96 protein-coding genes (2 of these 96 cut by a window edge) are annotated in these 115,343 nt (G+C 73.8%); 45 read left to right on the top strand and 51 right to left on the bottom strand.

Features of this window, described 5'->3' with window-relative positions:
• Positions 1-514: the 5' portion of an FHA domain-containing protein gene (locus IFT77_RS00725; RefSeq protein WP_192041576.1), read on the bottom strand. 23 nt of this gene lie to the left of the window's left edge; only the first 514 of its 537 coding nucleotides appear in the window; its start codon is at positions 512-514; its stop codon lies beyond the left edge, outside the window.
• A gap of 235 nt (positions 515-749) precedes the next feature.
• Between IFT77_RS00725 and IFT77_RS00720 the strand changes: the two genes are divergently transcribed.
• The gene (locus IFT77_RS00720; RefSeq protein WP_192169007.1) at positions 750-2,213 is read left to right on the top strand and encodes a S1C family serine protease; all 1,464 of its coding nucleotides are present in this window, start codon (positions 750-752) and stop codon (positions 2,211-2,213) included.
• A gap of 56 nt (positions 2,214-2,269) precedes the next feature.
• On the opposite strand, the gene IFT77_RS00715 is transcribed toward IFT77_RS00720, so the two are convergent.
• The 4 genes from IFT77_RS00715 to IFT77_RS00700 all read right to left on the bottom strand — a co-directional run bounded on the left by IFT77_RS00715 (position 2,270) and on the right by IFT77_RS00700 (position 5,044).
• On the bottom strand, positions 2,270-3,166 hold the full coding sequence (locus IFT77_RS00715) for an NUDIX domain-containing protein (protein WP_192169006.1): 897 nt from the start codon (positions 3,164-3,166) through the stop codon (positions 2,270-2,272).
• Positions 3,163-3,450, bottom strand: a complete 288-nt coding sequence (locus tag IFT77_RS00710; RefSeq protein WP_192169005.1) for a hypothetical protein — start codon at positions 3,448-3,450, stop codon at positions 3,163-3,165. Before IFT77_RS00710 ends, IFT77_RS00715 begins: the two co-directional genes overlap by 4 nt.
• A 171-nt stretch (positions 3,451-3,621) precedes the next feature.
• Positions 3,622-4,008, bottom strand: coding sequence for a VOC family protein (locus IFT77_RS00705; RefSeq protein WP_192041572.1), 387 nt, complete (start codon positions 4,006-4,008; stop codon positions 3,622-3,624).
• Positions 4,009-4,087: 79 nt separating this feature from the next.
• Complete coding sequence (locus IFT77_RS00700) at positions 4,088-5,044, bottom strand: DnaJ domain-containing protein (protein ID WP_192041571.1); 957 nt, start codon at positions 5,042-5,044, stop codon at positions 4,088-4,090.
• A 121-nt stretch (positions 5,045-5,165) separates the two neighbouring features.
• Between IFT77_RS00700 and IFT77_RS00695 the strand changes: the two genes are divergently transcribed.
• Positions 5,166-6,311, top strand: a complete 1,146-nt coding sequence (locus tag IFT77_RS00695) for a glycerol dehydrogenase (RefSeq protein WP_192041570.1) — start codon at positions 5,166-5,168, stop codon at positions 6,309-6,311.
• A gap of 63 nt (positions 6,312-6,374) precedes the next feature.
• Here IFT77_RS00695 and IFT77_RS00690 read toward each other — a convergent pair whose 3' ends face one another.
• Positions 6,375-6,782: a PGPGW domain-containing protein gene (locus tag IFT77_RS00690; RefSeq protein WP_192041569.1), complete on the bottom strand. Its 408-nt coding sequence runs from the start codon at positions 6,780-6,782 to the stop codon at positions 6,375-6,377.
• A 176-nt stretch (positions 6,783-6,958) separates the two neighbouring features.
• Between IFT77_RS00690 and IFT77_RS00685 the strand changes: the two genes are divergently transcribed.
• The gene (locus IFT77_RS00685) at positions 6,959-7,834 is read left to right on the top strand and encodes an aldo/keto reductase (RefSeq protein ID WP_192169004.1); all 876 of its coding nucleotides are present in this window, start codon (positions 6,959-6,961) and stop codon (positions 7,832-7,834) included.
• Between the two features lie 45 nt (positions 7,835-7,879).
• On the opposite strand, the gene IFT77_RS00680 is transcribed toward IFT77_RS00685, so the two are convergent.
• Positions 7,880-8,386 (bottom strand): hypothetical protein, encoded by a 507-nt coding sequence (locus IFT77_RS00680; RefSeq protein ID WP_192169003.1) that lies wholly within the window; start codon positions 8,384-8,386, stop codon positions 7,880-7,882.
• Between the two features lie 152 nt (positions 8,387-8,538).
• Between IFT77_RS00680 and IFT77_RS00675 the strand changes: the two genes are divergently transcribed.
• From IFT77_RS00675 to manD, 3 genes are read left to right on the top strand one after another with little or no spacing between them, the layout of a single operon-like run.
• Positions 8,539-9,393 carry an aldo/keto reductase gene (locus IFT77_RS00675; protein ID WP_192169002.1) on the top strand — a complete coding sequence of 285 codons (855 nt, stop codon included), beginning with the start codon at positions 8,539-8,541 and terminating at the stop codon, positions 9,391-9,393.
• Between the two features lies 1 nt (position 9,394).
• Positions 9,395-10,279: an EI24 domain-containing protein gene (locus IFT77_RS00670; RefSeq protein ID WP_197980375.1), complete on the top strand. Its 885-nt coding sequence runs from the start codon at positions 9,395-9,397 to the stop codon at positions 10,277-10,279.
• On the top strand, positions 10,239-11,477 hold the full coding sequence (gene manD, locus IFT77_RS00665; RefSeq protein ID WP_192169001.1) for a D-mannonate dehydratase ManD: 1,239 nt from the start codon (positions 10,239-10,241) through the stop codon (positions 11,475-11,477). The genes IFT77_RS00670 and manD overlap by 41 nt, the downstream gene beginning before the upstream one ends.
• Before the next feature lie 84 nt (positions 11,478-11,561).
• On the opposite strand, the gene IFT77_RS00660 is transcribed toward manD, so the two are convergent.
• The 7 genes from IFT77_RS00660 to IFT77_RS00630 all read right to left on the bottom strand — a co-directional run bounded on the left by IFT77_RS00660 (position 11,562) and on the right by IFT77_RS00630 (position 19,456).
• Complete coding sequence (locus tag IFT77_RS00660; protein WP_192169000.1) at positions 11,562-12,044, bottom strand: VOC family protein; 483 nt, start codon at positions 12,042-12,044, stop codon at positions 11,562-11,564.
• A 181-nt stretch (positions 12,045-12,225) separates the two neighbouring features.
• Positions 12,226-13,692, bottom strand: a complete 1,467-nt coding sequence (locus tag IFT77_RS00655; protein ID WP_192168999.1) for an NCS2 family permease — start codon at positions 13,690-13,692, stop codon at positions 12,226-12,228.
• Positions 13,693-13,751: 59 nt separating this feature from the next.
• The gene (locus IFT77_RS00650; protein ID WP_192168998.1) at positions 13,752-15,368 is read right to left on the bottom strand and encodes a biotin carboxylase N-terminal domain-containing protein; all 1,617 of its coding nucleotides are present in this window, start codon (positions 15,366-15,368) and stop codon (positions 13,752-13,754) included.
• Positions 15,365-17,134 carry a 5-oxoprolinase subunit PxpB gene (gene pxpB / locus IFT77_RS00645; RefSeq protein WP_192168997.1) on the bottom strand — a complete coding sequence of 590 codons (1,770 nt, stop codon included), beginning with the start codon at positions 17,132-17,134 and terminating at the stop codon, positions 15,365-15,367. The genes IFT77_RS00650 and pxpB overlap by 4 nt, the downstream gene beginning before the upstream one ends.
• Positions 17,131-17,979 carry a LamB/YcsF family protein gene (locus IFT77_RS00640; protein ID WP_192168996.1) on the bottom strand — a complete coding sequence of 283 codons (849 nt, stop codon included), beginning with the start codon at positions 17,977-17,979 and terminating at the stop codon, positions 17,131-17,133. The genes pxpB and IFT77_RS00640 overlap by 4 nt, the downstream gene beginning before the upstream one ends.
• Positions 17,980-18,133: 154 nt before the next feature.
• Positions 18,134-18,541, bottom strand: coding sequence for a hypothetical protein (locus tag IFT77_RS00635; protein WP_166644730.1), 408 nt, complete (start codon positions 18,539-18,541; stop codon positions 18,134-18,136).
• A 57-nt stretch (positions 18,542-18,598) separates the two neighbouring features.
• Entirely contained in the window at positions 18,599-19,456 is an 858-nt protein-coding gene (locus tag IFT77_RS00630; protein ID WP_192041560.1) for a LysR substrate-binding domain-containing protein, read from the bottom strand.
• Between the two features lie 188 nt (positions 19,457-19,644).
• On the opposite strand from IFT77_RS00630, the gene IFT77_RS00625 reads away from it, so the two are divergent.
• A complete protein-coding gene (locus IFT77_RS00625) occupies positions 19,645-21,003 on the top strand; it encodes an MFS transporter (RefSeq protein WP_192168995.1) in 1,359 nt (452 codons plus the stop codon).
• A gap of 68 nt (positions 21,004-21,071) precedes the next feature.
• On the opposite strand, the gene IFT77_RS00620 is transcribed toward IFT77_RS00625, so the two are convergent.
• Complete coding sequence (locus IFT77_RS00620; RefSeq protein WP_146901276.1) at positions 21,072-21,473, bottom strand: hypothetical protein; 402 nt, start codon at positions 21,471-21,473, stop codon at positions 21,072-21,074.
• A gap of 96 nt (positions 21,474-21,569) precedes the next feature.
• Here IFT77_RS00620 and IFT77_RS00615 point away from each other — a divergent pair, with 96 nt between their 5' ends.
• Both IFT77_RS00615 and IFT77_RS00610 read left to right on the top strand, forming a co-directional pair.
• Complete coding sequence (locus IFT77_RS00615) at positions 21,570-22,622, top strand: LLM class flavin-dependent oxidoreductase (RefSeq protein ID WP_192041558.1); 1,053 nt, start codon at positions 21,570-21,572, stop codon at positions 22,620-22,622.
• Between the two features lie 74 nt (positions 22,623-22,696).
• Complete coding sequence (locus IFT77_RS00610; protein WP_192041557.1) at positions 22,697-23,671, top strand: acetylxylan esterase; 975 nt, start codon at positions 22,697-22,699, stop codon at positions 23,669-23,671.
• A gap of 40 nt (positions 23,672-23,711) precedes the next feature.
• Here the strand turns inward: IFT77_RS00610 and IFT77_RS00605 are convergent, their stop codons facing one another.
• The 5 genes from IFT77_RS00605 to IFT77_RS00585 form a co-directional block, all read right to left on the bottom strand.
• Positions 23,712-24,461 (bottom strand): DUF4166 domain-containing protein, encoded by a 750-nt coding sequence (locus tag IFT77_RS00605; protein ID WP_192168994.1) that lies wholly within the window; start codon positions 24,459-24,461, stop codon positions 23,712-23,714.
• The gene (locus IFT77_RS00600) at positions 24,458-25,102 is read right to left on the bottom strand and encodes an SRPBCC family protein (protein WP_192041555.1); all 645 of its coding nucleotides are present in this window, start codon (positions 25,100-25,102) and stop codon (positions 24,458-24,460) included. The genes IFT77_RS00605 and IFT77_RS00600 overlap by 4 nt, the downstream gene beginning before the upstream one ends.
• A 122-nt stretch (positions 25,103-25,224) precedes the next feature.
• Positions 25,225-26,097 (bottom strand): hypothetical protein, encoded by an 873-nt coding sequence (locus IFT77_RS00595; protein ID WP_192168993.1) that lies wholly within the window; start codon positions 26,095-26,097, stop codon positions 25,225-25,227.
• Positions 26,098-26,190: 93 nt separating this feature from the next.
• Positions 26,191-26,850 (bottom strand): response regulator, encoded by a 660-nt coding sequence (locus IFT77_RS17355; protein WP_192168992.1) that lies wholly within the window; start codon positions 26,848-26,850, stop codon positions 26,191-26,193.
• Positions 26,847-28,310, bottom strand: a complete 1,464-nt coding sequence (locus tag IFT77_RS00585; RefSeq protein ID WP_192168991.1) for a sensor histidine kinase — start codon at positions 28,308-28,310, stop codon at positions 26,847-26,849. The genes IFT77_RS17355 and IFT77_RS00585 overlap by 4 nt, the downstream gene beginning before the upstream one ends.
• A 66-nt stretch (positions 28,311-28,376) precedes the next feature.
• Between IFT77_RS00585 and IFT77_RS00580 the strand changes: the two genes are divergently transcribed.
• Genes IFT77_RS00580 through IFT77_RS00570 form a run of 3 tightly spaced genes read left to right on the top strand, consistent with a single transcriptional unit; the run spans position 28,377 to position 31,629 of the window.
• Complete coding sequence (locus tag IFT77_RS00580; RefSeq protein WP_192041551.1) at positions 28,377-29,405, top strand: NADPH:quinone reductase; 1,029 nt, start codon at positions 28,377-28,379, stop codon at positions 29,403-29,405.
• A 33-nt stretch (positions 29,406-29,438) separates the two neighbouring features.
• Complete coding sequence (locus IFT77_RS00575) at positions 29,439-30,485, top strand: MBL fold metallo-hydrolase (RefSeq protein WP_192168990.1); 1,047 nt, start codon at positions 29,439-29,441, stop codon at positions 30,483-30,485.
• A 52-nt stretch (positions 30,486-30,537) separates the two neighbouring features.
• Positions 30,538-31,629 carry an ATP-dependent DNA ligase gene (locus IFT77_RS00570; RefSeq protein ID WP_256429267.1) on the top strand — a complete coding sequence of 364 codons (1,092 nt, stop codon included), beginning with the start codon at positions 30,538-30,540 and terminating at the stop codon, positions 31,627-31,629.
• Positions 31,630-31,661: 32 nt separating this feature from the next.
• Here IFT77_RS00570 and ligD read toward each other — a convergent pair whose 3' ends face one another.
• Complete coding sequence (ligD, locus tag IFT77_RS00565; protein ID WP_192168989.1) at positions 31,662-32,672, bottom strand: non-homologous end-joining DNA ligase; 1,011 nt, start codon at positions 32,670-32,672, stop codon at positions 31,662-31,664.
• Between the two features lie 63 nt (positions 32,673-32,735).
• Here ligD and IFT77_RS00560 point away from each other — a divergent pair, with 63 nt between their 5' ends.
• From IFT77_RS00560 to IFT77_RS00540, 5 genes are all read left to right on the top strand, one after another.
• On the top strand, positions 32,736-33,956 hold the full coding sequence (locus tag IFT77_RS00560) for a glycosyltransferase (protein ID WP_371740846.1): 1,221 nt from the start codon (positions 32,736-32,738) through the stop codon (positions 33,954-33,956).
• Between the two features lie 109 nt (positions 33,957-34,065).
• On the top strand, positions 34,066-34,545 hold the full coding sequence (locus tag IFT77_RS00555) for a heme-degrading domain-containing protein (protein ID WP_192041548.1): 480 nt from the start codon (positions 34,066-34,068) through the stop codon (positions 34,543-34,545).
• 73 nt (positions 34,546-34,618) lie between these two features.
• Positions 34,619-35,125, top strand: coding sequence for a hypothetical protein (locus tag IFT77_RS00550; protein ID WP_192168988.1), 507 nt, complete (start codon positions 34,619-34,621; stop codon positions 35,123-35,125).
• 78 nt (positions 35,126-35,203) lie between these two features.
• Positions 35,204-36,775, top strand: coding sequence for an APC family permease (locus IFT77_RS00545; RefSeq protein WP_192168987.1), 1,572 nt, complete (start codon positions 35,204-35,206; stop codon positions 36,773-36,775).
• 102 nt (positions 36,776-36,877) lie between these two features.
• On the top strand, positions 36,878-37,474 hold the full coding sequence (locus IFT77_RS00540) for a hypothetical protein (protein WP_192041545.1): 597 nt from the start codon (positions 36,878-36,880) through the stop codon (positions 37,472-37,474).
• Positions 37,475-37,492: 18 nt separating this feature from the next.
• Here IFT77_RS00540 and IFT77_RS00535 read toward each other — a convergent pair whose 3' ends face one another.
• Positions 37,493-37,987 carry a DUF427 domain-containing protein gene (locus IFT77_RS00535; RefSeq protein ID WP_192041544.1) on the bottom strand — a complete coding sequence of 165 codons (495 nt, stop codon included), beginning with the start codon at positions 37,985-37,987 and terminating at the stop codon, positions 37,493-37,495.
• A gap of 116 nt (positions 37,988-38,103) precedes the next feature.
• On the opposite strand from IFT77_RS00535, the gene IFT77_RS00530 reads away from it, so the two are divergent.
• Positions 38,104-38,571: a DIP1984 family protein gene (locus IFT77_RS00530; protein WP_192041543.1), complete on the top strand. Its 468-nt coding sequence runs from the start codon at positions 38,104-38,106 to the stop codon at positions 38,569-38,571.
• Between the two features lie 383 nt (positions 38,572-38,954).
• On the opposite strand, the gene IFT77_RS00525 is transcribed toward IFT77_RS00530, so the two are convergent.
• From IFT77_RS00525 to IFT77_RS00515, 3 genes are all read right to left on the bottom strand, one after another.
• The gene (locus IFT77_RS00525) at positions 38,955-40,703 is read right to left on the bottom strand and encodes a hypothetical protein (protein ID WP_192168986.1); all 1,749 of its coding nucleotides are present in this window, start codon (positions 40,701-40,703) and stop codon (positions 38,955-38,957) included.
• Positions 40,700-41,881, bottom strand: coding sequence for an OmpA family protein (locus tag IFT77_RS00520; protein WP_192168985.1), 1,182 nt, complete (start codon positions 41,879-41,881; stop codon positions 40,700-40,702). Before IFT77_RS00520 ends, IFT77_RS00525 begins: the two co-directional genes overlap by 4 nt.
• Before the next feature lie 330 nt (positions 41,882-42,211).
• Positions 42,212-42,859, bottom strand: coding sequence for a helix-turn-helix domain-containing protein (locus tag IFT77_RS00515; RefSeq protein WP_192041540.1), 648 nt, complete (start codon positions 42,857-42,859; stop codon positions 42,212-42,214).
• Positions 42,860-42,940: 81 nt separating this feature from the next.
• Here IFT77_RS00515 and IFT77_RS00510 point away from each other — a divergent pair, with 81 nt between their 5' ends.
• Together IFT77_RS00510 and IFT77_RS00505 are read left to right on the top strand one after the other, a co-directional pair.
• Positions 42,941-44,095, top strand: a complete 1,155-nt coding sequence (locus tag IFT77_RS00510; RefSeq protein WP_192168984.1) for an NAD(P)/FAD-dependent oxidoreductase — start codon at positions 42,941-42,943, stop codon at positions 44,093-44,095.
• Complete coding sequence (locus IFT77_RS00505) at positions 44,092-44,817, top strand: bifunctional 2-polyprenyl-6-hydroxyphenol methylase/3-demethylubiquinol 3-O-methyltransferase UbiG (protein WP_192168983.1); 726 nt, start codon at positions 44,092-44,094, stop codon at positions 44,815-44,817. Before IFT77_RS00510 ends, IFT77_RS00505 begins: the two co-directional genes overlap by 4 nt.
• A gap of 280 nt (positions 44,818-45,097) precedes the next feature.
• Here the strand turns inward: IFT77_RS00505 and IFT77_RS00500 are convergent, their stop codons facing one another.
• From IFT77_RS00500 to IFT77_RS00480, 5 genes are all read right to left on the bottom strand, one after another.
• Positions 45,098-45,547 (bottom strand): MauE/DoxX family redox-associated membrane protein, encoded by a 450-nt coding sequence (locus IFT77_RS00500; RefSeq protein ID WP_192168982.1) that lies wholly within the window; start codon positions 45,545-45,547, stop codon positions 45,098-45,100.
• 141 nt (positions 45,548-45,688) lie between these two features.
• The gene (locus IFT77_RS00495) at positions 45,689-48,784 is read right to left on the bottom strand and encodes a glycoside hydrolase family 2 TIM barrel-domain containing protein (protein WP_371740961.1); all 3,096 of its coding nucleotides are present in this window, start codon (positions 48,782-48,784) and stop codon (positions 45,689-45,691) included.
• Between the two features lie 149 nt (positions 48,785-48,933).
• On the bottom strand, positions 48,934-49,938 hold the full coding sequence (locus IFT77_RS00490) for a carbohydrate ABC transporter permease (RefSeq protein ID WP_192041535.1): 1,005 nt from the start codon (positions 49,936-49,938) through the stop codon (positions 48,934-48,936).
• Positions 49,935-50,927: a carbohydrate ABC transporter permease gene (locus tag IFT77_RS00485; protein WP_244638373.1), complete on the bottom strand. Its 993-nt coding sequence runs from the start codon at positions 50,925-50,927 to the stop codon at positions 49,935-49,937. Before IFT77_RS00485 ends, IFT77_RS00490 begins: the two co-directional genes overlap by 4 nt.
• A complete protein-coding gene (locus tag IFT77_RS00480; protein WP_192041534.1) occupies positions 50,924-52,261 on the bottom strand; it encodes an ABC transporter substrate-binding protein in 1,338 nt (445 codons plus the stop codon). Before IFT77_RS00480 ends, IFT77_RS00485 begins: the two co-directional genes overlap by 4 nt.
• 120 nt (positions 52,262-52,381) lie before the next feature.
• On the opposite strand from IFT77_RS00480, the gene IFT77_RS00475 reads away from it, so the two are divergent.
• Complete coding sequence (locus IFT77_RS00475) at positions 52,382-53,050, top strand: TetR/AcrR family transcriptional regulator (RefSeq protein WP_197980374.1); 669 nt, start codon at positions 52,382-52,384, stop codon at positions 53,048-53,050.
• A gap of 87 nt (positions 53,051-53,137) precedes the next feature.
• Here IFT77_RS00475 and IFT77_RS00470 read toward each other — a convergent pair whose 3' ends face one another.
• The 6 genes from IFT77_RS00470 to gabT form a co-directional block, all read right to left on the bottom strand.
• Positions 53,138-54,691 carry an amino acid permease gene (locus IFT77_RS00470; RefSeq protein ID WP_192041533.1) on the bottom strand — a complete coding sequence of 518 codons (1,554 nt, stop codon included), beginning with the start codon at positions 54,689-54,691 and terminating at the stop codon, positions 53,138-53,140.
• Positions 54,688-55,623 (bottom strand): universal stress protein, encoded by a 936-nt coding sequence (locus IFT77_RS00465; protein ID WP_206758548.1) that lies wholly within the window; start codon positions 55,621-55,623, stop codon positions 54,688-54,690. Before IFT77_RS00465 ends, IFT77_RS00470 begins: the two co-directional genes overlap by 4 nt.
• A gap of 5 nt (positions 55,624-55,628) precedes the next feature.
• On the bottom strand, positions 55,629-57,062 hold the full coding sequence (locus IFT77_RS00460) for an NAD(P)/FAD-dependent oxidoreductase (protein ID WP_192168979.1): 1,434 nt from the start codon (positions 57,060-57,062) through the stop codon (positions 55,629-55,631).
• A 103-nt stretch (positions 57,063-57,165) separates the two neighbouring features.
• Positions 57,166-58,608, bottom strand: a complete 1,443-nt coding sequence (locus IFT77_RS00455) for an aminobutyraldehyde dehydrogenase (RefSeq protein ID WP_192168978.1) — start codon at positions 58,606-58,608, stop codon at positions 57,166-57,168.
• Positions 58,609-58,693: 85 nt separating this feature from the next.
• Positions 58,694-60,196, bottom strand: coding sequence for an NAD-dependent succinate-semialdehyde dehydrogenase (locus IFT77_RS00450; protein ID WP_192168977.1), 1,503 nt, complete (start codon positions 60,194-60,196; stop codon positions 58,694-58,696).
• Positions 60,196-61,551 (bottom strand): 4-aminobutyrate--2-oxoglutarate transaminase, encoded by a 1,356-nt coding sequence (gene gabT / locus IFT77_RS00445; protein WP_192041528.1) that lies wholly within the window; start codon positions 61,549-61,551, stop codon positions 60,196-60,198. The genes IFT77_RS00450 and gabT overlap by 1 nt, the downstream gene beginning before the upstream one ends.
• 121 nt (positions 61,552-61,672) lie before the next feature.
• Here gabT and IFT77_RS00440 point away from each other — a divergent pair, with 121 nt between their 5' ends.
• On the top strand, positions 61,673-63,211 hold the full coding sequence (locus IFT77_RS00440) for a PucR family transcriptional regulator (RefSeq protein ID WP_192168976.1): 1,539 nt from the start codon (positions 61,673-61,675) through the stop codon (positions 63,209-63,211).
• Positions 63,212-63,236: 25 nt separating this feature from the next.
• Positions 63,237-65,414: an ATP-dependent DNA helicase RecQ gene (locus IFT77_RS00435; RefSeq protein ID WP_192168975.1), complete on the top strand. Its 2,178-nt coding sequence runs from the start codon at positions 63,237-63,239 to the stop codon at positions 65,412-65,414.
• A gap of 69 nt (positions 65,415-65,483) precedes the next feature.
• On the opposite strand, the gene IFT77_RS00430 is transcribed toward IFT77_RS00435, so the two are convergent.
• On the bottom strand, positions 65,484-67,103 hold the full coding sequence (locus IFT77_RS00430) for a molybdopterin-dependent oxidoreductase (protein WP_244638372.1): 1,620 nt from the start codon (positions 67,101-67,103) through the stop codon (positions 65,484-65,486).
• A gap of 119 nt (positions 67,104-67,222) precedes the next feature.
• Entirely contained in the window at positions 67,223-67,507 is a 285-nt protein-coding gene (locus IFT77_RS00425) for a hypothetical protein (protein WP_192041525.1), read from the bottom strand.
• Positions 67,508-67,555: 48 nt separating this feature from the next.
• Here IFT77_RS00425 and IFT77_RS00420 point away from each other — a divergent pair, with 48 nt between their 5' ends.
• Positions 67,556-67,912, top strand: coding sequence for a hypothetical protein (locus tag IFT77_RS00420; RefSeq protein WP_192168974.1), 357 nt, complete (start codon positions 67,556-67,558; stop codon positions 67,910-67,912).
• A 126-nt stretch (positions 67,913-68,038) separates the two neighbouring features.
• On the opposite strand, the gene IFT77_RS00415 is transcribed toward IFT77_RS00420, so the two are convergent.
• Together IFT77_RS00415 and IFT77_RS00410 are read right to left on the bottom strand one after the other, a co-directional pair.
• Complete coding sequence (locus IFT77_RS00415; RefSeq protein ID WP_192168973.1) at positions 68,039-70,546, bottom strand: glycoside hydrolase family 65 protein; 2,508 nt, start codon at positions 70,544-70,546, stop codon at positions 68,039-68,041.
• Positions 70,543-71,409, bottom strand: coding sequence for a beta-phosphoglucomutase family hydrolase (locus IFT77_RS00410; RefSeq protein ID WP_192168972.1), 867 nt, complete (start codon positions 71,407-71,409; stop codon positions 70,543-70,545). Before IFT77_RS00410 ends, IFT77_RS00415 begins: the two co-directional genes overlap by 4 nt.
• A 195-nt stretch (positions 71,410-71,604) precedes the next feature.
• Here IFT77_RS00410 and IFT77_RS00405 point away from each other — a divergent pair, with 195 nt between their 5' ends.
• Both IFT77_RS00405 and IFT77_RS00400 read left to right on the top strand, forming a co-directional pair.
• A complete protein-coding gene (locus IFT77_RS00405) occupies positions 71,605-75,207 on the top strand; it encodes a DEAD/DEAH box helicase (RefSeq protein WP_192168971.1) in 3,603 nt (1,200 codons plus the stop codon).
• An 83-nt stretch (positions 75,208-75,290) separates the two neighbouring features.
• On the top strand, positions 75,291-75,686 hold the full coding sequence (locus IFT77_RS00400; RefSeq protein ID WP_192041521.1) for a hypothetical protein: 396 nt from the start codon (positions 75,291-75,293) through the stop codon (positions 75,684-75,686).
• Positions 75,687-75,884: 198 nt separating this feature from the next.
• Here IFT77_RS00400 and IFT77_RS00395 read toward each other — a convergent pair whose 3' ends face one another.
• The gene (locus IFT77_RS00395; protein WP_192041520.1) at positions 75,885-77,003 is read right to left on the bottom strand and encodes an SDR family oxidoreductase; all 1,119 of its coding nucleotides are present in this window, start codon (positions 77,001-77,003) and stop codon (positions 75,885-75,887) included.
• Positions 77,004-77,125: 122 nt separating this feature from the next.
• Between IFT77_RS00395 and IFT77_RS00390 the strand changes: the two genes are divergently transcribed.
• From IFT77_RS00390 to IFT77_RS00380, 3 genes are all read left to right on the top strand, one after another.
• A complete protein-coding gene (locus IFT77_RS00390; RefSeq protein ID WP_192041519.1) occupies positions 77,126-77,794 on the top strand; it encodes a T6SS immunity protein Tdi1 domain-containing protein in 669 nt (222 codons plus the stop codon).
• A 10-nt stretch (positions 77,795-77,804) separates the two neighbouring features.
• Positions 77,805-79,640, top strand: a complete 1,836-nt coding sequence (locus tag IFT77_RS00385) for a threonine/serine exporter ThrE family protein (protein ID WP_244638371.1) — start codon at positions 77,805-77,807, stop codon at positions 79,638-79,640.
• An 80-nt stretch (positions 79,641-79,720) separates the two neighbouring features.
• Positions 79,721-81,508, top strand: coding sequence for a DEAD/DEAH box helicase (locus IFT77_RS00380; protein ID WP_192168970.1), 1,788 nt, complete (start codon positions 79,721-79,723; stop codon positions 81,506-81,508).
• A gap of 176 nt (positions 81,509-81,684) precedes the next feature.
• Here the strand turns inward: IFT77_RS00380 and IFT77_RS00375 are convergent, their stop codons facing one another.
• Positions 81,685-82,038, bottom strand: a complete 354-nt coding sequence (locus IFT77_RS00375) for a hypothetical protein (RefSeq protein WP_192041517.1) — start codon at positions 82,036-82,038, stop codon at positions 81,685-81,687.
• Between the two features lie 193 nt (positions 82,039-82,231).
• Here IFT77_RS00375 and IFT77_RS00370 point away from each other — a divergent pair, with 193 nt between their 5' ends.
• The 3 genes from IFT77_RS00370 to IFT77_RS00360 all read left to right on the top strand — a co-directional run bounded on the left by IFT77_RS00370 (position 82,232) and on the right by IFT77_RS00360 (position 83,653).
• Complete coding sequence (locus IFT77_RS00370; protein WP_192041516.1) at positions 82,232-82,588, top strand: hypothetical protein; 357 nt, start codon at positions 82,232-82,234, stop codon at positions 82,586-82,588.
• Positions 82,589-82,761: 173 nt separating this feature from the next.
• Positions 82,762-83,061, top strand: coding sequence for a hypothetical protein (locus IFT77_RS00365; RefSeq protein ID WP_192041515.1), 300 nt, complete (start codon positions 82,762-82,764; stop codon positions 83,059-83,061).
• 109 nt (positions 83,062-83,170) lie between these two features.
• Positions 83,171-83,653, top strand: coding sequence for a very short patch repair endonuclease (locus IFT77_RS00360; RefSeq protein ID WP_192041514.1), 483 nt, complete (start codon positions 83,171-83,173; stop codon positions 83,651-83,653).
• A gap of 93 nt (positions 83,654-83,746) precedes the next feature.
• On the opposite strand, the gene IFT77_RS00355 is transcribed toward IFT77_RS00360, so the two are convergent.
• Together IFT77_RS00355 and IFT77_RS00350 are read right to left on the bottom strand one after the other, a co-directional pair.
• The gene (locus IFT77_RS00355; RefSeq protein WP_371740845.1) at positions 83,747-87,166 is read right to left on the bottom strand and encodes a TM0106 family RecB-like putative nuclease; all 3,420 of its coding nucleotides are present in this window, start codon (positions 87,164-87,166) and stop codon (positions 83,747-83,749) included.
• Positions 87,167-87,368: 202 nt separating this feature from the next.
• Complete coding sequence (locus tag IFT77_RS00350) at positions 87,369-88,235, bottom strand: AraC family transcriptional regulator (RefSeq protein WP_123545404.1); 867 nt, start codon at positions 88,233-88,235, stop codon at positions 87,369-87,371.
• Between the two features lie 92 nt (positions 88,236-88,327).
• Between IFT77_RS00350 and IFT77_RS00345 the strand changes: the two genes are divergently transcribed.
• The 10 genes from IFT77_RS00345 to IFT77_RS00300 all read left to right on the top strand — a co-directional run bounded on the left by IFT77_RS00345 (position 88,328) and on the right by IFT77_RS00300 (position 105,605).
• Positions 88,328-91,789 carry a DUF5107 domain-containing protein gene (locus IFT77_RS00345; RefSeq protein ID WP_192168969.1) on the top strand — a complete coding sequence of 1,154 codons (3,462 nt, stop codon included), beginning with the start codon at positions 88,328-88,330 and terminating at the stop codon, positions 91,787-91,789.
• A 9-nt stretch (positions 91,790-91,798) separates the two neighbouring features.
• Positions 91,799-92,812, top strand: coding sequence for a substrate-binding domain-containing protein (locus tag IFT77_RS00340; protein ID WP_197980372.1), 1,014 nt, complete (start codon positions 91,799-91,801; stop codon positions 92,810-92,812).
• A gap of 81 nt (positions 92,813-92,893) precedes the next feature.
• Complete coding sequence (locus IFT77_RS00335) at positions 92,894-94,438, top strand: sugar ABC transporter ATP-binding protein (protein ID WP_192168968.1); 1,545 nt, start codon at positions 92,894-92,896, stop codon at positions 94,436-94,438.
• A 14-nt stretch (positions 94,439-94,452) separates the two neighbouring features.
• Positions 94,453-95,502 (top strand): ABC transporter permease, encoded by a 1,050-nt coding sequence (locus IFT77_RS00330; RefSeq protein ID WP_192041510.1) that lies wholly within the window; start codon positions 94,453-94,455, stop codon positions 95,500-95,502.
• A gap of 3 nt (positions 95,503-95,505) precedes the next feature.
• On the top strand, positions 95,506-96,681 hold the full coding sequence (locus IFT77_RS00325; protein ID WP_197980371.1) for a zinc-binding dehydrogenase: 1,176 nt from the start codon (positions 95,506-95,508) through the stop codon (positions 96,679-96,681).
• Positions 96,678-97,649 (top strand): DUF4380 domain-containing protein, encoded by a 972-nt coding sequence (locus IFT77_RS00320; RefSeq protein WP_192168967.1) that lies wholly within the window; start codon positions 96,678-96,680, stop codon positions 97,647-97,649. The genes IFT77_RS00325 and IFT77_RS00320 overlap by 4 nt, the downstream gene beginning before the upstream one ends.
• Before the next feature lie 196 nt (positions 97,650-97,845).
• On the top strand, positions 97,846-99,495 hold the full coding sequence (locus IFT77_RS00315) for a DUF3375 family protein (RefSeq protein ID WP_192168966.1): 1,650 nt from the start codon (positions 97,846-97,848) through the stop codon (positions 99,493-99,495).
• Positions 99,492-100,376, top strand: coding sequence for a DUF4194 domain-containing protein (locus IFT77_RS00310; protein ID WP_192168965.1), 885 nt, complete (start codon positions 99,492-99,494; stop codon positions 100,374-100,376). Before IFT77_RS00315 ends, IFT77_RS00310 begins: the two co-directional genes overlap by 4 nt.
• Entirely contained in the window at positions 100,373-104,056 is a 3,684-nt protein-coding gene (locus IFT77_RS00305; RefSeq protein WP_192168964.1) for an ATP-binding protein, read from the top strand. Before IFT77_RS00310 ends, IFT77_RS00305 begins: the two co-directional genes overlap by 4 nt.
• Before the next feature lie 397 nt (positions 104,057-104,453).
• Entirely contained in the window at positions 104,454-105,605 is a 1,152-nt protein-coding gene (locus tag IFT77_RS00300) for a hypothetical protein (RefSeq protein ID WP_192168963.1), read from the top strand.
• Here IFT77_RS00300 and IFT77_RS00295 read toward each other — a convergent pair.
• From IFT77_RS00295 to IFT77_RS00275, 5 genes are read right to left on the bottom strand one after another with little or no spacing between them, the layout of a single operon-like run.
• On the bottom strand, positions 105,595-106,569 hold the full coding sequence (locus tag IFT77_RS00295) for a citryl-CoA lyase (protein ID WP_371740844.1): 975 nt from the start codon (positions 106,567-106,569) through the stop codon (positions 105,595-105,597). The two genes, IFT77_RS00300 and IFT77_RS00295, sit on opposite strands and share 11 nt — an antisense overlap.
• Positions 106,566-107,822: a CaiB/BaiF CoA transferase family protein gene (locus tag IFT77_RS00290; RefSeq protein ID WP_371740843.1), complete on the bottom strand. Its 1,257-nt coding sequence runs from the start codon at positions 107,820-107,822 to the stop codon at positions 106,566-106,568. Before IFT77_RS00290 ends, IFT77_RS00295 begins: the two co-directional genes overlap by 4 nt.
• Positions 107,819-109,375, bottom strand: a complete 1,557-nt coding sequence (locus IFT77_RS00285; RefSeq protein WP_192168962.1) for a tripartite tricarboxylate transporter permease — start codon at positions 109,373-109,375, stop codon at positions 107,819-107,821. Before IFT77_RS00285 ends, IFT77_RS00290 begins: the two co-directional genes overlap by 4 nt.
• Entirely contained in the window at positions 109,375-109,974 is a 600-nt protein-coding gene (locus IFT77_RS00280) for a tripartite tricarboxylate transporter TctB family protein (RefSeq protein ID WP_197980370.1), read from the bottom strand. Before IFT77_RS00280 ends, IFT77_RS00285 begins: the two co-directional genes overlap by 1 nt.
• Positions 109,971-110,972 (bottom strand): Bug family tripartite tricarboxylate transporter substrate binding protein, encoded by a 1,002-nt coding sequence (locus IFT77_RS00275; RefSeq protein ID WP_371740842.1) that lies wholly within the window; start codon positions 110,970-110,972, stop codon positions 109,971-109,973. Before IFT77_RS00275 ends, IFT77_RS00280 begins: the two co-directional genes overlap by 4 nt.
• Before the next feature lie 140 nt (positions 110,973-111,112).
• Here IFT77_RS00275 and IFT77_RS00270 point away from each other — a divergent pair, with 140 nt between their 5' ends.
• Genes IFT77_RS00270 through IFT77_RS00260 form a run of 3 tightly spaced genes read left to right on the top strand, consistent with a single transcriptional unit; the run spans position 111,113 to position 113,608 of the window.
• Positions 111,113-111,961: an IclR family transcriptional regulator gene (locus IFT77_RS00270; protein WP_192168960.1), complete on the top strand. Its 849-nt coding sequence runs from the start codon at positions 111,113-111,115 to the stop codon at positions 111,959-111,961.
• Positions 111,962-112,020: 59 nt separating this feature from the next.
• Complete coding sequence (locus tag IFT77_RS00265) at positions 112,021-112,659, top strand: RraA family protein (RefSeq protein WP_192168959.1); 639 nt, start codon at positions 112,021-112,023, stop codon at positions 112,657-112,659.
• Positions 112,652-113,608 (top strand): hydroxyacid dehydrogenase, encoded by a 957-nt coding sequence (locus tag IFT77_RS00260; RefSeq protein WP_197980369.1) that lies wholly within the window; start codon positions 112,652-112,654, stop codon positions 113,606-113,608. Before IFT77_RS00265 ends, IFT77_RS00260 begins: the two co-directional genes overlap by 8 nt.
• Before the next feature lie 300 nt (positions 113,609-113,908).
• On the opposite strand, the gene IFT77_RS00255 is transcribed toward IFT77_RS00260, so the two are convergent.
• Together IFT77_RS00255 and IFT77_RS00250 are read right to left on the bottom strand one after the other, a co-directional pair.
• Positions 113,909-114,643 (bottom strand): small multidrug efflux protein, encoded by a 735-nt coding sequence (locus IFT77_RS00255; protein ID WP_197980368.1) that lies wholly within the window; start codon positions 114,641-114,643, stop codon positions 113,909-113,911.
• A gap of 122 nt (positions 114,644-114,765) precedes the next feature.
• Positions 114,766-115,343, bottom strand: the 3' portion of a protein-coding gene (locus tag IFT77_RS00250) for a GPP34 family phosphoprotein (RefSeq protein ID WP_192168958.1). 154 nt of this gene lie beyond the right edge of the window; only the last 578 of its 732 coding nucleotides appear in the window; its start codon lies beyond the right edge, outside the window; it ends in the stop codon at positions 114,766-114,768.

Genomic DNA, 115,343 nt, shown 5'->3' with positions numbered 1-115,343 from the left:
GGTCGACGCGCGAGGCGTAGAAGGTGAGGCGGAACTTGCCGACCTGCACCTCGGCGCCGTCGCTGAGCAGGGCCTCGTCGATGCGGACGCCGTCGAAGTACGTTCCGTTGAGCGAGCCGAGGTCGTTGACCGTGAACGTCGTGCCCGACCGACGGAACTCGGCGTGCTTGCGGCTGACCGTGACGTCGTCGAGGAAGATGCCCGCGTCGGGGTGCCGGCCGGCCACCGTGACGTCGGAGTCGAGGAGGAACCGGGCACCGATGTTCGGGCCCCGTCGGACGACGAGGAGAGCGGAGCCGGAGGGGAGCGCGGCGACCGCCTCGCCCTCGTCGGACGTGGCACCCCCCTGGAGCGCGGCGAGCTGCGCCTGGTACTCCTCGTTGAAGCTGAGGGTGGTGTCGACCTCGCGGGAGGACCCGGGGACGCCCTGCGCGGGGGTGTGTGCCGTGTGCGCGCCGGAGCTGCCCTCGTCGGGGCGGTGCTCGTCGGGCACGTGGTGAACGGGCTCTGCCATCGTGGACCTCCTTCGGGTGACCAGCGTATCGGATCGGCGGCACCGGACGACAACGCTTTTCGGGGCGGACCGCCCGGGGACGGACGATCGTCCGCCGAAGGGAGGACACGGCCCAGGGCTGTCGGCGGTCCCTCCGAGAACTCACGACCACCTCCTCGGCGGTTCATAGGGAATCCATCGGCGGACCTCGTTCCATGGTCCTCATCACCTCGACCACCGCCCCAGGAGGCACCCCATGAACGACCGCGAGAGCGACGCCGACCGCACCGCTGACCAGCCGACGCCCGCGACGACGCCGACGCCGAACACGAGCTCGACCCCGACCCCGAGCGCGACGGACCGGGCTCCGGCAGAGGCCCGCACGCTCCCCCACGTGACGGGCTCCTCGGACGCACGCTTCGTGTCCGCCGCCGCGGAGGACCCGGCCGCGACGCAGGGCGGCACGGCCGCGTCCGGCCCGACCCTCCCCTCGGCCTTCGGTCCCCGCCCCTCCCGTCGCCGCCGCCCCGCCCGCTGGGCCCTCGTGACCGGCGCCGCCGCCGTCCTCGTTCTCGGCGTCGGCGGGGCGAGCGTGGGCGCCTGGTCGCTCGGCCACTCCGTCGGCCTCGCCGCCGCGGAGGCACGCCAGCAGACCTACCAGCTCTCGCCCCAGCAGCTGCCCTCGCAGGGCTCGCCGTTCGGCAGGTCGGAGGGGTCGTCCTCGGGGGGCCAGCTGCTCCCCGGCCAGGCTCAGGGCGGCACGGGCAGCACCGGCGGCACGGGCGCCTCCGAGTCGTCCGCCACGGCGGCGACCGCGGACGAGACGAAGGGCGTCGTGACGATCGTCAGCACCCTGAACTACGACTCGTCGTACGAGTCGGCCGGCACCGGGATGGTCATGACGGCGGACGGGCTGGTGCTCACGAACAACCACGTGGTGCAGGGCGCGACGAGCATCGAGGTCACCGACGAGACGACCGGGCAGACCTACACCGCGAAGGTCGTCGGCACCGACGCCACGAACGACGTCGCCGTGCTGCAGCTCGAGGACGCGAGCGGGCTGACGCCCGTGGACTTCGACGCCTCGGGCGACGTGGCCACCGGCGACGCCGTGCACTCGACGGGCAACGCCGGCGGCACCGGGGACCTGGTGACGGCCGAGGGCACGGTGCTCGCGACCGACCAGGCGATCTCCGTCGCCAGCGAGACGGGCAGCGGCACGGAGTCGCTGTCGGGCCTGATCGAGCTGCAGTCGGACGTCGTCTCGGGCGACTCCGGCGGGCCGCTGCGCGACGCCGACGGCGAGGTCGTCGGGATCGTGACCGCCGCCTCCTCGGGCGCCGATCCGATCACCGGCTACGCCATCCCGATCTCGCACGCGCTGTCGATCGCGAAGCAGATCGTCGCGGGTCAGGGCAGCTCGACGATCCAGATCGGGCTCCCCGCGTTCCTCGGCGCCCAGATCTCGGGCACGGCGACGGGCACCGGGGCAGGCGTCGCGATCGCCGGCACCGTCGAGGGCAGCGCCGCGGAGTCGGCCGGCCTCGTCGCGGGCGACACCGTCACCGCGCTCGACGGCACCGCCGTGGCGGACGCCTCGGCCCTGACCGCGGCCGTCCAGGCGCACGACGCCGGCGACCAGGTGCAGCTGACCTGGACCGACGCGACCGGCACGAGCCACACCGCGACGGTGACCCTCGGCGAGGGCCCCGCAGCCTGACCCCCGATACGCGCGAAGGCCCTTCCTCCCGGTCCGGAGGGAGGGCCTCCGTGCCGTCAGCCGAGCAGGTCGAGGAGGCGCCGGGGACCGACGACGGCGCCGCCCGCGGCCCGCACACGGTCGGCCAGGCCACGATCGGCCGTCACCACGACGACCCGGGGCGTCGCTCCAGAGCCGACGGCAGCGGCCACGCGCTGCTCGACCTCGACGACGATCGCGTCGTCGCCCTCGCCAGGTGCGCGACGCACCGTGAGCCCGTCGACGTCGGGGGCTCGGCGGGCCTCGCCCTCGAGCACGACCGTCGTCGTCGGCCACCAGGACGTGGCGGCGCCGGGGCCCTCGGGCGGGGCGTCCGACAGGAGCCGGGCGGGGAGGCCGACCGCGAGCGCGTCGGCCAGGGACCCGAGGAGGCGGGCGGCGCCTCCTGCGCGGTCCCGCCACCAGCCGTCGGGCCGCGACCCTACGACGTTCGCCCCGTCGACGACCAGGTGCACGTCGTCGTCGAGCTGGGCGCGGAGGCCGGGCCAGGACGCCGCGAGCCCCGGGTGCAGCGGGAGGACGTCGAGCTCGGCTCGAGGGACCCAGCGCAGCTCGAGGCTCTCGGCGTCGGAGATGACGGGGTCGAAGTCGCGCGTGACGGCCGCGACGACGGTGGTGTACGACCAGAAGCCGAGGTCGAGGACCGACTCGGACCGCAGTCGCAGGGCGTCGGCGGGGACGGCGGCCTCCTCGCCTGCCTCGCGGAGGGCTCCGGCCACGGCGGTCTCGTCGAAGTCGCGCGCGCCCCCGGGCAGGCCCCAGGTGCCGCCGAAGTGGCTCCACTCGACGCGGTGCTGGAGGAGGACGCGGTCGGCGGCGTCGACGGCGAGCAGGCCGGCAGCCCCGGCGCGGCCCCAGAACCGTCGGCCGTCGGGGCTCTCGACCCAGCCGTCGGCGGGCCCGTGGACGGTCACGAGCGCTGGGACAGGACGACGAGGCCCGCCACCGTGCCGAGCACCGCCAGGGCCCCGAGCACGAGGCCGACGATCGCGAGGACGAGCCCCGAGCGCAGCGGACCGCGAGAGCGCAGCGCCCGGCTGCGTCGGAGGCCGAGCACGCCGTAGACGAGGGCGCCGAGGGAGAAGACCACGTTGAGGGCCGGGATGGGCACCGCGAAGGCCAGCACGCCCGCCGCGACGGACAGGAACGCCGCGATCGGTCGGTCGGCGGCGGGGCGGGGTTCGGCGTCGCGCGTCATCGCTGGTGCTCCTCGGGTCGGTGCCCCAAGGTTACCGGCCGCCGCTCCGAGGACGACGTGACACCCAACCGGCGGGCCGGGGACTCCGAACGAGGACAGGGGGCTGGCCCGGAACCCGATGTCGGGCCAGCCCTCCGCTCGTGCTGCTGCCGCCTCGGCCCGCGTCTGCCGTCACTGCTGCTGGACGGAGAAGACGTTCCCTGCGGGGTCGTGGAACCAGGCGATGTCGGGGCCGTGGCCCGAGGCGCGCCCGCGGACGACCTGGTCCTCGCCCGCCCAGGGCCCGCCCGGGTCGGGCCTCAGCCCGCGCTCGGCGAGGCCGGCCAGGGCGACGTCGAGGTCGTCGACGACGAGGTTGAGGACGGTGAAGCCTGCGGGCCGGTGGTCGTCCTTGCCGTAGACGAGGACCCTCCCGGCGCTGCCGGGCAGCTCGACCTGCAGCATCGTGCCGTCCATGAGGGGCGTGACGGCCAGTCCGAGCACCTCGCCCCAGAACTCGGCCGCCGCCGGGACGTCGTCGACGCTGAAGCCGCTGTAGGCGCTGACGGGCTCGAACACGGGGACCTCCTGGATCGGGACACCAGTGTGCGCCTCGGGACGTGCCCCGGGAAGGGCGCGCCCCGAGGCGGTTCCCGGTTCACACGAAGCGGACGGCCTGCTGGAGGCGCTCCCGGATCTCGAAGACGTCGGAGAGCGCCGTCCGGTCGCCCAGCTCGGGACCGTGCCGCAGCACCTGGGCGAGGAGCGAGCGCCGGAGCACCCACGTGCTGCCCCGTCGACCCCGCCCGACCTGCTCGAGCGCCGTGGGCAGGTCGTCGTCGGGCACGACGATCAGCTGGTGGGTGAACGACACCCGGGTCTCGCGCCGGACGGCGCGGGCCTGCCTCGTCACGTCGCGGACCGGCTGCTCGTCGAGGGGGATGCCCGGGCCGACGAGGTCGCCCTTGGACACGGTGACCTCGCTCCCCCAGTCGGACGACTGCACGGCGAAGAGGCCCGAGGGGCCGAGCACTATGTGGTCGAGCTTGCCGTCGGGGCCGGCGTCGACGTCGCTCCAGATGGTGAAGCCGATGCCGAGCCCGGTGACGATCGCGACCGTCGCCTCCTCGGCGAGGGCGTCGGCGAGCACGTGCCGGATCTCCGGGGGCGCGGTCCGCACGAGGGCCTCGTCGTAGGGGTCGTCGAGGGGGACGCCGCGGCCGACCCACTCGCGCATCAGCGACAGGTATCGCTCCCGGTTGGCGCCGCCGGGATGGCCGTGCACCCGGGCCCGTGGCCGGGAGTCGGTGCGCTGGGGGTCACGGGGCGGCGGGGCCCAGCCGGGCGCGGGGGCGCCGGAGGAGGACGACGCCGAGCCCGAGCGGCCAGACGTCGACGACGACGGGCGCCGACGGTCGTACGCGGCCCGCGCCTCCGGCGTCCCGACCGCCTCCCACGCCAGCTGCAGGTCGCGGAAGGCCGAGGCGCTGCCGCCGAGGTCGGGGTGCGTCTCGCGGGCGAGGCGTCGGTAGGCACGTCGCAGGTCGTCGTCGGACGCCGTGGAGGGGACGCCGAGCACCTCGTAGGCGGTGGCGGAGGCAGGACTGGGCGTCACCCCGCAACGATATCGGGCCGCGGCTGGGCGGCGCGTCGGCGTCGGTGTCGGCGTCCACCGGACACGGAGCCGCTCCGCCTACCGTGCACGACACACGTTCCGCAACGAGAGGAAGACCCGCATGCCCGTTCCCGTCCGCACCGTCATGAGCCCCGCCCGCTACGTCCAGGGCAAGGACGCGATCACCCGCCTCGGGGAGTTCGTCGCGCCGATCGGGAGCCGCCCCCTCGTCGTCGCGGACGACGTCGTCTGGGGCCTGGTCGAGGAGGCGGTGGGCACGAGCTTCGCCGCCGAGTCGCTGCGCGTCGAGCGCGTCCCGTTCGGCAGGTTCGCGACGCCGGCCGCGATCGACGAGCTGGCGGAGTCGATCCGGTCGTCGGACGCGGACGTCGTCGTGGCGATCGGCGGCGGCAGCGCCATCGACGCCGCCAAGGCCGCCGGCCACGCCACGGGCATCCGCTGGGTGAGCGTGCCCACCGTCGCCTCGACCGACGCGCCGACCTCGGCGCTCGCCGTCGTCTACACGGACGAGGGCGAGTTCATCGAGTACCGGTTCTTCCCGCGGAACCCCGACCTCGTGCTGATCGACACGCAGCTCGTCGCGAACGCCCCCGTGCAGTTCCTGGTGGCGGGGATCGGCGACGCGCTCGCCACCTGGATCGAGGCCCGCGCGTCGGCGAAGGCCGCCGCGACCACGATGGCCGGCGGACTCGCGACCCAGGCGGGCACCGCCCTGGCCGAGCTGTCGTGGCGCATCATCCACGAGAACGCCTTCTCCGCCCTCGACGCCGTCCGCGACGGGATCGTCACGCCGGCGCTCGAGTCGCTCGTCGAGGCGAACACGCTGCTCTCCGGCCTCGGCTTCGAGTCGGGCGGCCTCGCCGCCGCGCACGCGATCCACAACGGCCTGACCGCCGCCCCGCAGACGCACGGCCTGACCCACGGCCAGAAGGTCAACATCGGCTCGCTGACCCAGCTCGTGCTCGAGGGGGCACCCCGTGCCGAGATCGAGGACTTCGTCGAGTTCACGACCCGGGTGGGCCTGCCGAACACGCTCACCGAGATCGGCCTGAGCACGGACGACACCGAGGAGCTCGAGGCGGTGGCTGCGGCCGCCACCGTCGAGTCGGAGACCATCCACTCGATGCCGTTCCCGGTGACTGCCGCCGACGTGGTCGCGGCCCTCACCTCGATCGAGCGCCTGTCCCGGTCGATCCGGGCCGACAAGGGCCTGCCCGAGCCGGTGAAGTACGAGGCCGCGCACTAGCGACAGCTCCTGCACCGTAGAGGGCCCGTCCATGATCGGACGGGCCCTCTGCGGTGCAGGTGGTCAGGCGCGCGCGGCGGCCCGGTTCGCTCGCCAGGCTCGCCAGCGCAGCCGGAGGCGGTGGGCGAGCCGTCGCACGGCCTGCGTGACGCGGTGTGCGGCCGGGAACTCGGTGCCGAGGACGGCGACCCCCACGAACACGATCAACCAGCCGGGACCGGGCAGCGGGACGAGCACGAGGCCGACGGCGATCACGACGACGCCCACCAGCGCCACCCCGACCTTGTAGGCGACGCGGAGGCGGGGGTAGCCGTCGAGCTTCTCTCGCCCGGCACGCCACCGAGCTCGTGCCCGGGCAGCCCGGCCGAGTCCCTGCTCGGGGGCGCCCGGAGGCGTCGCACCACGGGGAGCACCGTCGTCGTGCGGGCCGGCGGCGGGCCGGGACGGGGCCACGGCGGTCTCGGAGGTCATGCGGAGAAACTAGGCGGCTCCCCTGGCAGACCCCGCCGTGCCCCCTGCCAGGCACCTGGGCGCCGCCCGTTCCTGGGAACGGGGAGGCCGGGCGGGCGTAGCCAGGACGCAGGGTCCTCGCGTGCGGGGACCGCCACGATCACGAGCGCCGCACCGCTGCGGCACGAGGAGGACCCATGAAGACGAGGACCATCGGAGACGTCACCGTGAGCGCGATCGGCCTGGGCGGCATGCCCCTGTCGATCGAGGGACGGCCGGACGAGAAGCAGGCGATCGCCACGATCCACGCCGCTCTCGAGCAGGGCATCACCCTGATCGACACCGCCGACGCCTACCACCAGCCCGGCACCCACGAGATCGGGCACAACGAGTCGTTGATCGCTCGGGCGCTCGAGAGCTTCCACGGCGACACCTCGGACGTGCTCGTCGCGACGAAGGGCGGCCACCTCCGACCGGAGGCAGGAGCCTGGGCACAGAACGGCGACCCGGCCTACCTGAAGGAGGCGGCGCGCGCGTCCGCACAGCGCCTCGGCGTCGAGACCATCGGTCTCTACCAGTTCCACCGGCCCGACCCGGCCGTGCCGTACGCCGACTCGGTGGGCGCCCTGGCGGAGCTGCTCGACGAGGGAGTCATCAGGATGGCCGGCATCTCCAACGCGACCGTCGACCAGATCCGCGAGGCGAACGGCGTCCTCGACGGGCGCCTGGTCTCCGTGCAGAACCAGTACTCCCCCGCGTTCCGCTCGAGCACCGAGGAGCTCGTGCTGTGCGACGAGATGGGCATCGCGTTCCTGCCGTGGAGCCCGCTGGGCGGCATCACGAACGCCGCCGACCTCGGCACGAAGCACGCCGTCTTCGCCGAGATCGCCAACGCGCGCCGGATCTCGCCCCAGGTGTTGACCCTCGCGTGGGAGCTGCACGCGTCCGAGCTGGTCATCCCCATCCCCGGGTCCACTCGTCCGCAGACGATCATGAACTCAGCCACCGCCGCGACGATCAAGCTGTCCGCCGACGAGGTGCAGCGGCTCGACGCAGCCGCCGACGCCGCGTGAGCTGACGGACGCCTCCGGGCGACGGCACGGGCGGGCCGGCGACGGTCAGTGGTACGGATTCCGCATCGGGATCAGCTGCGGGCCCTCGCCCGGAACGTCGAACCCTTCGGGAAGGTCGCTCGCCGTGACCTGTCCCGGCAGCCGCGGTGCCGGGTCGAACCCGCCCGGCGTGCGGCGCACCTGGCCGCGGAGGCTCAGCGGGCCGCGTCGGAGCCTCTCGTCGAGTCCCCTCGACCAGGTGGCCACGGCCAGGTCGTCGAGGGGCGTCTCGCCTTCGCGCTGCCACACGAGCACGACCGAGCGGGCCCGCACGTCGTTCGCCTGGTCGCGGACGACGCGCTCGAGGGAGGCGACGTCGCGGCCGTAGGGCAGCCGGGGCAGGCCCCGCAGCCGGATCATGTTCGCGCAAGGGTACTCGCCGCGGTCGAAGAACGCGACGTAGACGAGGTCCTCGTCGCAGGGCTCGTCGCAGACGACGCTCGCCCACTGCGCGAGGGCGGACTCGGAGGAGCTGGCGGGCAGGGGCGGGACGGTGCGCTCTGAGGTGGTCATGGGGACCACCGTGCCGGAGCGGGCGTACCGGCTCGACCCGCGCCTCCTCGACTGTGGACGGCGCCGCGAGCCCTCGGCTCTGGGGAGGGATCACGCCCCCTGGTTTCGTGGAGGGCGGGCCGTGGGATCGGTCGCCCGGGCACACTGGGGCGATGGCTGCTCACGAGAACCCCCGCGTCACGTTCCCCGACGGACGCACCGCCCCCGCCCTCGGGCTCGGCACCTGGGAGCTCGGAGACGATCCCCGTCGACGCGACGCCGAGCTGGCGGCCCTCCGCGAAGGGCTCGACCTCGGCATGACGCTGGTCGACACGGCGGAGATGTACGGGCGCGGCGCCTCCGAGCGACTCGTCGCCCAGGCGATCTCAGGTCGGCGCGACGAGGTGTTCCTCGTGAGCAAGGTGCTTCCCTCGAACGCGAGCCGCCGCGGCACGGTCGACGCGTGCCACGCCAGCCTCGCCCGCCTCGGCACCGACCGGCTCGACCTCTACCTGCTGCACTGGCGCGGCGGCCACCCGCTCGAGGACACGGTGGAGGCGATGGAGGCGCTGGTCGCCGAGGGCGCGATCGGCGGCTGGGGCGTCAGCAACTTCGACGTCGACGACCTCGACGACCTCGCCAGGGCGACCGACGGGTCGTCGGTGCCCCAGACCGACCAGGTGCTCTACAACCTGGCCCGCCGGGGGCCGGAGCACGACCTGCTGCCGCGCCTGCGCGAGTCGGGGACGCCGCTCATGGCGTACTCGCCCGTCGACCACGGCGAGCTCCTCGACCACCCGGTCGTCGCCTCCGTCGCTGCCGACCTCGGCGTGACGCCCGCCCAGCTCGCGATCGCCTGGGTGCTGCGGCTCGCACCCGACGTGCTGCTCGCCGTCAAGGCCGGCAGCGTCGACCACGTGCGCGAGGACGCCGCGGCCCTTGCCGTCGACCTCGACGACCAGGCGTTCGTGCAGCTCGAGCGCGCGTTCCCGGCCCCGATCGGGCCCGTGCCGCTCGAGGTGCGCTGAGGTGTCGGCAGTCCGCGAGTTCGGCTCGGGCGTCGCGGTGCTCGGCCGAGGGCTGCGGCTCTGGGGCACGTCGCCGCGGCTGATGCTGCTCGGGGCCGTGCCCGCCCTGATCGTCGGCGCCGTCTTCGTCGCCCTGCTCGTGCTCGTGAACGGGCACGCCGACGACCTGGCCGTCCTGGCGACGCCGTTCGCCGACCAGTGGCCGGAGTGGAGCCGCGTGCTCGTCCGGGTCGGCGTCGGCGTCGCGGTCTCGCTGCTGGCCGTGCTGCTCGCCGTGGTCACCTTCACCGCGGTGACGCTGCTCGTCGGCGATCCGTTCTACGAGCGCATCTGGCGGCACGTCGAGCAGCGCGAGGGCGACGCCCCGGCCGACGTCGACCAGGGGTTCTGGCGCGGCGTGCTGCGGAGCGTCGGCGACTCCGTCCGCCTGCTGCTGGCCACCGCGGCCGTCGGGGTCTGCCTGTTCGTCGGCGGCTTCGTCCCGGTCGTCGGGCAGACCCTCGTGCCCGTGCTCGGCGCGCTGACCGGCGGGTGGTTCCTCGCCGTCGAGCTCACCGGGTTCGCCCTCGACGCGCGCGGACGGTCGCTGCGACAGCGACGGGCGGCACTGGCGGCGAACCGCTGGCGGACCCTGGGCTTCGGCACGGCGACCTGGCTGTCGTTCTTCGTGCCCCTCGGGGCCGTCGTCGTGATGCCTGCTGCGGTCGCCGGCGCGACCCTGCTGGCGCGCGACGCCGCGGGCGCGCAGGACGCCGCGGGCGCGCAGGACGCCCTGGCGCGTGACGCCCAGGTGCGACAGGGTGGTGAGGAGGCGCTGCCGCCACCATCCAGTCGAAGGAGACCGAATGAAGATCGACAAGGCCGAGGTCGTCGTCACCAGCCCTGACCGCAACTTCGTCACGCTGAAGCTGACCACCGACGACGGGGTCACCGGGCTCGGCGACGCCACCCTGAACGGCCGCGAGCTCGCGGTCGTCGCCTACCTCAGCGAGCACGTCGTGCCGCTGCTGATCGGCCGCGACCCCGGCCGCATCGAGGACACCTGGCAGTTCCTCTACCGCAGCGCCTACTGGCGCCGCGGCCCCGTCACCATGGCCGCCATCGCCGCCGTCGACGTCGCCCTCTGGGACATCAAGGCGAAGGTCGCCGGCATGCCGCTCTACCAGCTGCTCGGCGGCGCCTCCCGCACCGGCCTGCTCACCTACGGCCACGCCTCCGGCAAGGACCTGGACGAGCTCTTCGACAGCGTGCGCGACCACCAGGAGCAGGGCTACAAGGCCATCCGCGTGCAGACCGGCGTGCCCGGGCTGAAGTCGATCTACGGCATCGCCTCGAACGCCACCTTCGACGCCAACACGGGCGTGCGCTACGACCACGAGCCCGCCCAGCGCGGCGCCCTGCCGAACGAGGAGGACTGGGACACCCGCTCGTACCTGCGGCACGTGCCGACCGTCTTCGAGGCCGTGCGGAACGAGTTCGGGCCCGAGATCCCGCTGCTGCACGACGGTCACCACCGCATGACGCCGATCCAGGCGGCCTCGCTCGGCAAGAGCCTGGAGCCCTACGACCTGTTCTGGCTCGAGGACGTCACCCCGGCCGAGAACCCGGAGGCGCTGCGGCTCGTCCGCCAGCACACGACGACGCCCCTGGCGATCGGCGAGATCTTCAACACGGTCTGGGACTACCAGCAGATCGTCCGCGAGCAGCTGATCGACTACGTCCGGAGCACCGTCACCCACACCGGCGGGATCACGCACCTGCGCAAGGTGCTCGACTACGCGGCGCAGTACCAGATCAAGTCGGGCATGCACGGGCCGACCGACATCTCGCCCGTCGGCATGGCCGCCGCGATGCACCTCGGCCTCGCGATCCACAACTTCGGCATCCAGGAGTACATGAAGCACGGCGAGAAGACCGACTCCGTCTTCCGGCAGAGCTTCACCTTCGTCGACGGGATGCTGCACCCCGGCGAGCAGCCGGGCATCGGGGTCGAGCTCGATGTCGACGAGGCCGGCAAGTACCCCTACGAGCAGGCCTACCTGCCCTACAACCGCCTCGCCGACGGGACGGTGCACGACTGGTGAGCTGAGGAGGCGCTCGAGAGGCCTCGGATCGACCTCGCGCCACGGCTGCGGATCGATCCGGGGCCTCTCGTCGCGGCAGGCAGGTCAGTCGCCGCGGTAGGCGGCCTCGAGGTCGGCGACGACCAGGCGGCCCATGCCCATCATCGCCTCCATGGCGCGGGAGGCGCCGGCCGGGTCGGGCCCGCCGACCGTCCGCTGCATCGCGCTCGGCACGACCTGCCACCAGAAGCCCCAGCGGTCGCGGACCCAGCCGCACCGCCCCTCCTGGCCGCCGTCGGAGGCGAGGGCGTCCCAGATCCGGTCCAGCTCCTCCTGGTCGTCGACCGGCACCGAGAGCGAGACGGCCTCGTTGGGGACGAACCCGGGGCCGCCGTTCAGGCCCTGGAAGCCCTGGCCGTCGAGGTCGAACTCGACGACGAGCGCCTGGCCGGCCAGGGCCGGGTCGGGGAAGTCGTCGGGGTACCGGGACACGTGGCTGATGTGGGAGACCGGGAACAGCGAGACGTAGAACGTCGCGGCCGCCTCGGCCTCGCCGTCGAACCACAGGACTGGGGTGATGCGGGGCACGGGGCGCCTCCTCGGCTCGGTCGCGCCGACGACGGTGTCGGTGCGTGCGGCAGACGCTACCGCGCACCGCGTCCGGCCGCGAGGGTCGACAGCTGCGCCTCGGTCGTCCCGCACCTCGAAGTGGACGATGCACCCCGATACGTCGGGGTGCCTCGTCCACTTCGAGGTGTCGCGCGGAGGATCAGCCGATCAGGGTCTCGATCGGGCCGCGGACGAAGTAGACCAGGAACCCGACCGCGACGATCCACAGCAGCGGGCTGATCTCCCGTGCCTTGCCCGAGAAGGCGCGGACGATCACCCACGTGACGAAGCCGACCCCGATGCCGTTGGCGATCGAGTAGGTCAGCGGCATGACGATGATCGTGAGGAACACGGGCAGGGCGACGCTGAAGTCGGTCCAGTCGATGTCCTTGATCTGCGAGACCATCAGCGCGCCGACGATGACGAGCGCCGCGGCGGCGACCTCGAGCGGCACGACCTGGGTCAGCGGCGTGAAGAACATGGCGAGGATGAAGAGCAGCCCGGTGACGACCGAGGCGAAGCCGGTGCGGGCGCCCTCGCCGATGCCGGAGGCCGACTCGACGAAGACGGTGTTCGACGACGAGCTCGTCGCGCCGCCGGCGACCGCGCCGATGCCCTCGACGACGAGCGCCGACTTCAGACGGGGGAACGTGCCGTCGGGCGCGGCGACGTCGGCGGCCTTCGCGAGGCCGGTCATCGTGCCCATGGCGTCGAAGAAGTTCGTGAAGACGAGGGTGAAGACGAGCATGACGGCCGACAGCCAGCCGATGCGCGCGAAGGCGCCGAGGCTGACGTCGCCGATCAGCGACAGGTCGGGCAGGGCGACGATCTGCGTCGGCAGGACCGGCGCGTTGAGGTTCCAGTCGTCGAGGTTCTGGCCGTTCGAGGTGGGCACCTGGAAGATCGCTTGCAGGACGATCGCGATGACCGTCGAGGCGACGATCCCGATGAAGATCGCGCCGCGGACGCGACGGGCCATGAGCACGCCGATGACGACGAGGCCGATGACGAAGGTGATGGTCGGCAGGGTGCTGATCGACCCGCCGTCGCCGAGCTGCACCGGCGGCGACGCATTGCCGCTCGTGCGGACGAAGCCCGAGTCGACGAGGCCGATGAACGCGATGAAGAGGCCGATGCCGACCGTGATCGCGGTCTTGAGGGCCGCAGGCACCGCGCTGAAGATCATGCTGCGGAGGCCCGTGACGGCCAGGATCGTGATGACGAGGCCGTTGATGACGACGAGGCCCATCGCCTCGGGCCAGGTCACGTCCTGCACGACCGTGACCGCGAGGAACGAGTTGATGCCGAGGCCCGCCGCGAAGGCGAACGGGAGGCGGGCGACCGTCCCGAAGAGGATGGTCATGACGCCCGCGGTGAGGGCCGTGACCGCGCCGACCTGGCTGTTCTGCAGCCAGCCGCCGAGGACGTCCTTCGCGGCCTGGTCCTCGCTGAAGCCGCCGAGGATCAGCGGGTTGAGGATCACGATGTAGGCCATCGTCACGAAGGTGACGACGCCGCCGCGGATCTCGCGGGCCCAGCTCGAGCCGCGGCCGGTGATCTCGAAGTAGCGGTCGAGGGCACCGGCCACGCCGGGGCGGCGCGAGTCGGTGGACACGGGGGTGGTCATGGTGGCTCCCGAGGAGTAGGGCGGCGAGGAGGGCGCGCGACTCTGGGCGCACTCTCAGCTTACGACGCCGAGGAGCCCCGTCCGGCCTGTCCGGGCACATCGACCTCGATCGTCGCGGCGGCGATGCCGGCGACGAGCGCGTCGGCCCCGAGCGCGCCGTCGGACGAGCCGACGACGTCGGTGAGCGGGAGCACGAGAGGCACGCGACGCCCGTCGACGACGACCCACGTGCGGAGGGACCCCGGGCCGGCCGCCGCCTCCGGCGTCGCGGTCGCCAGCTCGTCGAGCCACTCGCACTCGGTCTCGATCCAGCGAGTGTGCACGGACGGTTCGTCGCCGCCCGCTCCCCCGCCGTCGGCCCCCGTCTCAGCATCCGCGACGACGCCCGTGAAGGCCGGGTCGTCGACGAGGAGGCGGTGGAAGCGCACGGTCGTCGCCGGCCCCTCGACGACGAGGCCGTCCAGGGCGCGCCGCGCGCGGCTCAGGGCCGCCGCGCGGTCCCGGCCCGTCACGACGACGCTGAGGAGGAGCGGGTCGCGGCCCGCGGGGACGGCCGAGCCCGCGACGACGCCCGAGTCGACCCGGACGCCCGGTCCGCCCGGCAGCTCGAGGCGGGCCACCGGAGCAGGTGCCGGCAGGAACCCGCGACCGGCGTCCTCCGCCGTGACGCGGAACGAGATCGTGTGGCCGCGGCTCTCGGGAACGTCGGCGAGGTCGAGCCCCAGCCCGCCCGCCACCAGCAGCTGCTGCCGCACCAGGTCGACGCCCGTGGCCTGCTCGGTGGCGACGTGCTCGAGCGGCAGGGCGGTGCCCACCTCGAGGAACGAGACCTGGCCTGCCCGCGACACGAGGAACTCGACGGTGCCGGCGCCGCGGTACGAGACGGCCGAGCCGAGCGCGACGGAGGTGGAGGTGACGACCTCGAGCTGCTCGTCGGTCAGGTGCGGCGCCGGTGCCTCGCCGACGAGCTTCTGGTGCCGGCGCTGCACCGAGCACTCGCGGGTGCCGACCACCACGACCCGTCCCTCGCCGTCGCCCAGCAGCTGGGCCTCGACGTGGCGCGGCCGGTCGAGGTACTGCTCGACGAAGACCTCTCCGCGGCCGAAGACGGCAGCCGACTCGCGCACGGCGGAGTCGAGCAGGTCGGCGACCTCGTCGAGCCGGCGGGCGACGCGCAGCCCCAGGCCGCCGCCTCCGTGGGCCGCCTTGAGCGCGATCGGCAGCCCGTGCCGCTGGGCGAACGCGACCGCCTCGTCCGCCGACGCGATGGGCTCGGAGGTGCCGACGACGAGGGGCGCGCCGACCGAGTCGGCGAGGGCACGGGCCGACACCTTGTCGCCGAGCAGCTCCATCGTCTCGGGGTCGGGCCCGACCCAGGTGAGGCCCGCGGCGAGCACGCGCCGCGCGAACTCGGCGTTCTCGCTCAGGGGCCCGCAGCCGGGGTGCACGGCGTCCGCGCCGCTTCGCTCGGCGACGTCGAGGAGCGCCTGCATGTCGCGGTAGGCGTCGGTGCCGGGCAGCTCGTCGAGCACCCAGGCCTCGTCGGCGGCGTGCACGTGCAGCGCGTCGACGTCGTCGGGCGCGAACACCGCGACGGAGGGCAGGTCGAGGTCGGCGGCGGCCCTCGCGACGCGCACCGCCACGAGCCCGCGCTCGGCGATCAGGAGCTTCCTCACTGCTCGACCCCCCGCTCGTCCGCGGCGCGCTCGTCGACCCGCGCGTCGCGGCGACCGCCGCGTCGACCCGCGCCGAGGTCGGGCCCGGGCACGACGCGGAACCGCACGCTCGCCCCGACGGGCACCTGTGCGGCACGGTCGAGCTGGTCGCCGACGACGCACGCGACGACCGGGTAGCCGCCCGTGACCGGGTGGTCGGCCATGAAGAGGACGGGCTGGCCGTCGGGCGGCACCTGCAGGGCGCCCGAGACGGTCGCCTCGCTCGGCAGCTCGTGCTCGACCGCACGCTCGAGCGGGTGCTCACCCGCCAGGCGGAGCCCGATCCGGTTCGACTGCGCCGTGACGGTGAACCGCTGGCCTGTGAGGCGCTCGAGCGCCTCGGCGGTGAACCAGTCGTCGCGCGGGCCGAGCACGACGTCGAGCAGGGTGACCTCGTCCGGCGCGGACACGGAGCGCTGGGCGTCGTGGGCCGCCGCGGCGACGCTCTCGGACCAAGCACGTCCGACGGCGAGCTCGTCGCCGGCGGCCAGCCTCCCGGGTCCGATGCGGGCGAGCACGTCGCCGGAGGCGCTGTCCAGCACGCTCTCGACCTCCCAGCCGCCGCGGACGGCGAGGTACGAGTAGACGCCCCGAGGAGGCGCCCCCACGACGAGCACCTCGCCGTCGTCGAGCGCGAACGCGGCCCCCGGGACGGCGTGGCGGACGCCGCCCGCGCCGTGCACCGTCAGCGGGACGGGCGCGCCCGCCACGGCGAGCACGAGGTCGCCGCGCGCCGTGGCCTCCAGCCCGCCGTAGGCCAGCTCGAGCGCGGCCGAGCCCGTCGCCGCGCCGACCAGGCGGTTGGCCTCGCGGAGCGCACGGTGGTCCATCGCGCCCGAGCGCGAGACGCCGAGGCCCGAGCGGCCGGGCCGCCCTAGGTCCTCGAGGATGCTGAAGGGGCCAGGCGCCGTGACGACGAGCGCACGGTCGGGGCGCGGGCGGTCGACGGGCGCAGGCACGGCGGGCGCAGGCGCGTCGGACATCGGCTCGGCCGGCGGGAGCGCGGAGCCGGACTCCATGGGCGAGGGGCTCCCGGACTCCGGGCTCGCCGCCTCCTCGACTGCGGGGGGACGCTCCGTGACGTCGACGAAGCGGACGCGCATCCCCGGCTGCAGCAGCGCCGGGACGCGCTCGGCGAGGTCCCAGAGGGCGACGTCGGTGCGCCCGAGCAGCTGCCAGCCGCCGGGGCTCTCGCGGGGGTAGACCCCGGTGAACTCCCCCGCCATGGCGACCGCCCCCGCGGGCACCGAGGTGCGGGGCGTCGCGCGGCGAGGGACGGCGAGGGACGGGTCGCCGCCCGTGAGGTAGGCGAAGCCCGGCGCGAAGCCCGTGAAGGCGACGGTGTACGTGGCACCGGCGTGCCGGTCGACGACCTCGTCGACGCTGAGGCCGCTCAGCCGGGCGACCTCGGCCAGGTCCTCGCCGTCGTAGACGACGGGGATCTCGACGAGCCGCCCCTCGGTCGCGGCGTCCCGCGACGTCGGCAGCGACCGCAGGACGCTCATCAGCGAGGCGATGGGCAGCAGCGTGGGGAGGAACCGCACCGCGACGCTCCGTGCGGCCGGCACGACGTCGAGGATGCCCGCCACGGGCTGCGCGAGCAGGGCGCCGAAGAGGGCCAGCGACTCGTCGAGCCCGTCGGTCTCGATCAGCACGCCGTCCGTGCCGAGCGGCAGCACCCGGAGGTGCGCGAGCGCGGCCCCGAGATCGACCTCGTGGCCGGTCACCGGGCGGTCGTCCCGGGGTCGAGCGGCGTCGACGAGGACGAGGGCGTCGCGGGGGTGCCGGCCGCCTGCGGGACGGTGACGAACGGGCGGAGGCCGACCCCTGCCTCCTCGAGGGCGCTGCGCACCCCGACCGCGATCGCCACGGCGTCCGGGCTGTCGCCGTGCACGCAGACCGTGTCGGCCCGCAGCTCGACGACGGCACCGTCGACGGAGCGCACCGTGCCGGTCTCGACCAGCTGGAGGACGCGGTCGCGGACCTCGTCGGCGTCGTGAAGCACGGCCCCGGGTCGGCTGCGGGGCACGAGCGCGCCGGTCGCGTCGTAGGCGCGGTCGGCGAAGGCCTCGGCGACGACGTGGAGGCCCTCCTGCTCGGCACGGCGGAGGAACGCGGAGCCGGCGAGCCCGACGACGGGCAGGGACGGGTCGACCCGCAGGACCGCCTCGATCACGGCGCCCGCGTGGACGGCGCCGCGGCCGTCGGCGTCCGCGACGACCGAGTAGAGGGCGCCGTGCGGCTTGACGTAGCGGACGGCCCCGCCGACCGCGCGGGACAGCCCGGTCAGTGCGCCGATCTGCCAGACGACGTCCGCGACGAGCTCGTCGTGCGAGGCCTCGACGTAGCGGCGGCCGAAGCCGACGAGGTCGCGGTACGAGACGTGCGCCCCGACGACGACCCCGCGACGGTGGGCCGCGTCGACGACGCGCAGCAGGCCGGCCGGGTCGCCCGCGTGGAACCCGCAGGCGACGTTCGCGCTCGTCACGACGTCGAGCAGGGCGTCGTCGTCGCCGAGCGTCCAGCGTCCGAAGCCCTCGCCGAGGTCGGCGTTGAGGTCGATCGTGGTCATGCGGCGCCTCCCCTCGGCGGTCGTCGTGCGGCTGTCGTGCGGTGGTCGGCTCGCGGGCCGATCGTCCACGGTACCGGGCCGGGGCGGGGAGGACGCCGGGCAGGAGGCGCGGCGACGCCCACGGGGACGCGCGGCGGCCGCGCCGTCGGGTCGGCTAGGAGGCGCGGCGCACGGCGAGCGCGCTCGCCACGAGCGGCACCTGGAGCGGCAGACGGACGACGGTGACGACCCGCCGGGCCGTCCCGGCGCGGCTGCTCCGGAGCGCCCGCAGGGCCATCGACACGTTCGCCGGGAACACGGCGACGAAGAGCGCGGCCGCGAGGGCGCCGCCCGCCCGTCGCGTCGTCGTCGAGAGCAGGGCGCCGGCGACGACGACCTCGGCGACGCCGGAGCTCGTGGTCCACAGGCGGGCCGGGCCGGGCATGCTGCGCGGCACGACCGCGTCGTAGGCGCTCGGGCGCACCAGGTGGAGCACGCCGGAGACGCCGCAGGCGGCCGCGAGGAGGAGCGCCGTGCGGCGGACGGAGGCGGTGCGGGCGTGGCGGGTGCGTCGGGTGCTCATGTGGTCCATCCTGCTCGCCCGCGCCTCCTCGACGGGTCCGACCCGGCCGAGGGGAGGTCAGACGGCGCGGCGGACGCCCCGGCTCATGATCGCGGAGGTGAGCGCCTCGACCGGCTCGCGCGGCGCGGCGGGGTTGGCGACGAGCACGTAGTCGACGTCGCCGAGGGCCGGCAGCGAGAAGCGGTCGCTGACCTTGACGAGGTCGGTGGGGATGAGCGAGAACGGGAACACGGCGACTCCCATGCCCGCCCGCACCGCCGCGAGCACGCCGTTCACGTCGCGCGTGTTGCAGGTGATGCGCCAGGTGCGCCCGCTCGCCTCGAGGGCGCCGATCGCGAGCTGACGGCTGAGGCTCGGCGCCTGGTAGGCGATCAGCGGCACCGGCCGGCCGGGCTCGACCTGCAGCTTCTCCTGCCCGATCCAGACCATCGTGTCGCCGGCGACCCGGCGGCCCTCGTCGGACTCCCCCGCCGTCTGCTTCACGAAGATGAGGTCGAGGTGCCCGGAGGCGAGACGGCGTCGCAGGGGACCGCTCTGGTTCACCGTCAGCTCGAGGTCGACGTCGGGGTGCAGCTGCCGGAAGTGCCGGAGGATGCGCGGCAGCTGCGTGATGGCGAGGTCGTCCGCGGCACCGAAGCGCAGGCGGCCGCGCATCGCCGAGCCGCTGAACCAGCTCTCGGCCGCGGAGTGCGCCGCGAGGATCGTGCGGGCGAAGCCGGCCATCGCGTCGCCGTCGTCGGTGAGGCGCACGTCACGGGTGTCCCGCACCACGAGGGTGCGGCCCGCCGCCTTCTCGAGCCGGCCGACGTGCTGGCTCACCGTCGGCTGGCTGATGCCGAGACGGAGACCCGCGGCCGTGAAGCTGCGCGTCTCCGCCACGGCGAGGAACGTCGTCAGCAGGGCAGGGTCGAACACGGTGAGACCTCCTCCTGTCGAGTCATTCGATCATCGCATGACAGTGATTCACACCATAGGGGGTCCGAATGACGTCGGCGGCCTTACCGTCGAGGGACGAGGAGGCGCGGCTCACCACCGCGAGGCCCCTCGCCCCCTCCCCCGGCGGCCGCGACCGCCCCGGGCCGCCCACCATCGCAGGAACGCCGATGTCCTCACCGTCCACCGCAAGCACCCCCGTCGTCGACCCCGCCGCCTCCTTCCCCTCCACCGCCCCGCTGCCCGTCGCGACGCAGCGCCCGCCGTGGCGGCACACCTTCATCGCGCTCAGCGTGCCGAACTTCCGGCTCTGGACGGTCGGCAACTTCGTGGCCATGACCGCCGGCTGGATGCAGCGCATCGCCCAGGACTGGCTCGTGCTCGAGCTGACCGGCAGCGCGACGGCCGTCGGCGTCACGGTGGCGATGCAGTTCGCGCCGATGCTCTTCTTCGGCCTGCTCGGCGGCGTGCTCGTCGACCGGTTCTCGAAGCGGGCGCTGATGGTCGTCACCCAGAGCGTCTTCGCGGTGCTGAGCATCGGGCTCGCCGTGCTGACCCTGACCGGCGTCGTCGAGGCCTGGCACGTCTTCGCCATCGCCTTCGCGACCGGCCTGGTGACCGTGGTCGACAACCCGGCCCGCCAGGTGATCGTGAGCGAGCTCGTCGGCCAGCGCCACCTCCGGAACGCGATCAGCGTCAACTCGAGCGTGTTCCAGCTCGGCGGCATGATCGGCCCCGCGGTCAGCGGCGTGCTGCTGCTCGCGGTCGGCGCCGGGTGGGCCTTCGCCGTGAACGGCGCCGCCTGCCTGCTCGTGGTCGGCATGCTCGGCCTGCTCCGCACCTCCCAGATGACCCGCACCGCACCGGCTCCCCGGTCGCGCGGCCAGCTGCGCGAGGGCCTCGCGTACGCCCGGGCGAAGCCGACCATCCTCGTGCCGGTCGTGCTCGTCGCGTCCTACGCCGTGTTCGGCCTGACGATGCCCGTGCTGCTCGCGTCGTACGCCGACGAGGTCTTCGACGTGGGCGCCGGCGGCTACGGGCTCTTCAACTCGATGATCGCCGTGGGCGCACTCACGGGCGCGCTGCTGTCGACCCGGCGGGCCACGATCCGGTTGCGCACCCTCGTCGTGGGCCTGCTCGTGACCGGCCTGCTGCAGGCGGGCGCCGGAGTCGTCGGCGGCGCCGCCGGCGTCGTGCCGTTCGCCCTGGTGCTCGTCTCGGTCGGGCTGGCGTCGCTGCTGTTCCTCACGTCGGCGAACCAGCTAGTGCAGCTGTCGAGCAACATCGGCATCCGGGGCCGGGTGATGTCGCTCTACGTGCTCGTGCTGCTCGGCGGGCAGGCCGTCGGCGGCCCGCTGATGGGCGGGATCGTCGAGCTGCTCGGCACGCCCACGGCCATGGTGGTCTCCGGCGGCGTGCCCGCGGTCGTCGCCGGCGTGACCGCGCTCGTGCTCGCCCGGCGGGGCCAGCTCACGCTGCAGATGCGCGTGCGGCGGCACCTGCCCGTGGTCGAGATCGCGGCGCGCTAGGCGCCCGACGTCGGACGCAGCGCCGCGTGCCCGGTTCCTGGCGCCTGGCGCCTGGTGCGGCACGGACGTCAGACGGCCGCGCTGCGACCGGGCGACCCGAACCGGATCGACACGTCCACGCGCCACGCCTTGGGCTCGCCCGCCACGTGGGTCGTGCCCACGAAGCGCAGCCGCTCCCCCGCCGCCAGGCTGAGCTGGCCGTGCACGTCGAGCGACTCCCCGAGCCAGAACGAGATCTCGTGCTCGTCGAGAAGGTCGTCGTCCACCGTGACGCCGAAGCTGGCGCCGTCGAACTTGAGGGGCACGTCGCGGAACTCGAGCCGCGGGGCGTCGTCCGACCAGTCGGCCACCTCGGGCACCCGGGCCGCGACGATGGTCGCGTCGACCACCCCGTCCGAGCCCATGGTCACCGAGGAGGCGCGCAGGTCGACCCCGAGGTCGTCGCCGTCGATCCGGAAGCGGTTCTCCACCTGTCCCACGCTAGCGGCGCGTCCTCGTCCCGTCACCTGTGAACTCGGTCGATCGCTGGCGGAATGCGGGAGGCGGTGCATGCGTTGGCATCGAACATGACGAAGCGCATCGGGTTCCTCTCGTTCGGCCACTACCAGGACGTGCCCGGCTCCCGGACGCCCACCGCCCGGGAGGCGCTGGTCCAGTCGATCGAGCTGGCGGTCGCCGCCGAGGAGATCGGCATCGACAGCGCCTCCGTCCGCGTGCACCACTTCGCGAAGCAGCTGGCCAGCCCGTTCCCGCTGCTGGCCGCCATGGCCGCGCGCACGAGCCGCATCGAGCTCGGCACCGGCATCATCGACATGCGCTACGAGAACCCGCTCTCGATGGCCGAGCAGGCCGCCGCCGCCGACCTCATCAGCGCCGGGCGGCTGCAGCTCGGCGTGAGCCGGGGATCACCCGAGACGTCGCTGCGCGGCTACGAGGCGTTCGGCCACGTGCCGGAGGACGGCGAGACCGACGCCGACATGGCCCGGCGCCACACCGACCTGTTCCGCCGGGCGATCGACGGCGACGCCGTCGCCCAGAGCGACCCGCGCATGACCGGCTGGTCGAGCCCGCTCGCCATCGAGCCGCGGTCGCCCGGTCTCGGCGAGCGCATCTGGTGGGGCTCCGGCACCCGGGCGACCGCGCAGTGGACCGGCGAGCAGGGCATGAACCTGATGAGCAGCACCCTGCTCACCGAGGACACCGGCGTGCCGTTCGACGAGCTGCAGGCCGAGCAGATCGCGGTGTTCCGGGCGGCGTGGGCCGCGGCCGGCCACACCCGTGAGCCGCGCGTCGCCGTCAGCCGCAGCGTCATCCCGATCACGACGGACGAGGACGTGCGGTACTTCGGCGTCCGCGCCCAGGCCGACTCGCAGGACCAGGTCGGCATGCTCGACGGCGTCCAGTCGCGCTTCGGCAAGAGCTACGTGGGCGAGCCCGACGTCATCGCCCGCCAGCTGGCCGACGACGCGGCCGTGCAGGCGGCCGACACCGTGCACCTCACGGTGCCGAACCAACTCGGCGTGGACTACAACGCGCGGCTGCTGCGGACCGTGGCCGAGCACGTCGCGCCCGCGATCGGGTGGGCGCCGGCGTTCGGTCGGGCGACCACCGCCTCGTAGCAGCGACCGCCGCTCCCGAGGCGAGCCGCGCCTCCTCGTCCCGTCGCCGCCCCGCGGCCTGTAGACATGTCTGCATGAACACGGACCTCGACGAGGCGGCCCTCCGCGCGTACCGCAGCACCCAGACCGAGCCCGACGACTTCGACGACTTCTGGCGCCGGACCCTCGCCGAGGCACGCGAGCACGACCTCGACGTCCAGGCGGAGCCGGTCGACACCGGGCTCACGACGGTCGACGTGATCGACGTGTCGTTCCGCGGGGCCGACGGCCAGCGCGTGCGCGCCTGGCTGCGGGTGCCGGCCGGCGCCGCCGCCTCGGGCGAGCTGCTGCCCACCGTCGTCGAGTTCGTCGGCTACGGGGGCGGCCGAGGGCACGCCCAGCAGAACCTGTTCTGGGCCTCCGCCGGCTTCGCGCACCTGCAGATGGACACCCGCGGCCAGGGCTCGCTCTGGAGCACCGGCGACACCGCCGACTCCGGGGGCTCGGGCCCGGCCGCCGACGGCGTCATGACCCGCGGGATCGACAGCCCCGAGAGCTACTACTACCGCCGCGTGTACACGGACGGGGTCCGGGCCGTCGAGGCCGCCCGGTCGCTCGACGTCGTCGACGCCGACCGCGTCGCCGTGCTCGGCACCAGCCAGGGAGGCGGCATCACGCTGGCCGTCGCCGGTCTCGTCGAGGGGCTGGTCGCCGCGGTGCCGCGGGTGCCGTTCCTCTGCGACTTCCGCCGCGCCTCCGTCATCACCGACAGCGACCCGTACAAGCAGATCGGGCGCTACCTCGCGGTGCACCGCCACCGCGCCGATCAGGTGCACGAGGTGCTGTCGTACTTCGACGGGGTCAACTTCGCCAAGCGGGCCACGGCGCCCGCGCTGTTCTCGACGGCGCTGATGGACGCGACCTGCCCGCCGTCGACGGTGTTCGGCGCGTTCCACGCGTACGGCGGCGAGGCGGACATCACCGTCTGGCCGTACAACGGTCACGAGGGCGGCGGGGTCGAGGACGACCTCGAGGCGCTGGCGATGCTGCGCGAGGCGTTCGGGCTGTAGCTGCACCGCGCCGGGTCCGGAGGTGCGGATCGCACCGGGCCTACAGGCGCTCCTCGTGGCGCAGGGGCCTCACGTGGTCCGGAGCCTCGGACGCGGGCGGGTACTCGGCGGTGAACCAGCCCTCGTAGCCGAACAGGAACCCGAACAGCCGGTTGTGCACCTCCAGCGAGATGCGGAACACCCCGGGGTCGTCGTCCCACCGCTCGCGGAGCGAGGCCGTGCCCGAGGCGAGCATCGGGAACCGGAACGCCGCCCGCCCCTCGTAGAAGCGCTGCGCGTGCGAGGTGAGGTGCAGCGAGCCGTCGTCCTCGACGTGCAGGTCGAGGTCGACCGCGAGGTGCTGGTGCGTGCCGAGGTAGTCGACGACGGTGCCGCGCCCCGGGTCGAGCACCATGGTCGCGTCGAAGCGGCTCACCGCGCGACGCCTCGGCGCGCGGTACTCGCGCACGAAGGTCACCGTCTCGCGTCCGAACGGGTCGACGTACGGCCAGTTCTCGATGCGGAACGGCACGTCGCGGCCGACGTCGGCGATGAGGATGTTCCGCAGGCGGCCGATCTGCAGGAAGGGCACCGTCCACCAGGGGCCGCGCCGCACCTCCGTCATGACGCCCGTGCCCACGCAGCCGCGGCCGTCCGCGACCGAGACCCCGAAGCGCTCCTGGAGGCGCGGGTGCAGCCGGTCGAAGTCGTCGCCGAGCGCAGCACGGAAGACCGAGCCGGTCGTCGGCCCGCCGGTGCGCGAGAGCGGCGTCCGACGGGGGCGCGGGGAGCGGGCGAGCGGGGCGGTCACGGCGCCTCCAGGGTCGAGAGGGTCGTCGGGGCGTCGGCCAGGGCTCCCCGGCGCGGGGCGGTCGTGCCGCAGCGGGAGGCCCGCGGACGGTCCGCGCGCCAGAACGCCAGCACCGACGCGAGCGGCCACGCCTCGGGCGGCGTGCCCGTCTCGGCCCAGATCCGCAGCCGGTCGAACGACCACGCCGTCATCCACAGCACGACGGGCCGCAGGAGGCGGTCGGCGGCTCGCCCGAGACCGGGCTCGTAGTCGTAGCCCGTGACGAACCGCACGCCGCCGTCGACCGGGACGTAGCGCCAGTAGCCGCGGCCCCCACGGAGCGGCGACAGGCGGTCGGCGGTGTCGAACCGCAGGGCGGAGGTGCGGGTGCCGTCCGGTCGTTCCCGCTCGCCGAGCGAGGTGCCGGTCCCGGTGATCACGTGGCCGGGCATCGACCGCTCGTAGCGGAAGCGCCAGCCGCCGCCGGGCAGGTCGGCCACGGGCACGATGCGGCTGAAGCGGAGGTCCCAGCGGACGTGTTCCTCCGGGGCCTGCGTGAGCTCCCAGACGCGCTCGAGGGGGGCGTGGATCGTCGTCTCGACCCAGAGGGGCGCACCTGCACCGCCGCGGGGCGGCCGCGCGGGCCGGTCTCGTCTGCTCACGGCCCGAGTCTGGCGCGGACGGCGGCGGCGGGCCAGCCCCCGAGGAGGGCTGGCCCGCCGTGACGCGGACGAGGGCCGAGCAGCACGCGGCTGCTCGGCCCCCGAGGTGCGACGGACCCGGCTCAGCCGATGGGCGTCGGGTCGGTCGGCAGCGGCGGCAACGGCAGCGAGCCGCGGATCTGGTTCTGCGCCTGGCACTGGCTCGTGCAGTTCGTGGCGCCGGCGCTCAGCTCGATCGCGTCCTCGCCGAGCACTCCCCCGAGGCGACCGCCCGACTGGACGAGCCACTTCGTGACGGTGCCGGTCTGCAGGGTCTTCGTCGCGACCTGGGGGCTGTCCTTGCCGAGCAGCATCTGGTGCGCATCAGCACCCGAGGTCACGGGGTCGACGCCGTCTCCGAAGTTGACCTTGCCCGTGTACTGGTTGACGAAGTAGAACAGGCCGGCGCCGAGGGTGTGCGTGAACTCGACGGGGGCGCCGAACTCCGACTCCATCTGGAAGATGCCGCCCTGCGCGCCGTCCTTCGCCTGGATCTTGAACTTGCCGCCCGCAGTGCTGAACAGCACGACGAGGGTGTCGTCCTTGACCTCGAGGCTCTTGATCGTCGCGCCCGCGAGCTGTGCCGGCGTGAGGGTCGGCACCTTGGAGGCGAACACGACGGTCGGCTTCGTCACCATCCGCTGCGTGTCCGGCGCGCCGGTCAGCGTGTAGTCGTAGACGCCCAGGGTGGCGACGTCGATGTCGAAGCCGTTGTTCACCCCGCGGACCGCGATGCGGCCGGTCGGGACGATCCCGCTCACCTTGACGCTCTTGCCGGGGGCCGGGTCGTAGGTCGTGCTGCCGATCGTCACGCGGTAGTCGCCGCCCGCGCTGGTCTTGCCGGAGGCGCTGGCCGGGCCGGCCGAGAGGGCCAGCGACCCGGCGACGACGGCCGCGACGAGCACCGCCGCACGGAGCTGACGGGCCGTGCGGCCGAGGGGGGAGGTGGTGGTCATGGCGGGGCTCCTCGTGGAGGGTCGGACGGCCCGTCCCCCGGGCCTGCGACCACTCTCGCCGCGGTCGTCCCCGCGCACCATCGGACCTTGGTACTAGTACCCGTGGTCGCGCGCCCAGAGGGCCGCGCTCGTCCGGTCGGCGACGCCGATGCGGCGGAAGACGCTGCCGACGTGCGCCTTGACCGTGCGCTCGCTGATGCCGAGCTCGGTGCCGATCTGCTTGTTCGCGAGGCCGCGGCCGAGCAGGCGGAGCACCTCGGCCTCCCGGCCGGAGACGAACGGGGCCGGCTGGGGCACGCCGGCCGGCGCCGTCCTGTCCGGCACCGCCGTGACAGGAGCCGATCTGTCCGGCAGGAGCGCCCGGGCGGCGCGCGGGTCGAGGGGCGCCCCGCCCTCCGCCGCGGCCCGGACCCCGGCCACGACGGCCGCGGGTTCGGCGTCCTTCAGCAGGTAGCCGACCGCCCCCGCGGCCAGCGCCTCCCGGACCGAGGAGGCGTCGGGCACGGACGTGAGGACGACGACGTGCACCTGCGGGTCGGCCGCCACGATGCGCCGCGTGGCCTCGACGCCGCCGATGCCCGGCATGGACAGGTCCATGAGGACGACGTCCGGCCGGTGCAGGGCGGCCGCGGCGACTCCTCGTTCGCCGTCCGCCGCCTCCTCGACCACCTCGACGCCGTCCGCCTGGTCGACGAGCGAGCGGAGTCCCTGGCGCACCAGCGGGTGGTCGTCGACGACGAGGACGCGGATCACGACGGGTCCCCGCGGCCGCCCGTGGACGCGGCCACCGCCGGCGCCACCGCCGACGCCGGCAGGGTGAGGCGCCACCGCGTCCCGTGGCCGGGCGCGGTCTGCAGGTCGAGGCCCGCGCCTCCCGCGCCCGCGACGTCGGCGAGCACCCGCAGGCCGAAGTGATCGGGCTCGGGACGCGTGAGCAGCTCGGGGTCGAAGCCCGCGCCGTCGTCGGCCACCGTGACGACGACGCCGCCCTCGGCGGCACGGTCCGCGGTGACCGACACGACGGAGGCGCGGGCGTGGGCCACGACGTTGGCCAGGCACTCCTGCACCACCCGGAACACCAGCCGCTGGCCCTCGTCGTCCAGCGCCGAGGCCGCGTCGGCCTCGAGCACGACGGCGACCCCGCGCGACCGCACGCCCGCCGCGAGGTCGTCGAGAGCCGGGCCGATGCCCGCCCGCGCGAGGTTCGGCGGGTAGATGTCGACGAGCAGCGAGCGCAGGCCCCCGACGCTGCCGCGCAGCGCGCCGGCCACCCGGTCGAGCCCGTCGGCCGTGGTGACGTCGCCGCGCGCCCGGGCCGAGCCGGACTCGGCCGACACCGCGAGCGAGGCGCCCACGAGGTCCTGCACCACGCCGTCGTGCAGCGCCCCCGCGATGCGGCGTCGCTCGGCGGCGCTCGCGTCGAGCGCGCGCTCGAGCAGCGCCTCGCGCTGGACCCTGGCCCGGTCGAGCGCCCGCAGCAGCTGCCGCAGCACGGGCAGCAGGAGCAGCACGACGAGCACGATGCTGCCGATCGTGATGCCCGCGAACCCGGCGAAGAGCTGCCCGCTGCGCTGCAGCACCTCGTCGTAGCGGAAGTACACCTCGAACAGCAGCGTCTGCCCGCCCGGCGTCGCGACGGCCCGGTAGGCCTCGAGCAGCTTGCCTCGGTCGCGCTCGTACTCGTTCTCGGGGGCGGTCAGGTCGCTGACCTCGGCCTCGACGCCGGTGCCGGTGCTGTTGCCGTTGCCTGCGGCGGCTAGCGCCTCGAGGTCGTCCTCGTCGAGGGTGAACCGGCGGTCGATCAGCGCGGGCTCGTCGGACCAGACGACGCGGCCCGTGTCGTCCCAGATCTTGACGCGGACGATGCTCGAGCTGAGCACGTGGTCGCGGACCTCGTCGTCCATGGCGCGACGCGCCTCCTCGTCCCCGTCGACCAGAGCGTCGGTGAGGGCGGGCTCGACGATCGCGTCGGCGATGCGGTCCGCCCGGTCGGCGGCGTCGCGGACCGACTCGGCCTCGGCGAGGCCGCGGGCGGCGAAGAGGGCCGCGACCGCGACCGCGACGATGACGAGCACCGAGACGACGGCGACCCAGGCGACGACCCCGGAGGGGCGGGGGTCGGCGCCGGAGGCGAGCGTGCGGTCGACGGGCCGGGCGACGGTCGTCCAGTGCGGGACGGCACCGCTGCCGCCCTCCCCCCGAGGTGTGCTCATCTGCACATCCTCGCCGATCTGCGTCGGCGCGGAACACGCATCGCGGCCGCGTCGTTGACTGGGGGCATGAAGTCGATCACCTACACCGAGACCGGTCCGTCGTCCGTCCTGCACCTCGTCGAGCGCGAGGTGCCCGAGCCGGGGGCAGGCGAGGTGCGCGTGCGCGTCGTCGCATCGGGCGTGAACCCGACCGACTGGAAGTCGCGCACGGGCGAGACGAGCGGCGGCGACGTGCCGTTCCCCGTGATCGTGCCGAACCAGGACGGCGCGGGCGTCGTCGACGCGGTCGGCGAGGGCGTCGACGACCTCGCGGTCGGCGACCGGGTCTGGTCGTTCATCTCGGCGAACGGCCACGCGACGGGCACCGCACAGGAGTACACGGTGCTGCCGCGGTCGCGCGTCGTCGCCCTGCCCGAGGGAGCCTCGTTCGACCTGGGCGCGAGCCTCGGCGTGCCGGCCATGACCGCGCACCGTGCGCTGACCGTCCACGAGGACGGGCCTTCGCGCCTCTCGCCCGGCGCGCTCGACGGCGTGACCGTGCTCGTCTCGGGCGGCGCGGGAGCTGTCGGCCACGCCGCGATCCAGCTCGCCGCCTGGGCGGGTGCCACCGTCATCACGACGATCTCGAGCGACGAGAAGGCCGCGCTCGCCCGGGCGGCCGGCGCCCACCACGTCGTGAACTACAAGGAGCAGGACGCCGCCGCCGAGATCCGCCGCATCGCGCCCGACGGCGTGCAGATCGTCGTCGAGGTGTCGATCCGGCAGAACGCGGAGCTGGTCGCGGCGGTCGTCTCGACCCGCGCCTCCGTCGCCATCTACGCCAACGACGGCGGCGACACGGTCGAGCTGCCGCTCCGCGCGAACATGGGCACCAACACGCGCTACCAGTTCGTGCTGCTCTACACGGTGGGCGAGGAGGCGCTGCAGGCGGCCGCCGAGGACGTCACCGCAGCCGTCCGCGACGGTGCCCTGCCGGTCGGCGAGGAGGCGGGGCTGCCGCTGCACCGGTACTCGCTCGAGCAGACGGCCGCGGCCCACGACGCCGTCGAGGGCGGGGTCACGGGCAAGGTGCTGATCGACGTCGCCCAGGGCTGAGGTCGGTCAGAGGGGTCGGGCTAGGCTCGGCGGATGCCTGCTCCTGCTCCGCTCAGCCCCGTGCAGGCCGAGGCCCTGCGCGCGGGCACGGCCCCTCCGCTCGAGGAGGTGCGGCACGGCGTCTGGTCGCTGACCTCGCCGGCCGCCTCCTCCGTCGCTGACTTCTCGTACGGCTACCTCGTCGAGGGCTTCGACGGCCGGCTGACGCTGATCGACCCCGGCTGGCCCTCCCCCGACGCCGTCGACCGGCTCGAGACCGCCCTGCACGAGCTCGACCACGAGCTGGACGACGTCGACCTGATCGTGGCCACCCACCTGCACGTCGACCACCTCGGGGCAGCCCACGCCGTCCGACGCGCCACGGGCGCCCGCCTCGCGATGCACCCGGCCGAGCAGCGGGCGCTCGCCGGCCGGGCCGACGACGCGGTCGCGGCCGACGCGGACCTCGTGCGCTGGCAGGTGCCGGCCGAGGCGCAGGAGGCGCTGGTCGCCTCGTGGGGCTCGGGCCGCCTCCTCGTCGACGTCGTCCCCGACCTGCTGCTCGACGACGGCGACGAGCTGCCGGTCGCGGGGCGCCGCCTTCGCGCGGTGCACACGCCCGGCCACACGTCGGGGCACCTCTGCCTGGTCGAGCCCGAGCAACGGCTGGTCTTCACGGGCGACCACGTGCTGCCGACGATCAACCCGGGGATCGGCCTCGGCGGCCGCACCGCCGCCAACCCCCTGGACGACGTGCTCACCTCGCTGGCTCGCGTCGTCGAGCTCGACCGGCCGGGCGCCGACGCGCTCGAGGTCTGCCCCGGCCACGAGTACCGGTTCGTCGGGCTCACCGAGCGGGCGGAGGCGCTCGTCGCCCACCGCGAGGAGCGCACCCGCGACGCGGTGAGCGCCCTCGACGGGCTGCTCGGCGGTGCCGGCACCGGTGCGGGTGCGGCGCCGTCGGTGTGGCAGGTGGCCGAGGCCATGACGGGCTGGCGCGGCGGACTCCGGTCGATGAGCGGCCTGCCCTTGGCGTCCGCGCTGGCGCAGACCGAGTGGCACCTGCGTGCGGCGGGCCGCGCCGCCGACCTCGAGAGCTGACCGCCGTCTCCTCGAGCGCACTCAGCCTCGCGGCAGCGAGCAGACTCAGGCGATGACGCCGCCACGCAGCCCGAGCCCGTCCGCCGCCGTGCCCACCGCCGCCGACCCGGTCGCGCCGATGCTCGCGAAGGCGGTCGCGAGCGTGCCCGACGCGGACAGCGTCGAGGGCGGCCTGTCGTACGAGCCGAAGTGGGACGGCTTCCGCGGCCTCGTCTACTGGGACGGCGAGCAGCTCGAGATCGGCAGCCGCGGCTCGAAGCCGCTGACGCGGTACTTCCCCGAGCTCGTCGAGGCCCTCGGCGAGCAGCTGCCCCGCCCGTGCGTGCTCGACGGCGAGATCGTCCTGCGCCGCGGCGACCACGGCGGCGAGCGCCTCGACTGGGAGGCCCTCTCGCAGCGGATCCACCCGGCAGCCTCGCGCATCGCGAGGCTGTCCGTCGAGACCCCCGCCTCCTTCGTCGCGTTCGACCTCCTCGCGGACGGCGACGAGAGCCTGCTCGACCGGCCCTTCGGAGAGCGCCGTGCCGCGCTCGAGCGCCTGCTCGACGGGGCGGCTGCTCCCCTGCACCTCAGTCGGACGACGACCGACGCCGACGTCGCCCGTCGGTGGCTCGTCGAGTTCGAGGGCGCGGGGCTCGACGGCGTGGTGGCCAAGCCGCTCGCCGCCTCCTACCTGCCCGGCAAGAGGACGATGCTCAAGGTCAAGCACCACCGCACGGCCGACTGCGTGCTGCTCGGCTACCGGGTGCACAAGAGCGGCCGGGGCGTGGGGTCGCTGCTGCTGGGGCTGTACGACTCCGACGGCGAGCTGCGGAACGTGGGAGGCGCCTCCGCGTTCTCGGACGCCCGTCGCCTCGAACTCGTCGACGAGCTCGCCGACCTGGTGCGGCGCGACGACGACGGAGGAGTCGCGCACGCCGAGACGGACCGCAGCCGGTTCTCGTCGGGGAAGGACGTCTCGTACGTGCCGCTGAGACCCGAGCGCGTCGTGGAGGTGCGCTACGACCAGATGGAGGGCGCGCGGTTCCGGCACACGGTCCAGGTCGAGCGCTGGCGCGACGACCGCGAGGCCGCGTCGTGCGGCTTCGACCAGCTCGAGGTGCCGGCGGCGTACGACCTCGGCGAGGTGCTCGTCCGGCCCTGACCGCGCCTGGTGTGCCGGGCGGGCGGCGCCTCCTACGGCTGCTTCTTGGCCCTGCTGGGCTGGACGCGGGGCGGCTCCCCCGGCATCTTCGGGAAGTCGGGCGGGAACGGCAGCTCGCCGAGTCCGGCCTCGACGTCGCGCTCCCACCACGAGAGCAGCTCGTCCACGGTGCCGGGCTCGTCGTGCATCCGCTCCCACGGGTCGCCGGTCGCGGCGAGGCGGTCCGGGACGGTGAGGACGGTGAACGCCGACGGGTCGACGCCGTCGAGCTCGCTCCAGTCGAGGGGCGTGGACACGGAGGCGGTGGCGAGAGCCCGGGGAGACCAGGCGCCCGCCATGGTGCGGTCGCGGTTCGCCTGGTTGTAGTCGACGAAGACCCGCTGCCCGCGCTCCTCCTTCCACCACTTCGTGGTGACCGCCTCGGGGAGGCGTCGTTCGAGCTCGCGCGCGGCCGCGATGACGGCGTGCCGCACGTCGAGGAACTCGCGGGTCGGCTCGATCGGGGCGAAGACGTGCAGGCCGCGGTTGCCGCTCGTCTTGACGAACGCGGTGAGGCCCGCGTCGGCGAGCACCCGGCGGAGCTCGTGCGCGACGGGCACCGCGTCGGCGACGTCGGTGCCCGGTTGGGGGTCGAGGTCGATGCGCAGCTGGTCGGGCAGGTCGCTGGCGTCGGCCCGGGACGCCCAGGGGTGGAACACCACCGTGTTCATCTGCGAGGCCCAGACCGCGGCGGCGGGCTCGTCGATCACGAGCTGCGGGTGCGACCGGCCGCTGGGGTAGGTCACCTCGACGCTGCGGACGAACTCGGGGGCGCCCTTCGGCGGGTTCTTGGAGAAGTAGTCGTCGCCGTCGACCCCGGCGGGGAACCGCTGCAGCGACACGGGTCGGCCGCCGTTCGCCCGGACGAACGCGTCGCCCACGGTCGCGAGGTACCGGGCGAGGTCCAGCTTCGTGATCCCCAGGTCGGGCCAGAGCACCCGCCCCGGGCTCGAGACCCGGACCTCGCGGTCGCCCACCTGCAGCATCGTCGCCTCGCTCGCCATGCCTCACCGTATGCCCGGCGGCGCCGGGCGGGCCGTGCGGGCCACGGCGAGTACGCTCGGGCAGTGACCTCACCCCTCCGCATCGCGCTCGTCTCGCTCCACACCTCGCCGGGGGCCGAGCCGGGTTCGGGCGACGTCGGGGGCATGAACGTCGTCGTCCGGAACCAGGCGGAGGCGCTCGGCGCAGCAGGTCACGAGGTCGAGATCCTCACGCGGCGGTCCTCCCCCGACGAGCCCGAGGCCGTCGAGCTGTCGCCCGGCGTCGTGCTCCGGTTCCTCGCCGCGGGGCCCGTCGAGGCCGTGCCGAAGGGCCGCCACGAGGAGTTCGTCGACGAGTTCCGCGAGCGTCTCGCCGAGCTCGGCCCCTGGGACGTGATCCACTCCCACCACTGGTTCAGCGGCGTCGCCGCCCTGCCCGTCGCGCGACAGCGCGGGATCCCCCACGTGCAGAGCTTCCACTCCATCGCCGCCGCCGACAGCACTCCCCTCTCGCACGGCGAACGCGCCGAGTCGCCCGGCCGCCTCGCCGGCGAGGCGATGCTCGCCCGGGAGTCCGACGCCGTCGTGGCCATCAGCCACGCCGAGGCCGAGACCGTCACGAGCCGACTCGGCGGCGACCCGGCCCGGGTCGCGATCGTGCTGCCGGGCGTGGACGCCGAGCTGTTCCGCCCTCTCGCTACGGGCGAGACGGCCTCGCACCCCACCGTCGTCGTCGCCGGCCGGCTGGAGCCGCTCAAGGGCCCTGACCTCGCCATCGAGGCCGTAGCCGCGGTGCCCGCCGAGCTGCGACCCGAGCTCGTGATCGCCGGAGGCGCCTCCACGGAGTTCGCCGGCTACGAGCGCGACCTGGCCGCGCTCGCCGACCGGTCGGGGCTCGACGTCCGGTTCCTCGGCCCGCAGACCCGCCCGGGCCTGGCGAGCCTGCTCCGCGGGGCCCGGATCGTGCTCGTGCCGTCGCACTCCGAGACGTACGGGCTGATCGCCCTCGAGGCCGCGGCCAGCGGGGTCCCGGTGGTCGCCGCCTCCTCGGGGGGCCTCCGCGAGTCCGTGGTCGACGGCGTGACCGGCGTCGTGCTCGACTCGCGCGACCCCGTCGTGTGGGGCGAGACGGTGACGCGCCTGCTCGGGGACGGCGAGCTGTGGGCGCGGCTGGCACGCGCCTCCCGCGAACGTGCTCTCGAGCACCCGTGGTCGCTGTCGGCCGCCGAGCTGTCCGACGTGTACTGCCGGCTCGTCGGCAGCGACCCGTGCCGGGCGCTCGCCGCGGCGGGCGGGCGTCGCTGACCCTCGGGAACGAGACGAGCCGGCGGCCGCGCCGATCTCGTCCCCAGCGCCCGCGTCTAGGCTCGGCCGGGGCGACGACGCCCGCTCGACCTGACACACCGGAGGCACCATGACCGACGACACGCTGCTGCGCACCCTCGCCGAGCAGGAGGAGCGCCTCACCTTCCGCAGGTTCACCACGGACACGGCCCTCGACCTCGGCGCCCACGTGCTCGCCGGTGCTCGTCGGCGCGGCCTGCCCGTCACGATCGCCGTCCTCAAGGGCCGCCAGCGGGTGTTCCACGCGGCGCTGCCCGGCACCTCCCTCGACAACGACGAGTGGCTCGACCGCAAGGCCCGCGTCGTCGAGCGCTACGGGAAGAGCTCGTGGCGGGTCGGCGAGCAGTTCCGGGTGGACGGCTCGACCTTCGACGAGAAGTCCCGCCTCGACACGGCGGTCTACGCGGCGCACGGCGGGGTGTTCCCCGTGATCGTCCGCGGCGTCGGCATGGTCGGCTCGGTCGGCGTCTCGGGCCTGCCCCAGGCCGACGACCACGCTCTCGTCGTCGAGCTCGTCGAGGACTTCCTCGACCACGGCTACGACAGCTGACCCGCCGGGCCGGCCCGCGACCCACAAGCACCCCCCGACACAGCACGACCCGACAGGCCCCCGAGGAGGCGCGGTGACCGACGACGAGGCCGTCACGGCTGCCGACTCCCTCGCGCGCCTCCTCCGCGAGACCGCCGCCGAGCTCGACGCCCGGCACGCCCGCGACGAGGCGCTGGCCACCGTGAAGGCCTCGCGCAAGCTGCTGCTCGTGCACACCTCGGCGTCGATGCAGCCCGCCGGGCGGGCCTGGCGGCTCGGGGTCCTGCTGCTCGGCCGCGACGGCGAGGTGTGGGCCACCGGCCGGATCACCCGCGCGACCGAGCCGAAGAAGGAGCAAGGCCTCTCGGCCTCGGTCGAGGAGCGCCGCGACGCCCGCCGGGCCGCCTCGAAGAGGTTCACCGAGGGCGAGGTCGTCAACTTCGAGCACGTCCGGCTGCCGCTCGACGCCGACTCGCTGCGGACCGGGGCGTCCGATCCGCTGCTGCTCCGCGACGGGGTCGTGCACGTGCGCTGGGGCCGCGGCCCCGACGAGGTCCGCGAGCTGCGGGCCTACCTGGCCGACCGGTCCGAGTTCGTCTAGGCCGCCTCCTCGGCACGCTCGTTGCACACGCTGCAACTTCGCGGGCAGCACGTGACCCGGGCCGCGCGGCGGAGCAGGATGGGCCGTCAACCGGACCCGTGCAGCACCGATGCGCCCCAGGAGGCCCTCGTGTCGACGACCACCACCCCTCCCGACCAGCCGACCGCCGCCTCCGGCGCTGCCCCCGACGGGGAGGAGAAGACGGAGCTGAAGAGGGTCATCGGGCCGAAGCTGCTGCTGCTCTTCATCGTCGGCGACATCCTCGGCACGGGCGTCTACGCGCTGACCGGCCAGGTCGCCGCCGAGGTCGGCGGGGCCGCCTGGCTGCCGTTCCTCATCGCGTTCGGCGTGGCGCTCGTGACCGCGTTCTCGTACCTCGAGCTCGTCACCAAGTACCCGCAGACCGCCGGCGCCGCCCTCTACGTGCACAAGGCGTTCGGGGTGCACTTCGTGACGTTCCTCGTCTGCTTCGTCGTGATGTGCTCGGGGATCACCAGCGCCTCCACCGCCTCGCGGGCGTTCGCGGCGAACCTCGCGGTCGGCGTCGGGCTCGAGCTGCCGAACATCGCCGTGATGGGCATCGCGATGGGCTTCATGCTGCTGGTGATGCTCGTCAACTTCCGCGGCGTCAGCGAGAGCGTCAAGGCGAACGTCGTGCTCACCCTGGTCGAGCTGTCCGGTCTCGTGATGGTCATCATGATCGGCTTCTGGGCCATCGCGGGCGGCAATGCGGACCTGTCGCGCGTCACGATCTTCGAGACGCCCGGCGACAAGTCGCTGCTGCTCAGCGTGAGCACGGCGACCTCGCTCGCCTTCTTCGCCATGGTCGGCTTCGAGGACAGCGTCAACATGGCCGAGGAGACCAAGGACCCGAGCCGCATCTTCCCGCGCACCATGCTCACGGGCCTCGGCATCACCGCCGTCGTCTACGTGCTCGTCTCGATCTGCGCCGTCGCCGTCGTCCCGATCGGCGAGCTCGCCGACAACGAGACGCCGCTCGTCACGGTCGTGGACACGGCCGCCCCCGGCTTCCCGATCGGTCAGCTGCTGCCGTTCATCTCGATGTTCGCCGTCGCCAACAGCGCCCTGATCAACATGATGATGGCGAGCCGGCTGCTCTACGGCATGAGCAAGCAGGGCGTGCTGCCCGGGTTCCTGTCGAGGGTGCACCGCACCCGCCAGACCCCGTGGGCGTCGATCGTCTTCACGACGGCGCTCTCGCTGCTGCTGATCGGCTACGTGTCGCTCAGCCCGGAGTCGCCCGTCGTCGCCGTGCTCGGCGGCACGACGTCGCTGCTGCTGCTCGTCGTGTTCGCGATCGTCAACGTCACCGTGCTCGTGCTGCGCCGCGACGACGTCGGCCGGCACCACTTCCAGGCCGGGCGCGTGCTGCCCGTCGTCGGCGTCGTCGCCTGCCTCTGGCTGGTGCTGCCGTTCTCGTCCGGCCGGGGCGGCGAGCAGTACCAGATCGCCGGCATCCTGCTGGCGATCGGGGTCGTCCTGTGGGTCGTCACGATGATCTCGCGGCGCGGACGCGGCGGCGGAGGAGGCGTCGATCGGGGAGCCGGCGGCGGCGCCCGAGCCGAGGAGGCGCGGGTCGCGTCGACCGGCGACGCGGGCGACCCCGAGGCGGTGCCGCCCGCCCGCTGACCGAGGTGACGTGAAGGATGCCTGCCGGGATCGTCCAGGACAGGGCCCTATATTCGGTCGGGTCCACCCCGTCCGACCCCGTCACCGCCCCGGGAGCCCGCCGTGCGCCGTCTCGTGATCGCCGCCTCCGTCGTGTTCTGCGGCGGGGTCGTCGCCCTCGTCGTGGCGCTCGTGATGGTCGTGGCGTCGCTGGCCGGCACGCCGGACGAGCCGTCCGAGCCGGTCGCCGTGGGCGTCACCTGCCCCGACGTCGAGCCCGTCGTGGTCGGCACGATCAGCGTGCCCGCCGGGCCGATCGCGGGCTACTGCCAGGACAGGCTGATCAACGCCGCCTGGATCATGGAGGCGGCGAAGGCCCAGGGCATCGGCACCCACACCCAGGCGATCGGGGTGATGACCGCGATGGGCGAGTCGAGCCTCCGGAACATCGACCACGGCGACGAGGTCGGTCCGGACAGCCGGGGGCTGTTCCAGCAGCGGGACAACGGCCAGTGGGGCACCTACGAGCAGCGCATGGACCCGTACACGGCGGCGACGAGCTTCTTCACGAAGCTGGTGCGGATGCCCGGCTGGAAGGAGCTGACGCCGACCCAGGCCGCGCACGCGGTGCAGGTCAACGCCGACCCCGACCACTACACGAAGTGGTGGGCGGACGCCGAGACGGTAGTCGCGGCCCTGACGGCGAGTCCCGCTCCGTAGCTCGACGCCTCGACGCGGCTACCAGCCGAGGGTGCCGGGGGCTCCCTTGAACGGTCCGACGACGCGCGACGTGATCCAGCCGCCGTAGAAGTCGCCGTCCTGTGCCTCGACGACCTCGCCGTCGACCTCGCACGAGTCGAACCGGCTCGGGTACAGCGCGACGTGGTCGGCGAGCATCTCGTAGCCGGGCCAGGGGCTCGGGTAGGTCCACCCTGCCGAGGAGGCGGTGGTCCCGCCGCCCCGGACGTCCAGGTAGCGGGCCGTCCCCTTGAACTCGCACATGCTGCGGCCCTGGCCCGCCGACAGGGCGCCGTCGACGAACGCCTCGCGGGGCAGGTACCAGACCGGCGGGTGGCTCGTCTCGAGCACGCGGTAGGCGCCCGTGGTGTCGGCGACGACCTCGCCGCCGAGCCGGACGACGACGCGCTCGGGGCGCGCCTCGACGCGGGGCGGCCTCGGGTAGTCCCAGACGGATTCCTGGCCGGGCCCGGGCTCGATGCGCTTCGCTCTCATGGCGCCATCCTGCTCCCGGCGGCTGGGCGACCGGCCGTGCCGCCGCCTCCTGCGCGACCGGCGGCGGTGCCTGCGGCGGCGGTGCCCGCGGCGCCGGTGCCTGGCAGGATGGCGGCATGAAGCTCGCCGAGGCCCTCATGACCCGTGCCGACCTGCAGCGACGGATCGCGCAGGCGCAGGAGCGGATCCGCCAGAACGCCCGCTACCAGGAGGGCGAGGAGCCCGCCGAGGACGCCGCGGCCCTCGTGGACGAGGTGTCGCGGTCGCTCGACCGCCTCGAGGAGCTGGTCGTCGCGGTCAACCTGACCAACGCCTCCGTGCTGCTCGCCGACGGTCGCACCATGACCGCCGCCCTGGCCCGCCGCGAGACGTTGCGCGCGCGGCACAGCCTCCTGTCGAGCGCGGCCGACGCGGCCCAGGGCGCCGGCGGCGGCGGCTTCCGTCAGCTGCGCAGCGAGCTCCGCCAGTTCGCGGCGCTGCCCGTCGCCGAGCTGCGCCGTCGGGCCGACGACACGGCCCGCGAGCTGCGCGAGCTCGACGTCGAGATCCAGCGCACCAACTGGGAGGCGGACCTCACGACCTGAGACGAGGCACCACCGCGCGCGGAGAGTCGGTAGACGCCTCCCGGAGCGAGCACGAGCCGTGGCCGGCGGTCATCCCGGCCCCTGTCGGCGCGAGGGCAGCGCCATCCCCGCATGATGCAGCCCTGCACGCCGCACAGGTGACGTCTCATCGACGACGTCTCATCACCGTGTGCTGGCCGGGCGACGTCGAGGGCGGGATCGGGGACCTCTCCGCGCAGCACTGCCAGACGCGTCCGGGCCTGGACGCAGCTGCGCACTCGGGGTGGGTGCGGTGGGCTGACTGCCTCGGCAGGCGAGAAGGGACACCGCGGGCGTGGGCCCGCGCCTGCGGCGTCCCCTGACGCCGTCGAGCCGGCGGGGCGGGGCGCGGGCGTGGGCGCGCGTCAGTCGGCGAGGTCGGTGACGCGCGGCGCCCGGATCTGGCCGAGGGCCTCGTCGAGGCCGCCCCGGGCCGGGCGGACGACCGGCAGGGCCGCCCCGACGTGCACCGTCCCGGCGAGCGACCGCGTGTACCGCAGGGTGCGGGTGCTCGGGCCGCGGTTCGCCCGGCGGTCGCCGGTCTGCTCGATCCGGGCGGCGGCACGTTCCGCACGGGCCGAGACGACCGCGACGCGTCGCTCGAGCCGGTCGAGCTCGAGGTGCAGCTTCCGGTCGCGCCGGTGGGCCTTCCGCAGGTGCCGCCCGAGGTGCAGGAGGCGGTCGGTCGCGCTCGTGCCGTCGCGCAGCTCCGTGCGGTAGATCAGGTGCCCGATGCCGGCCATCACCACGCCGATCGCGACGCCCAGCAGCAGCGCCAGGGGCAGGGGCGCCCCCGAGACCAGGGCGTCGTCGACGATGCGCACGCCGATCAGCACGCCGGGCAGCACGGTCAGCACGTGCACGTAGACGAGCTGCAGGCGGAGCTGCACCGCGCCGTCGGGCACCACGACCTCGCCGGAGTCGTCCTTGTGCACCCGGTGCGCGTGCCCGAAGTGGTGCAGTGCGTAGGCGACGCCGAGGGTGAAGAGCAGCGCGAAGACGATCGACGTCGTGAAGGCGATCGGGTCGGTCGCCGGCATGAACACGTCGACGTTGAGCACGCGGGACATGAAGTAGGCGAACAGCGCGAAGTCGGCGAGCACGAAGAACAGCAGGAGGCGCTTGCGGGCCCGCGACTCGGTGCGGTGCTTCTCTGAGCCCGAGTCGAGCGACGCCTCGATCGCCACGGACAGCCGGTCGGCGGTCGCCCGGGCCTCGTCCCGGGTCACCGTGCGGCCCGTCGTGTCGAGGAGGGGCTCGTCGCCCGAGCGGTCGAGGCGTCGGAGCACCTCGCGGTGCCGCGAGCTGAGCGCGGTGAGGCGGCGCGCCGCCGGGTCGAGCACCTGCCGCGTGCGACGGGCCAGCCACCTCTCGGCCGCGACCTCGGTGCGCAGCCGGAGCGCCGCCTCCAACGGGGTGTGGTCGTCCACGCCCTCGGGCAGGTCGGCGCGCAGGCGCTCGTCGTGCAGGCGCGGGGCCGTGGCGACGTGCCGTGCCGGGATCGGACCGACGCCGACGAGCGAGAAGACGAGGTCGCCGGTGGGGATCGCTTCGACGGCGCGGGCTCGCGGGAGCGTGCCGGCCGGGCGGGGCGCCGGGAGCGGGGCGGGCGCCGTCGCCGCGGGTGAGCTCGGGGCGAGAGAGCTCGGGGCGACGGCAGTCGGGACGGAGGCTCGCGGCGCGGCAGCGGTCGGGACGGCAGCAGGCGGGACGACAGCGGTCGGAGCGGCAGCAGCGGTCGCCTCGGGTACCGTCGACGCAGCGGAGGTCGCCGCGACGGCTCGGGTCGGGGTGGCGCTCCTCCCGGTCGGATCGTGGTGGGGACCACCGGTGAGGCGGTCCCGCACGCGGGCCTCCCGCCAGGCGTCCAGCCGGTCCGTCGGGCGGAGGCCCGTCCGGCCGGGCACGGGCTCGGTGACCTGGTCGTCGGACCGGCCGTCGAGGCGCTCGGTCACCTGGTCGTCGCACCGGCCGTCAAGGCGCTCGGTCACCTGAGCATCGGGCCAGCCGTGGAGGCGCTCGGTCACCTGCGCGTCCGGCCAGCCGTCGAGGCGCTCGGTCACCTGGTCGTCGGGCCGGTAGTCATGGCGGGAGTCGGGGCGGATGTCGGTCATGACGCGGTGTCCTCACTGCGGAAGGTGATCTCGACGCGGCGGTTCTGCGCCGCGAGCTGGTCGTCGAAGACGCCGCCGGGCAGGTCGTCGACCACGGGGTCGGCGTCGCCTCGGCCGACGACGTCGCCGAGCGTGCCGGTGGGGGCGCCGAGGCGCACGAGGGCGTCGTGGACGGCCTGCGCCCGGTCGAGGCTGAGCTGCTCGCCGTCGACGACCCCGGCGCGGGTGTCGGCCGCGTGGCCGACGATGTCGGCGGCGACCCCGGACGGGCACCGTCCGAGCTCGTCGGCGACGCCCTGCAGGGCCGTGTCCGCGGTCGAGCCGAGGGCCGCGGAGTCGCCGCCGAAGAGGACGGCGGCCGAGAGCACGAGCGGAGCGGTGCACGGCGTCGCGTCGCTCGTCACGGGCACGACGGGCACCGCCGAGGAGGCGACGGGCGCCTCCTGGGACGCGCCCGCTCCCCCGTCGGTGCAGCTCGTCGCCCCGGCGGCGTCGCAGATCGCGAGCCAGAGCTCGGACAGGCGGCTCGTGGACGAGATCGACGGCGCGGGCTGCGAGCCGGCCGTGCGGCCGAGCCCGACGAAGGTGACGGCGTGCCCGCCCAGGTCGGGCAGGGCGCCCTGGTCCGCGAGGGTCGAGGCGACCGCGGCCGGGTCGAACGACCAGCCGAGCTGCCGGAGGTCGAGGGGGTCCGCGGTCTGCACGCCGCTCGACACGACGACGATCGACCCGCCGTCGTGCAGGGCCGCCGCGGAGGCGAGCACCGAGAGCAGGTCGAGGCCCTCGTCGCCGGCGGTGAGACCGGCCACGTCCGAGCCGAGCTCGTCCAGGGCCTCGGCGACCGCCGCCTCCCTCTTGTCGGGGACCTGCTGCACGCGGTCGGCGGTCAGCATCGGGGTCAGGTCGTGGGCCGACGCGGACGACGTGCCCTGCACGACGACGTCGACGCTGCCCTCGGCGGGCTGGTGCGCCGCGAGCGCGTGGGCGGAGACGGCGTCGGCGGCTCCGGCCCCGAGCGAGGGCAGCGGCTCGGCGGACGTGGCGGTGAAGCCGAGGACGAGCGGCTCGGGCGACGCGAGCGTGCAGCCGGCGAGGGCCGTGAGCGCGAGGGCTGCGGCTGCCGTGGCGGCGACCGCGCGGAGAACAGGTCGTCGGGACGCGGGGGGTCGTGGGGTCATGGCGGGTCCTCTGGATCGCGCGGGGCAGGCCCGCTCGGGGACGACGAGCGTCCGGACCTCGAGCGTAGGAACGGGCCGTGCCCCGCCGCAGCCTGCCCAGGGATGACCGGGACCCTCCTCCGGGATGAACCGGGCTCCTCCTCAGGTCGCGACCGCCGGCCAGGCCGACGTCCACACCGTCGAGGTGCCCCGAACGGCTGCCCGCACGCCCGCTGACCGACGATCCGGGGCAAGTCGACCGCGCGCGTGCCCTCTCGACGAGAGGGGCGGCGACCCGCCCTCGATGCAGAAGACCCGCCCTCGAGAGACGTGCAGCGCGTGCGGGGCGGGTCAGGCGCCGAGGCGCCCGGGCGGCGCCGCCCGCACGTGCATGCGCTCGCCCTGGCGGCCGAAGAGGCTGAGGAACTCGACGGCTCCGGGCCCGACCCGGCCGAACCAGTGCGGCGTGCGCGTGTCGAACTCCGCGGCCTCGCCCGCGGGCAGCACGAGGTCGTGCTCGCCGAGCACGAGCCGCAGCCGCCCGCGCAGCACGTAGAGCCACTCGTAGCCCTCGTGCACGCGGGGGTCCGGCTCGCCCGGCGGCACGTCGGCCTCGATGAGGTGCTTGAACGCCTGCAGGCCTCCCCCGCCGCGCGACAGCGGGACGATCGTCTGGCCGTGCATCGTGACGGGCCGCAGGTGGATCCGCGGGTCGCCGGTCTCGGGTGCGCCGACGAGCTCGTCGAGCGGGACGCCGTGGGCGCGGGCGAGCGGCAGCAGCAGCTCGAGCGCGGGACGTCGCTGGCCCGACTCGAGCCGCGAGAGGGTGCTCACCGAGATGCCCGTCGTCTCGGCGAGCTGGGCGAGGGTACGGCCGCTCGTCGCCCGCAGCGCGCGCAGCCGGGGCCCGACGGCCGCGAGCACGTCGTCGGTCGAGGCGTCGGCTCCGGCGTCGGACCCGCCGAGGGAGCCGTGAGGACGAGCAGGATCGTGAGCCATGCCGCGATCTTGCCACATCGGCAACAGAGCTTGCAGGTCGAGGAGGTGCCGGTCGAGCATGGTCCCAGGAGGTCACCCACCATGACGAACGCCCCGCAGCACCCACCCCGCCCGCTCGCCACCACGATCGCGACGACCGCGACGACCTACGACGTGGTCGTCGTCGGCGGCGGCGCCGCCGGCCTCAGCGCCGGCCTCACCCTCGCCCGCGCCCGCCGTCGCGTGCTCGTCGTCGACGCCGGCGAGCCGCGCAACGCCCCCGCGGCGGGTGTGCACGGCTTCCTCACCCGGGACGGGATCGCCCCGCGCGAGCTCACCCGGCTCGGCCGCGCCGAGGTGGAGCAGGTCGGCGGCGAGGTCGTCGACGGGACCGTGACGCGGCTGGAGCGCGGCGGCGGCGAGCCCGGCGACGCCTCCGTCGCCGAGGCGTCGGCCACGGGGGCGGACGCAGGAGGCGCCTCCTCGTTCACTGTCTCGCTCACGACGCAGGGCGGCGCCGAGCACGTCGTCCGGGCCCGACGGGTCGTCGTGACGACGGGCCTCACCGACGAGCTGCCGGAGGTCGACGGGCTCGCCGAGCGCTGGGGCCGCGACGTCGTGCACTGCCCGTACTGCCACGGCTGGGAGATCCGCGACCAGGTGATCGGAGTGCTCGGCACGACCCCGTTCGCCGTGCACCAGGCGATGATGTTCCGGCAGTGGAGCGACCGCGTGACGCTCTTCGTGCACGAGGCGCCCGAGCCGTCCGACGACGAGTGGGAGCGGCTGGCCGCCCGCGGCGTCCAGGTCGTCACGGGTCGCGTCCGGTCGCTGCGGGTCGAGGGCGACGCGCTGACGGGTGTCGTCGTCGACGGCGCACCCGTGGTGCCCGTCGGCGCGCTGGCCGTCGCGGCGGCGGTGCGCCCGAACGGCGACCTGCTCGAGCCGCTCGGCCTGGTGCACGAGCCGCACCCGATGGGGCTGGGGACCGTGATCGCCTCGGACCCGCTGACCGGGGCCACGACCGTGCCCGGGCTGTACCTGGCCGGCAACGTCGCCGACGCGCGGATGCAGGTGGTCACGGCCGCCGCCTCCGGCGTGGGGGTCGCGGTCTCGGTCAACATGGACCTCATCACCGAGGACACCGACCTCGCCGTGGAGGAGCGACGTCGCCCGTTCGGCGTCCGCGCCGAGGCGGAGAACACGACCAGGGTGCTCGGCGACCGCCGGCACGGACTCGAGGGAGCACGACGATGACGCAGACGACCGGGCAGCACCCGCACGACGAGGACCAGCCGGAGCACGGGCACGGGCACGGGCACGGAGGAGACCAGCACGAGCAGCCCGCCTCGGACGAGTGGGGCCGCGACTACTGGGAGGACCGCTACTCGGCCCCCGGCCTGCAGTGGAGCGGGCGCCCGAACCCCGTCCTCGTCGACGAGGCGAGCGGGCTCGAGCCGGGTCGCGTGCTCGACGTCGGCAGCGGCGAGGGCGGCGACGCGATCTGGCTCGCGGGCCGCGGCTGGCAGGTGACCGCGATCGACATCGCGCAGGCAGCGCTCGACAAAGCGGCGGCCCGGGCGGCCGAGGTCGACGAGGAGGCGGCGGCCCGGATCACCTGGGAGCAGCACGACCTCGCCGAGTGGGCTCCCGCGCCAGGGTCGGTCGACCTCGTGTCGTCGCAGTTCATGCACCTCGCCGACCCGGTGCGCGCCGCGCTGTTCCGGACGCTTGCGGAGGCGGTGGCGCCCGGCGGGACCCTGCTCGTCGTCGGGCACGAACTGTCCGACCTGGCCGCGGGGGCCGGTCGGCACGGCAAGGAGGAGCTGATGTTCACGATCGACGACGTCCTCGCGGCCGTCCCCGACGACGGCTGGACCGTCGAGGTGGCCGAGTCGCGCGCGCGGCAGGTCCCCGCGACGGACGGCGGGACCACCACGGTGCGCGACGTGGTCGTCAAGGCGACCCGCGCCTCCTAGTCCGCCCGCCCCAGCCCTGCTGGCCCCGCAAATGCCGACCGGAGGCCAGCTCCGGGCACCACAGCACCCGGACTGTCCACTATTGAAGGTCTCGAGGTCGGCATTTGCGGGCAATCGCACGTGTCAACCGTCGTAGGCGCGGTCCCGACCCGCAAATGCCGACCGCGAGCCGGCTCCGGGCACCACAAGATTCGGATTTCCCGGTATTGGAGGCCTCGCGGTCGGCATTTGCGGGAGAGGAGATCGGGACGGGCGGCGTAGGGGCAGGAGACGCCAGGGGTCAGCGGCGGCGGCGCAGGCGGTCGAGCACGACGCGGCGGTCGCGCCAGGCGCCCGTCGACCAGAGCGCGACGAACACGAGCAGCGGCTGGAACGGGAGGCGCAGCCAGCGCTTGGCGTCGGTGTCGAGCCCGAAGGCGCTCGTCCGGGTCACGAGCTGCGAGATGTTCCCCGGGAAGATCGCGACGAAGAACGCCGCCGCCACGAGCCCGACGGCCACGCGCCAGCGACCGAGCGCGATCAGCGAACTGCCGAGCGCGATCTCGACGACCCCCGACGCGAGCACGACCGCGTCGTCGTCGATCGGCAGCCACTCGGGCACCTGCGCCTGGAAGTCGTCCCGCGCGAAGCTGAGGTGGCTGGCACCCGCGAAGACGAGCACGGCTCCAAGCAGGAGGCGGGCGACGGTCCGCGGGACGGACGTGGGACGGGCTGCGGTGCGCTTCGACATCCGACCAGTCTGCTCCTGCCGGGGACGCCGAGTGGTCGGTTCCAGTCGTTCCGTGCTGCACGGATGACCAGGACCGACCACTCGGCGGGCCCGGCCCGGGCCGAGCTGGGCCAGGGCCGGGGGCCCGGGCCGAGCGGTCCCCTAGCCGAGCGCGGTCAGCCGCAGCCGCATCGACCGAGCCGACGGCCGCAGCACGTGCGGCGCCGACACGTCGGGCCCGCAGGCCCGCGAGCCGAGCCCGTTCTGCGCCGCGTCGAGCCACAGGTAGGTGTGGTCGGGTTCGGGCAGCTCGTGCGGGTGGCGGGCGGCGTCGACCTGCTGCGCGGTGTGGCGGCGCAGCGTGAAGCCGGGCAGCCGGCCGAGCTCGTCGCCGACGGCGTCGACCCGCAGCCAGTCGCGGCCGTCGGCGCCGGTCAGGTCGAGGCTCCGCAGGTCGCTGCGGTGGCCGCTCTCCTGCGGGCGGGCGTAGTCGACGACGAGGTCGTCGACGGCCGCCGTGTAGCGCCCGACGACCGCGGCGTGGCGGCTGTCCGGGTACGACTCGTGCGGCCCCGTGCCGAACCACGACGCGGTGGCGACGTCGGTCGGCAGGTCGAGGCGCACTCCCACGCGGGGCCAGGAGGTGTCCCAGCCGGCCGTCGGCACCAGGTCGAGCGCGAGCCAGAGCTCGCCGCCCTCGAGCGACCAGCGCTCGTCGACGGTCACGGCCTGGCGGGCGTCGGCGGCGGCCCAGCGGGTGCGGACGTGCACCTGCGACTCCGTCGCCGTGATCTGCTCCACACGCGGCGTCATGCGGTCGAGCCCGAGCCGCAGCCAGGTCGTCTCGGCGCTCGGCAGCTCCGCCAGCAGGTACTGGTCGGCGCGGTGCCGGTCGCGCATCACGTCGACGTCGCGGTCGCGCGGCACCCAGCCGCGCCCCTGGTCGTTGTCGGTGGGCGCGCGCCAGAGCTCGAGCCGCGGCCCGTCGACGGGACGACCCGCCAGCGACACGAGACGGCCGTCGACGAACGACGCCGGCCCGAGGTCGAGCCGACCGGAGGAGGCGCCCGCCAGTCGGTCGCCGGCGGCACCGGGCACGCCGGGTCGCAGCGTCGACGGCGCACGTCGCGCCGCAGCGGCAGGCGTGAGGTCGAGCTGGGCGGTCGCGAGCACGTGCCCCGCGGGCGCCCACTCGGCGTCGGCCGCGGTCACGACCCGCACCGTCGCCCAGGTCTCGCCCGAGGACGAGACCGGCAGTCCGGGGACGGCCAGGACGACCGTCTCCCCCGCGGCGAGGGCGTCGTCGCCGACGCCGGCGACGGGGAGGTCGGCGACCAGCGCCTCCTCGCCGTCGTGCTCGACCGTGAGCCGGACGACCACGTCGGAGGCGTCGGCCGAGTGCCGCAGGTTCGCCACGGTCACGAGCGCCTCGGCACCATCGGCACCATCGGCGTCCTCAACGTCGGCCTCCCCCGCGGCCAGCGACACGCGGATCGGCGCGACGACCTGCGCCCACTCGTACAGGCCGGGCGACGGGGTGTCGTCGCTGAGGACCATCCCGTCCATGACGAAGTTCGAGTCGTGCACGACCTCGCCGAAGTCGCCGCCGTAGGCGAAGAACTCGGTGCCGTCGGCGGTGCGGTGCCGCAGGCCGTGGTCGCGCCACTCCCAGACGAAGCCGCCGTGCAGCCGCGGGAACTCGTCGACCAGCGCCTCGTACTCGTCGATCGCGCCCGGGCCGTTGCCCATCGCGTGCACGTACTCGCAGAGCAGGAACGGCTTCGACCGCTGGCGCGCCGCCTCGGCGGGCGTGCAGCCGAGCAGCTGCACCGACTCGTCGCCGCTGCCGATGGCGCGCGTCTCGTCGACGAACGAGTACATCCGCGAGTACACGTCGGTGTAGGCGCCGGTGTAGTCGCCCTCGTAGTGCACGGGACGACCGGTGTCGCGGGCGTGCGTCCACGCGGCCATCGCCGCGAGGTTGCGGCCGGTGCCGGCCTCGTTGCCGAGCGACCACATCACGATCGACGGGTGGTTCTTGTCGCGCTCGACGGTGCGCACCATCCGGTCGACGTAGGCGTCGTGCCAGGCGGCGTCGTCGCTGGGGTTCTCGGTCCAGGCGTCGCGCTCGAAGCCGTGCGTCTCGAGGTCGCACTCGAGCACGACCCAGAAGCCGAGCTCGTCCGCGAGGTCGAGGAGGCGCGGGTGCGGCGGGTAGTGCGACGTGCGGATCGCGTTGACGTTGAACCGCTTCATCTGCAGCAGGTCGCGGCGCGCCCACTCCTCGTCGAAGACGCGGCCGCGGTCGGGGTGGGTCTCGTGCCGGTTGACGCCGTGGAACACGACGCGGCGGCCGTTGACGGTGAACAGGTCGCCGTCGATCCGCACGGTGCGGAAGCCGAGCCGGAGGCTGACGACCTCGGCGCCGAGCGCGCTCGACACCGTGGCCTCGTAGAGCCGGGGCGTCTCGGCCGACCAGGGCTCGACGCCCTCCGCCAGCTCGACGGGCGCGACGTCGGCGGCCGTGGCCCAGGTCACGTCCACGCCGAGCTCGGGCACCGCGAGGGTGACCGGGAACGCGTCGGGGCCGCCCGTGACCTCGGGGACGATCGTCGCGCCTCCTGCGGTCTCGCCCGCCGTGCCGTGCCAGGAGGTGCGCAGCCAGACGTCGTCGAGGCCGCCGACCGGGCGGGCCTGCAGCGTGACGCTGCGGAAGATGCCGGGCAGCCACCACTGGTCCTGGTCCTCGACGTAGCTCGAGGCCGACCACTGGTGCACGCGCACGGCGATGACGTTCTCGCCGGGGCGCACGGCGTCGGTGACGTCGAGCTCCTGCGCGAGGCGGCTGCCGACGCCGACGCCGACGTGCACGCCGTTGACCCAGACCGCGTAGCGCGACTCGACGCCGTCGAACCGCAGCAGGACGCGCTCGGCGCCGTCGAACGAGGCCGGCAGGTCGAATCGTCGGCGGTGGTCGCCGGTCGGGTTCGCGTCGGGCACGAAGGGCGGCTCGGTCGGGAACGGGAACTGCACGTTCGTGTAGATCGGCGCGCCCCGCTCGCCGTCGCCGGTCAGCACCCAGTGCGACGGCACGGCGATCGACTGCCACGACGAGTCGTCGAGGTCGGGGTCGCCCACGCTGTCGACGGCCTCGCCCTCGGGCAGCACGCCGCGGCCCCCGGGGGTGCCGGGCGCGCCGGGCAGCAGACGGAACGCCCACTCCCCGTCGAGCGACAGGGTCGGCGCGTCGGTGTGCAGCCACGACCGGGCGGGGCTGCGGCGACCGGTGCCGGGACCGGTGTCGGCGAGGTAGTCGCCCGGCGCCGGTGCCGAGGCCGCCGGGCTCGGCGACGCGAGGGTCTCCGAGCTGGGGGCCGAGGAGGCGGCGGACGAGGAGGCGGGGGTCGTCACTTGACGGATCCTTCCGTGAGGCCGCCGCGCCAGAAGCGCTGGAGGACGACCATGGCGATGACCAGAGGGATGATCGACAGCAGCACGCCGCCGGTCGTCAGCTGGTAGAACTCGGGCAGCCGGTCGGTCTGGCTGAGCCAGTTGTTGAGGCCGAGCGTGACGGGGAACTTGTCGACGTCGCTCAGCATCACGAGGGGCAGGAAGTAGTTGTTCCAGATGCCGACGAGCTGGAACAGGAACACCGTCACCAGCGCGGGCGTGAGGATGCGCAGCCCCAGGGTGTGGAAGATTCGGAGCTCGCTCGCGCCGTCGAGGCGGGCGGCCTCCATCAGCGACGTGTCGACGGTGGCCTGGGCGTAGATCCGGCAGAGGAACAGGCCGAACGGCGACACCAGCGACGGCAGCAGGACGCTCCAGTAGGTGTTGGCGAGGCCCATCTGGCTGAACAGCAGGAACAGGGGCAGTGCCGTGGCCGTGCCGGGAACCAGCACGCCGCCGAGGATCGTGCCGAAGACGGCGTTGCGCCCGCGGAACTCGTACTTGGCGAGGGCGTAGCCGCCGGCCGCGGCGAAGTACGTCGCGATCAGGGCGCCGACCCCGGCGTAGAGCACCGAGTTGCCGAGCCAGCGCAGGAAGATCCCGTCGCCGTAGGTGAGCACCTGGCCGAGGTTGTCCCACAGGGCGAAGGTCGGGGCGAACCAGAAGCCGAAGGTGCCGAAGAGGTCGCCGGTGGTCTTCGTCGCGGCGACCACGACCCAGTAGACCGGGATGAGGAAGTACAGCGCGACGACGACCAGCACGGCCGTGACGATGATGGTGGAGGCGCGGCTGCGGCCCGCGGATCGGTCCGGCCCGTTGTTCGCCGACCGGCGGGCGGCGGCTCGACCCTCGCCGCGCCTCCTGCCCTGGCCGGCCGTGACGATGGACTCGGTGTCGGTGGGCTGCTCGGCGACCGAGGCGCTCGTCGCGCTCGTCGCGGAGCCCGAGGCACGGGGGCTCATGCGGACTTCCTGTTCGTGATGGTGAGGAACACGATCGACAGCGTGAACGCGACGAGCGCGATCAGCACGGACTGCGCCGCGGCGACGTTGTAGTCGTTGTAGGCGAATGCCGTCGTGTAGGCGCTGAGGTTCGGCGTGTACTGGCTGTCGATGGCCGGTGCGACGCGCTGCAGCACCTGGGCCTCGGCGAAGAGCTGCAGGGTGCCGATGATCGAGAACACGGCGGTGAGCAGCAGGGCCGGGCGGATCAGCGGCAGCTGGATGCTCGTCGCGACCCGCAGGGCCGACGCCCCGTCGACCTTGGCGGCCTCGTACAGCTCGACCGGGATCGACTTGAGCTGGGCGATGATGATCAGCATGTTGTAGCCGGTGTAGCTCCACGTGACGATGTTGGCGATCGACCAGAGCACGGTGTTCGCGCCGAGGAAGTCGGGCGAGACGCCGAAGACCTCGGCCACGTCGATGATCGGGCTGAGGCCCGGCACGTAGAGGAACGACCAGAGGATGGTCGCGATGACGCCGGGCACGCCGTACGGCAGGAAGTACGCGGCACGGAACACGCCCGGCCACTTGGCCGACGCCGACTCGAGCAGCAGCGCGAGCACCGTGCAGAGGATCAGCATGACCGGCACCTGGACGATGCCGAAGAGGAACATCCGGCCGATCGAGGCGACGAAGTTCGGGTCGCCGATCACCTGGGCGTAGTTGTCGAAGCCGGCGAACTCGGTGACGACGCCGGCCTCGCCGAAGAGGCCGCCGCGGGTCACCTTCGTGAAGCTCGACACGAGCGCCATGAGGATCGGGACGATGAAGGTCAGCAGGAACAGGGCGAGGAACGGGAAGAGCAGCACCCAGGGGGCGCGCTTGACGGCGCCGGACGACGCGCCCTTCCTGCGGGTGGCGTCGCCGCCTCCGTCGCGACCCCGGCCGGGCGCCGTGGCGTCCGTCGCCGCTGCCGTCTCGGGCCGCGTCTCCATCCCGGCGCTCATGCGCTCGCCTTGCGGATCGAGAGGCCCTTGTTCTGCATCACCGAGATGATGTCCTTCTCGGCCTGTGCGACGGCGTCGACGAGCGTGCCGCCCGAGGCCTTGCCGCGGAAGCCGTCGCTCAGGATGTTGAACGACTGCTGCGTGACGGGCCACCAGCTCCAGTCCTGGTTCTGGCTGGACTCCTTCGTGGCGGGCACGAACACCTCCTGGTTGTAGTTCTGGCCGCTGAAGAAGGCGCTCGGCTTCTCGCGGAGCGTGCCGACCACGTCCACGGCCGGCGACCAGCCGATGCCGCAGAACTCGATCAAGGCGTTGACGCCCTCGGGGGTGGTGGTCATCCAGACGGCGAACTCGAGCGCCTCCTGCGGGTGCTGGCTGTTCGCGAGGATGGCGGCGGTCGAGCCGCCGAGGAAGCTCGAGGCGTAGCCCGAGTCCCAGGTCGGCAGGGGCGCGACCTTCCACTTGCCCTCGGCGCCGCTGACGCCCTCGATCAGGGCGTCGCCCCACGAGCCGGTCGCGACGGAGGCGATCTTCCCGTCCGCCGCGGCCGAGAACCAGGCCGGGGTGTAGGCACCGTAGGCGGTGGTGACGATGCCGTCGTCGATCGCCTTGTCGAAGAACGCCGCGACCTTCAGCGTGGCGTCGTCGGTCATGTCGATGACCCAGCCGTCCTCCTCCGCGGTGAACCAGGAGGCGCCTGCCTGCGTGGCGTAGGCCGCGAACGGCGAGGCGTCGGCGAGCGGGAACGAGTCCATCAGCACGCCCGCGCCCTTGAGCTCGGCACCGACGGCCGCCCACTCGTCCCAGGTGGCGGGCACGGCCGCGCCGACCTGGTCGAAGACGGCGGGCTGGTAGAACATGCCCATCGGGCCGCTGTCCTGCGGCACGGCGTAGATGCCGCCCGTGTAGCTGACCTGGTTCCAGAGCGTGGGGTCGTACAGCTCCTCGTACTTCTCGGCGCCGTAGCGCTTGAGGTCGACGACGCCGTTGGCGAGCAGGAACTCGGGCAGCGAGCGCAGCTCGACCTGGGCGATGTCGGGCCCGGCGCCCGCGGCGAGCGCCGAGTAGAGCTTCTGGTACCCGCCCGCGTTGCCGCCGGGGATGAACACGGTCTCGACCTGGACGCGGTCCTGGCTCTTGTTGTAGAGGTCGGTCACCTGGTCGAGGCCCTTGAGCCAGGCCCAGTACTCGAGGCGGACCTTGCCGGCGGCCGGCGGGATGGTCGGCAGGGTGTTGACCGAGGTCGTGCCGGGCGTGGCGCAGCCGGCGAGGACGGCGGCGGCGGACGCGCCGAGGCCGAGGCTCAGCAGCTGCCGACGACTGAGAGGACTCATCAGGACTCACTTCGTTGTGGACGGGACGAGACCGACCGTAACACGGCTTTTCGAGTGGTCGCTCGAATTTGGGACGCGGATGCGCACCGAGGAGCCGCGGGTCGTCGTAGGCTCCCGGTCATGACCGAAGGCGCTCCCGTGACGACCCGTGGCCGCGGCGCCCGCGGCGGCCGACGCGGCCCGTACGCGAAGTCCGCCGAGCGGCGGTCCGCCATCGTCGAGGCGGCGTTCGAGGTGTTCACCGCCCACGGGTACCAGGGCGGCTCGCTGCAGCGCGTCGCGGACGTGGTGGGCATGAGCCAGACGAGCCTGCTGCACTACTTCCCGTCGAAGAGCGACCTGCTGCTCGAGGTGCTCCGCCGACGCGACCAGATGTCGAGCGGCGAGTTCGTTCGGGGGGACGGCGTCCAGCTCGCGGGCGACGTCGAGCGCCAGGCTCGGTACAACGAGGGCGTGCCCGGGCTCATCGGCCTCTACACGGTCCTGTCGGGCGAGGCGGTGACCGAGGGCAACCCCGGCCGCGGCTACGTCACGGAGCGGCTCGCCGGCCTGCGACGGGACTACGCCGCGGACTTCCGTGCCCTGGCCGAGGTCGGCCGGCTGCGCGAGGGCGTGGACCCCGACCGGGCGGCCGCCGGGCTCGTCGGGCTGTGGGACGGCGTGCAGCTGCAGTGGCTGCTCGCCCCGAGCGAGGTCGACGTGCCGCGGCTGCTGCGCGACTACCTCGACCTCGTGATCCTGCCTGCCGCGACGGACGACGGGGCCGAGCCCGCGCCTCCTTCGGTCTGACCTACCCCCAGGGCGGGTCGATGCGGTCGAGGGCGGGTCGTGAAGGACCCGCCGTCGACCCAGGTGACCCGCCGTCGACCTGGGGGGTCACTCGGGCAGAGCGGCCTGCCCCTCGCGCTCGTCGCCGGCGACGCCGGCCCGGAGCCCCTCGCCGCGGAAGAACGCGGGGCGCAGCCGGGCGTTGACCAGCATCACCACGACGCCGCCCACCAGGATGGTGACGCCGAGCAGGAACACCAGCCCGACCCCGCCGATCTGCGAGCCGCTGCCGTAGTCCGGGTCCATGCTGTCGACCAGCGTGGTGACGAAGAGCACGGCGAGGATGAGCCCGCCGACGCCGGGAGCGACGATCTGGAAGAACAGGTTGCGGGCCCCGGTGCGCCACTGGTGCCGGAAGTACCAGACGCAGGCGAACGCCGTGAGCCCGTAGTAGAAGCAGATCATCATGCCGAGGGTCGTGATCGTGTCCCAGAGGACGTCCTCGCTGATGAAGCGCATCACCGCGTAGAAGACGCTCGCGACGACGGCGGAGGCGAGGGTCGCGTACCCGGGGGTGAAGAACCGCGGCGAGACGCGGGCGAACTTCGGCGACAGCGCGCCGTAGTGCCCCATGGCGAGGAGCGTGCGGGCCGGCGACACGAAGGTCGACTGGAGGGAGGCGGCGGAGCTGCTCAGCACCGCCAGCGACATCAAGACGGCGAGCGGCCCGAGCACGGGCCCGGCGAGCGCCGAGAACGCGTTGCCCTGGATGTCGGGGTTGCCGAGCCCGACCCCCTCGTCGCCGAGGCCCGCGAAGGTCATCGAGGCGAGCGAGACGAGCAGGTAGACGAGCACGATGATGACGACGGTGAGGGTGGCGGCGCGGCCGGGGGTCGTCCGCGAGCCGCTCGTCTCTTCGGACATCGTCAGCGTGACATCCCAGCCCCAGAAGATGAAGATCGACAGCGACAGCCCCGCGGCGAAGGCCGAGAAGGTCGGCACCGTCAACGGGTTGAACCAGTCGAGCGAGATGGCCGTGGCGTCGAACGCCGAGCCGCCGCCGACCCGGACGAAGGCGACGATCGCGAAGCCGACCAGCACGAGCAGCTGGAACCCGACGAGCCAGTACTGCACCTTCTGGGTGGTCTGCATGTCGCGGTACGAGATGACGGTCGCCCCGGCCATGAAGGCCAGACAGGTGACGACGTTGATCAGCGGGTTCGCCGCCAGGTCGGCGATCGACGGATCCGAGAAGACCTGTCCGAGCAGCAGGTAGAAGAAGTCCACCGCGATCCCCGCGAGGTTGCTCAGCACCACGATGGTCGCGACCACCAGCCCCCAGCCGGCCATCCAGCCGACCCACGGGCCGAAGGCGCGGACGCCCCAGGTGAACGAGGTGCCGCTGTCGGGCATCGCGCTGTTCAGCTCGCGGTAGCCGAACGCGACGAGGAGCATCGGGATGAACCCGACCAGGAAGATCGCGGGCAGGTGCGTGCCGACCTGCGCGATGGTCGGGCCGAGGGCACCGGTCAGCGTGTAGGCGGGCGCGATGCACGAGATGCCGATGACGACGGCGCCGATCAGGCCGACGCTGCCGGCGCTCAGGCCCTTCGACGACAGGGTCTGGTCGGCGGCGACACCGGACTTCTTGAGGATGCTCACGGGGTGGTCCCTTCGGGGTGGGCGCCGCCCGGGGCGACGCCGGTCCAGGTCGTGCGGGCATCGTGGTCACGAGGAACCACCACGAGGGGGACGGGGACGCCGCGCACGATCTTCGCGGCGACGCTCCCGAGGAACAGCCGACGAGGCTGGGCCAGACGACTCGAGCCGACGAGGGCGAGTTCGTCGTCCCGCCAGGTGAGGGCGTCGATCGCGTCGGCGATCCTCGGGCCCGGGGCGATCTCGACCGTGACGTCGAGGTCGGCGGGGACGCCGTCGAGCGCGATGTCGCGCATCCGCTCCGCGTGCTCGCGTGCCTCGTCGTGCAGGGCGCGCTCGCGGTCGTCGCGGTCGCGGCGCTCGCCGTCCCCGACGGAGTCGAGCGGCACGAGCGAGACGAGCCGCAGCGGGACGCGCGCCGCGGCGGCCGTGGCCACCGCGGCGTCGACGACCGCGCGGGCGCCGGCCCGGGTGCCGACGGCGGCCGTCACGCTGCCGAAGCTGCGGACGCCCCGCTCGGCGAACCCGGCGGGGGCGATCGCCACGGGTACGGGCGCGGAGTGCACGAGGACTCCCCCGACGCTGCCGAGGTGCAGCCGGCCGAGGGTCCCCTCCTTGCCGGCGCCGATCACGATCGCGTCGGCCTCGAGGTCGGCGGCGGCCGCGACCAGGCCCTCGGCGAAGGTCTCGGCCCGGACGAGGTGCGTCGTGGACGTGACGCCGGTCGGGACCTCGGCCGCCGCCTCCTGCAGCCAGCCCTCGGCGAGGTCGTCGAGGTGCCGCTCGTAGCTGGGCGCGGTCGGGACGAGGGAGGCGCGGCCCTGGTCGTGCAGGACCATCACGAGGTCGAGGCGCACGCCGAGCGTGTGCGCGAGGGCCGTGCCGAGGGCCAGGGCGTCGTGCCCCGCGGGGGTGTCCAGGTACCCGACGACCACGCTCCTCACGAGACGGCCGCTCCGGCGTCGGCGCTCTCGGGCTGGCCTGCGGACGCGGCCTGCGCGGATGCGTCGGCGTGTGCGTCGCGCTCCGCGAGGATCTCGGCCGCCACGTCGTGCCCGACGCGGATCGCGCCGTCGACGTGCTGGAACCCCTCCGCCGCGATGTCGCTCGACGAGAAGCGGATCGGCCCGACGGGCACCCGCTGGTCGTGGCCCCAGCGCGAGAGGCCGCCGAGGTCGAAGCTCGTCGCGTACGCGCCGCCCGTCCACTCGTCGCTCGCCCAGTCGCTCTCGAAGTAGACGACCGGCTCGGTCGCCTGCTCGCCGTAGTACGAGGCCAGCGACGCGAGGATCGCCGCGCGTCGCTCGTCGGCCGGCAGGGCGAGGAGGCGGTCGGCCTTCTCGTCGCTCACGAAGCCGACAAGGGTGCCCCGCGGGTCGTCGTGGTTCGAGTTGTCGTACGCCTCGTGCACCACCTGGTACGGGCTGAACGCCGTGCCCGAGAGACCGGCGTCGCGCCAGAACGGCGTCTCGTAGACGGCGTGCACCTTGATCACGAGGCCGAGCGAGACGTGCTGGTGCCACTGCTGGCGCAGGGCGGGCAGAGCGGGCAGGTACTCGATGCGCGAGTAGAGGTTGGGCGGCACGGCGACGACGGCCCAGCGGGCCGCGACGCGCAGCTCGGGCGTCGACGCGACGACCCCGTCGGCCGACCACTCGAGCGTCTCGACCGGCTGGCCGAGGCGCACGGCGTCGCCGAGCTGCTCCGCGAGCGTCAGCGGCACCCGCTGCAGACCGCCCACGACGCGCTTGTCGAGGATGAAGTCGGCGTCGACGAGGTTGCTGAAGCTGCCGGCGCTCGACGCCATCTGCAGCGCCTGGAGCAGCGAGAACGAGTGGGCGGGCTTCGTGAGCATCGCGTCGGCGATGAAGAGCGCGATGTTGGCCCGCGCCTCCGCGTCGTCGCTCTGCTGCTCGAGCCAGGCCGAGAACGAGACGTGGTCGAGCTCGGCGGCGCGCGGGTGCTCCCAGGGGGCCGCGACGTCGGTCTCGGCGACGAGCTCGTCCATCACGACGATGAGCCGCTCGATCTCGGCCTGCGTGTGCTCGGAGGCAGGGAAGATGTCGCCCGTGAAGCGCGACGCCGTGCCGTCGGCGGAGACGTAGACGCTCTCGCCCTCGCGCCACCGGGAGTACGTCTCGAGGCCGAGCTCGCCGAGCGTGGCGATCAGGGCCGTCTGGTCGGGCGACACCCACTGGCCGCCGAGCTCGAGCATCGCCCCGTCGATCGTCTCGGTGCGCAGCCGGCCGCCGACGCGGTCACGTGCCTCGAGCACGACCACGTCGAGGCCCGCCGCGCGCAGGTCGGCGGCCGCGGTCAGGCCGCTGGCCCCCGCGCCGATGACGACGACGTCGCAGGTGGTGGTGTCGGTCATGGGGTGGTCTCCGTCGCTGGTGCGGGCACCGGGTGGTGCCGAGTGAGTGTGGGGGTCGGGCTGGGCCGGGGCGGTCCCGGCCGAGACGGTCAGGACGGTCCGGTCAGGACGAGGCGCGCGGCGAGGCGTGTGCGCTCATCACGTGCTTGACCCGGGTGTAGTCCTCGAGGCCGTAGGCGCTGAGGTCCTTGCCGTAGCCGGAGCGCTTGAAGCCGCCGTGCGGCATCTCGGCGGCGAGCGGGATGTGCGTGTTGATCCAGACGCAGCCGAAGTCGAGGTCGCGGGCGAAGCGCTCGGCCGTGGTGTGGCTGTCGGTCCAGACGCTCGAGGCCAGGGCGTAGGGCACGCCGTTGGCCAGCTCGAGCGCCTCGTCGGCCGTGCCGAACGACTGCACGGTGAGGACCGGGCCGAACACCTCGGCCTGCACGACGTCGTCGTCCTGACGCACGCCCGTGACGACCGTCGGCGCGAAGTGGAACCCCGTCCCGCCGACGGGGTGCCCGCCCGTCGCCACGGTCGCGTGCGCGGGCAGCGAGTCGACGACGGCCTGGACCGCGGCGAAGTGCCGCGCGTTGTTGAGGGGCCCGTAGGAGGCGCCCTCCCCGGCGTCGGGACCGGTCGTCGTCGCCTCCGCGGCGCGCACCAGCGCGGCGACCAGGTCGTCGTGGACCGACTCGTGCACGATGACGCGGGTCACCGCGGTGCAGTCCTGGCCGGCGTTGAAGAAGGCCGCCTCCGCGATCTGGGGGGCGACCACGTCGACGTCGACGTCGGGGAACACGACGGCGGGCGCCTTGCCGCCGAGCTCGAGGTGCACCCGGGCCACGCGGTCGGCAGCGGAGGTCGCGACGGCCACGCCGGCGCGGACCGAGCCCGTGATGGCGACCAGCCCGGGCACGGGGTGCTCGACGAGGGCCTGGCCCGTGCTCGCGTCGCCGAGGACGACGTTGAAGACGCCGTCGGGCAGGATGCCCTTCGTCAGGGATGCGAGCACGAGGGTCGACTCCGGCGTCGTGTCGCTCGGCTTCAGCACGATCGTGTTGCCCGCGGCGAGCGCAGGGGCGATCTTCCAGATCGCCATCATCAGGGGGTAGTTCCACGGCGTCACCTGGGCGACGACGCCGATGGGCTCGCGGCGCACCGACGAGGTGAGCCCGTCGAGGTACTCCCCCGAGGCGATGCCGTCGAGCCGGCGGGCCGCCCCGGCGAAGAACCGCACCTGGTCGGCGCCGACGGCGACCTCCTCGGCAGCGATGATCGCCTTCGGCTGCCCCGTGTCCCGGTGCTGCGCCTCGACGAGCTCGTCGCTGTGCGCGTCGAGGGCGTCGGCGAGCGCGAGCAGCGCGGCCTGGCGCACCGACGGCGTGCTGCGGCTCCAGCCGGGGAACGCCCGGGCCGCGGCCTGCACCGCCGCGTCGACGTCGGCCGCGTCGCTCACGGGCGAGACCGCGACGACCTGCTCCGTGATCGGCGAGACCACGTCGATCGTCGCGGTGCCGTGGGCGTCGACGTACCGGCCGTCGACGAAGTTCTGCAGGGTCGCCATGGTGTCCTCTCGGTGGTGCTCGGTGCTGGTGCCGTGGTGCTCGGGGCCGTGCGGGTCGGGTCGGGCGGTGCTGGTCGGCTCGGGCTCAGCCGTCCGGCTGGAGCGCGTAGGTCGTGTCGAGGTACTCGTGGATGCCCTCGCTGCCGCCCTCACGCCCGAGTCCCGAGTGCCCGACCCCGCCGAACGGGGCCGCGGCGTTCGAGACCAGGCCGGTGTTGACGCCCAGCATGCCGGTGCGGAGCCGTCCGAGCATGCGTCGTCCACAGGCCAGGTCGGTCGTGAACAGATAGGCCACCAGGCCGTAGGGAGTGTCGTTGGCGAGCCGGACGGCGTCGTCCTCGTCGCGGAACGTCGTGACGGCGGCGACCGGGCCGAAGATCTCCTGGTGCATCAGGTCGGCGTCGCGGGGCACGTCGGCGAGCACGGTCGGCGCGAAGAACGAGCCGGCGCCGTCGATCGCCGAGCCGCCCGTGACGACGCGGGCGCCCCGGGCCACGGCGTCGACGACGAGCCGCTCGCAGGTCGCGACGGCGCGGTCGTCGATCAGCGGGCCGAGGGTCGTCCCGTCGGCCGTGCCGGGCCCGACCACCATCGCCTCGACGCGCTCGGCGAGGCGGCGCGTGAACTCGTCGGCGACCCGTTCGTGCACCAGCAGGCGGTTCGCGGCCGTGCAGGCCTGCCCGCTGTTGCGGAACTTGGCCAGCATCGCCCCGTCGAGGGCGGCGTCGAGGTCGGCGTCCGCCATCACGACGAACGGTGCGTTCCCGCCGAGCTCCATCGAGGTGCGGAGCACGTTCTCCGCCGCCTGCGCGATCAGCACCCGGCCGACGGCGGTCGAGCCGGTGAACGAGAGCTTCCGGAGACGCGGGTCGGCGAGCAGGGGCCCGGTCACCCCGGCCGCGTCCGTCGTGGTCAGCACGGTCACGACGCCGTCGGGGACGCCGGCCTCGCGCAGCAGCCCCGCGAACGCGATCGTCGTGAGCGGCGTCAGCTCGGCGGGCTTGACGACGACCGTGCAGCCGGCCGCGAGGGCAGGAGCGATCTTGCGGGTGGCCATGGCGAGCGGGAAGTTCCACGGGGTGACGAGGTAGCTCGGCCCGACGGGTCGGTGCGTGACGATCATGGTGCCGGTGCCCTCGGGGACGGGACCGTACCGGCCCTGGACGCGCACCGCCTCCTCGGAGAACCAGCGGAGGAACTCGCCGCCGTAGGCGACCTCGCCGCGCGCCTCGGCCAGGGGCTTGCCCATCTCGAGCGACATGAGCAGCGCGAACGACTCGCGGCGCTCGACGAGGAGGTCGAAGGCCCGGCGCAGGGTCTCTCCGCGGACGCGCGGCGGCGTGGCGGCCCACTCGTCTGCGGCGGCCACCGCCCGGTCGAGGGCACGGATCGCGTCCGCGGGGCCCTGGTCGGCGACGAGCGCGAGGACCTCGCCGGTCGCCGGGTCGTGCACGGGGAAGGTCGGGACGCCGTCGAGGGCCGGCGCGGCGGCGCCCTCGCGCACGAGCGCCACCACGTGAGGGGGGAACCCGGGCAGCGCTGCGGCGTCGGGCCGCGTCGTCCGTGCGACCGTCGACACGGGGGTCATCAGGCCGACCCGAGCGCGGCGGCGACGACGTCGAGGCCGTCGTGCAGCAGCGCGTCGTCGATGGCGAGCGGCGGCAGGAACCGGATCACGTTGCCGAAGGTGCCGCAGGTGAGGACGATGACGCCCTCGGCGTGGCAGGCGGCGGCGATCCGGCCGGTGAGCGCGGCGTCGGGCTCGCCGGTGAGCGGGTCGACGAGCTCGATCGCGATCATCGCGCCGCGGCCCCGGACGTCGCCGATGCGCGGGTCGCCCTGCTGCAGCTCGTGCAGGCGGCCGAGCAGCAGGTCGCCGATGGCGGCCGCGCGCTCGAGCAGGCCGTCGTGCTCGAACGACTCGATGGCCGCGAGGGCCGCGGCGCACGCGATCGGGTTGCCGCCGTAGGTGCCGCCGAGGCCGCCGACGTGCGGCGCGTCCATGATCTCGGCCCGGCCGGTGACGGCCGAGAGCGGCAGCCCGCCCGCGATGCCCTTCGCCGTGACGACCAGGTCGGGCACGATGCCCTCGTGCTCGCTGGCGAACATGCGGCCGGTCCGGGCGAAGCCGGTCTGCACCTCGTCGGCGATGAAGACGACGTCGTTCTCGCGGCACCAGGCGACGATCGCGGGGAGGAAGCCGGGCGCCGGCACGATGAAGCCGCCCTCGCCCTGGATCGGCTCGATGACGACGGCGGCGAGGTTCGCGGCGCCGACCTGCTTCTCGATCTGCGAGATCGCACGCGCCGCGGCCTGCGGCCCGTCGAGCCCCGCGTCCCGGTACGGGTACGACAGCGGGGCGCGGTAGATCTCGGGGGCGAAGGGCCCGAAGCCGCTCTTGTAGGGCATCGACTTGGCGGTGAGCGCCATCGTCAGGTTCGTGCGGCCGTGGTAGGCGTGGTCGAAGGCCACGACGGCGGACTTGCGCGTGTACGAGCGGGCGATCTTGACGGCGTTCTCGACCGCCTCCGCGCCGGTGTTGAAGAGCGCCGAGCGCTTGTCGTGGTCGCCGGGCGTGAGCCGGTTGAGCGCTTCGCAGACCTCGACGTAGCCGTCGTAGGCCGTGATCATGAAGCAGGAGTGCGTGAAGCGCTGCACCTGCTCGACGACCGCCTCCACGACGCCGGGGGCCGAGTTGCCGACGCCGGTCACCGCGATGCCCGAGCCGAGGTCGATCAGGGTGTTGCCGTCGACGTCGACGAGCACGCCCCCGCCGGCCGCCTCGGTGAAGACGGGCAGCGAGACGCCGACGCCCGCGGCGACCGCGCCGCGCTTGCGCTCCATCAGCTCGCGGCTGCGCGGACCGGGCACCTCGGTGACGAGACGGCGGCGCTGCTCGAGGCCGGGGCCTCCGCGCGGGGTGGTGACTGTGGTGCTCGACATGCAGGCGCTCCTTCGACGTTGCGGCGACTCTAGGGAGCCGGGGCACACCTCCTCGACCGACAGTTCGTCGTGCTCGGCGCGATCTTCTGCCAGATCGGCAGGCCGGTGCTAGGTTCAGCGCGTGCGCCCCACCGTCCGAGCCCTCGTCCGCCAGGCTCCCCTCGGCCTGCGCCTCCTCGACCCGACCACGCGCACCGACGAGCCGCTCTCGTGGGTGCACAGCTCCGACCTCGTCGACCCGTCGCCCTTCGTCGCCGCCTCGACCATGCTGCTGACGACGGGCAGCCAGTTCGGCGCCGACGCGACGCAGGACGACTACGACGCCTGGGTCGGCCGGGTCGTCGGCGCCGGCGTGGTCGCCCTCGGGTTCGGCGCCGGCGTGCACCGGCCCGACACGCCCGTCGAGCTCGTGCTCGCCGCCTCCGCCCTCGGGGTGCCCGTCGTCGAGGTCCCCTGGCGCACCCCCTTCATCGCCGTCGCCCGCTGGGCGGCCGACCAGCTGGCCGAGGAGGCGCGCGACCGCGACCGCTGGACGCTGCGGGCCCAGCGCGCGGTCTCGGTGGCGGCCATCGGCGACGGCGGGCTCGACGCCGTGCTGCGGGTGCTCGGCGAGCAGCTCGGCGGGTCGGTCGTGCTTCACGGGTCGGACGCCGCGGCCGACGAGGGACGGGTCGACCAGCGGCAGGTCGACCAGGGGCAGGGCGACCAGCGGCAGGTCGAGGCCGAGGTCGCGCGGCTCCTGCGCCGCGGGGCCCGGGCCGGCAGCACCGTGACCGTCCCCGGCGCCGTCGTGTCGCTGCAGACCCTCGGCCGGCGGGACGGCCTCCGCGGCGTCCTCGCCGTCCGCACCCCCGCCGAGCTCGACACGGCCGCCCGCGCCGTCCTCATCAGCGTCGTCGCCCTCGCCGAGGTCACCCTCGAGCGCGACGTCGCCCGGCTGCGCGGGCAGCGCGAGCTGTGGCGGCAGGTGTGGTCGCTGCTGGTGGCAGGGCAGGTCGAGGTGGCACGGTCCATCACACGGTCGGTCGGTGTGGGCATCGCCGCGGGACCGGTCGTCGTGGCCCTCGCCGCGCCTCCTCGCGACTCGCCCGACCGCGCGACCGAGGCCGTCGAGCGGCTCGCCGCCGGTCGGCCCGACGTCTTCGTCGCGCTCGTCGACGGGAGGATCGCCGTGCTCGCCGCCGAGAGCGCCGTCGACCTGCCCGCGCTCGCCGCCGCCCACGGCCTGCGGATCGGCGTCTCGGACGTCACCGACCTCGACCACCTCGCCGGTGCCGCGGCACAGGCCGAGCGCGCCCTCGCCGTCGCGACGTCGTCCGCCGAGGAGGCGGTGGTCACCTGGGCGAGCCTCGCGGCCGGCGGCCTCGTGGCCGCGCTCTGGTCGGAGGGGGCCGCCGAGCTCGCGTCGTCCCGCCTCGCCCCCGTGGTCGCCCTGCCCGACGGCGACGAGCTGCTCGCCTGCTGCCGGACGTGGCTCGAGCACAACGGCGCCTGGGACCCGGCCGCCCGCCGACTCGGCCTGCACCGCCACAGCCTCCGCGCGCGGGTGGCCAAGGTCGAGTCCGTGCTGGGGCTGCCGCTCGACGGCTTCGCCGGGCGGGCCGAGCTGTGGGCGCTGTTGCAGGCCGCGGGCGCGGGGGGCGGCACCGGGCCTCGCTGACGGTGGCCCGTGACAGCATGGCGGGATGACGACGAGCAGCAGCCCGGCCAACACCGCGACCGACCGTCCCGCAGCGACTCACACTGACGGGGCGACCGACATCGACGCCGAGGCCCTCGAGCTGCTGCGGGCCCTGACGGGCCGTGACGACGCCGTGTTCCACGACGGCCAGCTCGAGGCGATCCGGGCGCTCGTCGCCGACCGTCGTCGCGCCCTCGTCGTGCAGCGCACCGGCTGGGGCAAGTCGGCCGTCTACTTCATCGCGACCCTGCTGCTCCGCCGCCGGGGCGGCGGGCCGACGCTGCTGGTGTCGCCGCTCCTCGCCCTGATGCGCGACCAGGTGGCCGCGGCGAGCCGCGCGGGCGTGCGGGCGGTCGCGGTCAACTCGGCGAACGCGCACGAGTGGTCCGACGTGCAGCAGGCCCTCGCGGCCGACGAGGTCGACGTGCTGCTCGTCTCGCCCGAGCGGCTCAACAACCCGCGGTTCCGCGACGAGCAGCTGCCGGTGCTGGTGGCCCGCCTCGGAATGCTCGTCGTCGACGAGGCGCACTGCATCAGCGACTGGGGCCACGACTTCCGGCCCGACTACCGGCGGCTCGCCGACCTCATCCGCACCCTGCCGACGACGGTGCCCGTGCTGGCCACGACGGCGACCGCGAACGAGCGGGTCGTCGCCGACGTGGAGGAGCAGCTGACGGCGGGGCCGGACGACCAGGTGCTGACGATCCGCGGCTCGCTGGCCCGCGCCTCCCTGCGGCTCGGCGTGCTGACGCTGCCCACCTCGCGTGACCGGCTCGGCTGGCTGCTCAGCCACCTCGACGACCTGCCGGGCAGCGGCATCATCTACACGCTCACCGTCTCGGCGGCCGACGACACGGCCCGCCTGCTCCGTGAGGCCGGCCACGCGGTGCGCTCGTACTCGGGCCGCACCGACAACGAAGAGAGGGAGGCGCTCGAGGGCCAGCTCAAGCGCAACGAGCTCAAGGCGCTCGTCGCCACCAGCGCCCTCGGCATGGGATTCGACAAGCCCGACCTCGGCTTCGTGGTGCACCTCGGGGCGCCGTCGTCGCCCGTCGCCTACTACCAGCAGATCGGCCGCGCGGGGCGCGCGACCGACAACGCCGACGTGCTGCTGCTGCCGGGCACGGAGGACGCCGAGATCTGGCAGTACTTCGCGACCGCCTCGATGCCGTCCGAGGCCCGCGCGTCAGCTGTCCTCGCCGAGCTCGGCGACACGCCGCTGTCGACGCCGGCCCTCGAGGCCCGGGTCGACGTCAAGCGCTCGCCGCTCGAGCTGATGCTCAAGGTGCTCGACGTCGACGGCGCGGTGTCGCGGGTGCAGGGCGGCTGGGTCAGCACGGGTCGGCCCTGGGTCTACGACGCCGAGCGCTACGGGCGCATCGGCGAGGCACGGGTCGCGGAGCAGCAGTCGATGATCTCCTACGAGCGCGCGACGACCTGCCGCATGCAGATGCTCCAGCTCGACCTCGACGACCCGGCCGCGGCACCCTGCGGCCGGTGCGACATCTGTGCCGGTGCCTGGTACCCGAGCGAGATCGGCGGCGAGGCCGCCGCGTCGGCCTCGACCTCCCTCGACCGGGTCGGCGTCGAGATCGAGCCCCGGGCCCAGTGGCCGACGGGCGCCGACCGGGCTGGAGTTCCCGCCAAGGGCAAGATCGCCGAGGGCGAGCGAATCGAGACCGGCCGCGCGCTGGCCCGCCTCACCGACCTCGGCTGGGGCACGACGCTGCGCCAGGTCTTCGCGGCCGGTGCCGAGGATGCACCGCTCACCAAGGCGCTGCTCGACGGGGTGGTCCGCGTGCTCAAGGAGTGGCCGTGGGCCGAGCGTCCGGTCGGCGTCGTCGCGATGCCGTCGTCGTCGCGGCCGCAGCTCGTCGGCTCGCTCGCCGAGGCGATCAGCAGCGTGGGGCGCCTCCCCCTGCTCGGCTCGCTCACCCCGACGCGACCATCGGCCGGTCGGGGCAGCGGAGGAGGCGGCAACAGCGTCTACCGCCTCGCCGACGTCTGGCAGGCGGTCGAGGTCGGCCCCGAGCTGGCGGCCGCGCTGGCGCAGGTCTCCGGGCCCGTGCTGCTCGTCGACGACCTCGTCGACAGCCGCTGGACGATGACGACCGCCGGGCGCGAGCTGCGCCGAGCGGGGGCGTCGGCCGTGCTGCCGTTCTCGCTGGGCGTCGTGGGCTGAGCTCGTTCGCCGAGCCGGCCTGTCGGGGGTGACGGGCTGACGGGCTGACGAACTGACAGGCTGCCGCGCTCAGCGCACCGACACCGCGTGCTCGTCCCAGCCCTCCGCGCCGTTGGGCGCGGGCGGCAGCTCGGTCTCCGACTGGACGGTCCCGTCGGCGCTCGTCGCCCGCACGCGCAGCGTGTGCCCGCCCGACGACGCCGACCAGCGGTAGACCCACTGCACCCAGGTGTCAGGCGAGATCGACTCCGCCAGCTCGGCCTCGTCCCACGCGCCTCCGTCGACCTGCACCTCGACGCGCGAGACGCCGGTGTGCGGGTGCCAGGCCACTCCGGCGACGGCGACCGTGCCGGCGTCGACGGTCGTCCCGGCGGCGGGCACGTCGATGCGCGACTCGAGCTTGACCGGGCCGAGTGCGTCCCAGCCGCGAGGGGTCCAGTAGCCCTCGGCGTCGGCGAAGCGCGTCACCTCGAGCTCGGTCACCCACTTCGTCGCCGAGACGTAGCCGAAGAGGCCGGGCACGACGAGGCGAGCGGGGAACCCGTGCTCCTGGGGCAGGGGCTGGCCGTTCATGCCGATCGCGAGCAGCGCCTCCGTGTCGTCGTCCTGCAGCACCTCGAGCGGCGTGCCCGCAGTGAAGCCGTCGATGCTGCGCGAGAGCACCATGTCGGCGCCAGCCTGCGGCCGAGCCCGAGCGAGCAGGTCGCGGAGCGGGTGGCCGAGCCAGAGCGCCGTGCCGATCAGCGTGCCGCCGACCTCGTTCGAGACGCAGCTGAGCGTGGCCGTGTGCTCGACGAGCGGCAGGGCGAGCACGTCGTCGAACGTGAGCACCACCTCCTCGTCGACCAGGCCGTGGATGCGCAGCGACCAGTCCGCCGGGTCGATGCCGGGCACCCGCAGGGCGGTGTCGATCCGGTAGAACTCGTCGTTCGGCGTGATGTACGACGTGAGGCCGTCGACGTCGAGCGAGGCGCCTGCGGGCACCGCCTCCTCGACGGTCGCCGCGGCGGGCAGGCGCAGGGCCGCGCGCAGCTGCGTCACGTTCGCCCGCGTCGCGTTCCAGGCACGGGCACCGGTGCCGAGCACGACCGACGCCGCACCGGCCGCGCCCGCGAGCAGCACGAAGCTGCGACGCTCCAGGCCGGGGCCGCGGAGGGGCGGCGCGGGCACCGAGGCCTCGGACCAGCCGGTGCGGGTGGTCGCCTGCCAGCGGGAGAGCCTCCGGACGAGCGCCGTGAGGAGGAGCAGGGCGACGAGTGTACCCACGGCGGTGGGCACCCCGTCGATGCTCGACGAGTCGGCACGGGTGAGCACGGCGATCATCGCGAGCACTCCCCCGAGGCCGAAGACGACCTTGCCCGCCGGGGGTCGACGGAGCTCGGCGATGCCCGCGCCCGCCGTGACGACGGCGAGCAGCACGCCCATCAGGGTGAAGAGCGCGATCTTGTCGCCGGTGCCGAAGAGGGCGACCATCGTGTCCTTGGCCACGGGAGGCGCCAGGTCGATCACCGCGGAGCCCACCGCGTAGAGCGGGCTGCCGCCCGGGCCGGTCACGACGGCGGCGAGCTCGGCCGAGGCGAGGAACGCCGCCGCCGAGACGACGCCGGCGACCGCGGCCCAGCCCGAGGAGGCGCGGGTCGACATGCCCTCGCGGGTCGCTGCTGCGGGTGGGTCGAGGCGCACGGACATGCGGTCAGGCTAGGCGGCGCCGCTCGGGATCCGCTGGGGCCGGACGAGGCGACCGGGCACGGGTCGTCGGCCCGCTGCGGGTCGTCGGCGGCCGGCGGTCACGTTCGGTCGGCCGTCGGTCACTCGTCGTCGTCGACGAGGCTCTCCATCAGCTCGACGATGAACGCGACGGACGACTCGGACCCGGCGGCCGGCTCGACGTCGTCGTCCGCGTCGACGACGAGCAGCGGGATGCCGGGGCCGACCACGAGCTGCGCCATGTGGGCCACGCCGCCGAGGCGAGCGGCGACCGGCACGCGGAAGGTGCGGTCGTCGTCGCTGAACTCCATGGCGGCGGCGAGCAAGACCTCGGCCAGCTCGTCGGTCACGATCAGTTCCTGGCCTGCGTAGAACAGCGTCTTCATGGCTGCCACCCTACGGGCGCGGCGCGCGCGTGCCGTAGCCTCGGGCGCATGGCAGAGAAGCGAGCACCCCAGGTCGAGACCGGCGACGCGGACGTGACCCGCGCCTCCTTGGAGCTGTCGCTGCCGGTGTCGCTGTTGGCGGGCGTCGTGCGCCGCGCCGTGCAGTCGACTCCCGCGTTCTCGTTCACGTCGGCCGACGAGCAGGGCGCGCGGCTGATCCGCCGCTCTGCGACGGCGAGCGACGCCGACACCGTCCACCTCGTCTTCGAGGAGGCGGGCGCGGGCAGCCGCGTCTCCGGCGAGGTGCACGCGCCGGCCGGCACCATCGGCGTCAGCGTCAAGAAGCGCGACGCCGACACGATCGCGCTGTTCGACGCCATCGCGTCGGCGGCCGGGCCCTTCTAGCCCGTCGCTCGAGCTAGCCGAGCCGAGCCACCCCGAGCCCGACCCCGACCCCGAGACCGAGAACGGCCGGCCCCTCCGAGGAGGTGCCGGCCGCGTTCCCGAGGACGTCGAGCGCTGGCTCGCTGGCTACGACGAGGCCTCGTCGTCGTCGTGCCGGTCGGCGCTGATCGTCGGGATCGACGCCGTGATGACCGAGCCGTCGGCCCGGACCAGCCCGCGCAGGTCGCTCGTCGTCGGCACCTTCGTCGTGATGCGGGGCCCCTGGTCGTCGAGCGCGACGCGCACCGGGCGATCGCTCGGCACCTCGACGGTCTCGCCGCGGACGCTGACCGTGAGGCCCTCGCCGTCCTCGATCGTGAAGACGATCTCGTCGACGGCCAGCTCGACGCGGAGGCGGCTGCCCTTGACCGTCAGCCGGAACGTGAGCTCCTCCCAGTCGGCGGGCAGGCGCGGGTCGAAGCTGATGCCGCCGAGGTAGTCGCGCATGCCGCCGTAGCCGTTCACCAGCGCGCTCCAGATGCCGCCGGTCGACGCGACGTGGACGCCGTCGGCCGTGTTGCGGTGCAGGTCGGCGAGGTCGACGTAGAGCGACGACAGGAAGTACTGCATCGAGAGCTGGTGGTGGCCCACCTCGGCCGCGATGATCGACTGGACGACGCCCGAGAGGGTCGAGTCGCCCGTCGTCAGGGCGTCGTAGTACTCGAAGTCGCGCAGCTTCTGCTCGGCCGTGAACTCGTCGCCCTGCAGGAACAGCGCGAGCACGACGTCGGCCTGCTTGAGCACCTGGAACCGGTAGATCACCAGCGGGTGGTAGTGCAGCAGCAGGGGGCGCTTGTTGGCGGGCGTCGCGTCGAGGTCCCACAGCTCCTTGTCGAGGAACTGCGCGTCCTGCGGGTGGATGCCTCGGTGCTCGTCGTAGGGGATCTCCATCGCCTCGGCCGCGAGCTGCCACCCCGTGATCTCGTGGTCGTCGAGGCCGAGCCGGGCGACCATCCGCTCGTGGGCGACCGGCGACTCCTCGGCGAGCTTCGCCACGTAGCGGACCGCGGCCCGGAGGTTCGCCCGCGCCATCACGTTCGTGTAGAGGTTGTCGTCGACGACCGTCGTGTACTCGTCGGGGCCCGTGACGCCGTCGATGTGGAACCGCTGGTCGCCGTTGGAGCGCCAGAAGCCGAGGTCGGCCCAGAGGCGGGCGGTCTCGACGAGGATGTCGACCCCGCCGCGCTCCATGAAGTCGAGGTCGCCCGTGGCCTGCACGTACTGGCTCAGGGCGTGGCTGATGTCCGCGTCGATGTGGTACTGCGCCGTGCCGGCCGCGTAGTACGCCGACGACTCCAGGCCGTTGATGGTCCGCCACGGGAAGAGCGCCCCGCGCTGGTTCAGCTCGCCCGCCCGGTCCCGGGCCGCGTCGAGCATCCCGAGGCGGAAGCGCAGCGCGTTGCGCGCCACGTTGGGCGCGGTGTAGGTGAGGAACGGGAGCACGTAGATCTCGGTGTCCCAGAAGTAGTGGCCGCCGTAGCCGGAACCCGTCACGCCCTTGGCCGCGATGCCCTGGCCGTCGGTGCGGGCCGTCGCCTGGGCGAGCTGGAAGAGGTTCCAGCGCACGGCCTGCTGGATCTCGGGCTGGCCCCCGACGACGACGTCGGTCCGGGCCCAGTAGTCGTCGAGCCAGGCGCGCTGCTTGTCGAACATCGCCTGGGGCGGCTCCTCCGCGGCGCGGTCGAGCGTGCGGTCGCAGCGGTCGGCGAGCTCGCGCGGGGGCACGCCGCGGCTCGTGTGGTACGTCACCGTCTTGATCATCCGCACGGGCACGCCGGCCTTCGCCCGCACCCGGTAGACGTGCTTCGAGAGGTCGTCGTCGATCGACGACGACTCGTCCCACTCGTTGTCCGTCTCCATCAGGTGGTCGGCGCCGACCGCGATGGTCATGCCCGAGTTCGTCGTGCGGTAGCCGAGCACCGCGCGCGCGCCTCCGTTGCGGGCGAGGACCGGCTGCAGCACCCGGTCCTCGAACGACTCGGCGCGGCGGGGGTCGAAGGCGTCGGCCGCCGCGCGCATGCCCGCGTGGTACTCGTCGCCCATGTCCTGGCGGTTGAGGATCTGGCTCGAGATCAGCAGCGACGCGTCCGCGTCGAGCACGGTGACCTCGTAGTCGATGATCGCGAGGTGGCGGTCCTCGAGGCTGACCAGCCGACGGCTCGTCACGAGCACGCGCTTGCCCGAGGGCGTCCGCCACTCGACCTCGCGGCTCAGGACGCCGTCCTGGAAGTCGAGACGCCGGCAGTGCCGCAGGATGTCGGCCTCGAACAGCACGAACGGCTCGTCGTCGACGTAGAGCCGGATCACCTTGGCGTCGGGCACGTTGACGATCGTCTGGCCGACGCGGGCGAAGCCGAACGCTTCCTCGGCGTGGCGGATGGGCCACGTCTCGTGGAACCCGTTCACGTAGGTGCCGAACGAGTGGCCGCCCCGGCCCTCGTCGGGGTTGCCGCGGAGGCCGAGGTAGCCGTTGCCGACGGCGAAGATCGTCTCGGTGACGCCCTCGTCGCCCTGGTTGTACTCGTCCTCGACGAGCGCCCACTCGTCGACGGGGAACCGGTTGCGGTCGAGCGGGTCGGAGGTGATGTGGTTCACGGCTGTGCCTCTGCGGTCTCGGTGCTGGTCGTGTCGGTGGTGGTGCCGGCGCTGGTGGCGGCGGCGGTGCCGGCCGCAGCCGTGCGGACCGGGTCGGTCGTCGAGGAGGCGCGGGCCGAGCCGAGCGCGACCACCACCTCCTGCAGGTCGTCGACGACCACGTCGGCGCCGGAGCGGAGCAGGGCGTCGCGGCCGGTGCCGCGGTCGACGCCGAGCACGAGGCCGAAGGAGCCCGCGCGGCCAGCCTCGACCCCGCTCGTCGCGTCCTCGACGACGACGCAGTCCGCGGCCGTGAGGCCGAGGCGGCGGGCGCCCTCGAGGTAGGTGTCGGGGGCGGGCTTGCCCGCGATCCCCTCGGCGGCTGCCACCGCGCCGTCGACGATCACGTCGAAGCGGTCGCGCAGGCCCGCGGCCACGAGGACGGGCACGGCGTTGCGCGAGCTCGAGACGACGGCGACCCTCACGCCCAGGGCGATCGCGCGGTCGAGGAACTCGACGCTGCCCGGGTAGGGCTCGACGCCGTTCTCGTCCAGCTCGGCCGCGAAGACGGCGTTCTTGCGGTTGCCGAGGCCGCGCACGGTCTCGGCGTCCGGGCTGTCGTCGTCCGTGCCCTCGGGCAGCTCGACGCCGCGTGCGGCGAGCATCGCGCGGACGCCGTCGTAGCGGGGGCGCCCGTCGACGTGCTCGAAGTAGTCGGCGTCGGTGTACGGATCCAGCCCGTGCGCCGAGAACCAGTCGTTGAAGAGGCGGGACCAGGCGCGCATGTGCACCTCGGCAGTGGGCGTGAGCACGCCGTCGAGGTCGAAGAGGAGCGCGCCGAGCTCGCCGAGGCGGGACGCGTCGCGCGGGAGGGTGGAGGCCATGCACAGGTCCTTGGAGGAGGGGGTCGGTCAGAGGCGTTCGGAGCGCCCCGGGGCGACGACGGCCCGTGGTGCGTCACAAGTCTGGCACCAGCGCGAGCTCGTCGACGACGAGGCGCGCAGGGCACCGCCGACCGGGCGCGCCGAGGCCTGGACGAGGACGGCGTCGATGTCGTCGGCACCTGACAGCATGGGGTCATGAACGCGTCCCCGGAGCCCGGTGCACCCGCGCCCCTGGTCGACGCCGTCGACGTCATCCGCCTGGTCGGGCCTCGCGCTTTCTCCCGCGCCAAGGAATACGCGAGGGACGACCACGTCCTCTCCTCCTCGTGGGACGTCGAGGGGCAGGCGCTCACGGCCGAGGTGCGCGGCAGCGTTGCCGCGCCCTACCGGTGCCGCGTCGTCCTCGCCCCGGGCCGCGGCGAGCACGGTCGCCCCACGAGCAGCGAGTGCAGCTGCCCGCTCGGCGGCGACTGCAAGCACGTCGCCGCCGCGCTGCTGGCCAACAACGCACGGGTGCTGACGCCCGGGGCGGGGTTCGTGCAGGCCGCCTCGACCGCCGGAGGCGCGGGCTGGTCGACGGGCATCGCCGGCGACGACGAGACGGTCGCCTCCTCCGGCGGTGCCGCGGGGGCCTCGATCTCGACCGCGGCCGGCCCCGGCACGGGTCCCTCCTCCTCCTTTGACTGGCGTTCGCGCCTGTCGCAGCTCACCGATCCGCCGCGGCCGGTCGACGCCCGCACCACCCGGATGGGCCTCCTCTTCGAGCGTCGACCGCGGGCACGACCGTCGCGCAGCCGGTGGGACGCCCCCTCGCCCGCACCGCTCGTCGACGCGCACGACCGTGCCTCGGGCGGGCTGGGCCGGGGCGGGACGGGTGGGGGCGGGCTGGTGACGGGGGCCTCCCTCGGCGGGCCGGCGGGCGCCTCCTGGCGTCTCGGGGTGCGACCGGTCAGCCTCAGCCGCACGGGCAACTGGGTGCGGGGCGACCTGACGTGGACGTCGCTGCCGTACCAGATGAACCGGCTGCAGATCGCGGCCGACGTGCACGCCTGGTTCGGCCAGTTCGCGGCCCTGCACCGCTCGGTGCACGCGGCCTACGTGCCGGGCGAGAGCGACTGGCTGATGCTCGACGACTTCTCCAGTCCGCTGCTCTGGCCCCTGCTCGACGAGGCCGACCGGCTCGGGATCGCCCTGGTGACGGGCAAGCGGAGCACCGACGTCACCGTCGCCTCGAGCGCCCGCGTGAGCGTCGACGCTCGACGCGACGACGACGGGGGCCTCGTCCTCGTGGCGGGCGTGACGGTCGACGGCGCGCTGCGCACGGGCGACGAGACGGGCACGGTGGCCGACCACGGCGTCTACCTCGTGACGCCCGACCCCTCCTTGTCGATCGTGCTCGCGCCGACGCCGGTGCCGCTCGGCGACGAGCAGCGACGGCTGCTGACGTCGGCGCGCGAGGTCGTCGTGCCCGCCGACGACGCGGACGAGTTCCTCCGCGACTTCTACCCCTCGCTGCAGCAGGCCGTGGCGGTGACGAGCAGCGACGACTCCGTCGTGTTCCCCGAGGTGCTGCCGCCGCAGCTCGTGCTGACGGCCGCGTTCGGCACGGGCGACAGCCTCACGCTCGCCTGGCACTGGGAGGTCGCGGGCCGCGTCGTGCCCCTCGGCTCGGCGGCGCCGGCACCCGGGGTCGTCGTGCCCGACGTCGAGTCATGGGGGGTCCCCGCCCGGGGAACGAGGCTCCGCGGGGTCGCGGCGGCCGAGTTCGCACACGCGCGCCTCCCCGACCTCGAGGCTCGACGCGACGTCCGCGTCGACGTCGTCGGGGAGCGCCCCGACTACCGCGAGCTCACGGAGGCGCCGCACCTGACCGTGACGACGATCGAGACCGACAAGCGCGACTGGTTCGACCTCGGCGTGCTCGTCACGATCGAGGGGCGCACCGTGCCGTTCGTCCCGCTGCTCACGGCGCTGGCCAAGCGGCAGCGCAAGATGCTGCTCGTCGACAAGTCGTACCTCTCGCTGACGCACCCGGCCTTCGACGAGCTCAAGCGCCTGATCGACGAGGCGACCTCGCTCGACGAGTGGGAGGTCGAGACGCCGCGCATCAGCCGCTACCAAGCCGGGCTCTGGGCCGAGTTCGACGACCTCGCCGACGCGACCGTGCAGGCCGAGAGCTGGCGGCGGACGGTGGGCGGGCTGCTCGCGCTGGCCGATGCGGCCGAGGGTGCCGACGGCGCTGAGGGCGCCGACGACGGTGACCGTGGCCCTGCCGGCGTCGTGGCCGCTGCCTCGTCGGTGTCGGTCCCCATGTCGGTCACGGCGACGCTCCGGCCCTACCAGCTCGAGGGCTTCCGCTGGCTGGCGTTCCTGTACGAGCACGGGCTCGGCGGGGTCCTCGCCGACGACATGGGGCTCGGCAAGACGCTGCAGACGCTCGCGCTGGTCGCGCACGTCCGCGAGACCGAGGCAACCGCAGCGGCAGCGGCAGCAGCAGCAGCAGCAGCAGCGAGCGCCGGCTCCTCCGGCGGCGGCGACTCGCCCGACGCCCCGACGCCTGCCCCGTTCCTCGTCGTCGCCCCCACCTCCGTCGTCTCGGGCTGGGCCGCCGAGGCCGCGCGCTTCACCCCGGGCCTCACGGTCCGCACGATCACCGAGACCGAGGCGAAGAGCCGCGGGAGCCTGCGGGAGGCGGCGGCCGAGGCCGACGTGGTGGTCACCTCCTACGCGTTGTTCCGTCTCGACTTCGCGGCGTACTCCGCGCACTCGTGGGCGGCGCTGGTGCTCGACGAGGCCCAGAACGTGAAGAACCCGCAGTCGCAGACGCACCGGTGCGCCGTCGACCTCGACGTGCCGGTGACGATCGCCATCACGGGCACCCCGCTCGAGAACGGCCTGCTGGACCTCTGGGCCCTGTTCCGCATCGTCGCGCCCGGGCTGCTCTCGACGAGCGTCCGCTTCTCGGACGACTGGCTGAAGCCGATCGCGACAGGTGAGCGCCCCGAGCTGCTGCAGGCGCTGCGGCGTCGGATCCGCCCGTTGATGCTGAGGCGCACGAAGGAGCTCGTGGCACCCGAGCTGCCGGAGAAACAGGAACAGGTGCTCCGCGTCGACCTGGCACCCGCGCACCGCGAGCTCTACGACGCGTTCCTGCAGCGGGAGCGCCTCAAGCTGCTCGACCTCATCGACGACCTCGACCGCAACCGGTTCATCGTGTTCCGCTCGCTCACCCTGCTGCGGATGCTCGCGCTCGACGCGGTGCTGATCGACCCTGCCTACGACGACGTGCCCTCGGCGAAGCTCGACCAGCTGCTCGACGAGATCGACGACGTGGTCGCGGGCGGGCACCGTGCGCTCGTGTTCAGCCAGTTCACGTCGTTCCTGTCACGCGTCGCCGACCGACTCGCCGAGAGGGGGGTCGCCCACGAGTACCTCGACGGGTCGACGAGGCGCCGGGCCGACGTGATCGAGCGGTTTCGCTCGGGCGGGTCGCCGGTGTTCCTCATCAGCCTCAAGGCCGGCGGGGTCGGCCTCAACCTGACCGAGGCCGACTACGTCTTCGTGCTCGATCCGTGGTGGAACCCCGCCGCCGAGTCGCAGGCGGTCGACCGCGCCCACCGCATCGGCCAGACGAAGCGGGTGATGGTCTACCGGATGATCGCGAACGACACGATCGAGGAGAAGGTCCTCGCGCTCAGCCGCAAGAAGGCCGCCCTCTTCGACGCGGTCGTCGACGACGACGCCGTCTTCAGCTCGTCGCTCACCGCGGACGACATCCGCGGCCTGCTCGACGCCTGACGCGCGCTGCCTCCGAGCTGTCCGACGCACGTTGCCTCCGAGCTGCCTGACGATCGCTCGCGAGTGCGGCGTACGGTCGCCGCATGGACGAGACGACACCGACCGACCGCACGCCCGAGCGCGACGCCGCAGAGCTCGCACTCGCGATCGTGTCCCAGGCCGCCGCCATCACGCAGGGCGACGACGAGGCGCTCGACGCCAGCGACGACAACCTGCGCGAGGTCATCGCCGAGCAGGCCGACGAGCCTCTGACCGAACAGCAGGAGGCGGTCGTCTCGACCCTGGGAGCCGCTGGAGGCAGCCTCGCGGCCGGCCTCAGCGCAGCCCTGGCCGAGGCGCGCGGCGTCGACGCCACCGTGGTGCTCGGCGCCACGGCGCAGTCGATCCTCGCCCACGCGGACGACGTGCCCCTCGCGGAGGGCGCCCCCCGCCTCGACGACGCGTCCGACGGCCCGGCGGACGACCCGCGCCTCCCCTAGTCGCCGGCCCGCGCCTCCTCGACTTAGCCCGCCTTCCGCCAATGCCGACCATCGGCAGCGCATCTGGCTTCCACCACCCGGAAAAACCACTATTGCGGGTACGACGGTCGGCATTTGCGGTCCCGCGGCGCGTCAGACGTCCCGAGCCGGTGTGGAGTCCGGAGAGCCCGCGGGCCCCGCGGGCGCGGCGCAGCCGCCCTACGGCACCAGGTGTGCCGCGCGGTACCGGTCGAAGAGCTCGGTGAACGCACGCTCGGTGCGGCGGAACCCGACGAACCCGGCCTCGCGGCTCTTGCCCATGTCGGTGACGACCTCCATCTCGCGGCCGAGGTCGGCGTCGGTGTGCCACCACGACGCGACGCGCGCGAGGTCCGGCTCGACGAGGCCGTGACGTGCGGCGAGCGCCGCCCAGTCGTCCTCGCGACCGGCCATCTGCACCTCGAGCGGCTGCGGCGCGCCCGACGGACCGGAGACCAGCGACGCGTCCACGCCGAGGTGCGCGGCGAGGCGGGGCCACATCCAGCGCCAGCGGAACACGTCGCCGTTGACGACGTTGAACGGCTCGTCCGCGCCGGCAGGGTCGGTCGACGCCCAGACCATGTGGTCGGCGAGCAGGCCGGCGTCGGTCATGTCGGTGAGCGAGTTCCACTGCGTCTCGCTGCCCGGGAACACGAACGGCAGCCCGTGCTCGCGGCTCAGCGCGGCCGCCGCGGCGATCGTGAGGCCCATGTTCATCGCGTTGCCGACGGCGTAGCCGATCACGGTGTGCGAGCGGTGCACCGACCAGGTGAAGCCCTGGCGCGCGGCGGCGGCGAAGACCTCGTCCTCCTGCGCGTAGTAGAAGTTCGGGGTGTCGAGGCGGGGCTCCTCCTCGTGGAACGGCGTGTCGGGCATCTCGCCCGCGGCGTACGCCTCGAACGGGCCGAGGTAGTGCTTCAGGCCGGTGACCAGGGCGACGTGCTGCACCGGCGCGTGCGCCAGGGCGGCGAGCAGGTCGCGGACCATGCCCGCGTTGACCGCGATGTTCTCGGCCTCGGTCTCCTGGCGCGACCAGGCCGTGAAGAAGACGTGGGTCGGGCGTTCGCCGGCCAGCGCCTCCTGCAGGCTGTCAGCACTGCGCAGGTCGGCGGCGATGCCGCGGACGCCGGGGGCCGAGGAGGCGCGGCGCGACAGCGCGAGGACGTCCCAGCCGTCCGCCGTGAGGCGCTCGACCAGCGCGGTGCCGGTGATGCCGCTCGCACCGACCACGAGCGCGGTGCGCGGGGCGGAGGTGGAGGTGGTCGAGGGGTCAGGGGAAGTGGTGTCGGCAGAGCTCATCCGTGGTGCAACCGGCCCGGCGCCTGTGCATTCCCGCAGGTGGGTCCTGCGCTCGGGCGGACCACCTCCTGAGTTCTCGTCAGCTCTCGACGGGCGCGCGCGGTCCCCCTAAGCTCACGCGAATGAGGAACCCGTTCCGGCGCTCGACGACGAGCCCCCAGGACACCGCGGTCGCACCCGACAGCGCGCCTGCCAGCACCCCCGCCGGGCCGGCGCCCGAGCTGGTGGCCGCGCCTGCTGCCGACCCCGCCTCCGGGCCCGGGGCCGAGCCCGCGTCCGGCTCGCCCGGCTACCACCTCCTCCCGTCGCCCCGGCCCGTCGGCGACCTGCCCGGCTGGGAGGGGCTGCACCGCTCGTACACCGACGTCGTCGGCTACTCGCACCTGGGGCACGTGTTCCTCCACGACCGGCGGCAGGGCACCTTCGGGGTGCTGCACCCGTTCCGCGACGCGTTCAAGGACTACGGCCGCTTCGACTCCCTCGAGCACTTCGACGCCATGGTCCTGTCCGACGAGGGCTTCGACGAGTTCGTCCTCCGCCGCCCCCACCTCGACGAGGTCGCCCGCCGCACGGGTCCCCTCGGTCCCGACCAGGTGTACGTGCCCGTGCCGTACCCGTTCCTCGGGGGCGACGAGTCGCCCGACAGCTACGACCGCGGCGACGTCTGGACGTTCCTCAGGATCGTCCCGCAGATGTTCGCCCGGCAGCGGGCGCAGGAGGCGGAGGCCGAGTCCGCGGGGGACGCGCCGGTCGCCGACGGTCGCAGCGACTCGCCGGGCGCGCCTGCCTAGACTCGTCCCGATGTCCGAACGCCCCGCCTCCGACCGACCTGCCGACCGCGACGGGACGCCGACCCGGGCGGGCACGCCTGGCTTCGCCGACGGCCCGCGGGCGTACGACCCGCCGCCCAGGCGACCTGCGGCGCCCGAGGCGGGACCCGCCGCCGACGGGTCTGCTCCCGTCGGCGCCCCGGGGACCGCCCCCGACGTGCCCGGCAGCAGCCCCGCCGGCCAGGGCACGCACCAGGAGGTGCCGGGGACCACCCGGGACCCTGCGGCTCCCTGGATCCCCACCTACCGGACGCCGCCGAAGGCCCCGGCCAAGGCGTCGGGGCGGGGTGCGCCCAAGGCGCCCCCGGCACCGCGTCCGGCGCGCGTCCGCCGTCGTCGGGTCGACGCGCAGGAGATGCGCGACGTCCGCGCCCGCCTGCGCGGCACGATCTACGAGGGCACGACGCCCGCCCACGGCCACCTCGGCGACCTCTACTCGCCGCGTCAGATCGTCGACTTCTGCCTCGACCTCGGCGAGGTGATGCTCGCCTCGGGCGCCGACGTCCGCACCGTCGAGGTCGCGATCGTCGCGGTCGGCACGAAGTGGAACCTGGCCCCGCTCGAGCTCGACATCACGGGCACCGCGATCACGGTGCAGTACACGCCCGTCGAGGGCCCTCCCCTCGTGAAGATGCGGGTCGTCGCGGCCGAGGGCAGCGATCTGCACCGGCTCTCGCTCGTCTACCAGATCGTCGACGAGCTGCTGCACGACGAACGCGACATGACGAGCGCCGTCGAGGGGCTGGTCACGGTGCTGCGCTCTCCCCCGCGCTGGCCGACCTGGATCACGGACGCGGCCATGGGCCTCTTCGGCGTCTCCGTCTCGCTGCAGGCCGGCGGCTCGCTCGCCGGCGCGGCGGGGGCCTTCGTCCTGATGGTCGGCGCGATGGTCCTCGGGCGCTGGCTCACCCGCAAGGGCATCCCGAACTTCTTCATCGTCGCCCTGCAGTCGGCGAGCGTCGCCGCCGTGGGGTCGCTCGCGATCTGGGCGGGCGCGGTCGGCGCCGGCAGCGCCGCCGCGATGGTGGCCGCCGTGGTGGTGCTGATCCTGCCCCACGTGACGATCGTCACCTGGGCCCAGGACGCCATCTCGGGCTTCCGCGCGATGGCGTTGTCCCGGGCGCTGATCATCGCCCTGATCGTGGCGGGGATCGCCGTGGGCATCCCCGGCGGGCTGGCCCTCACCTCCGGCCTGTCGATCGAGGTCGACCCGACCGACATCACGCTCCGGACCCTGCCGATCTGGCTCCTCCTCGTCACGACCTTCTTCGCCGCGTCGGCGACGGCCGTCACGCAGGGTGCCAACGCCCGCGTCGTGCCGGTCGCGATCGGCGTAGCCCTCGTCGGCACCGTCACCCTGTGGTGCCTGAAGCAGCTCGAGGTGCCCCTGCTCGGCGCGACGTTCCTGGTGGCCACCCTGCTCGGGGCGCTCAGCACCGTCATCGCGGCGCGCCTGCGCGTCTCGGCGACGGCCATCGCCGTGCCTGCCTTCTGCGGCTCGCTCCTGCCGTCGCTCGCCGTCGCCTCCGCGCTGCTCAACGTCATGGCGGGCACGGGCGGAGCAGCGCTCGACGTGGTCGGCTCCGTCTCGACGACGCTCGCCATCGGCGCCGGCCTGGTGCTCGGCAGCCTGCTGGCCACCCCCGGCGCGCGGCGCTCGCTGCGGCGCCGGGTGAAGCGCGTCGTCGTCCAGTCCGAGCGGCTCGACACCTCGCCCATCAGCATCGTCGGCCCGCAGACGCCGGCGCCGGGGACGACCGGCTCGGCAGGCGCAGCCGGCTCAAGAGGACCGACCGGCGGCGCCTGACCTGCCTCGCCGGGCGCGTCTCGACGACCCGCCAGCGCCGAGCGGCCGTGGGAGCAGCCGCAGTCCTCTACCCTTGCAGGATGAGCGACACCACCGAGAACGACACGATCGACGCCGATGCACCCGAGATCGGTCCGACGTTCTCGGACCTGGGTCTGAGCGACCAGGTGCTCAAGGCGATCAAGGAGATCGGCTACGAGACCCCCTCCGCCATCCAGGCGGCCACCATCCCCACCCTGCTCGGCGGACGCGACGTCGTCGGCCTGGCCCAGACCGGCACCGGCAAGACGGCTGCCTTCGCGCTGCCGATCCTGTCCCGACTCGACGTCTCGGCCAAGAAGCCGCAGGCCCTCGTCCTCTCGCCGACGCGCGAGCTGGCCCTGCAGGTCTGCGAGGCGTTCGAGCAGTTCGCCAGCGGCATGCGCGGCGTCCACGTGCTGCCCGTCTACGGCGGCCAGGCCTACGGCGTCCAGCTGAGCGCGCTGCGCCGCGGCGTCCACGTCGTCGTCGGCACGCCCGGCCGCATCATGGACCACCTGGCCAAGGGCACCCTCGACCTGAGCGAGCTCAAGTACCTCGTGCTCGACGAGGCCGACGAGATGCTCAAGATGGGCTTCGCCGAGGACGTCGAGACGATCCTCGCCGACACCCCCGACGACAAGCAGGTCGCGCTCTTCTCCGCGACGATGCCGCCCCAGATCCGCCGCATCTCGAAGCAGTACCTCAACGACGCCGAAGAGATCACGGTCAAGGCCAAGACCACGACCTCGGTCAACACGACCCAGCGCTACCTGATGGTGTCGTACCCGCAGAAGGTCGACGCCCTCACCCGCATCCTCGAGGTCGAGGCCTTCGAGGGCATGATCATCTTCGTCCGCACGAAGAGCGAGACCGAGACCCTCGCCGAGAAGCTGCGTGCCCGCGGCTACACGGCCGCCGCGATCAGCGGCGACGTGGCCCAGGCCCAGCGCGAGCGCACGGTCGGCCAGCTGAAGAGCGGCAAGCTCGACATCCTCGTCGCGACCGACGTCGCCGCCCGCGGCCTCGACGTCGACCGCATCACGCACGTCGTCAACTACGACCTCCCCATCGACACCGAGTCGTACGTGCACCGCATCGGCCGCACGGGCCGTGCCGGCCGCAGCGGTGCGGCGATCAGCTTCGTCACCCCCCGTGAGCGCCGCCTCCTCGGCGCCATCGAGAAGGCGACGCGCCAGCCGCTCACGCAGATGCAGCTGCCCACCCTCGAGGACGTCAACGTCACGCGCCTCGCGCGCTTCGACGACCAGATCACGGAGGCGCTCGCCCAGGAGGCGCGCATCAGCGCGTTCCGCGACATCATCGGCCACTACGTCGAGCACCACGACGTGCCCGAGGCTGACGTCGCCGCCGCCCTCGCGGTCGTGGCGCAGGGCGAGACGCCCCTGCTGCTCGACCCCGCCGACGAGCGTCCGGCTCGCCGTGACGATCGTCCGGCCCGCGACGACCGCGGCGCAGGATCCGGCTCGCGCGACGACCGTGGCGGGCGCTCCGACCGCGGCGACCGTGCCGAGCGCGGCCCCCGCACCTCGAAGCCGATGACCGCCTACCGGATCGAGGTCGGCCGTCGTCAGCGCGTCGAGCCCCGTCAGATCGTCGGCGCCCTCGCCAACGAGGGCGGCCTCAGCCGGGACGACTTCGGAGCGATCCAGATCCGTCCCGACTTCTCGATCGTCGAGCTCGCCTCGGACATCAGCCGCGACATGCTCGACCGCCTGGTCGACACCCGCATCAGCGGCACGCTGATCGAGATCAAGCCCGACCGTCGCAGCGGCGGCGCGCCCCGTCGCGACGGCGACCGCGACCGCGACCGCAAGCCCCGCTACTAGGCGCTGCGGCCGCGCCGGCCGGCTCCTGCGCTGGATACGCGAAAAGGGACAAGACACCTTCGGGCCCGAGGGTGCCTTGTCCCTTTTCGGGTGTTTCCCCTGCCCTGACCAGCGCGAGAGCCACAGAGCCGGCCTGAGGGCAGGAGGTACGGCGCGTGCGCGGGCCGTGCAGGAAGCTACGCGGCGCGCTGGCGACGTGCGCGCACCTGGCGCCGCACGAACTGGATCACGGCGAGCACGACCATCGCGGGCACGAGCACCGACAGGAGCCCGCTGAGCCCGTTCTCGAGCATGCCGAGCGACACCATGTCGTCGGTGACCTGCCGGGCGCCGACGAGCAGAGCGACCCCGACGAGGGCCGTGACGAGCGACAGCACGGCAGCGAGCCCGAAGACCCGGAGGCCGTCCCCACGCACGATCTGGATCAGCCCGTCGAGCAGGAACGACCCGATGAGCGGCAGCGCGACCGCCAGGAGCAGGACTCCCACGATCATCAGCAGCAGGCCCATGAGGCCGGTGGCGTCGAACACACGACCCCCCTCTCGTCGCAGCGACCCTAGCGACGTCGTCTGGGCGACGTCTGCCGTCCAGCCGTGAGCGAGCCCAGGAGCGCGACCCGCGCCTCCTCGGCCCCGGTCAGCAGGTGCGGGAGACGACCAGGCAAGATGGTCACGCGACCTTCGTCGCGCCTGCCTGCTCCGCCCCGATCCCGTGAGGACCGCCGTGAACACCCAGCCCGAGGGCGTGCCCGCCCTGTTCGGCATCGTCCAGCTCGCCCTGACGCTCGGTGCCGTGGTGCCGCTGGCTGTGGCCGTGCTGGCCGTCGTGCTCTTCGTGCCGAGGCAGAGGAGGCGCGCCACGGCGGACGACGCCCGTCGCCTGCACGACCTGGCTCGCGTCGGCCTGCTCGGCTCCGGCCTCGCGACCGCGGCCCTGCTCATCGGCCGGCTCGTGACGTCGGCGTCGGGCGGCGCCTCGTTCGTGTCGGGGGTGTCGTCGCCGCTGCTGGTGGTCGCGGTGCTGACGGTGGTCGTCTCCGGGGTGCTGTTCTTCGTGGTGGCGCCCAAGCCGCAGGACTGAGGCTCGCGACTCGGCCCGGCGCCTCGACGGCGCTCTGGCCGGGCGGCTCAGCCCCGGGGAGGAGACTCGTGCAGCCCGGTGTCGCATGATCCGACCGGTCTGTATCGTTGCGCGGCATGGACTCCCCGACGCCCCCGCCGTCGCCGGCGCCGTCTCCGGCAAGGCGTCGCCGTGTGCGCGTCGCCCGTGTCGTCGCCGTGCTCGGCGGCCTCGTGGGCGTCACTGCGGCGATCCTGCTCGTGAGCGTGCCGTGGTCCGTGCCGGGGCCGATCGTCGCCGCGACGGCGCTGGCGGTGACGGTGCCGACGGCGGGTGCGGTCGGAGCCGTCGCTGCGGTGACGACGGTGCTCCCCTCGAGCGAGCCGTCGGAGCACGAGGCCGTCGACGTCGCCCTGCTCGTCGTCGACGTCGCCATCGTCATGCTCGTGCTGCCGGGCGTCTGGCTGGTCGGCGTCCTGCTCGGCGGCCCCTGAGGCCGGTTCTGGCCTGCCGTTCCTCCTCCGAGCGACGCAGCCGTCGAGTGTCCACAGGCGACGCCGCCCGGGTGGGGTCGGGCGTCTCCTCGCCCTAGCGTCGTCATCCATGCCCTCCTCGTCGCACCCAGGGCGACCCACGACCGACGAGTTCGACTCGGACGCGGCGACGCGTCTCCGGATGAGCCGCATCCGCCGCCGCGACACGAAGCCCGAGTGGCTGCTGCGGAGGGCCCTGCACGCCCGCGGCTGGCGCTACTTCGTCGACCGGCCGGTGCGGGGCGTGAGCCGGTGCCGGCCCGACCTGCTGTTCCCGCGCCTCCTGGTGGCCGTCTTCGTGGACGGCTGCTTCTGGCACTTCTGCCCGGCGCACACCCATCTCCCCCGGGCGAACGCGACGTACTGGCACTCGAAGCTGCTCGCGAACCGGCAGCGCGACGCCCGTCACGACGCCGAACTGACCAGGGCGGGCTGGCGAGTCGTCCGCGTCTGGGAGCACGACCCCGCCGACGTCGCGCTGGCGACAGTCGAGGCCGTCCTCGTCGCCGCGCAGCGCGCCCGAGCCGCCGCCGCGAGGCGCCCGGCGATGTGAGAGCGACACGACGACGTGGTCTTCCGCGTCGTTCTGTCGCGTTCGCGTCGACTGACCCGGTAGCTGGTCCGGCTAGCCCGGCTGGCCGCCCGGCTAGCTGTGCGCGCCGCCCTCGACGAGCTCGATGAACCGCGACAGCAGCCCGAGACCGGCGATCGAGGTCGGCATCGACGACGCCAGCGCCGGCGAGTGCACGAGCCACGCCGCCCACTTCGCGCGCGAGATCGCCACGTTGAGCCGGTTCGGCATCAGCAGGAAGTCGAGACCGCGGGGGATGTCGGCTGCCGAGGCCGCGGCGAGCGAGACGATCGCGACGACGGCCTCCCGGCCCTGGAACAGGTCGACCGTCCCCACGGTCGTGCCGGCGTAGCCCGCGCGGTCGAGCAGCTCTCGGATCACCGCACCCTGCGCGTTGTAGGGCGCGACGACGATCACGTCGTCGTCGGTCAGCGAGCGGCTGCCGTGCTCGTCGGTCCAGCGGCGACCGACGACGTCGCGCACGAGCTCGACGACCCGCTCGGCCTCGTCGACCGACGACGTCGTGTCGCCCGCGTGCACGACCGGCGCGACGTGCAGCCCCGGCTCGACGCCCTGGAGCAGCCGGGACGGAGCGCGGGACTCGAGCTGCCCCGCGTACGAGAGCCGTGACACCGGCGCCGTCACCGCGGGGTGCATCCGGTACGTGCGCGACAGGAAGTACCCGAGCTCGGCAGGCAGCACGTCGTGTCCGTCGGCCACCCAGCCGAGCGCCGACGTGTCGACCGGCTCGGGATGCGAACCCTGGCTGACCTGGGGCAGCTGCTGCGGGTCGCCGAGCAGCAGGAGGCGCAGGGCCGCCACCGAGGAGGCGATGGTCGGGGCCAGCGAGAACTGCCCGGCCTCGTCGACCACGAGCAGGTCGAGCGACCGGCGGGCGATCGTGTCGCCGTTGGCGAAGGTCCACGCCGTGCCGCCGACGACGCCGCCGGTCTCGCCGGCCCCGGCGAGGAAGCCGGCCACCGCGGCGCCGTCCTTGACCGGGGTCCAGGCCGCCGCCTCCAGCGTCTCGGCGTCGGTGCCCTTCTTGGGCACCTTGACGACGCGCGACGGGTCGACGCCCTTGGCGACGACCGCGTCGAGGAAGTTCTCGACGACCGCGTGCGACTGCCCGACGACGCCGACGCGCCAGCCGTGCTCGCTCACGAGGCGGGCGACGACGGTCGAGCCCACGTAGGTCTTGCCCGTGCCGGGAGGGCCCTGCACGGCGAGGTACGAGCGGTCGAGCCCGAGCAGCGTCCGGGTCACGGCCGCCACGGTGTCGTCGCCGACGACGGGCGCGACTCCCCCGCGCGGCGGGACCCGGCGCAGCAGGTCGAGCGCCGGGTCCGGTCGCATCGCCGGCAGCTCGTCGAGCAGGGCGCGGCCCCACTCCGAGATGGCCTCGGGCTGCGGGGCCGCCCGCGGCGGTGCGGCGGGCGTCAGCGCGAGCGGGAACTGGTGGTGCGGCTCTCCGCCGCTCGCCAGCGACTCCTTGACGAGCAGGGCGACGCTGTCTCCGTCCGCGTCGACGTCGAGCACCGTCGCGCGGGCGGTCGCCCCGCGGAGGCCGGGCCCGGCCGCCCGGACGGTGGGCGGCAGCGGGGCGTCGTAGACGAGGTGCGGCGACGGACCGCCCGCGCTGAGACGGCTGCCCGGCCCGAGCGAGCCGACGAGGCGCAGGTCGCGCGAGAGGGTGCGGGCCCGCGGCAGCTTCTCCCAGTCGCGGACCACCTCGGCACGCTCGACGACGAACACGTCACGGGTGTCGCCCCACTCGTCGACCGGGCCGCGCAGGCGGTCGAAGTGCTCTTGCCAGAACGTCTTGGCCTCGCGCCGGTGGTAGTCGATCGCCGCCGCCGCGAGCGCGAGCGCCGTCTGGTCGGCGTCGCGGTCGAGCGGGTCGACGTCGGCCAGCAGGGCGGTGAGCTCGACGTAGACGGGGTCGGGCTCGGCCTTGACGCGCTCGTCGTCGACGAGCGGCAGCAGGTCGTCCGAGGCGTCGACGTCGGTGGTCGCGGCGAAGCCGAGCAGCCAGTCGCGCAGCCGCAGGGTCGAGCGGCAGTCGTACTCGTTGTAGTCGGCGACCTGGTCGAGCCGGGCCTGACCCGAGGGGTCGCCGGCGCGGAGGGCAGTGATCGCCTCTACGTACGCCGTGATGCTGTCGGCGGCGTTCACGACCCCAGCGTCGTCGCGCAGGTCGGCGCCCATGTAGAGGGGCTCGAGCTTCTTGATCGAGTAGCTGCGCGAGCCGACGAGCAGCGCCTTGCGGACGATCGGGTAGAGGTCGACGAGCACGCCGTCGCGCAGGAGGTCGTCGATCTCCTCCTCGCCGACGCCGTGGCGGGCGGCCAGCGACAGCAGGTGGGTCCGCTCGTAGGAGGCGTAGTGGTAGACGTGCATGCCCGGGTGGGCCGCCCGCCGCTCGCGCAGGTAAGCGAGGAACGCGACGAGCGCACGTCGCTCTTCTCGGAGGTCGTGCGCCCAGAACGCGGTGAACCGCGCCTCCTGGTCGACGAGGCCGAAGAGGTAGTCGAGGCCCCACACGCTGCTGTCGCCCTCGGTGTAGAGCGGGTCGCCCTCGAAGTCGAAGAAGACGTCGCCGGGGTCGGGCGCAGGGATCGCGGCGAGCGCCCCGGCGTCGACGAGACGCACCTCGGGTCGGCCGTGCTCGCTCGCCAGCTGCAGCTGCGCCTGCCCCCGGAGGCGCGCGAGGGCCGCGCCGCCCACGCCCGGCACGCCGCCGGTGCTGACCGCCAGCTCGTCGATGCTGTGCACGCCGGCGTCGTTCAGCCGGGAGCGCTGCGTGAGCGTCAGCCCGGCGACCAGCACGAGGTCGCGGTGCCGCTCGACCTGCGCGGAGCACTGCGAGCAACGGCCGCACGCGGTGACGCCCGGGGCGCCCCAGGCCAGGGGCTCGGTCGCGCGCACCCGCTCGGCGACCACGGCCCGGAGCTGCGCCTGCTGGGCCCGGAACACGGGCGAGACGTCGGCCAGGTCGTGGGTCGACCGCGACCCGTCGCCGAGCACGAGGTGCACCTGCGCGCCCACCCGGATGCCGAGCGCCTCGATCTGCTCGGCGTAGGCGGCGAGCTGCAGCAGCGCGGGGATCTTCGCGTGCCGGGCCAGCTTGGTGTCGTACACCTCGTACTCGCCGGCGTCGTTCCGCACCAGGAAGTCGCTGAACCCGATGAACGACCCGTCGAAGAACGTCGCCTGGTAGAGCACGTCGGCCCCGGCCCGCATCGCGTCGGCCGCCGCCCGCGCCGCCGCGGGGTACTCGTCGCGGGACGGCCGCTCGAACTCGACGACGTCGTGGGTCGCCCGCAACTGCGCGAGGAACCGCACCTCGTGGTCGTCGCCGAGCCGTGCCGTGCGATCGAGCATGGCGTCGACCTCGTCGACCACCGCGTCGATCCGCCCGAGCTTCGCGTCGAGCCGGCGCAGGAACGCCCATTCGCACGCGGCCCAGGTCGTGAGGTCGGTGGGGCTCGTCACCACGGTGTCGTCGGCGATGTAGATGGGGGCCTCCTCGTGCAGGTCCGGCCGGGCGACGAGCGTCGCGGGGCGTGCTCGACACCGTAGCGGCCGCCGCCGACACGACCCGGCAGCAGGCTCGGCAGCAGGCTCGGCAGCAGGCCGGGCGGCAGGTCGGGCGGGACGCCGGTCCGCCCGCCCGTCGGCAGCCCGACCCGGTGCCTCAGCCCTTGCGCTGGGCCCGGTACGCGACGGGCGTGAGCCCGTGCACGGCCCGGAACTGCCGCGAGAAGTAGAAGGGGTCGACATAGCCCACGCGGTCGGCCACGAGCCCGACGGGCAGGTCGGTCGTGTCGAGCAGCTCCCGTGCACGCGCCATGCGGAGCTGCGTCTGGTAGCGGAGCGGCGTCGACCCCGTCTCCTGCTTGAAGCGGGCGGCGAAGTGCGAGGGGCTGAGCCGGGCCAGCGCGGCGAGCTCGTCGACGGAGACGCGTTCCGTCACGTGCTGCCGCAGGTACTCCTGGGCCTGCTCCACGGCGGACTCGCGGGGGCTGCCGACGCGACGCTCCGAGCAGAGCAGCGCCATGAGGTGCCAGGCGGCGCCGGAGGCGGCGAGCACGCTGGCGAACGTCTGGTCCCGTTCCATCGCCTGCACCACCTCCTCGATGAGCGCGACCACGCGGTAGACGTCCGACAGCTGCCGCACGGGAGCCGACGACGAGAGGCCCGCCACCCGGAGGAACTCCGCGAGGTCGCGACCGTCGAGGTGCAGCCACCACAACGTCCAGGGCGACGCGTCGCCCGAGCCGTACTCGTGCGGCGCGTCCGGCGGGACCACCACGACCTGGCCGGCGGCCACCTCGTGACGGATGCCGTCGACGACGCACCAGCCGGCGCCGCGGACGCAGACGAGCACGACGCTCTGCGGCACCCCCTCCGGCCGGGCCATCCCGTGCGCCCTAGCCTCGGGGAAGTACCCGGCGTCGGTCACGACGAGGTGCGACGTGCCGGGCCGTGCCAGGGCCGCCCGGACGCGGGGGCGAGGCATGACGAGCAGGCGCTGCCCGGGGAAGCCGTCCTCGATGGTCATCCCGCCATCATGGATGCGAATCGTGGTTTCGTCCAGGCATGCCGCAGGATCGGGCGTTCCGGAGGCGTCGCCCGCCTCCGTACGCTGGCCTCATGCTCACCGCCGAGTCGAGGTTGACTCTTCCCCCCGTGCCCGCTGACCAGGCCTCGGCAGGCGTCGCCGCCTGGTCGGAGCCCCTCGTCGTCGACACGTACCTGCCGGGCGAGCCCGACCGGTACCCGGCCTTCCTCGACTCCCGCGTCTACCAAGGATCGTCCGGGCGGGTCTTCCCGCTGCCGTTCCACGAGAGCATCGAGCCCGAGAAGCAGCCGCATGCCTGGGACGCGGTCCACCTCGAGAACCCGTGGCTGCGCCTCGTGATCCTGCCCCAGCTGGGCGGGCGGATCCACGTCACCTACGACAAGACCGCCGACTACGACATCTTCTACCGGAACAACGTCGTCAAGCCCGCCCTCGTGGGCCTGGCCGGTCCGTGGATCTCCGGCGGCGTCGAGTTCAACTGGCCCCAGCACCACCGCCCCGCGACGTTCCTGCCGACCGACGTGTCGATCGAGCGCGAGGCCGACGGGGCCGTCACCGTCTGGTGCTCCGACCACGACCCGTTCGCCCGCATGAAGGGCATGCACGGCATCCGCCTCCGGCCCGACTCCTCGCTGATCGAGGCCCGCGTGCGGTTGTTCAACCGCAGCGACGAGACGCAGACGTTCCTCTGGTGGGCGAACGTCGCCGCCGCCGTGGGCGACGACTACCAGTCGTTCTTCCCCACCGACGTCCGTCACGTCGCCGACCACGCCAAGCGCGCCGTCGTCGACTTCCCCCGGGTCGCCGGCGAGTACTACGGCGTCGACTACCCCGCCCGCGTCGACGCCGACCGCCCCGACGCCGACCGCCTCGACTGGTACCGCAACATCCCCGTGCCGACCTCGTACATGGTCACCGCGACCGACGACGACTTCTTCGGCGGCTACGACCACGGCCGCCGTGCCGGCTTCGTGCACTGGGCCGACCGGGCGATCTCCCCCGGCAAGAAGCAGTGGACCTGGGGCGACGCGCCCTTCGGCTGGGCCTGGGACGACAACCTCACCGACTCCGACGGCCCCTACGTCGAGCTGATGGCCGGCGTCTACACCGACAACCAGCCCGACTTCTCGTTCCTCGCCCCGGGCGAGACCAAGACCTTCAGCCAGTTCTGGTACCCGATCACGGAGATCGGACCCGCGCACCAGGCCACGCGGGACGCCGCGATGCGCGTCGACCTCGTCGGCGCCGGCAGCAGCGACGGCGCCCCCGTGCTCCGCGTCGGGCTCGCTGTGACGCACGTCCACGACGAGGTCGACGTCGTCGTCCTGTCTCGCGACGGCTCGGTGCTCGACCGGCACCGCGCCTCCGTCGCCCCGGGCCTGCCCGCCGTGCTCGACCGCCCCCTGCCCGCCGGCACGATGCTCGACGAGCTCGTCGTCGAGGCCCGCGCCGACGGGCGCCTCCTCGTGGCTGTCGACGGCCGCGACGTCCTCGCGCAGCTCGACGCAGAGGCGCGAGCGGCCGACGCGAGCGACGCAGACGGAACGGACGAGACGGACGCCGCCCCGGCCGCCGCCGTCGCCCCGCCCGCGCCCGCCGACGTCGCGACCGTCGACGAGCTGTTCCTCGTCGGCCAGTACCTGCAGCAGTACCGGCACGCGACGCGCTCGCCCGAGCCGTACTGGCGCGAGGCCCTCCGCCGCGACCCCGGCGACGTGCGCGTGAACGTCGCCCTGGCGACGCGGCTGCACGACGCGGCCCGCTACGACGAGGCCCTCGCCCTGCTCCGCACCGCGGTCGCGCGGCAGCTCGCCTGGGCGCCCAACCCGGCCGACGGCGAGCCCCTCTACCGTCTCGGCCTGACCCTGACACGGCTCGGCCGCACCGCAGAGGCGAAGGAGGCGCTGGCCAAGTCCGCCTGGAACGCGGCCTGGGCGGCCCCCGCGTCGCTGGCCCGGGCCCGGCTGCTCGGACGCTCCGACCCGGCCGCGGCCGAGCCGCTGCTCCGCGACGTGCTGCGACGCGACGCCGACAACCTGCAGGCACGTGACCTCCTCGCCCTCGTCCTCCGCGCGCTCGACCGGCGCGACGAGGCCGACGCGCTCCTCGACGAGACGCTGGCGCTCGACCCGCTCGACCAGTGGGCGCGACACCTGGCGGGCCGCGTGCTCTCGGACGACGCTCCCACCCTGCTCGACGTGGCGCTCGAGTACGGCTCCGCCGGCTGGCTCGACGAGGCCCTCTCGGTGCTCGACCTCGCCCAGGCGCAGCTCCCCCGGACCGCGCAGGGGCAGGTGAACGTCGGTCCCCTGCTCGGCTACCACCGCGCCTCCCTGCTGGCCCGTGCCGGCCGCACGGACGAGGCCCGTCGTGCGCTCGTCGCGCTGCGCGCGGTCGACGCGACCCGCTGCCTCCCCTCCCGGCTCGACGACGTCGCCGTCCTCGTCGAGGCCGTGCAGGTCGTCCCCACGGACGGCCTCGCCTGGTCGCTGCTGGGCAGCTGGCTCTACGCCCACGGCCGTGGGACCGACGCCGCCGACGCCTGGCGTCGGGCGCTCCTGGGCGACGTCGACGACGCACAGGCTGCGGTCGCCGAGCGCAACCTCGGCATCGCCGCCTACAACGTCGAGCACGACCCCGAGCTGGCCGCGACGCACTTCGAGGCCGCCCGGCGCCGTCGTCCCGACGACTCCCGGCTGCTGTTCGAGGCCGACCAGCTCGCCGAGCGCCGCGGCACAGCCCCGGCCGACCGCCTCCGTGCCCTCGAGCTGCGTCCCGACCTCGTCGACGAGCGGGACGACCTCAGCGTGGTCCGGGCCCGGCTGCTCACCCTCGTCGGCCGGCACCACGACGCGATCTCCGCAGTGGCGGCACGTCGGTTCCAGCCCTGGGAGGGCGGCGAGGGCCAGGTGCTCGGCGTCTGGGAGGCAGCCCAGCTGGCGGCCGCCGGCGAGGCACTCGCGGCGGGTGACGCCGCAGAGGCTCGTGCCCGGGTCGAGTCCGCGCTCGAGCCCCCGGCGAGCCTGGGCGAGGCACGTCATCCCCTCCAGACGACGGCGGGGCTGCACCTCGCCCTCGGCGACTCCCTGTCCGCTCTCGGCGACGACGAGGGGGCTCGCGCCGCCTGGCAGCAGGCCGCGGCCGCCACCGGCGACTTCGCCGGCATGGCGACCCAGGCCTTCACCGAGCGGAGCGCCGCCGCCGTCACCGCGCTGACCCGCCTCGGCGCGGACGGCGAGGCTCGTGCGCTGCTCGCCCGGTTCGACGCCTTCGTCGACGAGCTCGCCGGGACCCCGGCCGAGGTCGACTACTTCGCGACCTCGCTGCCGACGATGCTGCTGTTCCAGGACGACCCGCAGGACGTGCGCGACGCCGAGGTGCAGCGGCTCCGCGACGTGGTCGGCGACCTGCGGACCGACCTCGGGACCGACCTGCCGCGTCGCTCCTCCCCTGTCTCCCCCGCTTCCCCCGTCTCCACACCCGACCCGACCGCCCCCGCGATCACGACCGGCGACGACGCCGGTCGCCCCTAGGAAGGAACCATGACCATGACGACACGCACCAGGACGCGACGCCGCGTCCTCTCCGCGGCCGCGCTGCTCGCGGCCGCCGCCGCCCTCGCCGGCTGCTCGATCCCGACCGCCGACGGCGGCGAGGGCGGGGCCGAGCGGATCGGCGCCCTCTACCTCGACTCGCAGGGCTTCTACGGAGGCGTGAAGAAGGGCGTGCAGGACGCGGCCGACGCCGACTCCAAGAACGTCGACTTCCTCGAGTCGACCTCGGCGGGCGACGTCTCGAAGGAGAGCTCGTTCATGAACACGCTGACCTCCTCCGGCGTCAGCGCCATCATCATGTCGGCCGTCTCGACAGACGGCAGCGTCCCCGCGGTGCGCCAGGCGAGCGAGGCCGGCATCCCGGTGATCTGCTACAACACCTGCGTCAGCGACGACGCCGTCGACCAGTACGTGACGGCCTGGGTGCTCGGCGACCCGCTGAAGTTCGGCGGCGACCTCGGGAAGCAGGCCGCGGCCTACTTCACCGAGGCCGGCATCACGGCACCCAAGATGGGCGTCATCAACTGCGAGCAGTACGAGGTCTGCCAGCAGCGCTACAAGGGCTTCTCCGAAGCCCTGACCGCCGCGCTGCCCGGCACGGTCTTCGTCGCCAACCAGGAGGGCGCCGAGGTCGACACGGCCGTCTCGACCGCCGAGCAGATGCTCAGCGCGAACCCCGACCTCGACGGGCTCTACGGCGAGGCAGGAGGCGCGACCGTGGGTGCGTACAAGGCGGTCCAGACCCGCGGCCTCACCGGCCAGGTCGCCGTCTTCGGCTCGGACATGACGAGCGACATCGCGGCTGAGCTGGCCGACGGCTCCGTGCTCAAGGCGGTCGTCGACATCAGCGGCATCGAGGCCGGCAAGCTCGCCTTCGCCGCCGCCCAGGACGCGATCGACGGCAAGACGCCCGACGAGAAGGTCGTCGCCGCGCCGATCGACCTGTACCTGCCGGCGGATGCCGCAGGCTGGTCCGAGACCCACCCCGACGGCCTCCCCTGATCGGCAGGAGGAGCACGGCGACCCGTCGGGCTCCTCCTCGTCCGCTCCCCCTCTCCACCACCCGATCCACGGAGGATCCCCTTGTCAGAGTCGACAGCCGCCACCCCGGCCGTGCCGCTCGATCCCGAGCGCGACCGCGGCGCGCCCATCGCCGAGGCCCGAGGCGTCAGCCAGGTCTACCCCGGCGTCACCGCCCTCGACGGGGTCGACTTCGCCGTCCACGCCGGCGAGGTCCGCGCCCTGCTCGGCCAGAACGGCGCCGGCAAGTCCACGCTGATCCGCCTGCTCAGCGGCGTCGAGACCCCGACGACCGGCGAGGTGCTGCTCGGCGGTCAGCCGCTCGGCGACGGCGGGGTGACCGCCGCCTCCGCCGCCGGGGTCGCCACCTGCTACCAGGAGCTCAGCCTCGTCCCCGGCGTGACGGTCGCCGAGAACCTCGCCATGGGCCGCTGGCCCCGCGGCCGGTTCGGCATCGACACGCGCGCCATGGTCGAGCGGGCCCGCGCCACGTTCGCGCGCCTGGGCGCCGACATCGACGTACACGCCGAGGTGGCCGGGCTGACGCTCGCCCAGCAGCAGATCGTCGAGATCGGGCGGGCACTGCAGGACGACCCGCGCCTCCTCATCCTCGACGAGCCCACCAGCGCCCTGGCGGCCGCCGAGGTCGACCTCGTGCTCGACACCGTCAAGCGGCTCGCCGCGCAGGGCGTCGCCGTGCTCTACGTGAGCCACCGGATGGACGAGATCCGGCAGATCGCCGACACCGCGACGGTGATGCGCAACGGGAAGGTCGTCGAGACCGTCTCGATAGCGGGCAGCGACACCGCCCACATCATCGAGCTGATGATCGGCGCCGACCCCGAGGAGCGCGCCGTCGCCACCCGCCCGGTGACCTCCGGAGAGGTGCTGCTCAGCGTGACCGACCTCGACGTGGCGCCGAAGCTCCGCGGCGTCAGCTTCGAGGGCCGTGCCGGCGAGGTGCTCGGCATCGCCGGGCTGCTCGGCTCGGGCCGCACCGAGCTGCTGCAGGCCATCGCCGGGTTCCGCCCGGCCGCGGCCGGCACGATCGCGATCGCCGGCTCCGTCGTCGACCGGCCCACCGCCTCCCGCATGCTCGCGCTCGGCGTCGGCATGACCCCGGAGGACCGCAAGGGCCGCGGCGTCGTGCCCGGTCTCGGCATCGACGAGAACATCGTCATGAGCGACTTCGCGAAGGTCAGCCGAGGAGGCGCGCTGTCGGCCGGCTCGATCGCCACCGCCACGAGGGCCCTCGCCGAGAAGCTCAACATCAAGGCGCACGACCTGTCGCGCCCGATCAGCACCCTCAGCGGCGGCAACCAGCAGAAGGCCGTGATCGCCCGCTGGCTGCACGCCGACAGCCGTGTGCTGCTGCTCGACGAGCCCACCCGCGGCGTCGACGTCGAGGCGAAGGCGCAGATCTACGAGATCATGCGCGCCGTCGCCGACACCGGCAAGCTCGTCGTCTTCGTCTCGAGCGAGATCGAAGAGCTGCCGCTCGCCTGCGACCGCGTCCTCGTGCTCCGCGACGGCGGGCTCCGCGAGGAGTTCCGCGCCCCCGACATCTCCCTGCCCGTGCTGCTCCAGGCCTCCATGGTCTCGAGCTAGAGAAGGACGACCCGATGACCACCACGCTCGACCCCACGACCGCCCCGGCCCCGGGACGAGGAGGCGCGCCCCGCGACTCCGCCCTCGGCCGCGTCCGCGACGCGTTCCGCCGCAACACCACCCTCGTCAACATCGTCGGCCTGCTGGTCGCGATCGTGCTGCTGTACCTCTACCTCATGTTCAACGCGGTCGGCTTCTTCACGATCGCGAACCAGAGCGGCCTGCTCCGCGACGCCGCCCTGATCGGCATCGCCGCCACCGGCATGACCCTCGTGATCATCGCCGGCGAGATCGACGTGAGCACCGGCCCCGCCGTCGCCCTGTCGTCGGTGATCGTGGCCGTCGCGATGACGCAGTGGGGCCTGCCGGCCCTGCTCGCCATCCTCATCACCCTCGTGGTCGGGGCCGGCTGGGGCGCTCTCGCCGGCGTGCTGCGCGCCCGGTTCCTCGTGCCGTCGTTCATCGCGACGCTCGGGCTCTGGAGCGTGCTGCGCGGCCTCGGCCAGTTCGGCACCGACGCCCTGCCCGTTCCGCTGCCGCTCGACGAGCCGGTGATGCCGTTCCTCACCGGCACGATCGTCGGCGTGCCGACCCCGGCGGTCATCATGATCGTCGCGTTCCTGGTCTTCGCGTTCGTCGCCCGCAAGACCGCCTTCGGCCGCTCGGTCTTCGCCATCGGCGGCAACGCCGCGGCAGCACGCCTGGCCGGCATCAAGGTCGCCCGGGTGCGCGTCATCCTGTTCGCGATCATGGGCATGCTCGGCGCGCTCAGCGGCGTCCTGCTCGCCGCCCGCCTCGGCTCCGGCAACGCCGGCGCGGCGAACGGCCTCGAGTTCGACGTGATCGCCGCGGTCGTCATCGGCGGCACGGCCATGTCGGGCGGGCGCGGCAGCCTCGTCGGCACGTTCCTCGGCGTGATCTTCATCACCCTGATCGGCAACGGGCTCGTGCTGCTCGGCGTCGACTCGTTCCTCCAGAGCGTCGTGCGCGGTGTCATCATCGTGCTCGCCGTCCTCCTCAACGTCACCCTGTCCCGCAAGCGCGGGTCGATCGAAGAGAGCTAGGCCATGACCACCACCGCACCCTCCCCCGCCGGCGCGACGGGCACCTCTTCGTCGCTGCCCGACACCATGCAGGGCGTGTTCCTGCCCGGCGACCGCACCGCCGAGCTGCGCACCCGCGACGTGCCGACGCCCGGCCCCGGCCAGGTGCTCGTGCAGGTCGGCGCCAGCGGCATCTGCGGCAGCGACATCGGCTTCATCTACGGCGGCTACAAGACCCACAAGGGCCTCGACGGCGCGCCGGCATACAAGGGCGTCGTCGCCGGGCACGAGCCCTCGGGGCGCATCGTCTCGGCGGGGCCGGGCGTGACCCGCTTCGGCGTCGGCGACGACGTGATCGTCTACCACATCCAGGGCTGCGGCCGGTGCCGCAACTGCCGCTCCGGCTACTTCATCAGCTGCACCGACCAGCCGCACAAGGCCTCGTACGGCTGGCAGCGCGACGGGGGCCACGCCGAGTACGTGCTCGTCGACGAGTCGACCTGCGTGCCGCTTCCCGACGGCCTCTCGTACGTCGACGGCGCCCTGATCGCGTGCGGCTTCGGCACCGCGTACGAAGGCCTCCGCCGCACGGGCGTGCACGGCGGCGAGGACCTGCTCGTCGTGGGCCTCGGGCCCGTCGGCCTGGCGGCCGCCATGCTCGGCCGGATGCTCGGCGCCCGTCGCGTGATCGGCGTCGAGCGCTCACCCGAGCGCATCGAGTTCGTCCGCGCCACGGGCCTCGTCGACGACGTCGTGCTCGCCGACGCCGACGCCGTGTCGGCCGTGCTGGCCCTCACCGACGGAGTCGGCTGCCAGGTCGCCGTCGACTGCTCGGGCAGCACGCCGGGCCGGTCGACCGCGGTGGAGGCGGCGGCCGAGTGGGGCCGCGTCGGCCTGCTGGGCGAGGGCGGCCGGCTCGAGACCGAGGTCTCGGACACGCTGCTGCACAAGCAGCTCACCCTCACTGCCTCGTGGGTGACGTCGCTGCAGGGCATGGAGGACGTCGCGCGGATGATCGCCGAGGGCGGCCTCAGCCCCGAGATCGTGGTGTCGCACCGCCTCCCGCTGGGCGACGCCGACGAGGCGTACCGGATCGCGGCCGCTGGGGCGACCGGCAAGGTCGTGCTCGTGCCGGACGGCGCTCCCGTGCGCGAGGAGCCCGCGTCGCGGACGACGACCGTCGGGCACGCCGCCTCGTGACGGTCGTCGTCGAGCGGACCGGGCGGGCCGACCTGCCCCTCCTCCGTGTCACGACCGACGAGCTGGTCCTGGCCTTCGCGCCGACCCGAGGCGGGCGGCTCCTGTCGCTCGTCGCGGGCGGCCGTGAGCTGCTCTGGCAGAACCCCGAGCTCGTCGGCGCGGACCTCGTGCCGCTCGTGCCGGTGGCCGACTGGCCCGCGAGCGACGGCGGCATGGACACCTGGGCGAACCTCGGCGGCTCCAAGACCTGGCCGGCGCCGCAGGGGTGGTCGGGGCCGGACGAGTGGGCAGGCCCGCCCGATCCCGTCCTCGACTCGGGTCCGTGGACGGCAGAGTGGGAGGCGGACGACGCCGAGGCGACCGTGACGCTCACCAGCGGCGACGACCCGCGGACCGGGCTCCGCGTCGTCCGCGAGTTCCGCCTCCTCGACGGCACGTCGTCGTTCACCGAACGGGTCACCTTCACGAACACCTCGGGGACGAGCCGGCGCTGGGCGATCTGGGAGGTGTGCCAGGTCGACACCGGCGGGCCCGACGGGCCCGACGGCCGAGCCGCCCGCGACGCCGTCGTCGTCGTCCCCCACGTCAACGAGGCCGTCGAGCTCGACCTCGGCACGTACGAGGGCGAGCTGCACAGCACGCGCCGCGGCCGCGACGTGGCCCTGCCGCTCGGCACCGGCGTCGCGAAGCGAGGCTACCCGGACGCGTCCGGGTCGGTCGAGCTGCACGGCCCCGACGGGCTCGAGATCGGCCTCGCGACGGCGCCGGACGGGGCGGGCACGTGGCCCGACGGAGGCTCGAAGGTCGAGGTCTGGCTGCAGCGGCCCACCGCCGCCCCGATCGAGTCGCTGGAGGGCCTGCACCCCTCCGCCCACCTCGTCGAGCTCGAGGTGCTCGGACCGCTGACGACCCTGGCTCCGGGTGCGACGGCGACCCTCGACGTCGAGTGGAGCACCGCGCGGCTCTGATCTCGTCCGGTCGGCGGGTTCCCGTGCCGTGCGGCGGGTCGCCGTGCAGTGCGGCGGGTCACCGTGCCCGGCGGCGGGTGGGCGCCCGCCCGCCGGCGACGACGGGGACCCGCCGAGGCAGGGCCCGCCGCCCGCGCACGGTATCGTCGTCCGTCGACATCGAGCACGGTCGGCACGGCTCAGGAGGGGACGAACGGTGGACGAGACAGCAGCCCCCGCCCCCGAGGCGGCAGCTCCCGGAGGCCCCCTCACCCGCGACGACGTGCGCGACGTGTGGGAGGCGGACCCGACCTGGGCGCTCCTCCGCAGCACGAACAGCCGGTGGGTCGTCCCCCTCTTCTCCGAGCACCTCGAGCAGGCCGAGGGCCCGGTCTCGGCCGACTGGTTCCACCAGCGCGTCGCCGACGCCCTCGAGCAGAACAGCACCGAGCAGAACAGCACCGAGCAGCCGGCCCACGACCAGCACCCCGCCGAGGAGGCGCCGCCCGCGCCCGCCCCGGACGGCCCCGCACCCGAGACGCGCGCCACCCCGGCGGACTACTGCCGCAGCTGGGTCGACGCCCGGTGGCTCGTCCGCACCCGCGCCTCCTCGGCGGACACGGCCCGTGCCGAGTACCGGCTCTCGCCGCACGCGCTCCGGGCGCTGCGGATCGTGCGCGAGCTCGTCGAGGCGGACAACGCCGTCAGCGAGGCGCGCCTCGGCAGCATCGCGAACGCCGTCAGGCAGCTGGCCGGGCTCGCCGACCCGAGCGTCGAGTCGCAGCTCGGCCGGATCGACGCGCAGCTCGCCGACCTTCAGCGTCGGCGCGACCGGATCGAGCAGCACGGCACCGAGCCGGTCCCCCTCGACGCGCTGAGCCGTCAGCTGCACGAGGTCGTCCGGCTGACGGCGTCCCTGCCCGCCGACTTCCGTCAGCTGAGCGCGATGGTCGAGCAGCGGCACCGCGAGGTCGCCCGCCGTGCCGCGAGCGAGGACCTCGGCAAGGGTGCGCTCGTCGACCAGTACCTCCGCGAGAACGACCTGCTCGAGCAGACGCCCGAGGGGCGGGCCTACCGCGGCTTCGCCCAGATGCTGTCGTCGAGCGAGATCGACCAGATGCGTGCCGACATCGAGACGGTCCTCGCCCAGCCGGACGCCGCCTCCCAGATCGGCGAGCGCCAGCGCGCCCAGCTCGAGCAGCTCATCTCGTCGCTGCTCGCCGAGGAGCAGGCCGTGCAGGAGACGTACGGCCGCTGGACGTCGTCGCTCCGCCGGTTCCTCAGCCGCTCGGGCGCCGACCGGCACCAGCGGCTGCTCGCCCTCGCCGACCGTGCCCTCGACGCGGGTGCCGCCTGGGCCGAGCAGCGGCCGGGAGCCGCCGTGCTGCCCGCCGACGTGCTCGGCCTCGGCCCCCTCGACGCCGTCGACCTCACCCAGCTGCAGCTCTGGAGCGAGCGCGGCCGGCCCACCGTCGACGTGCAGGTCACCGAGGGCGACCTCGCCCTGCCCGAGGCCGACCGCGTCGCGCTGCGCCTCACCGCCGGCACGAGCCCCGCCGCCGTCGCGGGCACGCTCGACCGCCTCCTCGGCGAGCGTGCCGAGGTGTCGAGCACCGACGTGTGGCTCGCCACCGAGCCCGAGTTCCGCCGCCTCGGCCTCGTGCTGAGCATGCTCGACCTCGCCGTCGACCGGGGCGTCGTCACCGACGACCGCGAGTCCGTCGTGCTCACCGCCGACGAGGGAGGCACGGGCCGCGAGGTCGTGCTGCCGCGCCTCGTCTTCACGGCGACGTCCTCCGCTGAGTTGACAGGCGCCGCCTCCGCCGACGATGCTTCCCCGCTGCACCTCCAGGGAGACCCCTCATGACCGATGCCCCCGTCGACACGACGCCCGAGGTCGAGGACGCCGCACCGGACGCCGGCACCGACGATGCCGCCGATGCCGCCGACGTCCTCGCCGCCCCCGGCACGCTCCCCCTCGCCGGCCGTCGCGCGCTCGTCACCCTGCTGACCCACCGCTTCGTCTCGCGGGCGAGGCAGAAGGAGGCGTGGGCCGGCCTCCTGGCACACGAGGCCGACATCCGCGCCCGCCTGTCCGAGCTGTTCCTCGACCTCGAGGTCGACCACCGCCACGAGGTCGCGTTCAAGCGCCAGTCGGGCGGCGACGACGCCCCCGTGCTGCTGCGCCGCGAGAAGCCGCTGTCGCGCGACGCGTCGTTCCTGCTCGTGTTCCTGCGGCGCGAGCACGCGTACACCGACGGCGACGACGAGGCCGTCGTCGTCTCCCGCGACCAGGTCGCCGAGTTCCTCGGGCGCTTCCACGACGACACGGGCCGCGACGAGGTGCGGGCCGACCGCCGCGTCGACGCCGCGATCGCCGCGATGGTGTCCCGCGACCTGCTCGAGCCCGAGCCCGACGACCCGCAGCTCTTCACCGTCTCGCCCGCGATCGTCCCCCTGGTCAGGCCCGAGCAGCTGGCGCACCTCGAGCAGGTGTACCTCGACGCCGCAGGAGGCGCGGGTCCCGACGTCGAGGTCGGTCCCGACCTCGAGGCCGGTCTCGACCTCGACGAGGCCGAACCGGACGCCGACCTCGATGCTGACTCCGAGACCGGCAGCGGCCTCGACGTCGGTGCGGAGCTCGACGAGCCCGACGCCGACGAGCACGCCCCCGACCCCACGGCGGTCGCGCTCGACCTCGACCTCCCGCTCGACCTCCCCCGCGACACGGAAGCAGACCCGGCATGACCCCCGCCTCCCCCGCCGACGCGACCGCCGCCTCCTCGGCTGCCCCGGCCGGCCCGGCCACCCCGGCCGCCGCAGTCGGCACACCAGCGCCCAGCCCCGCTGTCACGGCCGGGACGACCGGGACCAGCGGCTCGACACCCGAGACCCCCGCGCTCGACGTCGACGTCGCCCCCGACGACGCTCCCGACCTCGGCATGTTCCACTCGGGCCAGTACCGCATCGAGCTCGTGCAGCTGCTCAACTGGGGCAGCTACGCCGGCCTGCACCGCATGCCCGTCGGGCGCGGCGGCATCGCGATCCTCGGCCCGACCGGGCGGGGCAAGTCGACCGTGCTCGACGCGATGAGCGCCGTCATCATGCCGAACCCGCAGGAGTTCAACCGGGCTGCCCGGGACGACTCCCGCCAGCGCTCCGAGCGCACCGTCTACAGCTACGCCCGCGGCAAGACCGACGAGGTGCGCGACGCCGCCTCCGACCAGACGACGACGCGGTTCCTCCGCCCGCTCGGCGAGGCCTTCGCGAGCGGCTCGGCCATCACCTGGAGCACCGAGCTCGGCGAGACCCTCACCGCCGTCCGCCTCGCCTGGATCGGCCCCGAGACGTCCAGCCAGGACGAGGTCACCCAGTCGACCGTCTACCTGCTCGTCCGCGGCCGCTTCGACCTCAGCCGCCTCACTGAGGCCCGCCGCGACCCCACCAGCACCTCCCCGCTGACGAAGAGCTCGCTCAGCCGCCTCGTCGACCCTGCGCACGACCTCGTGACCTACTCGCAGCCCGAGCTGCGCGTCCGGCTCTGCGGCGTGCTCGGCATCGGCGGGAGCGACGAGTCGCAGCTCAAGGCGCTGACGCTGCTGCGTCGTGCCCAGGCGTCGAAGGGCGTCTTCTCGATCGACGAGCTCTTCACGCAGTTCGTGCTGACGCAGCCCAAGGCCCTGAGCCGCTGGGAGACGACGCTCGTGACCTACCGCGAGGCCTCGCAGCTCTACGACGTCTTCGAGACGACCCGCAAGAAGCTCGAGGTGCTCGAGCCCGTGCCCGCCCTCGCCGAGCAGTGGCAGGCCGCGGGCGACGACGCGACGGCGAAGCGCCGGCTGCTGGCCGAGGGCGACGAGCCCGGCGCCGAGCCGAGCCGTCTGCGCGTCTGGCTGGCCGGCAAGGTCGGCGACTGGGTGGGCGGCGAGGTCGACCGCGTCCAGCTCGCGAAGCGCGAGGCGACCGAGACGAGGAGGCGCGCGGCCGACGACGAGGAGGTCGCGCTCCGTGCCCGTGAGCAGGCCCTCGCACAGATCGCCGATCTCGGCGGCGACCCGTCGCACTCCCTCCGCGAGCAGGTGCGCTGGGCCGAGGACGCGCTCGCCCGCGTCGAGGCGCAGCACCGGCGCTTCGCCGCGCCGCTCGAGGGCGTCGGCGAGGCCGTGCCGACCTCGGCCGACGAGCTCGAGACCCTGCGCGGTCGCGCCTCGTCGCTCGCCGCCGAGGAGAAGACCGCCCGCCGCGAGCACGACGAGCTGCGCGGCGAGCTCGCCGCCCGCATCGCCGAGACGCGTCGTGCCGTGGGCGAGCGCCAGCGCCAGAAGGAGTCCTTCGAGCGCCGCCGCAGCAACGTCCCCGACGAGGCCGTCGAGCGCCGCCGTCGCATCGCGGACGGCACGGGCGTGCCCGTCTCGCGCTTGCCCTACGCGGGCGAGCTGATGGAGGTCGCCCCCGAGCACCGCGACTGGAGCACCGCGGTCGAGCGGGTCCTCGGCGAGCTGGCCACGCACCTCCTCGTCGACTCGGACGACTTCGCGGCCGTCCGCCGCTTCGTCGACGCCGAGGACATGCGCGGCCGCGTCACCCTCGTGCCCGCGACCCCGGGCTTCACGCCGCGTCTCGCGCCGATCGCCCGCACGGTGCCGTCGATGCTCGTGCTCGACGAGGCGAGCCCGTTCCGCGGCTGGCTGCACGACGAGCTCGTCGCCGAGCGCAGCGTCCTCTGCGTCGAGGGTGCCGACGACCTCGACGTTCCGCTGCCCGACGGCGCGCGCGGGGCCGTGACCCGGGCAGGCCTCCGTACCGGAGGCGGTCGTCGCGTCACGAAGGACGACCGTCGGATCCGCTCCTGGATCGGCCTCGACAACGCCGCCCGCGTCGCCGAGCTGGGCGACGAGATCGACGAGCTGACCCGCTCCCTCGACGCCGCCCGTGCCGAGTGGGACGCGGCCGAGACCGTCGCCGGTGCCCGACGCCGCGTGGTCGAGACGATCGAGCGCGCCGTCGAGACGAGCTGGTCGGACGTCGACGCCGGCCCGGCTCGCGCCCGCCTCGACGACCTGGGCGGCCAGCTCGAGCGGGTCGCCCTCGAGCGTCCCGAGGTCGCGACGCTGCAGGCCGCCGCGGCCGAGCACGACGAGGCCAGGCTCGAGGCGGTCCGCCGCGGGGCCGAGGTGCAGCAGGTGCTCGACCAGCTCGAGCAGACGCACGCGACCCTGGTCGACATCGAGGACGCGTTCAGCGACGCCCTGCACGGCGCCGACCCGCTCGACGACCACGAGCGAGCGCTGCTCAGCACGCTTCCCTTCACCGCGCCGCGCGAGGCGGCCGACGTCGAGCGGTCGCGCCGTGACGCCGCCGCCCAGCTCCGGTCGCAGATCGACGCGCACGACCGCGAGCGGGGCCAGCACGAGCTGACCCTCGAGCTCGTCTTCGCGCGCTACCTCGAGCTCGACCGCAACGCCGGGATCGACGCGACGATCGACAGCCTGCCCGCCGTGCTCGCGATCCACCGCGGGCTCGTCGACGACGACCTGCCGCACGCCAAGGAGAGCTGGCTCGAGAAGGCCGGCAGCGACATGGGCGACAGCCTCCGTGCACTGCTCGTGCAGATCGAGGAGGACGGCCACGTCATCCGGCGCGGCGTCCGCCCCATCTCGGAGGCGCTGCGGGCGATCGAGTTCCGCGAGGGGTCGACGCTCGACATCGAGCCGCGTCCCGTGTCGAACAGCGACCTGGCCGACTTCCGGCGGACCCTGCGCGAGCACCTGGGCGACGGGCGCGGGTCGGCGAATGCGCCGGACGCGGGCGGAGGTTCAGGCCCAGGCGGCGCGGGCGCAGGCGCAGGAGGCGCGGCGACGACGGGTGCAGCCGTCCCGTCTCGGGAACCGGCCGAGGTCGAGCGTCGGTTCCTCCGCCTCCGGCGCGACCTCGCCCACCTCGAGGAGCGCTCGAAGGTCGGCGACGCGTGGCGCCGTCGGGTGCTCGACGCGCGGGAGCACTTCCAGTTCCGGGCGATCGAGACGCGGGCCGACGGCACCCAGATCGTGCACGAGGGCGTGGCCGGCAAGTCGGGCGGCGAGGGCCAGGAGCTGATCGCGTTCGTGCTCGGCGCCGCCCTGCGGTTCCGGCTCGGCGACGGCACCGACCGGGTGCCGACCTACGCGCCGATCGTGCTCGACGAGGGCTTCGTCAAGGCCGACACGGAATACACCGGCCGCGCCCTGTCGGCCCTGCGCTCGCTCGGGTTCCAGCTCGTCGTGGGAGCCCCGCGCGACAAGGTCGCCGCCTTCGAGCAGCACGTCGAGAGCGTGGCCTACATCTCGAGCGACCCGACCCGCCCCGAGCTCTCGCGCATCTGGCCGCTCACGATCCGCGAGGCGATGGAGGTCGAGCGCCACGGCCTCGACCCTGCCCTGCTCGGCTAGCCCCGCGCCGCTTCCCCGACCCGCCTCCGACCGCCGGTTCCGCTCTCCCGCGCCCATCCTGCCGCCGAGTGGTCGACAACGGTGCCTTCGTCGAGCTCGAGGGACGGTTGTTGACCTCTCGACCCCGCCTGCTCATGACCGTCAGCCCCGCCAGTACCCTCTGGACCTTTCTGCTCCAAACCCCACGTCGGCGACTTCCCGTCGCCCACGGCGGGTTGGCGTGCACACGCTCAAGCGATGGAACCGTCTTGAGCTCTCACGAATGTCGCGGTACGCCACCCGCGACGCGGTAAAAGTGAAGCGCCACGTCCTGGGTCCTGCCCTGCCCTCTTCAGCGAGCATTCGTATGCAGGCCCGCCTGTCCGCCACGGCCCCGTGTATGTGCCATGCTGAACTTGTGAGTAATCCTCTCGAACCTTTCAAGGTCGATTACAGCAGTTTCTACAAGTTTGTGTCGTCAGTGGGCCTTGTCTTGATCGCCTCAGCGGCGACCATCCCTTGGTTCGTCATGCGAGCCGCTGTACCAGAATCATTTCGCAATGCTGCGGCTGAGAAGACACTCGAGCGGGCCGCAGAGACCAGAGCCGAGCAGTATCTTCTGGCCCTTCAGGCGTATCCGTGGGTTAGTGGAAGTCTCGTGTTCCTTGGCCTGATTCTTACGGTCTATGGCCTGTTAGCTTGGCGGTCCCGTCAGGTCAAGGTTGACGCAGACGAAGATGAGGCATTCCGTCAGCGGCGCGTTCTAGGCCAAACCACGTATGCAACCCAAGAAGAACGCGCGCAGAAGCTCGATCTTGAAACAAATGAAACAGAAAGTCCGGCTACATCTCACGAGAGTGAAGATGATTCTGCCAGCAGGGTTGCCTCCCCAGAAGCATCTGGCGCGTCGGACAGTAGAGAAGCTGATTCTCATCGTGAGGCCAATGCGACACGAGTCGCCGATGATCATGCTTCACAGCGACTCCGCCTAGAAAGGCTTGAGGGTCGAGTAGGCGAGCTCATCATGGTCTCGTACGAAGACACGCACTCATTGGAAACAGGGGTGCGCGTTCCCACGACGGACGGCCCGCAGAGAATGTCCATTCTCGATTTTGTTGCACGCGCTCGTGATCCAGAAAAGTGGACGAGCTTCGCGGTGGAAGTTCGAATAGTTTCACCAAGAAGCCCAATAGTTATAGACATGTTGCAACGGAGCATGCTCCGCCTGGCGATGGCCGCGAGGGGCGTTCCGGAGGGCCCGATACCCCGGGGAAGAAGAGGTAGACCGGCGCTCGCCAGGTCTGTCAGCCTGCTAGTGGTAATTGCTTCCGCCCCCCAATACGCCGGAGCCAGGTTTGGAGGCACGGGGCGCCCACCCTCAACATTGTGGCGCATCGCCACGGAGCGAGTCGAGGCCTTAAACGCGGTTCTCCTTCGAAAGGTAGGCGTCCTAGTCCTGCAGGAGGAGCAGTTACCTTCCTTCAGCCCCGATGATTTTCACCGGCGGACCCTCTCCCTGTTACAAGACCCCGCGAAGCCAGATGTGGATCCTGGCGTCTTCATCGACTAGAAGGCGCTAAGTGAACGGCGCGGGTGGGCGGGCCCGTGTAGTCGGCGAGGAAGCCCTTCGGCAGCGGACCCTTGATGCGCTGGCCGGACTGCGACTCTTCCCAGGCGTGCGCGAGGATGCCGACCGACCGCGACAGCACGAAGAGGCCGCGCGCGAGTTCCGGCTCGATGCCGAGCTCGCCGTAAACGACGGCCGAGACCCCGTCGATGTTCATCGGGACGTCCTTGGCCGCCAACTCGTCCTCGATCGCCAGGGCAGCCGCGAGGTGCTTGCCCGCCACGACGCCGTCGTCGCGTGCCCGCTCGACGAGCGTCAGCAACGGGTCCCGACGCGGGTCGCGCGGGTGCCACCGGTGGCCGAAGCCCGGCACGAAAGCGCCGCGCGCCCTGTACGAGGCCACGAGGGAGGCGGCGAGCTCGTCCAGAGGACGCCCCGCACCCAGCCCGCCTGCCCCGCCGATCCCGTCAGCGCGCGAGCCCTCGCCCGCACTGGAACCCTCGTGTGCCGCGACCATCTCGTTCAGCAGCGCGACGCACTGCTGGCCCGCGCCTCCGTGGGTGTCGCCCAGCACGTTGACCCCGTTCGCGATGGCCGAGTTGAGGCCGACGCCCGAGGTCGCCGCCATGCGCGCGCTCGCGATCGACGGTGCCTGCGGTCCGTGGTCGACGCTCGCCACGAGGGCGGCCTCGAGCAGGGCGGCCTGCTGCGGGGAGGGCAGCTCGCCGCGCGTCATCAACCACACCGTGCTGATGAAGTCCACGTTCCCGATCAGCTGCTGCACGGGGTAGCCGCGCAGCTCGATGACCCCGGGCGCGATCTTGGTGATCGCGGTCGACCACCACGCGGTCGTCGACGCGAGACGCGCCTCGAGCCGGGCGTTCTCGGCCCGGGCCGCGGCGAGCTGCTCCTCGAGCGAATCGGCGGCGGCGGCACCAGCACCCAAACCAGCACCTGACGCGCTCACACCGCACCTCCCTCGTGCAGCGCCCGGATCTCTGCCGCGTCGTACCCGAGCTCGGCCAGCACCTCGTCCGTGTGCTCCCCGAGCAGGGGCGGCGACACGGTGGGCCTGCCCGGCACCCCGTCGATCCGGATCCCGTGCCCCATGACGCGCAGCGGGTCGTCGCCGTCGGCTCCCCCGGGGAACGGCAGCGAGTGCACCAGCTCCCGGTCGCGCACCTGCGGGCTGTCGAGCATCTCGGCGACCGTGAGCACGGCGGCGGCCGGCACGCCGGCGTCGCTCAGTGCTTCCTCCCACGAGAGCGCGGACCGCGAGGCGAGAGCCGCCTCGAGCTCGGCGGTGAGCGCCGCTCGGTGCGTCTTGCGCGCCTCCCGCTCGGCGAACCGAGGGTCGGCGACGAGGTCGGGGCGGCCGACGACGCCGCAGAGCAGCTCGAACTGCTCCTGCTTGTTGGCGGCGATGTTGAGGGCGCCGTCGCCCGTCGCGAAGGTGCCGGAGGGGGCGGCAGTGCCGTTGTCGTTGCCGAGCGGACGCGGCTCGGTGCCCGCGACGAGGTGGTTCGAGACGACCCAGCCCATCGCGGTCGCGGCCGTCTCGAGCATCGACACGTCGATGACCGAGCCGATTCCTGTCCGTTCCCGCCCGAGCAGGGCCGACGAGATCGCGAAGGCGGCGGCGAGCCCGCCGAGCGTGTCCGCGATCGGGTACCCGGCCCGCAGCGGCGCGGTGTCGGGGGTGCCGGTGACGCTCATCATCCCCGAGCTGCCCTGGATGATCTGGTCGTAGGCGGGCTTCGAGCGCAGCGGCCCGGTCTGCCCGAAGCCCGAGATCGCGGCGTAGACGAGCCGCGGGTTGATCGCACGGAGCGCGTCCCACCCGAAGCCGAGCCGCTCGAGCACCCCGGGCCGGAAGTTCTCGAGCAGCACGTCCGACTCCGCGACCGCCCTGCGGAGCACCTCCGCGCCTCCCTCGGTCTTCAGGTCGACCGTCAGCGAGCGCTTCTGGGCGTTCTGCGCGAGGAACGAGATGCCGAGGAGGCGCCCGTTCAGCTCCGCAGACGCACCGAGCTGGCGGGCCAGGTCGCCGCCCCTCGGCGTCTCCACCTTGATCACGTCCGCTCCGAGCAGCGCCAGCTGGTAGGCCGCGTACGGCCCGGCCAGCACGTTCGTCATGTCGAGGACGCGGATCCCCTCGAGCGAGCGAGGCGCAGGCGCAGACCCAGGCACGGTCGAACCTGCGGGTGGGGCGTCGGTCACGCGTTCTCCTTCTCTCGGGCGTCGAGCGCGTCACCCGAGGCGGCGAGGCCGCGCGCAGCCCGACGCCGCGCCCGAATCTTCGTGAACGCGGCACCCGCGACGGCGATCACCAGCACCACGTACAGCGTCACCGTGATCCCGCTCGACACGAGGATCGACGGGTCGCCCTCGCTGACGAGCAGCGCCCGGCGGAACTCCGTCTCGGCGAGCGGGCCGAGGATGATCGCGATCAGCATCGGCGCGACCGGCAGCCCGTAGCGGCGCATGAGGAACCCGATCAGCCCGATCACCGTGACGAGCGCCAGGTCGAGGATCTTGCTGCTCGTCGCGTAGACGCCGAGCATCGCGAAGACGGTGATGCCTGCGTAGAGGTAGTGGCGCGGCACCTTCAGCAGCTTCGCCCAGAGCGGCGCGAACGGCAGGTTGAGGATGAGCAGCACGACCATGCCGACGAAGAAGCTCGCGAGCAGGGCCCAGACGAGGTCCGGCGCGCGGTCGAACAGCAGCGGCCCCGGCTGCAGGCCGTACTGGCGGAACGCGGCCAGCAGGATCGCCGCGGTGGCCGACGTCGGGAGGCCGAGCGCCAGCAGCGCGCCCATCGCGGTGCCGGCGGTCGCGTTGCCGGCCGCCTCCGGTCCGGCGACGCCCTGGATCGCGCCGCGGCCGAACATCGGGGACTTGCGACGTGCGTCGAGCCGCTTCTCGGTGCCGTAGGCGAGGAACGTCGGCACCTCGGCCCCGCCGACCGGGATGATCCCGAACGGGATGCCGATCGCCGTGCCGCGCAGCCAGGCGGGCGCGGCCAGCCGCAGCTCGCGCCGCGACAGCCAGAGGCGACCGGTCGAGCGCAGCAGCTGCGTCTCGTCGCGGGAGCCGCGGCGGGCGGCGACGCTGAACACCTCGCCGAGGGCGAGCAGGCCGACCGTGATGACGACGATGTCGATGCCGTCGAACAGCTCGGGCACGCCGGCCGTGAAGCGCGAGGCGCCCGAGATGCCGTCGATGCCGACCACCGAGATCGCCAGGCCGATCGCGAGGGCGCCGAGGCCCCGGACGACCGACTCGGTCACGACCGCCGAGATCGCCACGAAGGCGAACACCGCCAGCGCGAGGTACTCGGCCGGCCCGAACAGGGTGGCCAGCTCGGCGAGCCGCGGCGCGAAGAACACCACGAGGATCGACGCGATGATGCCGCCGATGAACGCGCCGATCGCCGACGTGGCGAGCGCCTGGGCGGCCCGGCCGCTCGTGGCCATCTTGTGGCCCTCGATCGTGCCGGCGATGGCCGTGCTGTTGCCCGGCGTGTTCATCAGGATGCCCGAGATCGAGTCGCCGAACAGCCCGCCGAAGAGCACCCCGGCGAACATGATGAAGGCGCCGATCGGGTCGAGCGAGAAGGTGACCGGCAGGAGGAGCGCGACGGCCATCGCGGAGCCGAGGCCGGGCAGCACGCCCACCGCGGTCCCGAGCAGGGCGCCGATGAGCACCCAGAGCATGTTGATCGGCGTGAGGACGGTGGCGAAGCCGTCGCCGAGGTTCGCGAGCGACTCCATCAGAGGATCCCTCCCAGGACGCCCGGAGGCAGGTTGAGGCCGAGACCGGCCGAGAAGGCGAGCTGCACGATCGACGAGATCGCGAGCGACAGGGGGATGTCGAAGATCGGACGCTGGCTGCCCAGCGCCCGGGCGACGCCCCAGAACAGCAGGGCGCCCGAGAGCAGCCAGCCGAGCGGGGTGAGCGCCGCGATGAACACGACGACGGTCAGCAGCGCGCCGAGCAGCGCGCGGTGGTTGCTCGTCGGGCGGAGCGCCTGCGGCTCTCCCTCCTCGTCGAGCACGAGGTCGTCGTCGGGCTGGCCGGGGGCCGCGGGCTGAGCGACCTCGACGCTCTCCGACTCCGGCTTGCGGAGCACGTCGATCGCGAGCAGCACGGCGAGCACGATCACCAGCGCGGCGATCAGCGAGGGGAAGACCTGCGGGCCGGGCGAGGCCGTGTTGGCGGGCACCTCCATCGTCACCGTGCCGACCACGAGGCCGAGCCCGATGACGAGCATCAGCGCCGGGACGATGAGCCCGGTGCGGCGGCGCCAGAAGCCGTCGGCGACGACCACGGCGCGACGGGTGACCGAGACGGTCCGGATGACGCCGCTCACAGGCCCAGCTCCTCGATGATCGCGTCGACACGGGCCTGGTCCTCGGCGATGAACTCGACGAAGTCGTCGCCGGTCACCACCGCGGGCTCCCACGAGTTGCGGCGCAGGGTGTCCTGCCACTCGTCGGAGGCGACCATCTCGTCGATGATGGCGACGAGCTCGTCCCGCTCGGCGGTCGTGATGCCCGCCGGGGCGACGATGCCGCGCCAGTTGGGCAAGTTCACGTCGATGCCCTGCTCGATGAAGGTGGGGGCGTCGATCCCGTCGACGGGCTCCTCGGCCGAGAGGGCGAGGGCGCGCAGGTTGCCGGCCTCGATCTGGTCGCTGAACTCGTTGTAGCCGCTGACGCCGATCTCGACCGTGCCCGACAGCAGTGCGGTGAGCACCTCGCCGCCGCCCGGGTACGAGACGTAGTTGATCTCGCCGGGGTCGACGCCGACCTCGCGGGCGAACAGCCCCGCGAGGAGGTGGTCGGTGCCGCCCAGCCCGCCGCCGCCGATCGCGTGGCTGGAGGGCGCCTCCTGCCAGGCCTCGACGAAGTCGTCGATGGTCTCGTAGGGCGAGTCCTCGGGAACGATGAAGACCTCGTAGTCCTCGGCGAGCTTGGCGATCGGCGTCGTGTCCTCGAGGTTCACGGCCGACCCCTGCACGGTGATCGCGCCCTCCATGACCGTGCCGGTCATCATGAGGTTCGTCGGGTCGGGGTCGAAGTCGGCGAACTGGGTCAGGCCGATGGTGCCGCCCGCGCCGGGCACGTTGACCACCTGGACGTTGTTCACGATGGAGGCGGCCCGCAGCGCCTGCTGCGCCTCCCGGGCCGCGAGGTCCCACCCTCCGCCGGGCGCGGCCGGGGCCATCACCGTCAGCTTGGCTCTCGGATCGGCTCCCGCGGTGCCGTCCCCGGCGTCCACGGCGGCGAAGCCGACGAGCGCGGCGGTGACGGCGACGCCGACTCCCCCGAGCAGGCGGCGTCGCGTCTTGTCGTTCGGTCTGGCCACGTTCACTCCCTTGTGACGTCGGACGGGCATCCACTAGGTGGATGTCTGTGTCCGCCTGATGGTAGCTTCGCGTCGAGACATCGTGCAAGGCGGACCGCACAGGACGGTCCGGAGGTGCGGGTCGGGACGAGAGGTCGGCGATGGTCACGGAAGCGAGCGGGGTCCGCGCCGTCAGCCGCGCCCTCGACGTGCTGCAGGCGTTCACGCCCCAGCGCACCTCCCTGTCGATCGGCGAGCTCGTCACGGCGTCCGGGCTGCCCCGGACCACCGTGCTGCGCCTGGTCGAGACCCTCGTCGCCGAGCGCATGCTGCAGCACGTCGCCGGCAGCCGCGTCGCCGTCGGCACCCGGCTGATCCGCTGGGGCGCCTTCGCCGCCGCGGCCTGGACCGTGCCCGAGGCGACCGCCGCACGCATGGCCGAGCTGTCCGCCGAGACAGGCGAGACCGTCAGCCTCTACGTGCGCAGCGGCACGACCCGCGTCGTCGTCGCCCAGTCGCCGAGCCCGCACTCGCTGCGGCACGTCGTCCAGGTCGGCGACGAGCTGCCGCTGTGGAAGGGCGCCGCCGGGATGGTGCTGCTGAGCTCGGTCGCGCCGGAGGAGCTCGGCGCCGAGGTCGCGGCGCTGGCCGCTGCGGTCGCCGGGTCGGGCGCCGTGTCAGGCGCCGGGTCAGGCGCCGGTGCACCGTCCGGATCCGGGGCCGGCTCGAACGTCGGGTCCGCCGCCGAGGCCGTCGACGAGGAGGCGCTGGTCGCCCGCGTCGAGCAGGCCCGGGCCGCCCGGTGGTCGCTGTCGCACGGCGTCCGCGAGCCGGGCAACAGCGGCATGGCGGTGCCGGTCCCGAGCCGCGACGGAGCGCAGCCCGTGGCGCTGGCGCTCGGCGGGCCCACCAGCCGGTTCACCGACGAGGCGACCGCGGCTTTCCTCGGGGCGCTGCAGGCCGCCTCCTCGGACATCGCCCGCACCGGGCTGCCGCCCGCCCTCGACTGAGACGACCCCGGCCCGGGCGACGTCGCCGCGGGTCACCACCCCGACCGACAGGAGCGACGATGCCCCAGCCCGATCCGCAGCAGCCCGAGACCCCCGAGTCCTCCTCACCCAGCTCTGCGCGGGCCTGGCCCGCCGCCGGCGAGCTGCCCGTCGCGACGATCTCGGACGCGATGGAGCGCTTCGGCGTCGCCGAGGGCATCCGTCCGCTCTGGCGCGGGGCAGCCCTGTCGGGCCGCGCCTTCACCGTCTGGACCCGCCCCGGCGACAACGCCGGGCTGCACGCCGCGTTCGAGCAGATCAGGAGGGGCGAGATCCTCGTCGTCTCCGGCGGCGGCGACGAGACGCGGGCGCTGATCGGCGAGCTCGTCGCCGAGAAGGCGCTCGCGCTGGGCGTCGGCGGCATCGTGCTCGACGCGGCCGCCCGCGACGTGGTCGAGCTGGAGCGCGTGGGCGTCCCCGTGTTCGCCCGGGCCGTGACGCCGGCGGGACCGTGGAAGACCGGCCCGTACCGGCTCGGCGAGACCGTGGCGGTCGGCGGGGTCGCCGTGGCTCCGGGCGACTGGGTCGTCGGCGACGACGACGGCGTGGCGATCGTGCCCGCGGGTCGCGTCGACGGCGTGGTCGCGGCGACGCACGAGCTGCTGCGCGGCGAGGGCGAGCGACGCGAGGCGAACCGGCGGCTGGTGCCGCGTGGCTGAGAGCGCGGCCGAGTCCGCCCGGCCCGTCGTGTGGGTGCCGCGGCCGATCGACGACGCGGTCGTGGAGTCCCTGGCGGAGTGGGCCGACGTGCGCCTCGGCTGGGGCGCGACGGCCGCCTCCTGGGCTGACGTCGCTCCGGAGGTGCAGGGCGTCCTGCTCCGCACCGCCCGCGTCGACGGGGCGATGATGCGCGAGGCCCCGCAGCTGCGGATCGTGGCGCGGCACGGGGTCGGGCTCGACACCGTCGACGTCGCCGCGGCTGCCGAGTTCGGCATCGAGGTCACGACGACGCCCGCGGCCAACAGCCGGTCGGTCGCGGAGCTCGCCGTCGCGCTGCTGATGATCACGCGCCGCGGGCTCGGCCCGGCACTCGCGAGTGCGGGTGGCGATGCTGGCGCCGGTGTCGAGCGCGCGTCGATGACCGGACGTGAGCTCGCCGGAGCCACCCTCGGCCTGCTCGGCTACGGCCGCATCGCGCAGCTCGTCGCCGGCATCGCCCGCGACGGACTCGGCATGCGCGTCGTCGCGCACGACCCGCACCTCGACGACGAGGCGATCCGCGAGGCCGGAGCCGAGCCCGCCGGTCTCGACGACCTGCTCCGCACCTCCGACGCCCTCAGCGTCCACGTGCCCCTCACCGACGCGACCCGCGGCCTCCTCTCGGCCCGTGAGTTGGCCCTGCTCCCCGCGGGGGCAGTCGTGGTCAACACCTCTCGAGGCGGAATCGTTGACGAGGAGGCGCTGGTCGCCGCCCTGGAGTCCGGTCACCTCGCGGGAGCCGGCCTCGACGTCACCTCGGTCGAGCCCCTGCCCGGCGACCACCCCCTGCGGCACCGCCCCGACGTCGTGCTCACCCCGCACGTCGGCGGGCAGACCCGCGAGGCGATGTCCCGCGTCGGCCACGAGGCCGCCGCCCGCCTCCGGCGGGTCCTCCTCCCCCACGGGTGAACCGACAGGAAGTGCTGCCCCCCGCCCCCTCGACAGCACTTCCTGCCGGCTCACCGTCCGACTGGTCAGATACTGCTGTCCTCGACCCCATGAAGAGCACTTCCTGACCACTCGACCCCCGCGCGGGTGACCGGCGCTGGACGAGCGTCCCCGAACCGACCTCCCCGCCCCTCCAGAGGTCGATCTGGGGCCTCTCGACCTTCCTGCTAAGGGTGAACCGGCAGGAAGTGACTTCTCAAGCCCCGTCGAGAGCACTTCCTGCCGGTTCACCGGCCCAGCGAGGAAGGGAAGCAGAGGCAGCTAGCCGATCGCGGAGATCAGACCGGTGGCGAGCAGCGTGATGAGCGTGGTCCAGACCACGATGGCGACGGCCTGCCAGAGGATGACCCAGCCCTTGGAGACTCCCGACCCGACGAACGTGGCCGCCGTGAACATGGTGGGCAGCGCCAGCGGGGCCAGGAGGCTCGCCCCGGGCACCCCGAACTTCACCAGCCAGCGTCGCAGCCGCGCCTTGCCCTTCTTCTCGGGCACCGCCTCCGTCGCCTCGACCGACCCGGCCGCGACAGGGTCCGGAGTTGCCCCGGCAGCCGGAGTCGACGCGGCGGCCCCCGCTGACCCAGGAGCAGCGGCGTAGGCGACCGGACCGCCACCGGTCGCAGCGGTGCCGACACCAACGCCCGCGGCCGACGGGCTCGGATCCGCGGCCCCGGCCACGGGCGCGCCGCGACCGGCACGTCTCCGGACCAGCGCCTCCCTGATCCGTGACCCCAGCAGCACGACGACCACGACGCAGAGCAGGTTGCCGACGATCCCGGCGAGGGCGGCCACGACCGGGTGCACGCCGCCGATGATTCCGAGCGCGGACGCTCCCTCGCCCTCGATGAACGGGACGGCACCGGCCAGGGCGATGACGAGCGGCTGCACGATCTCGGGCACCTGGCCGACGAGGTCCTGGAACCAGGCGAACGGTCCGCCGGAGTTCGTGGCGGCCGAGGTGCCAGCAGCCGAGGAGGCGCTGAGGACGAAGTGGGACATGGCGGTCTCCAGAGGTGGGGTCGTCAGGACGGGAAGAAGGGGTAAGGGAAAGGAAAGGAAAGGAAAGAAGAGGAGAGAAGAGCAGGAAGGGCAGGAGGAGGGGTGCGAGGCCGAGCAGCGGCTCAGTCGCGGAGAGACGGCAGCACGACGCTGACGAACAGCGAGTTCGAGAGCACGGCGGCGGCGACCGCGGCAGCCGACGCAGCCACGGCCTCGCCGGTGGCGGCGGCACCCCACTCGCCGCGCTGCAGCTGCCGCCCGCGGGTGTAGAGCGCGCCCGACCAGGGCAGGTCGCGGTGCAGCGCCGGCAGCGCGCCACTGGCCGAGAGCAGCGCCGCGAGCGCGCCTGACCGCGGCGACGGTTCCTGGTCGTCGAACAACACGGGCCGCACGAGGTCGAGCAGCTCCTCGCGTCGCCCGGTGCCGCCGTCGACGAGCGCCGTCGTCGGGATGAACCCGAGCGTCTTGCGGCTCTCGCGGCGCAGCGCCCCGCGCTCGACGACCCGATCGATCACCGGCCCGCGCAGCCGTGGCCCGATCTCGAGCAGCAGCGACCGCAGGTCGGTCGACTTTTCGACGAGGCGCTGCCACGTGGTCGCGAGCAGCGGGTCGACGGGCTGTCGCCCCTCGACGGCGTGGACGAGTCGCCCGCGCAGTCCCGACCCGTGCTCGTCGACCCTGACCGCCTCGTCGAGGGCGA

Source organism: Frigoribacterium sp. CFBP 13729, from assembly GCF_014841875.1.
Lineage (GTDB): Bacteria > Actinomycetota > Actinomycetes > Actinomycetales > Microbacteriaceae > Frigoribacterium.
Note: the sequence above shows the minus strand (reverse complement) of the source record. Positions and strands in the feature narration are given on the sequence as shown.

Coding starts and splice junctions, on each gene's coding strand:
- IFT77_RS00720 (WP_192169007.1), top strand. CDS start 750: ATGAACGACCGCGAGAGCGACGCCGACCGCACCGCTGACCAGCCGACG.
- IFT77_RS00710 (WP_192169005.1), bottom strand. CDS start 3,450: ATGACGCGCGACGCCGAACCCCGCCCCGCCGCCGACCGACCGATCGCG.
- IFT77_RS00695 (WP_192041570.1), top strand. CDS start 5,166: ATGCCCGTTCCCGTCCGCACCGTCATGAGCCCCGCCCGCTACGTCCAG.
- IFT77_RS00690 (WP_192041569.1), bottom strand. CDS start 6,782: ATGACCTCCGAGACCGCCGTGGCCCCGTCCCGGCCCGCCGCCGGCCCG.
- IFT77_RS00685 (WP_192169004.1), top strand. CDS start 6,959: ATGAAGACGAGGACCATCGGAGACGTCACCGTGAGCGCGATCGGCCTG.
- IFT77_RS00680 (WP_192169003.1), bottom strand. CDS start 8,386: ATGACCACCTCAGAGCGCACCGTCCCGCCCCTGCCCGCCAGCTCCTCC.
- IFT77_RS00675 (WP_192169002.1), top strand. CDS start 8,539: ATGGCTGCTCACGAGAACCCCCGCGTCACGTTCCCCGACGGACGCACC.
- manD (WP_192169001.1), top strand. CDS start 10,239: ATGAAGATCGACAAGGCCGAGGTCGTCGTCACCAGCCCTGACCGCAAC.
- IFT77_RS00655 (WP_192168999.1), bottom strand. CDS start 13,692: ATGACCACCCCCGTGTCCACCGACTCGCGCCGCCCCGGCGTGGCCGGT.
- IFT77_RS00640 (WP_192168996.1), bottom strand. CDS start 17,979: ATGACCACGATCGACCTCAACGCCGACCTCGGCGAGGGCTTCGGACGC.
- IFT77_RS00635 (WP_166644730.1), bottom strand. CDS start 18,541: ATGAGCACCCGACGCACCCGCCACGCCCGCACCGCCTCCGTCCGCCGC.
- IFT77_RS00625 (WP_192168995.1), top strand. CDS start 19,645: ATGTCCTCACCGTCCACCGCAAGCACCCCCGTCGTCGACCCCGCCGCC.
- IFT77_RS00615 (WP_192041558.1), top strand. CDS start 21,570: ATGACGAAGCGCATCGGGTTCCTCTCGTTCGGCCACTACCAGGACGTG.
- IFT77_RS00610 (WP_192041557.1), top strand. CDS start 22,697: ATGAACACGGACCTCGACGAGGCGGCCCTCCGCGCGTACCGCAGCACC.
- IFT77_RS00595 (WP_192168993.1), bottom strand. CDS start 26,097: ATGACCACCACCTCCCCCCTCGGCCGCACGGCCCGTCAGCTCCGTGCG.
- IFT77_RS00585 (WP_192168991.1), bottom strand. CDS start 28,310: ATGAGCACACCTCGGGGGGAGGGCGGCAGCGGTGCCGTCCCGCACTGG.
- IFT77_RS00580 (WP_192041551.1), top strand. CDS start 28,377: ATGAAGTCGATCACCTACACCGAGACCGGTCCGTCGTCCGTCCTGCAC.
- IFT77_RS00575 (WP_192168990.1), top strand. CDS start 29,439: ATGCCTGCTCCTGCTCCGCTCAGCCCCGTGCAGGCCGAGGCCCTGCGC.
- IFT77_RS00570 (WP_256429267.1), top strand. CDS start 30,538: ATGACGCCGCCACGCAGCCCGAGCCCGTCCGCCGCCGTGCCCACCGCC.
- ligD (WP_192168989.1), bottom strand. CDS start 32,672: ATGGCGAGCGAGGCGACGATGCTGCAGGTGGGCGACCGCGAGGTCCGG.
- IFT77_RS00555 (WP_192041548.1), top strand. CDS start 34,066: ATGACCGACGACACGCTGCTGCGCACCCTCGCCGAGCAGGAGGAGCGC.
- IFT77_RS00545 (WP_192168987.1), top strand. CDS start 35,204: ATGGGCCGTCAACCGGACCCGTGCAGCACCGATGCGCCCCAGGAGGCC.
- IFT77_RS00535 (WP_192041544.1), bottom strand. CDS start 37,987: ATGAGAGCGAAGCGCATCGAGCCCGGGCCCGGCCAGGAATCCGTCTGG.
- IFT77_RS00530 (WP_192041543.1), top strand. CDS start 38,104: ATGAAGCTCGCCGAGGCCCTCATGACCCGTGCCGACCTGCAGCGACGG.
- IFT77_RS00525 (WP_192168986.1), bottom strand. CDS start 40,703: ATGACCGACATCCGCCCCGACTCCCGCCATGACTACCGGCCCGACGAC.
- IFT77_RS00520 (WP_192168985.1), bottom strand. CDS start 41,881: ATGACCCCACGACCCCCCGCGTCCCGACGACCTGTTCTCCGCGCGGTC.
- IFT77_RS00515 (WP_192041540.1), bottom strand. CDS start 42,859: ATGGCTCACGATCCTGCTCGTCCTCACGGCTCCCTCGGCGGGTCCGAC.
- IFT77_RS00510 (WP_192168984.1), top strand. CDS start 42,941: ATGACGAACGCCCCGCAGCACCCACCCCGCCCGCTCGCCACCACGATC.
- IFT77_RS00505 (WP_192168983.1), top strand. CDS start 44,092: ATGACGCAGACGACCGGGCAGCACCCGCACGACGAGGACCAGCCGGAG.
- IFT77_RS00500 (WP_192168982.1), bottom strand. CDS start 45,547: ATGTCGAAGCGCACCGCAGCCCGTCCCACGTCCGTCCCGCGGACCGTC.
- IFT77_RS00490 (WP_192041535.1), bottom strand. CDS start 49,938: ATGAGCCCCCGTGCCTCGGGCTCCGCGACGAGCGCGACGAGCGCCTCG.
- IFT77_RS00485 (WP_244638373.1), bottom strand. CDS start 50,927: ATGAGCGCCGGGATGGAGACGCGGCCCGAGACGGCAGCGGCGACGGAC.
- IFT77_RS00480 (WP_192041534.1), bottom strand. CDS start 52,261: ATGAGTCCTCTCAGTCGTCGGCAGCTGCTGAGCCTCGGCCTCGGCGCG.
- IFT77_RS00475 (WP_197980374.1), top strand. CDS start 52,382: ATGACCGAAGGCGCTCCCGTGACGACCCGTGGCCGCGGCGCCCGCGGC.
- IFT77_RS00460 (WP_192168979.1), bottom strand. CDS start 57,062: ATGACCGACACCACCACCTGCGACGTCGTCGTCATCGGCGCGGGGGCC.
- IFT77_RS00455 (WP_192168978.1), bottom strand. CDS start 58,608: ATGGCGACCCTGCAGAACTTCGTCGACGGCCGGTACGTCGACGCCCAC.
- IFT77_RS00450 (WP_192168977.1), bottom strand. CDS start 60,196: ATGACCCCCGTGTCGACGGTCGCACGGACGACGCGGCCCGACGCCGCA.
- gabT (WP_192041528.1), bottom strand. CDS start 61,551: ATGTCGAGCACCACAGTCACCACCCCGCGCGGAGGCCCCGGCCTCGAG.
- IFT77_RS00435 (WP_192168975.1), top strand. CDS start 63,237: ATGACGACGAGCAGCAGCCCGGCCAACACCGCGACCGACCGTCCCGCA.
- IFT77_RS00430 (WP_244638372.1), bottom strand. CDS start 67,103: ATGTCCGTGCGCCTCGACCCACCCGCAGCAGCGACCCGCGAGGGCATG.
- IFT77_RS00425 (WP_192041525.1), bottom strand. CDS start 67,507: ATGAAGACGCTGTTCTACGCAGGCCAGGAACTGATCGTGACCGACGAG.
- IFT77_RS00420 (WP_192168974.1), top strand. CDS start 67,556: ATGGCAGAGAAGCGAGCACCCCAGGTCGAGACCGGCGACGCGGACGTG.
- IFT77_RS00410 (WP_192168972.1), bottom strand. CDS start 71,409: ATGGCCTCCACCCTCCCGCGCGACGCGTCCCGCCTCGGCGAGCTCGGC.
- IFT77_RS00405 (WP_192168971.1), top strand. CDS start 71,605: ATGAACGCGTCCCCGGAGCCCGGTGCACCCGCGCCCCTGGTCGACGCC.
- IFT77_RS00400 (WP_192041521.1), top strand. CDS start 75,291: ATGGACGAGACGACACCGACCGACCGCACGCCCGAGCGCGACGCCGCA.
- IFT77_RS00395 (WP_192041520.1), bottom strand. CDS start 77,003: ATGAGCTCTGCCGACACCACTTCCCCTGACCCCTCGACCACCTCCACC.
- IFT77_RS00390 (WP_192041519.1), top strand. CDS start 77,126: ATGAGGAACCCGTTCCGGCGCTCGACGACGAGCCCCCAGGACACCGCG.
- IFT77_RS00385 (WP_244638371.1), top strand. CDS start 77,805: ATGTCCGAACGCCCCGCCTCCGACCGACCTGCCGACCGCGACGGGACG.
- IFT77_RS00380 (WP_192168970.1), top strand. CDS start 79,721: ATGAGCGACACCACCGAGAACGACACGATCGACGCCGATGCACCCGAG.
- IFT77_RS00360 (WP_192041514.1), top strand. CDS start 83,171: ATGCCCTCCTCGTCGCACCCAGGGCGACCCACGACCGACGAGTTCGAC.
- IFT77_RS00350 (WP_123545404.1), bottom strand. CDS start 88,235: ATGACCATCGAGGACGGCTTCCCCGGGCAGCGCCTGCTCGTCATGCCT.
- IFT77_RS00345 (WP_192168969.1), top strand. CDS start 88,328: ATGCTCACCGCCGAGTCGAGGTTGACTCTTCCCCCCGTGCCCGCTGAC.
- IFT77_RS00340 (WP_197980372.1), top strand. CDS start 91,799: ATGACCATGACGACACGCACCAGGACGCGACGCCGCGTCCTCTCCGCG.
- IFT77_RS00330 (WP_192041510.1), top strand. CDS start 94,453: ATGACCACCACGCTCGACCCCACGACCGCCCCGGCCCCGGGACGAGGA.
- IFT77_RS00325 (WP_197980371.1), top strand. CDS start 95,506: ATGACCACCACCGCACCCTCCCCCGCCGGCGCGACGGGCACCTCTTCG.
- IFT77_RS00310 (WP_192168965.1), top strand. CDS start 99,492: ATGACCGATGCCCCCGTCGACACGACGCCCGAGGTCGAGGACGCCGCA.
- IFT77_RS00305 (WP_192168964.1), top strand. CDS start 100,373: ATGACCCCCGCCTCCCCCGCCGACGCGACCGCCGCCTCCTCGGCTGCC.
- IFT77_RS00285 (WP_192168962.1), bottom strand. CDS start 109,375: ATGGAGTCGCTCGCGAACCTCGGCGACGGCTTCGCCACCGTCCTCACG.
- IFT77_RS00270 (WP_192168960.1), top strand. CDS start 111,113: ATGGTCACGGAAGCGAGCGGGGTCCGCGCCGTCAGCCGCGCCCTCGAC.
- IFT77_RS00265 (WP_192168959.1), top strand. CDS start 112,021: ATGCCCCAGCCCGATCCGCAGCAGCCCGAGACCCCCGAGTCCTCCTCA.
- IFT77_RS00255 (WP_197980368.1), bottom strand. CDS start 114,643: ATGTCCCACTTCGTCCTCAGCGCCTCCTCGGCTGCTGGCACCTCGGCC.